This is a genomic window from Acidiphilium rubrum, assembly GCF_900156265.1.
Lineage (GTDB): Bacteria > Pseudomonadota > Alphaproteobacteria > Acetobacterales > Acetobacteraceae > Acidiphilium > Acidiphilium rubrum.
The window spans coordinates 96049-190657 of record NZ_FTNE01000005.1 but is presented as its reverse complement, the minus strand read 5'-3'; the positions used below and the strand labels follow the sequence as shown (position 1 = coordinate 190657).

The following is a 94609-nucleotide window of genomic DNA, read 5'->3' as shown; positions in this document are numbered from 1 at the left end:
GTCGCCGGTGCCAACGCCCGCCTCGAACTCCAGCACTTCATGGAAGATCCCATCGTCCAGGCCCTCCTCGCCACCCACCCCAGCCTCGGCCGCATCCTCCGCCCGCTCCACACCATGCTCGGCCTGCGCTACCCACCCAGCATCAAACGCCCCAAATCGACCAAGCCCCGGCCCAAGCGCCTCCGCAAACCGAAGCGCCAGCCCAGCTTCATGGACCAATACAAAATCAACCCCGACGGCAGCATCGACTTCACACCCGAACAACTCCACGAAATCCTCGGCCCACCCCCACCGCCCGTGCCGCCCTGGCACCAGCCGTTCATCCCCTCCTTCAACGTCAAAAAAATGTGGCGCAAAGGGCCATGATTTCGCACGTCTATTTCGTTACGATAACGAAACAAACAACACAAAAAGACAAGGGAAGCACTTCTTTTTTGTGAACAAAAAAGAAGCAAAAAAAACTTTGTTAATTTGGGCCCGTGCCGGTTCAAACGCCCCTGCCCCGGAGTTCGAAAGTTTTTTGCTTCTTTTTTACAAAAAAGAAGCCTACCCTCCCTTCCCTTCCCGCGCGCAACATCACAAAGCCCTCAGGCGTCGATCTCTCCCGAACTGGTATCGGTCTCCAGGAACACCCGGCTGCCGAGCAGATCTTCGGGCTCGATCATCGTCAGCATCGCCGGATCGATCAGCCCGTCATGCGCGATCAACCGGTTCGCCTGGCGTAACCGTGCCCGGTCGAGCGCGTTGCGGATCGAGCGCGCATTTGAAAAATACGGCCGCTCCCGCCGCCGCGCGATATACCGGTCCATCACCACCCGCGCGTCCGGGCTGAACCGGTAGTTCTGCCGTTGCAACATCGTATCGCTGATCGAAAGCAATTCGGCATTCTCGTAATCAGGAAAATCGATATGATGAGCAATGCGCGAGCGAAACCCCGGATTGAGCGCGAAAAACTTGTCCATCCGGTCGGCGTACCCCGCAAGGATCACCACCAGATCCTCGCGCTGATTCTCCATCACCTGCAACAGGATCTCGATCGCCTCCTGACCATAATCGCGCTCGTTATCCGGCCGATACAAATAATACGCCTCATCGATGAACAGCACGCCACCGATCGCCTTTTTCAGAATCTCCTTGGTCTTCGGTGCGGTATGCCCGATGTATTGCCCGACCAGATCATCCCGCGTCACCGAAATCAGCTGGCCTTGCCGAACGAAGCCGAGCGCCTTCAGAATACTCGCCATCCGCAGCGCCACCGTGGTCTTGCCGGTGCCCGGATTGCCGGTGAACGACATGTGCAACGTCGGCGCCTCGGTCGCGTAGCCGTATTTCTGGCGCACCCGCTCGACCAGCAGGAGCGCTGCAATCTCGCGGATGCGCGCCTTGACCGGCTTCAGCCCGACCAGATCGCGTTCAAGCCCATCAAGCACTTCGCTGATGCCCGCACCGGCGAATTCGGCCTTCAGGTCGATCGGTTCGGTCGGGCGCATTGCAGGTTCCGCATGGTCGAGCATCATCATCTCCCTCAGCCGCCGTAGCGTGAGCCTTCCGGTTTTTGCAGCCCATAGGCCCGGGTTTCATAACGCATCATCCGCCCGCCGATTTCCTGGCGCGTCAGCATGAACCCGGCTTCATCGGCCGGCCGCTGCACGATGAAGGAAATCCGCAGCGACTCCCAGGTGTTCGTCGCATCGAACGCGCTGAGCCTGATGTAACAATCGGTGTGGATCCGCCGGCAATCGTTCAACTCGCCCATGATCGCTTTCGCGTCACGGATGTCGAACATCGGCAGACCCCACATCTCCCAATACGTGTTCCGCGGGTGTGGATCGTCGGTATACTCGAGATTGACCGCCCAGCCATTGTCGAGACAATACTGGATCTGCTTGCTGATCTGTTCATCGGTCAGATCAGGAAGATATGAAAAACAGCCTTGGGTGACTCGCATGGTCTTGATCCTCAGTATGCTGGCATCGGGGAAGCAACAAAATCGGGCGTGTCGGTCGAAGTATAATCGAACGTCACATCGCCCCAGGTATCGAGCGCCTGGCGCAGCGGCAGGCAGTGCCGCGCCGCCTGGGCGAGAATATCCGGACCCTCGCGGTAGTAATCACGCCCCTCGTTGCGCGCCAGGATCATCGCTTCGAGCGCGACGCGGTTGGCCGTTGCACCGGCGGCGATGCCGAGCGGATGACCGATGGTGCCGCCGCCGAACTGCAGCACCACATCCTCACCCAGATGATGCAGCAATTGATGCATCTGTCCCGCATGAATGCCGCCCGAGGCCACCGGCATCACCTTGCGGGTGCCCGCCCAATCCTGTTCGAAGAAAATGCCGTGCTCCAAGCGCATCGGGTTGTAGTCCTCGCGCAGCACGTCATAGAAACCGCGCGTGGTCAGCGGATCACCTTCGAGCTTGCCGACCACGGTGCCGGCATGAATGTGATCAACCCCGGCAAGCCGCATCCATTTCGCGATGACCCGGAACGATACGCCGTGCGTCTTATGGCGCGTGTAGGTGCCGTGACCTGCGCGATGCAGGTGCAGGATCATGTCGTGCTTGCGCGCCCATTTCGACATCGACTGGATCGCGGTGTAGCCGATCACGAGGTCGATCATGACGATGGTCGAACCGAGTTCATGCGCAAAATTCGCGCGCTCGTACATTTCTTCCATCGTGCCGGCGGTGACGTTGAGATAGGTGCCCTTGACTTCGCCAGACACCGCCTGGGCGCGATTGACCGCTTCCATGCAGTATAGAAACCGGTCGCGCCAATGCATGAAGGGCTGGCTATTGATGTTTTCATCGTCCTTGGTGAAATCAAGCCCGCCTTTCAAAGCCTCGTACACCACACGGCCGTAGTTGCGGCCCGACAGGCCGAGCTTCGGCTTGACCGTGGCACCCAGCAACGGGCGACCGAATTTATCGAGCCGCTCCCGCTCAACCACGATGCCGGTGGAGGGACCATCGAAGGTTTTGACATAGGCGACCGGCATCCGCATGTCTTCCAGCCGCAGCGCCTTGAGCGGCTTGAAACCGAACACGTTGCCGATGATCGAGGCGGTGAGGTTCGCGATCGAGCCGGGTTCGAACAGCGCGAGATCGTAGGCGATATAGGCGAAATACTGGCCGGGCCCGTTCGGCACCGGATCGACCCGATAGGCTTTGGCGCGATATTTCTCGCAGGCGGTGAGCCGATCGGTCCAGACCACCGTCCAGGTCGCGGTCGAGCTTTCACCAGCGACCGCGGCCGCCGCCTCGATCGCGTCAACACCGTCCTGCGGCGTGATGCGGAACAGCGCGATGACGTCGGTGATTTTCGGTTCGTAATCGGGCTCCCAATAGCCCATCTTGCTGTATTCCATGACGCCCGATCGATAGCGGTCCTTGCCGCGGACGGTCTTGGCATCGGCAACGCTTGGTGTGGGTGTGTCCATTGTCAGGTCTCCGGTTAGCGGTTGTCGTTCAGGCGGCGGCGCGAACGGAAAAGACGGGGTCTAGGCTGCCGGTAGCGTATTGCCGCGCCATGGCGGCGAGCGGTTGGGGGCGAATGCGCGATGCCTGGCCCGCGGTGCCGAACGCTTCGAAGCGTTGACGGCAAAGGTCGCGCAATGCCGCGGTCGCTGGTTTCATGAATTGGCGGGGGTCGAATTCGGCCGGTTTTTCGGTCGCGACCTTGCGCAGGGCTACCGCCATTGCGAGGCGGCAATCGGTGTCGATATTCACCTTGCGCACGCCGTGGCGGATGCCGACCAGAATTTCCTCGATCGGCACGCCCCAGGTTTGTGGCATCGCGCCGCCATAGCGGTTGAACGCCTCCTGCAATTCCTGCGGCACCGAGGATGATCCGTGCATCACGAGGTGCAGCGCGGGCATGCGTTCGTTGATCGCGCGGATCACGTGCATCGCGAGAATCGCACCATCGGGCTTGCGGGAAAATTTATAGGCGCCGTGCGAGGTGCCCATTGCGACCGCGAGCGCATCGACTTTGGTGGCTTTGACGAATTCGACCGCCTGATCGGGATCGGTCAGCAACTGGTCGTGCGACAGCGCGCCCTCGGCGCCGTGGCCATCCTCCGCCTCGCCCATGCCGGTTTCGAGGCTGCCGAGCACGCCGAGTTCACCTTCGACCGACACGCCGACCCGGTGCGCCAGATCGGCCACGCGTGCGGTGATCGCGACATTGTAGTCGTAATCAGCGGGCGTCTTGGCATCGGCTATCAGCGAACCGTCCATCATCACGCTGGTGTAGCCGTGCTGGATCGCCGAGAGGCAGGTGCCTTCGTCGTTGCCGTGGTCCTGGTGCAGGCAGATCGGAATGGCGGGGTAGGTGATTTCTGCGGCCTCGATCATTTTTGCCAGCATGACGTCGCCGGCGTAGGACCGTGCGCCGCGCGATGCCTGCAAGATCACCGGCGCGTCGGCTGCGGCCGCCGCCTCCATGATCGCGATCACTTGTTCCATATTATTAACGTTGAAGGCCGGGACGCCATAGCCGCGCTCGGCGGCGTGATCGAGCAACTGACGCAAAGTGATGCGTGCCATATCAAAAACCTTTCAAGAACGGATACACAGTTGTTTTCAAAGGCAAGCGCCCAACCAACAAAGTTTTTTTGCTTCTGTTTTGTTCACAAAAAAGAAAACGTTCCCTTGACTTTTTCTCTGCATTTTCATCGCACAGCCCGCTTTTTGTGATCCATCAGCTGCATGATCACCGGCGTTAAAATCAGTTGCATGGCCAGATCGAATTTATTACCGGGCAAGACGATGGAATTGGCGCGCGACATGAAGCTGCCGTGCAGCATCGATAACAGATAGGGAAAGTCGATGCCGTGCGGGTTGCGAAATCGCACCACCACGATCGATTCATCGGCGGTTGGAATCCAGCGGGCGATGAACGGGTTCGAGGTATCGACCGTCGGCACGCGCTGGAAGTTGATGTCGGTATAGGTGAACTGGGGGCAGATGTAGTGAACGTAATCGGGCATTCGCCGCAGGATCGTGTCCATCACCGCTTCGGTGGAATACTGGCGGGTCTTGCTGTCGCGATGGATTTTCTGGATCCATTCGAGGTTGATGACCGGTACGACGCCGATCTTGATATCGGCGTGCTTGCCGGTGTCGATGTCGCCGTGCTGAACAGCGCCGTGCAGACCCTCGTAGAGCAGGATGTCGGTATGCTCGGGCAGGTCTTCCCATGGCGTGAACGTGCCGGGTGCGGCGCCGTATTGTTCGGCTTCGCTCTGGTCGTGGATGTAGTGGCGAGATCTGCCGCGGCCGGTCGCCGCATAGGTTGCGAAGGTCTCCTGCAGTTCAGACAGGAGATTGGTTTCAGGGCTGAAATGACTGAAATGCCGGTTACCCGCCGCTTCCGCCTCGGCCATTTTCAATTTCATTGTAGCGCGATCGTAACGATGAAAGGAATCACCTTCGATCATCGCCGCCTCGATTTTTTCGCGGCGGAAGATCTGCTCGAACACGTTGCGGACCGAGGTGGTACCCGCGCCGGACGAGCCGGTGACCGAAATGATCGGGTGCTTGCGGCTCATGCCAGTGATTCGATCGTGCTCGCTGTTTTGCGAAACAGCGAGCGCGTCTTGAACAGCGGTGATTCGTTCACCGCACCGGCGTGATATGCATCGGCCACGCGCATCACCTCGTCGGTCGAGCCGAACACCAGCGGGCAGCGCTGGTGAATGTCGTCCGCGACCAGATCGAGCACGGCGGTTCGGCCATCGGTTGCGGCGGCGCCGGCCTGTTCCATCAGCATCGCGATTGGATTGGCTTCGTAGACCAGGCGCAGGCGCCCGGCCCGGTAGCCGCGCCGCTGATCGGCCGGGTAGAGATAGATGCCGCCGCGCATCAGGATGCGAAACGCGTCACCCACCATCGAGGCCAGCCAGCGGGTGTTGAAATCCTCGCCGCGCGGCCCGTTGCGGCCTTTTTTCAGCTCCATGATGTAGGTGCGGATCTCGGGGGCCCAATGGCGCAGGTTCGACCCGTTGATCGCGTATTCGCGCGTGGTGTGCGGCACCTCGATTTCACCGCGGGTTGCGATGAAGGCGCCGGAGTCCGGGTCGAGCGTGAAGACGCGGGTGCCGGCACCGAGGGTGAGGACCAGGGCGGTCTGCGGGCCGTAGATCACGAACCCGGCGGCAAGCTGCTGGCGGCCGGGCTGCAGGAAGGGTGCTGCGGGATCATCCGCGACGCCCATGCCGGCGGGCATGATCGAGAAGATCGTGCCGATCGGGGCCAGCGTGTCGATGTTGGATGAACCATCGAGCGGATCGACCGCGACGGCGAGGGGGGCATGCGGGTCGAGCACCTCGGGTTCATCGGATTCCTCCGAAGCGAACACCGCGACCGGAGCGCGGGCCAGGGCTTCGCGGAGAATGGTGTGGGTCATGGCGTCCAGCGCCTTCTGGCCATCACCGTCGATCGAGGCGCCGATGATCGCGCCGAGATTGCCGGCCAGCGGACCGCGCGCGAGGATGCGCGAAATCTGGCGACCTGCGGCGGCGATGGAATGAACCGTCTGGCAGACCGCGACGAGATGCGGTGTGCGACCGGCGGCAAAATCCAGATATGAATCGAGTCTCAGGTGTTCGGCCATGGCATGTCTCTCCCGTAAACGCACCACCTTGAGGCTCGTGCCGTTTTGTCCCCGCGAGGTTTGTTCCATCGCAGAACCGGAATATGAACAGCCTTAAAAAAATAAGTAAAGATAAATTTTCTTTGTTATAGATTTAGTTTAACTTAACCAAATCGTTGCATCTACGCATAAAGTTTTACAGCATGCATTTTATACGCAATAAACGGCAAAACGCGCGGGTAATCTGGCGGGATAGCCACCGCCCGATCGACCGCGCGCGGGGTGCCGGTTTCCGTTACATGAACAGCGTGCGGTCCTGTTTCATGCCGGCGTAAAGCGGCGCGACCCACTGGCTGTAGCCGTTGTAGATCACGGTCGGCACGGTTTCGTCAGTGCCGATGATCCGTTCGCGCGCCTGGCTCCAGCGCAGCGTCGGGAATTTCGGGTTCACATTGGCCCAGAACCCGTACATGTCCGGGCTGGTCTTCTGCCAGAAGGTTTCCGGCTGATCCTTGACGAATTCGATCCGGACGATCGACTTGGCCGATTTGAACCCGTATTTCCACGGCAGGATCACGCGGATCGGCGCGCCGTCCTGCTTGGGCATCGGCTGGTTGTAGAGGCCGGTGCCGACGAAGGCGAGTTCGTTGGTCGCCTCCGCCATAGTCAGGCCTTCGTGATAGGGCCACGGGAAAAACGGGATCGACAAGCCAGGCATCGTCTTGGCATCGGCGAGGCTGGTGAACCGCAGATATTTCGCCGAGGAGAGCGGCTTGGCGAGTTTGACCAGGTCGCTCATGGCGAAGCCCTCCCACGGCACCGTGATCGCCCAGGCTTCAACGCAGCGGTGGCGATAGACGCGGGTTTCGGTTTTCACCTGCTTCATCAGATCATCGAACGAGATCGTGAAGGGTTTTTCCACCAGCCCGTCGACTTTGATGGTCCAGGGCTCGATCGGCAGTTTCTGGGCGGCGCGCCAGATATCCTTCGAGAGGCCGAATTCGTAGAAATTATTATACCGCTCGGCGTCTTTCTGCGGGGTCAGCGGCCGGCCGGGCTGAAAGCGCATGGCGGCGGCGGAATAGCCGGGGTCCTCGATCGTGACCTTCATTGCGCTCTGCGCCTGGGCCGTGCCGATCGCGCCGAAGCCCATGGTTGCGGCGCCGAGGCCCCCGAGTGCCGCGCGACGGTTCATCACGATGTGCTGCGGCGTGGCGGCACTCTCGGGCAGGTCCCATTCGGGTCGATGTCTGATCAGCATGGTTGTTCTCCTTGACCGCTATATTAGTGTGGTTTGGCGAATCCGCTCCATCACGCCGGCGTGACCCGACGCCGCGATCACCCCGAACGCCCGAGGCCGCATGACCGACTCCGAACCACAAAGCACTGGCCTGACCCGACTGCTCGCCGTCATGGCCGCGCTGCGCGATCCGGTGTCAGGCTGCCCCTGGGACCGGGTGCAGGATTTCGCGTCCATTGCTCCCTATACGGTCGAGGAGGCCTATGAGGTTGCCGATGCGATCGTGAATAACGATCCATCTGCGTTGCGCGATGAACTGGGCGATCTGCTGTTTCAGGTGGTCTATCACGCGCGCCTCGCCGAGGAGCGCGGCTGGTTCGATTTCGAGGCGGTGGCGGCGGGTATTGCGGCCAAGATGATCCGCCGCCATCCGCATGTGTTCGGCGATGCGGCGATGCGCGATGCCGGGGCGCAGACCGCGGCCTGGGAGGCGGACAAGGCGCGCGAACGGGCCGGCAGGGCCGAAACCGGCGTGTTGGACGGGATTGCGAGCACGCTGCCGCCGCTGCTGCGGGCGCAGAAACTCGCGAGCCGGGCCGCCCGCGTCGGGTTCGATTGGCCGGATGCCGCCGCCGTGCTCGACAAGCTCGATGAGGAAATCGCGGAACTGCGCGCGGAATTGCCGGGCAACGATCCCGACCGGATCGAGGATGAGCTGGGCGATCTGTTTTTCGTGATGGTCAATCTGGCGCGCAAGCTCAGGTGCAGCGGCGATGCCGCGCTGCGCCGGGCGAATGCGAAATTCGAACGCAGGTTTCGCGCGGTCGAGGCGCTGTTGGCAAGTGCCGGCACCACGCCCGAGCAGGCCAGCCTCGATGCGATGGAGGCGCTGTGGCGGCAGGTTAAAGCCAGCGAGCCGCGTTCAGGCGAACACCTGGCTTAGCGCCTGCCAACTCGCTTCATCGACCGCCGCCATGATGCCGCCATCGAGCTCGGAGGGGTGCCAGGGCGAACCATCCGGCTTGCGGACATAGCCGCCCGCCTCCGCGACGATCAGGGCGCCGGCCGCATGATCCCACGGCAGGGTCCGGCGCGAGACGGTGGCATGGATATGGCCCATCGCCAGGGCGCGGTAGGTATGCGCGGCACAGCGGAAATTCGACGTCTGCCCCAGCTTCGTCAGGCCGCGCAGCACGAGTGAGCGTTCCGGCTCGGACATGTATTGCCACGATACCGAGGCGATCGACGCATCGAGCGGCGCGGGTTTGGCGACGTGCAGGCGCACCCAATCGTCCGGCCCGGCGGCATCGCCGGCGGTGGCGCGGCGGATCAGGAAGGCGCCGTGGCCCTTGGTGGCGACCACGGTATCGTCGCGGATCGGATCATAGATCAGGCCGGCGGTGGTCTCGTCATCCTCGACCAGCGCGATCATGACGCCGAACAGCGGCAGGCCGGCGGCGTAGTTCTGGGTGCCGTCGATCGGGTCGATCACGAACACGGGTGCTGAACCGCCGATGGCCCCCATCAGCGTGGGGTCGCCCGCGACCGATTCCTCGCCGATCACCGCGATGCCGGGGAACAACTGCCGCAGCCCCTGGGTGAGTGCGCGTTCGGCCGCTTCGTCGGCCACCGTCACCGGGTCGAGCGGGCCGGATTTGGTGCGCAGATCGGCCGGGCCGATATGGCCGAAGCGCGGCATGATGATGGTTTTCGCGACATGGCGCATCAGCTCGGTAATAGCGACCAGATCGGCTTCATCGAGCATCATGGGACGGAACTCGCAGCCGACAGGGTGAAATCGCGCTCGAACCGGGCCCGGTCCTCGGGGCGGAGGCGGACAGTGACCTTGATATCGTCATCGAGATCGGCGCGGGCCAGAACCTCGCCATGGCGGTACAGCCAGGCGAGCGAGGCGCCATCCGACGAAGGCAGGGTGTAGTCGACCAGGTGCATGCTGCTGGCCAGACGCGCATCGATCGCCTCGCGCAGCGCCATCAGGTTTTCACCGGACAGGGCCGAGACCGCGATGGCGGTGGTATCCGGCAGGTCGCGCAGTTCGGGGGCGAGCAGGTCGATCTTGTTGAGCACTTCGAAGCTGCGGGACTGCCAGCCGGCATCGATCATGCCGGAATCGGCCATGCCGTCGAGCACGGTGACCACATCGGCGCGCTGGGCGGCGCTGTCGGGGTGGGCGGCGTCGCGAACGTGCAGCAGAATATCGGCCGCGGCGACTTCTTCGAGCGTCGCACGGAAGGCGGCGACCAGTTCGGTCGGCAGATCGGAGATGAAGCCGACCGTGTCGGACAGGATGGCGTGGCGGCCGGAGGGCAGCACGATCAGGCGCATGGTGGGGTCGAGCGTTGCAAACAACTGATCCTCAGCCTGGACGGCGGCACCCGTGAGCGCGTTGAACAGGGTCGATTTGCCGGCGTTGGTGTAGCCGACCAGGGCGACCACCGGATAGGGCACCCGGCTGCGCGCGGTGCGGTGCAGGGCGCGGGTGCGGCGGACATCGTCCAATTCGCGTTTCAGGCGGGCGATCCGATCGGTGATCAGGCGTCGATCCGCCTCGATCTGGGTTTCGCCAGGGCCGCCGAGGAAGCCGAAGCCGCCGCGCTGGCGCTCAAGATGGGTCCAGGACCGCACCAGGCGGGAGCGCTGGTAGGCGAGATGGGCGAGTTCGACCTGCAGCACGCCTTCGGCGGTGCGGGCGCGTTCGCCGAAAATATCGAGGATCAGGCCGGTACGGTCGATCACCTTGCAGTTCCAGGCGCGTTCGAGGTTGCGCTGCTGCACCGGGCTGAGCGCGGCATCGACCACCGCGACGGTGATATCGGCCTCGGTGATCGCCTCGCCGATGCGGCTGACCTGACCCTCGCCGAACAGGGTCGAGGGGCGGAGCGCGCGGATTTGCAGCGTGTCCTGATAGGCGATGACCAGCCCGATCGAGGCGGCGAGGCCGATGGCTTCGGCCAGCCGTGCATCGGCCTCGCGCAGACGATCGCGCCGCGATCCATGCTCCCAGGGGAGCAGAATCGCGGCGCGGGTCGGGGCGGCCTGGGTTTCGGTGGTCAAATAAACCTACTCGTCATCGCGATCGGGCTCCGCGCGGTTCATCAGGCTCAAAGTGGTGGGATTCTGCGAGGGGGTGGCGGCGACGCTGCCCTCGGCCTTGGTCGCATCGAACAGCTGGATCGGCGCACCCGGCATCACGGTGGAGATCGCGTGCTTGTAGACCAGCTGGGTATGACCGTCCCGGCGGAGCAGAACCGAGAAATTGTCGAACCAGGTGATAACACCCTGCAATTTGACGCCGTTCACCAGGAACACGGTGACCGGGGTTTTGCTCTTGCGAACATGGTTCAGGAAGACGTCCTGCACGTTCTGCGATTTTTCGTTGGCCACGGCGGGATCCTTTATGTTTTTGTCGCGCCGGTCGATGCCGGAGCGATGGTTGCACTATGGTGTGGCACGACGGCCGAAAACCGTCACGCCCGAAGTTTTGCGCTGCCGCTTGCGTGGCACGAAAGCGGCGGCGCATCGCCATTATAGCGCGATGAACGGGCGAAACCAGAGTCGATTGCGCGGTTCGCCGATTGAAACCGGCAAGAGTTGCGCGGCGCCGGTATCAAATGGCCGTCAGACGATGAACCCGCCGCCCAGCACCCTGGTGCCGTCATAGATCACGCAGGCCTGGCCCGGTGCGGCGAGGGCCGCGGTATCGAGCGTCACGATGCCGGTGGCAGCGTCGATTTCCGCGTCCTGCGGGGTTTCGCGGGCGCGGAGCTTGACGGTCGCGCGAAACGGCGTGCCCGGCGGCTCGATCAGCCAGTTCGGCTCGGCAAGCCGCACCTGGCGCGACCCCGTGCCGCGCGGCCCGACCACGAGGCGGCGGCGCCCGGCGTCGATTTCGGTGACGACGCGCCCCGATGCGGCACCCAGGCGCTTGCCTTGGCCCACCGTATAGCGCGCGATGCCTTGATGGCTGCCGAGCACGGTGCCGTCCTGATCGACGATGTCGCCCGGCAAGCCAGCGTCAGGGCGGAGTTTCGTCACGATATCGGCGTAGGAGCCGGAGGGGACGAAGCAGATGTCCTGGCTATCCGGCTTGTCCGCCACCTGCAGGCCCATGCTGGCCGCATGGGCGCGCACTTCGACCTTGTCCGGCATCGTGCCGAGCGGAAACCGGGCGAATTCCAGCTGGTCGCGCGTGGTCGCGAACAGGAACCAGGACTGATCGCGCGCGGCATCGGCGGCGCGGTGCAGTTCGGCACCGTCCCTGCCCTGTTCGCGGCGGACGTAATGGCCGGTGGCCAGCGCTTCGGCGCCCAGATCGCGCGCGAGGCCGAGCAGGTCGCCGAATTTCAGATGCTGGTTGCAGCGCACGCACGGCACCGGGGTTTTGCCGGTGGCGTAGGACTCCGTGAAATCGGCGATTACCGCCTTGCGGAACGCGGCTTCGGCGTCGATCACGTAATGCGCGATGCCCAGACGGTCCGCCACATTGCGGGCGTCGTGAATGTCCTGCCCGGCGCAGCAGGCACCCTTGCGGCCGGCTGCGGCACCGTGATCGTAGAGTTGCAGCGTCACCCCGATCACCTCGTGGCCGGCCGCGTGCATCAGCCCGGCGACCACCGAACTATCCACCCCACCCGACATGGCGACCACGATGCGCATGATGAACCCTAGCCGCCCTGGGCGTTGCGCACGCCGGCCGGCAGGCGCACCACCAGCCCGTCGAGCGCCGGCGACATCACGATCTGGCACCCCAGGCGGGAGGTTTTTTCGAGACCGAACGCGAGATCGAGCATATCCTCCTCATCCTCGGAGGCCTTGCCGAGCTTGGCGTACCAATCCGGATCGACGATGATGTGGCAGGTCGAGCAGGCGAGCGAGCCCTCGCACGCGCCTTCGATATCGACGCCGTGCTTATGTGCCACTTCGAGCACCGAGAGGCCGACCGGCGCATCGACGGTGCGGCGCGATCCATCGCGCTCGATAAATATCATGCTTGGCATCGGAAACCTTCAAACCAGGGACGGGATATACGCTTCGGGTGAGTTAGAGAACCCGCCACGCTTGCGCAAGGCGCGCGCGGCAAGGCGCCGATATGCGGCGAGAAACCGGGCAGGCGCGTCTTCGGGTGCGTTCCACGGCAGCGAGACGCGGATGGCGCAGCCGGCGAGGTCGTGCAGGCCCATCGCCGTCAGCACATGGCTGCGCGCCACCTTGCCCGACGAGCAGGCCGAACCGGCGGAGACGCTGATCCGCTCGAGATCGAGCGCGATCACCTGGGTCTCGGCGGTCAGCCCGGGCAGAGCGAGGCAGGTCGTGTTGGGCAGGCGGGGTGCGCCGGCGCCGATCACGATGGCACCATATTCGCGCGCGCCGGCCTCGATCGCGTCGCGCAGGCGCGTTTGGCGCGGCCCCTCGGCAGGATCGGCCGCCGTGATCGCGGCGGCGAAACCGGCGATCGCGGGCAGCGCCGGCGTGCCGCCGCGCCGCCCCTTTTCCTGGCCGCCGCCGGCGATCAGCGCTGGCAGGCCCGCCGCCACGCCGGGCGCGAGGATCAGGGCGCCGACCCCTTTCGGACCGCCCAGCTTATGGGCCGAGATCGCGACGCTGGTGGCACCGAGCGCCAGATAATCAATGGAAATCCGCCCGGCCGCCTGCACCGCATCCACATGCAGCAACGCGCCATGCGCGGCGCAGAGCGCGGCGATCGGGGCGATCGGGCTGAGCACGCCGGTTTCGTTGTTGGCCGCCATCACGCAGACCAGGGCACCCGGCCGCGCCGTGAGCTCGGCCTCGAGCCAGGCGAGGTCGGCGAGACCGGCCGCATCGACCGGCATGATCGCGGCGGCGGGTGCGGCGGCGCGCACGGCATCGTGCTCGGTCGCGCCGATCACGATCGGGCGGGTCGCGCCAAACGCATGAATCGCCATGGCGTTGGCTTCGGTGGCACCCGAGCAGAACACGACATCCTGCGGCCTTGCGCCGAACCGGGCGGCAATGATGGTCCGGGCAGACTCGAGGCCGCGCCGGGCGGTGCGGCCCTCGGCATGGATGGAGGCGGGATTGCCCAGGATATCCAACGCGCCGATCAGCGCGGCGCGGGCGGCCGGGCGCAGCGGTTCGGTCGCGTTGGCATCCAGATAGAGAGGGTCAGCTTCGTTCGACGCGCTCATCGACACTGGCCTCCCGGCCCGCCGCAGGCGCGGGCCGCAGGGCCTCGGCGCGGGCGATTCGCGCTTCCAGATCGTTCATTTCCGAACGCAGCGTGTCGATTTCATGCAACAGCGGGTCGATGCACGGGTCACACGGCGTGCCGTAAGGGTCGAACCGCGGTTTCGCGGGGCGCACCGCGGTGCCACGCTCGACCGGCCGGGCCGGAATACCGACGACCGTGGTATTCGCCGGCACCTCCGCGACCACGACCGCGTTGGCGCCGATGCGGGCGTTGTCGCCGATCAGAATGTCGCCCAGCACCTTCGCCCCGGCGCCGATGATGACGCCATTACCCAGAGTCGGGTGGCGCTTGCCGTGATCGCTCGACGTGCCGCCCAGCGTGACCTGATGGTAGAGATACACATCATCGCCGAGTTCGGCGGTTTCACCGATCACGACGCCCATGCCGTGGTCGATGATGCAGCGCCGACCAATAGTGGCACCGGGGTGGATTTCGATTCCCGTGAGCATCCGGCCGAAATGCGAGACGAGTCGCCCGAGCAGAAACGCATGGCTGCGCCACAGCCAATGCGCCACGCGATGCAGCAACACCGCATGGAGCCCAGGGTAGCAGAGCAAAACCTCGATGTCCGACCGCGCGGCGGGATCGCGCTGGCGGTAGGCCCGGACCGTTTCACGCAAAAACATGCGGCTCATACGACATTTCCATAGGAAATCACGGGATTACCGCGTATAAACATGAAATCGTTTATAGATGATGTCGTGGCAATGGCAATCGGGCAATAGCGGATGGAAACGATGCACTGTTTCCCGATTTCGACGTGAAGGCCGGCTGCGATCGGGGTTGGCGGCACAAAATTCGACCGCTCAAGGCGGGGTCGGCGTGGTGTCATCGTTCAGGAGAGTAGCTATGCAGACCAAGCCGGTCAATAATACCTCAAGCGTCCCTATTTACTGGAGGCTGCTTTGCCAGATCGGCAATTATGTTGATTCGCCGGTCGGATAAGCGGTATGGGCTGTTACGAGTTTTCCCGTGAGCCGCGCTGATTAGCGCGGATAGAGTTTGTTGGGCTTCCGGTCAACCGACCAGGGAGCTTGTTCGCTATCGATACCAAGACTGAGAAAGAACTGATAAACCGATGCCTGAAGTCACATTTGCCGGGCCTGATGGCCGCCTCGAAGGACGCTATCACCACGCCAAGGAGCGCGGTGCGCCGCTGGCGCTCGTGCTGCACCCGCATCCGCTGCACGGCGGCACGATGAATAACCGTATCACCTACACGATGTATCAGGTATTTCAACGGCTGGGCTTTTCGGTCATGCGATTCAATTTCCGCGGCGTGGGGCGCAGCCAGGGCAGCTACGACGGCGGCATGGGCGAGATCAACGACGCCGCCGCCGCGCTCGACTGGATGCAGGCGCTCAATCCGGGCCATGGCGGGCTATGGATTGCCGGGTATTCGTTCGGCGCGTTCGTCGGCATGCAATTGCTGATGCGCCGGCCGGAGGTTTCGGGCTGGATCAGCGTCGGCACCCCCGCCGCCCATTACGATTTCGGCTTCCTGGCCCCCTGCCCCTGCGGCGGGCTGATGATCCACGGCGACGCCGACGAGCTGGTGCCGGAAGCTTCGGTCCGTAAACTGGTGGACAAATTGAACACCCAGAAGGGTGTCACGGTCGATTATCGCGTCATGGCCGGGGCTGATCATGTGTTCGCCCACCATGCCGAAGCGATCGGCGAGGCGCTGGAATCGTACGTCAGCGGCGATATTGCGCGCAAGCACATGGCTCTGGCGGCCGATTGAACGGATTTTCGGCACCGTCCTGACTTCACATTAACGGCATTTTAATCTGAACCTGATTTGATGTCGAAACCAGAATTGATGGTTTCGGCTCAGGTCAGGACAGGTTTGTGCATTTTTTCCCAAAGCGATCGCGTCGGCTTCGGCTGTGGTAAGGCTTGGTTGGCTCGATCCGCTGTTGCAGGGCGGCACGGCCCGCCGGGGCGACGAGTTGCGCGCCGGCACGGGCGTGGCACTTGTCCTTATCGCCGTCGTCGCCGCCGCGCTGGCCGCGATCAGCTTGGATTTCTGCCGCTTTGGTAACCGGGTTCCGGCAGTCTGGCCGGCGAATGCCCTGCCGCTCGCCTTATTGCTGGTCCGCCGGCCCGCCGGCTGGCGGCTTCCCGGAGCGATCATTACCGCCAGCGCTGCTGGCATCGCGCTTGCCAACCTTGCCGCGGGTGCGGCCGGGGCGACATCTGTCTTGTGGGGCGTTGCAAACGGCCTCGAGATCGCCGGCGCCGCAATGATCGCCTGGCTGCCGCTGGGCGTGCGCCCGCGATTGCGGCGGGTGGATGGTCTGCTCAAACTCGCGTTCGCCATCGGGATCGCCGGACCGGCGCTCGGCGCCCTAATCGGTGCCGCGATCGGTCCGTGGACGGGCTGGAGCGGCTATGGCACGGCTTGGCTGGTCTGCTTTGCGTCCCACGCGCTGGGAAATCTGATTTTCACGGCCGGTATCATGGTCCTGCTCGACCGGACGCACCAGCATTGGTGGCGCAGGAACCGGCGCTTGAGCGTCATTTTGGCGTTGGCGATCTGCCTGGTGCTGTTGACTGGCGTATTACAGCAAAGTAGCCCCACGCCGCTGTTTCTCACGCCGCTGCTGTTCGCTTTTCTTGGCGTGGTCGCCGGCTTTGAACTTTCATGCGTCGGCGTGATCGGATTGGCCGTCTTTGCACTGTGGCGGACGGCTGCCGGCCATGGCCCGATCGTGGCGCTGGAGCCGGAATCCATCGCCGCGCGCATTCTGATCCTGCAATCGCTGATCGGCGCGGGGGTTCTGTCATCCGTGCCGATTGCTCTGGCGTTCGAGCGGCGCGCCCGGATGATTGCGCAGTTGCGCCGCCAGAAGGCCGCGATCATCGCGCGCGCGGCGCACTACAAACTGCTGGCGGATGTCTCGGCCGACCCGATTCTCGTCACTTTGCAGGACGGCACGATCCTCTATGCCTCGCCGGCGGCGGCGCGGCTGCTCGGCATTGCAGGCAGCGCGCTTACCGGCCGGTCGGCGTTCGATCTGATCCATCCGGATGACAAGACATCGGTCCGACGCTCATTGGCCACCCTGTGCGATGGCACCCCCGAGGTGACCACCGAGCTTCGATTGCAGCCGAACGGGAGCGCCGGACCGATCTGGACCGAGGTCAAAACCCGAATTGGCGAGGGAAAATCCAGTCAGCGCGTCGAAGTCGTCAGCGTCGTGCGCGACATTTCGACCCGCCGTGCCGAGGACGACCGCCGCAAGGCGGATTTGATCCGACTCGATCTGCTGGCCAATACCGATCCCCTGACCGGTCTCGCCAATCGTCGGCGTTTCAACGATCATCTCGACAAGGAATGGCGCCGCGCGCTGCGCGAGCAGCTTGATATCGCCCTGATCCTGATCGATGTCGATCTGTTCAAGGCGTATAACGATGCTTACGGCCATCCGGCCGGCGACATCGCATTGCGCCAACTCGCCACGATTGTGGGCACCGGCGCGCTGCGGCCGGCGGATCTGGCCAGCCGAATCGGCGGCGAGGAGTTTGCCGTCATTCTGCCGGCAACCTTCCTGAGCGGTGCGCGCGCGGTCGCCGAGCGGGTCAGGGACGGCGTGCGGGACATGCAGATCGTCCATGAAAAATCGCCATCCGGATTCCTGACGGTGAGCGTTGGGATCGATTGCCTGTGCCCGAATTCGATCTTGACGCCTCAGATTTTCATCGAGCGCGCGGACAAGGCGCTATATCGGGCGAAGGCCCGCCGTGGGAGCATCGTGATCGCGACATAGTCAAACCGCTCAGCGACGGCGCGATACCGCATAATCGGCGGCTTCCATCATCAGGCCGCGGACCGGGTCGTCCGGCAAGGGCGCGAGCGCCGCCTTGGCCTCGAGCGCGAAGCTGTGTGCGCGCGCGATGGTGCGGCCGATGGCATCGTGCCGGGCGATCAGGTCGAACGCCGTCTTCAAATCGACCTCGGTCTGCTCGCCGGCCTCGATCGTGCGCTGCCAGAAGCGGCGTTCCTGGGCGTCGCCATCCGCATAGGCGATCAGGACCGGGTAGGTCAGCTTGCCCTCACGGAAGTCATCACCCACCGTCTTGCCGAGTTCATCCTGATCGGCCGCGTAATCCAGCGCGTCATCGACCAGTTGGAAGGCCATGCCCAACGCCGAACCATAGGCGGACAGAGCGGCGCAGGTCGCGGCATCGCGCTGTGCCACCACGGCGCCGACCTCGCACGCCGCGGCGAACAGGGCAGCGGTCTTGCCCTCGATCACCTTGAAGTAACGGGGAATATCGGTACCCAGATCGTTCTGGGTCGATAGCTGCAGAACCTCGCCCTCGGCAATCGTGGCGGAGGCGTTGCACAGGATGCGCAGGACTTCGAGCGATCCGTCCGCCACCATCAATTCGAAGGCGCGGGCGAACAGGAAATCGCCGACCAGGACCGAGGCCTTGTTGCCGAACACCGCATTGGCGCTCGCAAGGCCGCGCCTTAGGTCACTTTCATCGACCACGTCGTCATGCAGCAAGGTGGCGGTATGGATGAATTCGACACATGCGGCGAGGCGCACGTGGCGCTCGCCGCGGTAGCCGCAGAGACGGGCGGAGGCCAAGGTCAGTAAGGGCCGCAGCCGCTTGCCGCCGGCTGCGATGAGATGCGCCGCCAATTGGGGGATCAGCTCGACCTCGCTGGCCATCCGCGCGATGATCGCAGCGTTGGTGGCGGCCAGATCGACCGCGAGGAGCGATGCCAGCCGCTGCAACGCATCGCCCTTTGCCGGGGCACTGGTCGTGGCAGCATCGGGCTCTGAAGTCAGCAGACCATCCACAGGCGGTTTCAACCTTGTCATGTTATCGACGATCGCTACAGCATATCGGCCTCGATCATCGAGGGTCAAGGCGAGCGGGCTCCGGCCGGCGGCGCAACCCAGGGAGCACGAAGAGCGCATGGAAATCATCATCGCATCGAACAACACCATACGGCTCAATTTTCTGATGGCGCTGCTGCGCGATGCCGGGCTTTCGCCGGTGATGCTGGACCAGAATATCGCCGCCACCGAGGGCAATATCGGCATGTTCCCCCGCCGGATCGCGGTTGCCGTGCACGAGGCCGCGCAGGCAAGGCGTGTGCTGCAAGAAGCCGGCGAAGCGTGAAATACACGGCGGGAACGCTGCTCGGCGGCAAACTGCACTACCGGCAGACGGCGCGCGGGCATCGGAGTGGGCTCGAGCCGGTGCTGCTGGCTGCGATGATCCCGGCGCGAGCGGGGCAGCACGTCATCGAGGCGGGTACCGGGGCGGGTGCTGGTCTCCTCTGCCTTGGCCATCGGGTTGGCGGGCTTGAGGGGATCGGCATCGAGCGCGACCCTGGTCTTGCCGCGCTCGCCGCCGATAACTTCAGGGTCAACGCGATGGCGGAGTTGCGCGCGGTGGCGGCCGACGTCACCTGCCTGCCGATCGGCCGGCCGTTCGACCACGCCTTTGCGAATCCGCCCTGGCGATCGCTGCTCGATACGCCATCGCCGGATGCAGGACGGCGCACCGCTCACCGCGCTGCCGGCGGATTACTCGCGGACTGGGCCGCTGCGCTGGGCGCGGTGGTCAGGTTTCACGGGACGTTGACCTTTATTCTACCGGCAGGATCGATCGATGCGTGTCTCCTTGCCATGAACGGCGCAGGGTTCGGCGCCTGCCGGATCGTGCCGCTCTGGCCGCGGCTGGGACGGGCCGCGAAATTGATTATTATTCAATCGAAAAAACAGGCGCGCGGTCCGGTAACGCTGCAACCGGGGCTGGTTCTGCACGATGACAGCGGCCTCACGCCTGGAGCCGAGGCGATCCTGCGCGACGGCGCTGGCTTTCCGGGTCAGTTGGCCGATTGACCGGCCGGTGTGCTTGGCGGCTTTGCGGCGTGCGGCTTCGTCGCGACGGTTGCTCCCACCCGTTCGATCGCCGCGATCTGGGCCAGCGCCTGTGATAGGCCGGTCTGCGTCGGCAGGGGTGCCGCAGTAATCGTTGCGAACAGGTCCGCCGCTCGGCCGGGTGGTAGGCGCGACTGGTATGCCTGGCGCAACTGCGCGAGGGTTGAGCCATCCTTGAGATGAGACGCCGCAACTGCCCATTGCAAAATAGTCTGCGCTTGCTGGTGATCGAGCAGGCCGGTCGCGGGAACCGTCACCGCAGCGAGTTTTCGCTCGGCTTGTTCGAGCGCCGGCCAGTCACGCCGCTTGGCCGCGACTTGGGTCGCAACCCGGATGGCCTTCGGGTCGGGCGATCGGGTCAGGGACGTGAGATCGGCGCTGGCGCCTTCGCGCGCGGCGATTTCGGTTGCGAGCAAAGCGCGCGATGCGGCGAGTGTCGCGCTGATGTCGGGCGCAGCGGTTGCGTTCAGGGCGCTTTGGGCTTTGGTAAGGTGATGCGCCGCAAGTTCGAGTCCGGCGAGGACATAGCCAGCATGCGCCCGCGTTTCGTCATCCGAAGACTGGGCGACTACCTGACGGAGCACGCCCGCTGCCTGATCCGGCAGCCCCAGGGCGATCAGCCGGTCCGACAGCATATTGAGGATCGGCACGCCGGCATCGCCGGGCGGAATCAGGTCGAGGTTATCGTGGAGGACAGAGACGGTGGCCAGCGGCGACTCCCCTTTCAAAGCCTGCGATGCGATCATCTGTTTGAACAATGCCTGGCGGACCGCCAGGATTTGTTTACCGGCCTGGTCAGGAAACAGGTGACTCGCCCGCCTCAGGTCGGTGAAGGCCTGCGGCCATTGGCCGGCCGTGGCCAACAGGCGCGCCATGGCGATTCGGACGTTGAGTTCATGACGTGGCGCGCGCCATTCATAGACGTGCCGGCCGAGCGACGCGGCGGCGGTGCGGGCATCGATCTGGTGCAGTTGAGCCCGCAGCATGATCGATCGAAACCGGGCGATGCCTGCCGTTCGTTGGTCTGGACTGTCGAGCAGAGCATGGTAGGCGAGCAGGGCGGCGTGCGGATGTTGCTCAGACTGGAGCAGTTCGGCGCGCGCAAGGGCCAGATTATGTTCGTGGGGCAAGGCGTCGAGCAGGGTTTTGGCCGGCATGACGGCCCCACCCGCGAGCAGGGTTTCAGCGGCCAGCGGTGCCACCTGGCGCCGGAGCAATACCGGTGCCGCGATCAGGCGCGGCAATCCGGGCGTGATCATGGGGGCTGCCTTGGTCGCATCGCCCTGCTCGGCGAGAGCGAGACCCTGCCAAAGTCGGTCCGTCGGCGTCTGCGCGGCTGGTGGCGACGATGGTGACGGGGTCGGGATGGTTCGATGCGCCAGTACGCTTGCGACCGCAAGCAGCGCCAGCCGCTTCGGGTCTTCGGCGGCGGCTGGATCGCTGCGCAGCATATCGACCAGAACACCTTCGGCCTCGGAACCCAGCCCGAGTGACAGCAGGACGCGCGCGAGTCGCAGTGATTGATCGCGGCGTGCCAATGGCGGTGCTTCGGCAATCCGGCGCTGTGCCTGCTCCATCCGCGCCCGCAACGCCTGGATCGTGCCATGGGGCAGATCGAGCCCGCCCGTGTGATCGGGTGCTGCGGTCAGAGTGCCGGAGACCGGCGGATGACCGACCGGCAATGGGGCGGCCCGATCGGTCGATGCGAGAACAAAGCCGGCGTGACTGGGTGTCATCGCGAGATCGTCCGACGCGGCGGCGACCACGACCCCGCTGATGGCCGGAATCGTCGCATAGCCCGGGCCCTGCAGATCGAGACCCAGCGCCGCATTGTTCATCACCGTGCCAACCAACAGAGGCTCGCTCCGATCAGGCAACGCCACGGTGATGACGGCACCGGGCGCCGAGGCGGGAAAGACGATGTGCCCATGGGCGTAGGACGGGTTGATCGATTTGGTGCCGGCGGGCTTACCCAGAACAACGTGGAACGAGTTCTGTGCCGGAATCGCGTTGATCGACTGTCCCGGTGGCATCGGAATCGTGAGGATCGTGGCGTTCGGCAGATGATGGACGGCAACGGTCTGGATGTTGGTGATCTGTTGCAGGGCGGCGAGTTGGACCGGAAGATCGGCCGCGAAGATCATGATGTTATTCGAGCCAAGCCGGAAGCTGGCGTGACCGATCTGCGCGGGCACCAGATCAGGCGGCAGAAGGATGCGAAACCAGTAGGATGGATCGCTGGTCGTCTGCGCGAAGGCGCGCGGACCGGCAAGGTTGGTCAGCAATAAACCGATGATCAATGCGCATGACGCGCGCGACGGCAACGGGGAGCGGCTCATGGCGCGGCATCCGGCAGCAATGCATTGGCTGGCTGGATGGTGCGTGCCGGGCTGCCGGCCAGGCGTTCGGTGATCGCCTGCGCGGTTGCCGGCGACATGCCGGCGAGAATAGCCGCCGATTTACGGCTGTTCATGCGTTGCAGGACATGGAACACGATTGTGGGATCAAGCCCATCAAAGATGCGCGCCGCGCTGCGAGGGTCCATGGCGCCATAGGTGGCGACGAGCGATGCCCATTTGGCATCTTCCGCCGATTGGTGTGCGGTGTTCATGGCTTCGAGCCGCGCCGCCAGCGGTTTCAGTGCGGCAACCTGCTTTTGCAGAGCAGCCTTGGTTGCATCGAGTTGCTGCTGTTCCTGTTCGAGAGCCGCGGCACGTGTTGCCAATGCCGCTTCCCGATCCTTGAGATGCAGAAGAATTTTGTTTTCACCAGCCTCGCTCAGTGGGTCCGGGCGACACATCGGTGGCGGCGGCGGACGGTCGTTCCAGTTGCTCACGGGTCGATACGGCCTCGATGGCTGTTTCGCCGATGCCGGGGCCGCACCATCGGATGGTGGTGCGGATGCGCCGGCCGACGGCGCAGCCGGCGCGGCCTGGGCGAAGGCCGTTTCGATCAGCGTCGCCGTTTTCAGTGCGATCACCGCGATCAGCGAGACGATGAAAACCGGCAGAAATCGCGACGGCCGGGACCGCCAGAGGGCGAGTGCTCTGGCAAGGATCGATGATGGCTCGTTCGCGCTCTTGTCACGACGCATCAATCAGCATCCTCGCCAGATCGCGCTCAGCCCGGCTTTTGTGACCTGCCGACGGGCGCGGCATGACCATACGGGTGGCTGGCCTCGCGATCTCGGGGGGCGGCGTCTGTTGGGGTGGCGACGCCAGGAGTTGAGCCGCGCGGCTGATCGAATCGTCCAGTTTCCGGGTGATGGCTTCGGCAGATTCGGTTGCTTCGCCGATCGCCGTTTCGGTACGGCGCAAATCATGCACCAGACGATCGGTCGCTGCCGCCGCCTTCGTCAGGGTCAGATCGAATTGTGGCAGCGCCGACTGCAGCAGGGCGTAATCGCTGCGAACCTGCCGCAGCAGGCGATCGAGGCGGCGGGCGTAGGTCAGTGCGACCAGGAGTGTGCAAAAGAAGGCAATTTGAAAGAGCCAGCTCAGCAAGCCAACATAATGGTTCAACATTTCGGTCATTTCCGCCTGCCGTTGAGGATGGTCTGGTTGAAAATCAGGACAAGAACCGGGAGCGGCACATCATTGCACGATCAGTTCTTCGAACAGGACATTGCGAACCACGTTGGGTGCCACCGCGATGCGCACACGGTCGATCAACGCCTCGCGCAATCGATAGGTGCCGGAGGCGCCGCGCAGTTCGCTCGGATGCATCGCGCGAAGATAGGTCTGAAACACATCGATGATGCGCGGCATGTCGTGCTGCACCTGGGACACCGACGCCTTGCTGGACAATTCGAGGGTCGCTTCCAGTTTGGCGTAGGAATCCTGGCCGGACGGCACGTTCAGATTGGCGACGATTTCGGGAATCTTGATGAATACCGGCCCGGTTGCGACAACCGGTTTATGGCCGTGAAGGAGATGCGGAATGATGCCGCTGAACCAGAGGCCGCCGCCGATCAGCAGCAGGACCGCCGCCGGAATGCCGAACAATAGCAGTTTCGAGCGTTTTTTCGGGGCCGCCGCAGCATCGGCCTCGCCGGTGGTACCAGGCTCGGTCTCAGGGGGTTTAGCGCTCGTAGGAGATTTAGCCATTTTTCGTCCTCACATCCTTCGAGCGGATTATGAGGGAGGATGATTAACAAATGATTATGATGACGATCAGGATCAGTGAAAATCACGGCTCTTTCGGATGATCCGTTCATGGCGCGGATGCCCGGGACGGGCATGAAGCAACTGCCCGGGACGGGCATGTAGCAACTGCCCGGGACGGGCTTCGGCGGTTGCGTGGCGCGCGGGCTCGGGTGGCGGCATTTCATCGGCGCGGGCGCGCGGCAGGTCGAGCGTGCCGATCAACGCCGACAAATCGGCCAGCGACTCGACAACGACATGCACCACACCTTCAGCGCTGCGCTGCACCCTGCCCCGCGCGCGGATCAGCGCAGCACCGATGATGACCGCGCGATAGGTCAGGACATGCGCCGGCCACACGATCAGATTGGCGATGCCGGTTTCATCCTCGATCGTGATGAACACGGTGCCCTTGGCGCTGCCGGGGCGCTGGCGCACGACCACGACGCCAGCCAGATCGATGCGCGAATGATCGGCCGCGGTCGCCGTATCGGCACAGGGCCGCGCATCGGCGAGCGCTGGTTTGTGCCGCAGCAGCGCCATCGGGTGGGCGCGCAGCGACAGGCCGGTGATGCGGTAATCCGCGGTGACGTGTTCGCCCGCGCTCATCGCCGGCAGGGCGGGCGTGACGCTGCTGTGCTGCGCATTCGCGAACAAGGGCAATGCCTGATCTTCCATCACGCCCACGCGCCAAAGGGCGGTGCGACGATCGAACCCCAGGCTCCGCAAGGCGCCGGCATCGGCGAGTTTGTCGAGCGCGGGGCGCGGCAGGCGTTGCAGATCGGCCGGTGTTGCGTAGCCCGCGCCGCGTCCGGCGATGATCTGCTGCGCCCAATTGGCATGGAACCCATCGATCAGCCGCAGACCCAGCCTGAGGGCGCCGCGCTCGATCGTGCAATCCCAATCGCTCGCGTTGATATCGGCGGCACGCACCGCGACGCCGTGCGCGCGCGCATCGCGCACGATCTGGGCGGGGGCGTAGAAGCCCATCGGCTGCGAATTCAGCAGGGCGGCCGCGAATTCGGCCGGGTGGTGGCATTTCAGCCAGGCCGAGACATAGACCAGATGGGCAAAGCTCGCGGCATGGCTTTCGGGAAACCCATAGGTGCCGAAGCCTTCGATCTGCTTGAAGCAGCGTTCAGCGAAATCGCGCTGATAGCCGCGCGCGACCATGCCTTCGACCATCTGCGCCTGGAATTTGTGGATCGTGCCGATGTTGCGGAACGTCGCCATCGCGCGGCGCAGGGCGTTGGCTTCGCCGGGGGTGAATTTGGCTGCCTCGATCGCGATTCGCATCGCCTGTTCCTGAAACAAGGGCACGCCGAGGGTGCGGCCGAGCACGCGCCTGAGTTCGTCGGGATGACCATGCTGCGGGTGCGGCCCGGGCAACTCATGGTCTTCCAACCCCTGGCGGCGGCGCAGATAGGGATGCACCATGTCACCCTGGATCGGGCCGGGCCGAACGATCGCAACCTCGATGACCAGGTCGTAGAACACCCGGGGTTTCAGCCGCGGCAGCATGTTCATCTGTGCGCGGCTTTCCACCTGGAACACGCCGATGGAATCGCCGGTGCACAGCATGTCATAAACCCGCGCATCCTCGCGCGGCACGTCCGCGAGGCCGGGAATGCCGAGCATGGCAAAGCATTTGCGAATGCAGGTGAGCATGCCCAGCGCCAGGATATCGACCTTCATCATGCCCAGCGCATCGATATCGTCCTTGTCCCACTCGATGAAACTGCGGCCGGGCATGCCGGCCGGCCCGATCGGGACGGTCTCGTCGAGCCGGTCGCGCGTCAGGATGAAACCGCCGACATGCTGGGACAGATGGCGCGGCAGATCGACCAGGTCGCGCGCAAGCTCGATCGTGCGGCGGACTTTGGCCGCCGCGGGATCGAGCCCTGCCTCGATCACCCGCTCATCGGGCCAGAGCTCATCGCCGGGATTCCAGCTTTGCGCCGCCAGCGCGGCCAGCGCCGGCTCGGGCAGGCCCAGCACCTTGCCGACCTCGCGGATCGCGCTGCGCGGCCGGTAGTGGATGACGGTTGCGGCAATCGCCGCGTTTTCCCGGCCGTAGCGGCGGTAAATATATTGAATCACCTCCTCACGGCGTTCATGTTCGAAATCGACATCGATATCCGGCGGCTCGCGCCGTTCGGCCGAGACGAACCGCTCGAACAGCAAATCGATCTCGGCGGGATCGACCGCGGTGATGGCGAGCGCGTAGCATACCGCCGAATTGGCCGCCGAGCCGCGCCCCTGGCAGAGAATGCCCTGGCTGCGTGCATAGGCGACGATATCGTGCACGGTCAGGAAATAGCGCGCGTAGTCGAGTTGTGCGATCAGCACGAGTTCGCGGGCGATGGTGGCTCGGATTTTTTCAGGAATGCCGGCCGGATAGCGCGCGGCGGCACCCGCCCAGGCGAGTGCGGCCAGATGCGCATCCGGCGTGACGCCGGGCGGAATCGGCTCATCGGGATATTCGTAACGCAGTTCATCGAGCGTGAAACGCACCGCATCAAGCACCTCGGCCTGGGCCGCGATCGCTGCCGCATGGCCGCGAAACAGGCGGATCATTTCGGCGGCGGCCTTGAGATGGCGCTCGCCATGCGGCTCCAGCCTGGTGCCGGCCTGTTCGATCGTGCAGCCGAGGCGGATGCAGCGCAGCACATCCTGCAGAGGCCGGCGGTGCGGCGCGTGGTGCAGCACATCGTTCACCGCGATCAGCCCGATCCGCGCCGCGGCGGCGAGGCGTGCCAGAGCGGCGAGATGGGCGGCATCATCCGGCGCGTAGCGGCGGCGCGCGGCGAGATGGATGCGGCCGGAAAAATCGGCCGCGAGGCGGTGGCAATGATCGGCGAACTCATCGTCGAGGCGGTCGGGCGGCATCAGAATAAGGCGCTGGCCCGCGGCGTTTCCGGCCAGATCGGCGGCGAACAGACGGCATTCGCCTTTTTTCGCGCGCGATTTGCCGAGGCTGAGCAACCGGCACAGCCGCCCCCAGGCGGCGCGATGTTCGGGGTAGCAGATGATGTCCGGCGCATCGGCAAAGCAGAGCCGCGCGCCCACCAGCAGGCGCAGATCGGCGGCTTGTGCTGCGCGATGGGCGCGCACCACACCCGCGACGCTGTTGCGGTCGGCGATGCCGATCGCCGCGAGGCCGAGCGCCTTGGCCTGATCGACCAGTTCCTCGGGGGATGAGGCGCCTTCGAGAAAGCTGAAGGCGCTGGTGGCGGCGAGTTCGGCGTAGAGCATCAGAACAGCCCGTGGATGAACCACCGCGGCGCAGCCTCGCCCGCGTGCAACCCGGCGCGGAACACCCAGAAGCGCTGGCCGGCCTCGTTTTCGATCACGTAATAATCGCGCACCCGCTCCGCTTCGGGGCGGGTGGGCGGCGGATCGTGGCGCCACCAGTCACGCGCGATGCGCTCCGGCCCGGTTGCGCGGACCACCCGATGGCTCGCGCCGCGCCACTGCATCATGCGGGGTGGATCGTCGGGCACCGGCGCGATCACCGTGATCGGTTCCGGTCGTTCGAACAGGCGCAGCGGGCGGGGATGGCAGGGGGCGGACCATTGCGATTCCGGCGCGGTGACCGGCACGCGATGGGCTGCGAATTCCGGGATATGGGTCTGATCCGGCGCAAACCGGGACAGGCGGGCACGGCGCATCAACCGGTCGATCGTGCGGGCATGCTGCGGGGCGGCGGCACCGCCGAGTTCGGGCTGGGTCATCACCAGCGGGGCGGTTTCGGCGGAAAGCACGATGGCCTCAACGCCGAAGCCGGGGTCCACCGCCTGCAGGCGCTCGCATAACAGGCGAATGACATGATGCGCATCACGCGTCGGTGCGGCAAAGCCGATTCGCTCCTCGATCACGCGCGCATCGATGCGGTGAAACCCGGTTTTGAGGCCAACCAGACCCAATTCGGCAGCCGCCAGGCCCGCACATAGTTTATGCGCGAGCCGGGCCAGCGCCGCCTGCAATTGCTCTGCCGCCAGCAAGGGTTCGGCGTGATATTCGACCTCCCGGTACGACGGCGGCGCACTCAGGAACAGCATCGCCTCCGGGGCGCGCCCGAGCAGACGATCGAGCCTGAGCGGCAGATCGGCGCCAAACCCCGCCCTGATCTCGCCGCGCGACAGTGCGGCCAACTCGCCGATCCGCCTGATGCCGAGCCGGCGCAGCCGCGCGATCATGCCATCGGGGATGCGCAGCGCCGCGAGCGGCAAATCGGCGAGGGGCTGCGTATCGGCCTGGCCATAGCGGGCCAGCGCCCAGGCGGCGGCGGCGGTATCGGCGATTGCGAGCCTTGCCTCTGGCCAGAGCGCGGCAAGCCTTGCCCGCAATCCGGCCTCGCCACCGAACAGATGGGCGCAGCCGGTGATATCGAGCAGAACACCATCGGGCGGGTCGACCGCAGTGAGCGGCGTGAAAGCCTGGCACCACAAGGCGAGCGCATGCAGATCCAGCTCATCCGGCCCGCTGTCGCCATGCGGCGGGTCGGGATGCCGGGAGACGCTGGGGAACCATAACGAGAGCAGGCGGCGATGCATGGCGATCGACCTCGACCAGAAAAACACCCGGGGGCCTGCCCCGTGCGTAGAGCAATTCCGCACACCAGCGCGCCGCGCCATCCGGCCCGGAGCGTGCCGCGCTGATGCGCCATCGGGCGGCAAAGGCGGTTGAATCGCCGGCGCTGCGCTGGCGCAGGACCAGGCCGATCCCCCCGCCGCTGCGGGCCGCCAGGGACAACCGGCGTGCCGCCAGGCGGGACACGGTTTCGACCACCGCGACCCCGTGCATGCCGCCGCGCAGGGCGATTTCGAGCGCGCCCAGCCGTTCGTACTCATGCGGGGTTTCGGCCAGGATCAGTCGTGCCGGGTCGAGCGCGCACCAGGCCAGACCGGGCGGATACAGATCGAGCCGGCCACCGGTCCACACGATCGGCACGCCGAGCGTGCCGGCCAGGCACACCACCGCGAATCCCAAAGTGGCATCGCCGCCGGCAATGTCGTGGACTGCGCCGCGCATGAAGGCCGCCATCGGGAAGCACCGAGCGGGGTCAGGGCTGAGATCGGCATCGTCCGTGTCGTGAGCACCGAACCGATCGCGCCTGGGTCCGACCATTGATGGATTGCGGTTTATCATGTTCTTATTTTGTTCTAGTTTTTGCAGGAGTCAAGGGTCCGCGCCGGATCGATCGCGGATATCGCCACGGCAAAAAAACACTGGGCTCTTTAGGTGATTGTTAAGCTTTCATCGTCATGATCCGCCTCAGACGAACGACCCGATACGTCCCAAAACGGTGACAGGACTGATGGATAATACAACCAGTATCATTCTCTCGCGCATGATCACCGCGTCGCGCACGGTGGACGTGATCGCGAACAACATCGCAAACGTGGCGACACCCGGCTACGAGGCGATCCACCTCAAATCCGCCGCCTGGATCGATCGGATGCGCGGCGTCACCGCGCCGCCGGGCGGATCAACTTTATCATACACCCAAGCCATCGGCACGTGGCGCGACGCCACGCCGGGCGCCGTGCACCAGACCGGCAACCCGCTCGATCTGGCTCTGCCCGGCGGCGGCTATTTCACGGTAGCGACCGCCAATGGCCCGCGCCTGACCCGCGATGGCCGGTTCGGCCTGTTGCCGAACGGCACGATCGCGAATGCCTCGGGCGATGCCCTGCTCGACGCCGGAGGCCAGCCGATCACGGTCCCGCCGCAAAGCGGCACGCTGACGATCGCGGCGGACGGCACGATCAGCACGGCGCAAGGCATCATCGGTCAGGTCGGCGTGGTGACCGTTCCCGACCCGCAAACGCTCAAGGACCAGGGCGGCAATCTGTTTCAAACGACGGTACCGCCGGTGCCGAGTGCCAATCCAGGCATCGTGCAAGGCGCCGTCGAGGGTTCGAATGTTCAGCCCATCGTCGAAATCACCAAAATGATCGAGGCCAGTCAGAATTTCCGCATGATCGCGCAATTCGTTACGGCGGAACGAGCGCGCGATCAGTCGGCGATCAGCAAGATTCTCGGCGCGACCACCAGCTAATTTTACGTTTTTTTTGGAGATCATGAATGCGCGCTCTCGATATCGCGGCAACCGGCATGCAGGCCCAGCAGACCAATGTTGAAGTCATCGCCAACAACATCGCCAACATGACCACGACCGGATATCAACGCCAGCGGGTCGAGTTTCAGGACCTGCTGTATCAGGATCTGCGGCGTGCCGGTTCGAACAGTTCGGATGCCGGCACGATCGTGCCTTCCGGCACCCAGATCGGGCTGGGGGTCAAGACGGCGGCGATCTATCGCATCGATCAGCAGGGCAATCTGCAGCAGACCAACAATTCGCTCGATCTTGCGATTTCGGGGAACGGGTGGTTTCAGGTCACGCTGCCATCCGGACAGACGGCCTATACGCGTGATGGCACGTTCGGCCTGTCGCCGAGCGGGGAAATCGTGACGGCCGATGGTTATATCGTGCAGCCGGGCATCCAGATTCCGTCCAACGCCACCAACGTCACGATCAACGCGTCAGGACAGGTGCAGGTCAGCCTGTCGGGCCAGACGGCGCCGCAAACCGTGGGCCAGCTCCAGCTCGCGGCCTTTCCGAACGATGCGGGGCTCGAAGCGCAGGGCGGCAATCTGCTCATCCAGACCGCGGCATCCGGCTCGCCGGTCACAGCGGTTCCGAGCTCGCCCGGCTTCGGCTCGGTCCAGCAGGGCTTCGTGGAAAACTCCAACGTCAATGTCGTCAGTGAAATCACCGATCTGATCACGGCACAGCGCGCCTACGAGATGAACAGCAAAGTGATCACGACGTCGAACCAGATGTTGAACACACTGACGCAGCTGTGATGACATGACATCCCGGTCGATCCGACGCGCATCTTTCCTGCTGTTTATCGCGATGGTTGCTGGCGCACCCGCTGCCTTGGCGCAATCCGCTGAGCAGCCATCATCGATATCCGCCGCACCATCCGCGCCGTCGCCTCGCACGTTGGTGTTGATCGACCGGCCCGTCGTCGAGCTGAAAGATCTGTTCCATCACGCCGGGATCAACGCCGATGCGGTGCTGGGGCCGGCACCGCTCCCTGGTGCGCGGATCGTGGTCGGCAGCCGGCAACTGGCGGCGATCGCGCTGCGGTATGGCGTTGCCTGGTTTCCCGGCGACTCCGATCAATCCGTCTCGATCGAGCGCCCCGGCTCACCAATCGGGCATGATCGGATCGTCGCGGCGGTAAGCCGGGCCTTGCGGCAGGCGGGGGCTGCGGGTCATTTAGCGATCAACCTCGAAGGCGAACAACTGCCGATGGTGCCGCCGAATTCCCGGCCGGATATTTCGATCGATCAAATGGTTTTCGATCGTAATACCGGAGCTTTCCGGGCCATTGCCCACATCGCGGCGCCGCGGATGGATACAGTAACCACAACGATCGGCGGTGTTGCAAAACCCGAAACGCAACGGGTGATCGCAACGCATGATTTGACCCGCGGCGACATACTGAACGACAGCGATGTGCGGCTGACCTGGGTAGCGCAGGATGATGACCGGCACGACGCGATCAGGACGCTTTCGCGCGTCATCGGCATGCAGGTCAGTCAATCGATCCTCAAAGGAATGCCGTTGTCGCGCCGCATGATCGCCGACCCCATCCTGGTCGCGCGCGGCGCCACGGTGAGCCTGGCGGTGGATATGCCGGGGCTTGAAGTCACCGCGCAGGGCGTCGCTCTGGCGGCCGGCGGATCGGGTCATGTGATCCCGGTGATCAACCCGTCGTCCCACGAAATCGTGCAGGCCGTGGTCGATGGACCCGACCATGCGCATGTGCTGCCGGGCAGCATGCCGACCCGAGGCGACAATGCCAATCCGTATTATGACCTTGCCGGGCGTCAGCCGTGAGGCGCGATGCGACCTACCATCATGGCGGCCGTTACGCGCGCGCGATCGGGGCGGTGATTTCGGTTTTGTCGCTGGGTGGTTGTGGTGCGTTCTCGAACCTGTCCTATGTCGGCCATGCGCCGCCGATGACGCCGATCACCAATCCGACGCAAGCCGCAACCTGGCGGCCAGTGAGCATGCCGATGCCACCGCTCCGCGATGTGCCGAGCGCACCCGACAGTCTGTGGCGGCGCGGGGCGCGAGCATTTTTCAAGGATCAACGGGCATCGCGGGTCGGCGACATCATCACGATCACCGTCAACATCAACGATGCCGCGACGCTGAAAGACCAGACGACGCTGGGCCGTACCGGCTCTGAATCGATGGGTGTGCCGAACCTGTTCGGGTTGGAGAGTTTGATCCCGCGGGTGCTGGGCAAGGGCGTCAATCCATCCAGCCTCGTTTCGGTATCGGGGGCCGGCAATTCGACCGGAACCGGACAGATCCAGCGGAATGAGAGTGTCACCCTGTCTTTGGCCGGCGAGATCACACAGGTGCTGCCGAACGGCAATTTCGTCGTCGTCGCCCGCCAGGAAATGCGAGTGAACAATGAACTCAGGGTCCTGACCGTCTCGGGCATCTGCCGCCCACAGGACATTGCGAGCAACAATATCGTCCAGGCGAATCAACTGGCCGAAGCACGCATATCCTATGGCGGCCGCGGCTTGATCAGCGGCCAGCAGTCGCCAAGGGTCGGCCAGCAGATTCTCGACGATATCGTGCCGTTCTGATGGCGCGCGCGATTTGGGCGGCCAGGTTTTGTCGCCCGCGGTGGCGCATCGTGCTGAGAGATGGCACGATTGCTGTGGCGATGGCGCTCCATTATGGAGGGCGCCGCTGCAGGCCGACGCGGCCGCCGATGCGACGATGATATCGGCCGGTGCGGTCTCGCTGGTCGGTCAGGAAGGGTGGCCGGAGCGCCGGCCGGATAAACCGATGATCATGACAGGCCTGCTGGTACTGACTTCACTCGCCTTCGCCTGGAGCATGGGTGCTCATTATACCGGCGCGTGCATGGGCATGCCCTATGCCACCGGATCGATCGACCGGACGTCCGCCCTGCGGTTGATGGCGTTTGCGACGCTGATCGGCGCGGCGGGGTTCAGCCATGGGGTTCTGGTCCATGTCGGGCACGGTATTCTCAAGGGCGGGCTGGGCACGGTTCCGGCGATCATCGTGATCGGCACCGCCTTCGCGCTGACGACGGTATTCACCCGGCGCCGGATTCCGACCTCGACCATCCAGATCCTGGTGTTCGCGCTGGTCGGTGCCGGCATCGCGCTGCGGCTGGGGGTGCATTGGGCCGCGATTGTGCACCTCGCGCTGCTGTGGGTGCTGGCACCGTTCATCGCCTGCGGCTGCGGGTTTCTGTTCACCCGCCTGTTCGACCGGATTCCGGCCCTTGCCGCGCATCGGCGCGCGCCGATCATAGGGCAAGCGCTGGTCGGCGCGGGGGCCATCGCCTCACTGACGATGGGGGCCAATGATGTGTCGAACGCAACGGCGGTATTTCTGTCGGCGCATGTCGCCGGCGTGCTCACAGCCGGTATCATCGGCGGCATCGGTCTCGCGGCGGGCGTATTGACGTGGGGCCGCCCGCTGCTGGAGCGCGTCGCGTTCGATGTGGTGAAACTGGACGCCACGATGGCGACCGCGGCGCAGAGCGTGCAGGCGCTGGTGGTGCTCGGCGCGGTGGCGTTCGGGGATTTCACCTCGATGAATCAAGCGCTGATCGGTGCGATGGCCGGCGCCGGCCTCGCGCGCGGGCGCCAGACGATCGATGCGAAGGTCCTGCGCGGCATCGGGCGCGGCTGGATCATCGGCCCCGGTGCCGGGTTCGCGCTGGCCTACGCTGCCGCCGCGCTGTTCCGGATGATCACGCAGCCGCTATGAGGCACCGGATGTGCGGCGGTCAGATGACCGGCCACACCCAGAACACCACGCCGACCAGCACGATGAACGCGCCGCTCAGCACCTCGCCGTAGCGCTCGAGCGGGCCGAGGCTGATCCGCTGCAAACCCGCGGTCGAGGCGATGCACAGCGCGACATAGGTTGCGATCGTGCTGATCGCGAACACGATCGCCATGATCGCAATCACGCCGAAGCCGAATTTGCCGGCAGCGAAAAACGCCGGAATGCCTTCGACCATCGGCGAGGAGCCCAGGATCAGCATCAACGCGGTGCGCGATGAGGTTTTATGCGCGTGTTCGTGCAACGGCGCGTCACCGCCGTCGATCACGACATCATGCATCGTGGTGCCGTCATGGTCGTGCAGATGGCTGTGCGCCGGGCCGGACCCGTGCCGGTGGACATGGACGTGCCGCAGCATCACCGCGACATCGCCGCCCGCCGGCTGATAGAGCGCATCGCTCGGCGGCGCATGATGGTGGTGCGCATGATCGCCATGGTCATGCTCGGCGAATGCGGTATCGTAACGATGCGCGTGGCTGCCGTGCGCCATGGTGATGGTGACCGCGAAGCCATGCGGTTCGGGAATATCATCGAGCGATTCCCAATACGCGCCGCGGTTGACCATCGCGAAGGTTTGCTGCGCGGCATCGTCGCGGTGCGTCTCGATATGCACGGCATCGGCATCCGGTCCGGTGAGCCGGAAGCGGGGCGGCGCGCCGGTCTCGAAGATCGAGAGCAGAATGGTGCCGTGGCCGGTATCGATGATCTGCTGCTCGGGCCCGTGGATCGCATCGGTGGTCAGCGCGTGGCTGTGACCGTGGCTATGGCTGTGACCATGATGATGGCCATGGTCCGCGCCGCCGCGCATCTCGCGGAGCGATGAAAAAGCGATCCAGCCACCGAACGCGATCAGCGCAAGACTCGCCGCGGCATCGACGAAGCCGCCGAATTTCACCGCGAACGCGGCACCGGCAATCCAGACCGCAACGCCGATCGCGAGGGTTGACAGCACATGGCCGACCCCGGCCCGGAACGCGACACGCGCCGTCTCGCCGCGCGACCAGCCGCGCTGGCGCGCGATCAGCGTGATCGGCACCCAGTGATCCGGCACGATGGTATGCAGCACGCCGACGCCGACGACACCCACGATCAGAAACAGCGCTTCGGTGTTCATGGCACGATTATATCACATGCTCGGGGGACAGGGCACAGATCTGGCCGGACGCGCCATCCTCGATCTGCACCGTGGCGTGGCCGATGCCGAACCGATCCCGCAGCGTGTCGCAGGTGCGGTGCAGCAAGGCATCGTCCATCGCGGCACCGGGGCGGACCAGATGCACCGTCAATGCGATGTCGGTGGTGCTCAGCCCCCAGATATGCAGATCATGCACCTCGCTTACGCCGGGCAAGGCGGCGAGGTAGCGGCGCACCGCCTCGGCATCGACGCTGCCGGGCACCTTGTCGAGCGCGAGGTCGAGGCTGTCGCGCAGGACCGACCAGGTGGAGACCAGGATGAGGCCCGCCACCACCAGGCTTGCGGCGGGATCGACCCAGGTCCACCCGGTGAACAGGATGATCACGCCCGATATGACGACGCCGAGCGAAACGACCGCATCCGCCGCCATATGGGTGAAGGCCGCGCGCACGTTCAGATCGCCCTTGCGGCCACGGGCGAACAGCCACGCCGTGACGCCGTTGATGGCGATGCCGGCGGCCGCGACGATAATGATGGTGTCACTGCCGACCGCACCGTGCGGCACGCCGATGACGAGACGCTGGATCGCCTCGACCGCGATGGCACCGACGCCGACCAGCAGCACGACCGCATTGGTCAGCGAGGCGAGGATGGAACTGCGCCCGAAGCCGTAAGTGCGCAGGCGGCTCGGCCGGCGCCGCCCCAGCGCCGCCGCACCCCAGGCGAGCAACAGGCCGAGCACATCGCCCAGATTATGCGCGGCATCCGCCAGCAGAACCACCGAATGGGCGGCAATGCCGAACACCACCTCGGCCGCGACGAAGCCCGCGTTGAGCAAAGCGCCGAAGGCAAATGCGCCGTCGAACCCCGCAGGCGGCGCATGATGATGGTGACCGCCCGGCCCATGATCGTGGTCGGCGTGATCGTGACCCGCGTGATCATGCCCGGCATGATCGTGGCCGGCATGGTCGTGCTCGCTCTCGTGCGGCGTGTTCATGGGCGTCTCCTGTGAAGCTGCTGCACCCGGCGCATCGGCGCCATCACCGCATTATCAACCGTGAAGCCGCTTCAGGGTCAAGCAATCCCGTCCATGCCGCCCGGTCAGCGCGGATTATCGCGCTTCAGGCCGGCGATCCGGCAGCACGCACAGCATTTCATACAGGAGATTAGCACCAATCAGCGCGGTCGTGCCGGTCGTGTCATAGGCCGGCGCCACCTCGACCAGATCGGCGCCGACCAAATTGAGCCCGGCGCAGCCGCGAATGATCTCCAGCGCCTGAATCGTGCTCAGACCGCCGATTTCCGGCGTGCCGGTGCCCGGCGCCACCGATGGATCGAGGCTGTCGATATCATAGGTCAGATAAACCGGCCCGCTGCCCATCATGGCGCGCACCTCCGCCATCAACGGCGTCAGGGAGCGGTGCCAGCACTCCTCGACCGGGACGACCCGAAACCCCTGTTCGCGCTGCCAGTCGAAATCGGTCGGGTAATAGCCGGTGCCGCGCAACCCGATCTGGATCGCGCGATGCGGATCGATCGCGCCATCCTCGACCGCGCGACGAAACGGCGTGCCATGCGCAATCCGCTCGCCGAACATCGTGTCGTTCACATCCGCATGCGCATCGATGTGGATGAACCCGACCGGCCCATGCTTCGCCGCCATGGCGCGCAACACCGGATAGGTCAACGTATGGTCGCCCCCCAAAATCAACGGGATGCACTCATGCGCGATCACCGCGGCAATCCCCGCCTCGATCAGCCCGATCGATTTTTCGAGATTGTACGGATTGGTCGCGATATCACCCAGATCAGCCACCTGCATCCGCTCGAACGGGGCCGCACCCGTCGCCATGTTGTACGGCCGCAACATGACTGATTCCGAACGGATCGCGCGTGGCCCGAACCGCGTACCCGAGCGGTTGGACGTGCCGATATCCATCGGCACACCAATGAACGCCGCATCCAGCCCGGCCGCACTCGCCGCCTGCGGCAGACGCATCATCGTCGCAATCCCCGCAAAACGCGGCATCTCGTTCGCACTGGTCGGCTGGTTGTATGGTCCGGTCACGGCGGGGTCTCCTGGTTGGTGTGAGGTGAGGCTGAGGACAGCAAGGCCAGGGGCGCTGTCTCGGAGTTTCAACCGATCTGGCCTGCACAGCCCTCCTCTCGCCTAAAACTAGTGGATTTTAAAGGCTCCGCCTTTAACGGGGGTCCAGGGGGCAGAGCCCCCTGGCCTTCTTGCCCCCAACCTCATTTCGTACCAAACAGCCGATCCCCGGCGTCGCCGAGGCCGGGGCGGATGTAGGCGTGTTCGTCGAGTTCGCGATCGAGTGCGGCGGTGAAGATCGGCACGTCGGGGTGGGCGGTGCGCAGCACGGCGACGCCCTCGGGGGCGGCGATCAGGCAGACGAATTTGATGGCGGCAGCGCCGGCGCGTTTCAGGCGGGTGATGGCGGCGGCGGCGGAGTGGCCGGTTGCGAGCATCGGGTCGACCACGATGGTGAGACGTTCGGCCATGTCTTCGGGGACTTTGAAGTAGTATTCGATCGGCTCGTGGCTGACCGGGTCGCGGTAGAGGCCGATGTGGCCGATGCGGGCCGAGGGCACCAGGTCGATCATGCCGCCCAGAATACCGTCGCCGGCGCGCAGGATCGAGATGAAGCAGAGTTTCTTGCCCAAGACCTGGCGCGCGATCATCGGCTCCATCGGGGTCTGGATATCGACCGGTTGGAGCGGCAGGTCGCGCAGCACTTCGTAGCCCATCAGCAGGCTGATTTCGCGCGCGAGGCGGCGGAAATCGCCGGTGGGGGTGGCGAGGCTGCGCAGCAGGGTGAGTTTATGTTCGACGAGCGGATGATCGACGATGGTGACCCCGGCGGGCGTCGTGGTCTCTCCCTGGCCGGTCGGCATCACGCCGCGACGACCCGGCGTTTACGGGCCGGCGGTGGCGGCGGCTGCACTGCTTTGGGTTTCGGGGCCTTGGCGGTCTTGGTTTTGGCTGCGTCCTTGGCGGTGCGGCGTGGCGGGTGGATTTCGGCCACCATTTTTTTGCCGACGATGCGTTCGATTTCGGCGCGGAATGCGCGCAGGTAGCGCTTCATATCGAGGTTTTCCGTCGCGTAGTCGCGTGCGCCGGCCGAGAGTTTTGCGGCCAGGGCGCGATCTTCGAGCATGCGCAGCGTGGTATCGGCGAGGGCCGCGTGATCGAGCGAGGGGGTCACGAGACCGGTTGCGCCGTCGTGCACGAATTCGGTGACGGTTGCGGTATCCGACCCGATGACCGGCGCGCCGACCGCCAGCGCCTCGCGCAGGCTCCACGAGGCGACGAACGGGTAGGAGAAGTAGATGTGGCTGTCCGAGCGCTGCAAAAGTTTCACGTGATCTTCATACGTCACGCGGCCCATGAAATGCACGCGCGACAGATCGAGCCGGTCGCCGACCTCGGCCAGCAGTTCCGATCGCCAGGTGCCGCTGACGGGCGCAGCGCCGTAGCTGACCTCATCGCCGCCGACCACCGAGACCACGACGTCCTTGCGCGCCTGCAGGATCGCGGGCAGCGCGCGCATCATGGTGTGAAAGCCGCGATAGGGTTCGAGGTTGCGGGCGACGTAGGTGATCAGCCGCTGTTTCGGCCCGACGGTCAGCGGGCCGATCGAGAGTTTCTGTTTGCGCAGCGCAGGATCGGGCTTGCAGATGTCGAGATCGACGCCCTCGCGCAGCACCGTGATGCGGTCGCGCGCCCAGGCGGGGTAGGTCTGCCATTGCCAGGCGGTGGGGGTCTGGCCGTATTGTTCGAGCGCGATGGCCAGATGGTTGACGCCGTTTTTCGCCCGCACCGCGCCGAACTGGGCTTCCGGCATGATGAATTCCGGGTCGAAATTCACATCCGTGCCATCGAGCCGGTAATAGAATTCGAAATAGCCGAGGATCGGCACGCCCGGAAAGACATCGACCAGATTGAGCAATTCGCCCCAGCCATGATGGCCGATGATGATGTCTGGCACGAATCCCAGCGCCTTGATCTGCTTGGCACCGGCGTAGCCAGCCTCGGCGCGGCGCATCGCGACGTCGAATTCGCGAGCACTCGGGTGCACCGCCGCGTGGGTTGCAGGCGGGCGGGCGTAGGTGACCTTGCGGACCCCGGCCATGTGGTTGCGGTTCGGTTCGGTCATGAACACGATTTCATGACCACCCTCGGCCAGCAGATCGCGGACGATGTGCAGGTACTGGCCGGGGAAGTTCTGGTGAACGAACAGGAATTTCACGGCGCGCCGCTCAGCGTCGGCCGCGCGCGACCGCCTTGATTTTGGCGCGGGGCACAAGGGTCAGGCGAACGGCTTCGAGCGCTGCCAGACTGTCCGCCTCGCAGGTTTCATCGCTGGCGACCGGCCCGGCCTTCGACCCATCGACGAAGCTCGCCTCGCAGGACAATTCGAACGCCTCGGCGGCCTTGCCCTCCAACCGCACCCGCAGCCCGAGCAGCGGCAGCGCCATGCCGCGGCTGCCGCAATAATCGCCGGCGGCGACCCAGGGGGACAGCCAGCCGCGACCGAGGACCGCCTGATACGACAAATCCTCCGGCGCGATGCCCGCGGGTGCCGCGATCGCGATGCCTTCGATCCAGTTGCCCGAGCCCGCTTCACCCAGCCAGTCGCCGAATTTCGAGCCGACGTCGCCGCGCGTCTGGATATGGGCGAGCACGTCCATCGCGACCGGTTCGGTCACGGCGGGCGCGGCCGGGGCGGCCATGCCCTGGGCGAGGCGCATCACCTGCAAACGCGGCGCGGCATCGGCGCGGCCGGCGACCTGATAGACCGTGACGAGCACCTGCGCCGGCCCCTTGGCGACGCGCACCAGCGCCGCATCGCCCTGGCCGGTCAGCCAGCCATCCGCGCGGAAACCGGTGATCTCGACACCGTTGACGCCCAGCGGCGGCGGCGAAATCCGCACGCCCGGCAGGCCCTGATCGAGCGCCGCGCCGGCATTCGCCTCGTTGATGATGCAGAACAAGCCGGTGTCCAGCGTCATTAAGTGACCCGAGACTTTCAGCTCCTGGATCGAGCCGGCCTGCAATTCCGGTGCGGGCGCAGGGGCAGTTCCAGCCTGGGGTGCAGACTTGGCGGCGGCTTTGGACATCAAGGCGTCTCCGTTAGGGTGGCGGGTTGGCGTCGGTGGGAGCGGGGGCGGAACTCATCAGAGGTTGTATACGATTATTGAGATTGCCTAAATTTGGCCGCCACGCAAGCAGGGTCTGGTTGATCCGTGCGGTCGGCAGGCCGAGCGGCAGCAGAAATCCGCGCCCTGTGGCTTTGATGCGCGCCGCCGGGGCACCGAGGTCGAACCCGACGACGTATAAGCCGCCGCGCCACGCCTCGCTCAGCGCGAAGCACCAGGTCTCGGGCCAGATCGAGGGCAGGAAACCGAGCTGCGCGCCGGACCGCGCGATCAGCCCGGCCGCCTCGCCTTCCTGATAGGCGCCGGTGATCAGGACGCGCCCGGTTGCGATCAGCGCGGCATCATCCTCGCTGGTGCCGATCAGCACGAAGCGCAGCGGCAGGTTGTTCGAAGCGGCATCGCGCGCGCAATCGAGCAGCACATCAAACCCTTTGGCCGGGCCGATGCCGCCGACCACCGCAATCAGCCGCGCGCCGGCTGGCGGCGGGGCGCGCAGGGCGAACGGCGCGGCATCGTCTTCCCAGGGCGTGATCGTGGGTTTGATGCCGGGGAAATGCCGTTGCAGCCGCGCCTGGACATCGGCCGAGGGCACGCTGATCCGGCGCGCGGCGCGGAACTCGGCGCGCGAGCGGGTGATCAGGGCGGCGGGGCTGATCGGGTCGGTCAGTTCGCTGCCGGCGGCGGCGATGCAGGCATCGCACCCCGCCGCATCCGGCTCGCCGCAGTAGCGCCGGGCCGGGCCGATCAGGTTCACCCGCTTACAGAAACTGGCGTAGTCGTGGATGATGTGCTCGGCCGGCACATCGAGCGCCGTGGCCAGATCGCGGATGATCGGGTGGTGGCCGAGCGTGTGGTGGAACTCGACATGGCGCACGGTTTCGCGGCGCAACAGCGCGACCAGGGCGGCGAACCGGTCGGGCATCGCGTAGCATAGGTTCGGGTAGTCCTGCGGCGCATCGTCGGTCAGCCTTGCGGTGCCGATGAAGCTGGCGCGGCTGGCCGGATCGCTGAAATCGGGCTGGATCAGGATCGGGCGCAGGCCGGCGGCGCGCAGCGATGCCATCCGCGCCGCGATGACCCGGGCGATGCCGCCGCCGTGGTCGTGCGAGACCAGTACGACCGCGCCGGTGCTGCTGGTGGCTGATTGAAACCGCGCGCGATCGAGCCGAAAGCGCGCGGGTTGCAGCGGATCATCGGCGTGATGGGCGGCGATCAGCGCGTGATAGCCGGGGTGGCGGCGTTCAAGGATCGGGAGATTGCGCGCGCAGAGCGAGGATGCCGCGGCGCCGAACGACGTGTTCGCATGATGCGCGACGTAGACGCCTGGGACGCCGACATGGCGGAACCCAAGTGCCGCCGCGCGGCGGCACCAGTCGTTCTCCTCGCCATAGCCTTGCGCGAACAGGCGCTGATCGAACCGGCCGGTGGCATCCAGTGCATCGTGGCGGATCGCCATGCAGAAGCCGATCGCGGTCGGGATCTCGACGATGCCGGCCGGATTGGCGCGGCGGGCCAACCGGTCGAGCCTGGTGGTTGCCGCGAGGTCGGGCGGTGGATTGCCGCCCTGCGGCGCGGGATAGCTCAGGATGGTCGCTTCGTTCGATAGCGGCGTGGCGCTCGCGGTGGCATCGCTGGCGTAAAGTGCTGCCTGCAAGCGCTCCGGTGCGCCGGGCGGGATCAGGATATCCGCGTTCAGCAGCAGGATGTCGCAGCCCGGCAGCAGGCGGCGCGCGGCGCTGATGCCGGCGTTGGCCGCACCGGGGAATCCGCGATTGTGGCGATGGCGGCGCAGATGGATGCGGCCGGCCTGGTGTTCGGCATCGATCATGCGGACCAGATCGGGCTCGGGGCTGGCATCGTCGACCACCACGATCGGCACGGTGCCGACACGCTTCGGGCCGAGCGCCGCGTAGAGCGATCGTAGTGCGGCGAGCGTGGCGGCGGCGTTGCGATAGACCGGCATCACCGCGCAGAGACCGGCGGTGGCGGGCTTCGTGCGGGGGCGGCTACGCGCGCGGAACGGCGCCAGATCGGTCAGCATCGCCGGATCGAGCGGGGTGCCGTGCAGCAGCGTGCCATCGGGCTTGACGATCCGGAACGGCGGTTGCAGGCCCTGCAACGCCTTGGCGCCGATGCGGAACGCGTGGCGCGGCAGGAACCACGCCGGTGCATCCGGCGGCAGGCGGCGGCGCGGATGGATGGCGCGCGACGTGCCGTGCCGGTCGATCAATTCCAGTTTCGGGGCACGGTCGGGCGCGGCCGGGTGGGTGACCCAGCCGGTGATGCCGCCGCGCTCGGCATGGGCGATGCCGCCGGTGCGGCGCAGCGTGGCGAGGTCGAGCGGGCTGCCGAGCAGGGGAATCCCGGCGGCCTCGATCTGCAAGGTTGCGATACCGGCGAGCTTGCGCGGCAAGGCAGCGCACTCCACGCCATCGGCCCGGATGGTCGGGGTGGCGGCGTGGAGTGCCAGCGCGCCGTCGGCGATCGCGCACCAGCCGGGCGCACCGGCGGCCTCGGCCACGGCAGCGGCGAAGGCGGCGAGATCGGGATCGTCAGGTAGTTCATGGCGCTGGAACAGCGTGGCCAGCGCGGTCGCGGCACCCGGCTGATCGCGCGCCCGCCAGCGCACCCGCGCCAGGGCGAGCCAGGCGCCGGCCAGATCATGCGCGGTGGCGATGGCGTGGAGCGCGGGCTCGGCCGCGGGGTCTTGTGTGGCGGCAAGGATCAGCGCGCGTTCGAAGGCGGGGCGCGGGTCCTGCGGCGCGATGCGGCCGACGCGTTCGAGCCAGAACAAGGCGGTTGCCAGATCGCCGGCATCGAGCGCGTCGCGGCCGCGCGCCCAGGCATCCGCAGCCTCGGCGTGGCGACGCTGCCGGACGGCATCGGGGTCGGCCGTGGTCAATCCCCGGCGGCTTGGCGCGGCTGTGGCGCGTCCGGCAAGGCGAGCTCGGCGAGGTCGATCCGTGCCTCGTCGATACCCTGCGCGAGGGCGCGGTTGAGCCAGCGCGCCGCCTGCACCGGGTCCGGCGGGCCGGCCAACCCCTTGCGCAGGTAGCGCCCGAGCATGAGTTGCGCGACCGGGTGGTTCAGCGCCGCCGCCTTGGCGAACCAGGCCTGCGCCTCGATCCGGTCGGTCGGGATATCGTGGCCGCCGCCGTAGAGCGCACCGAGCGCGAACATCGCACCGGCATGGCCGTTGGCGGCGACGCGGAGGAACATGTCGCGCGCGCCGGCGTGATCGCGCGGGCAGCCGTGACCGTGCAGCTTCATTTCGGCGAGCAGAGCCAGCGCCTCGACCATGCCGGTTTCCGCGGCGCGGGCGATCCAGCGGTGCGCCTCGACCGGATCGGCCGGGATGCCGCGACCCTCGAACAGGAGACGACCGTACCAGTATTGGGCGTTGACCACGCCCTCGGCGGCGCGCCGGAGCCAGATGGCGGCGCGGGCGTCGTCACGCTTGACGCCGACGCCCTCGGCCAAACAGACGCCGTAGTTGAACGCGCCGATCAGATCGCCTGATTCGGCGGCTTTTTCGAACCATTCATGGATCGGCAGGCCATCGACCGAGGATTGCCGGATATCGCCGCGGAGCATCAGATTGCCGAGATCGGCGCCGGCGACGATGTCGCCCTGCTGGGCGGCGCGGGCGAGCCAGCGGGCGGCTTCCTCAGGGTCGCGCGCGACGCCGGCGCCGGTGAGGTAGAGCATGCCCAGGGCGCGCGCCGCGACGCGGTGCCCGGCTTCGGCGGCGACGCGGAACCAGAGCGCGGCTTCGGCATAATTGGGCGGCAGGGCACCGCCGCGGGCATACAGATCGGCCACCAGCGCGGCCGCTTCCGGATCGCCCGCGATGGCGGCGCGGCGCAGCCAGGATTCACCCTCGATCGGGTCCGGCGCGCAGCCGTGGCCGGCCAGCAGCATGGCACCGAGCTTGGCCTGGGCGTTGCGGATGCCGTGGATCGCGGCCTTGCGATAATGGGTCAAAGCGCGCGCCGGGTCGGGTAGGACGCCGACCGCCTGCTCGTGGATGACGCCGAGCAGATAATGCGCGGTCGGCAGATCGGCCTTCACCGCCTCCTCGAACTCGCGCATCGCGGCGACGGTTTTTTCGGCGGTATCGGCCTGGCGCATCAGGATCATGCCGAGGCCGAGATGGCCCTGCGGCCAGTGTTGCGCCGCCGAGCGGCGGTAATAGAGTTCGGCCGCCGCCGGATCGCGGATATCGTCCGGCCCGTTCGACAGGATATAGCCGAGCAGCGCCTCGCCATCGGCGGAGCCGGCCTCCGTCGCGCGGCGCGCCCAGAGCAGCGCCGAGGGGAAATCGGCCGCATTCGCGGTTTCGGTGGGTTGGGTGTGTTCGCCGAACAGCGAGGCCGCCTGATCGGGCGACGGCGCCTTCAGCCCGTGGATGAACATGCCGGCGAGCCGGCACTGGCTTTCGACATGGCCGGCTTCCGCGGCGCGCAGAAACCAGCGGGCGGCCTCGCGCGGGTTCTGTGACAGGCCGCGCCCGGCGATGTAGGCTTCGCCGAGGGCGAACTGCGCTTCGGCCAGGCCGGCTTCGGCGGCGATGCTGTAGAGCCGCGCCGCGCGCTGCCATTGCTGCTCGCCGGCCAGCTCCCCGGCCCGCTTGAAGGCACGCCTTGGTGAAAGTGCAGCGAGTTTATCGATCGCGTTCAGCATGATCGGTGTACCCGCCGATCAGGGCTCACGCATACTGTCGTAGGCGACCGGCATGATCTTGGTGATGAAATACGACATGATGGTGCGGCGTCCTACCTTGATGTTCGCGTTCAGCGGCATGCCGGGCACCAGGCGGAAACCAGGCGGCACGTTGTGCAGCATCAACTCGTCGAGCGAGATGTCGGCGCGATAATACAGCGAATGCGGCCGGTTCGGCAGCGCCGAGCCGCCGTCGCCGGGGGTTTGTTCCGGACTGAAACTGTCGGCGCTGATCGATTTCAGCGTGCCCTTGGCCGAGCCGTAGCGCAGGAAATCGAACGTGTCGAAATTGATCGTGACCGGATCGCCGATATGGACATACCCCGATTCGGTGCCGCTGATATCGGCCTCGACCGTGAGCGGCGCATCGACCGGGACCAGCGAGATGAATTTCTCACCCGATTGCAGCACCGAGCCGACCGACACATGCGCGACCGTGAGCACGATGGCGTCACGCGGGGCGCGCAGCACGACCAGCTGGCTCTGCAACTGCGCCTTGGACAGATCCTGCTGCGCCGTGACCAACTTGCTCGTGGTCTCGGCGAGATCTTCGGAGACGGCGGCCGACCATTTTTTCTCATACGCGTCGCGTTCGGCGCGCTGGGCGGCCAGATCACGCTCGCCGGCCGATGCCGTGGCGATCGCGCTGGAGAGCGAACTCGACACGGTCAGGCGGTCGTTCAACGCGAGCAGCGAGTTGAGCTTGCTGCCCACCTGCATTTTCTGCAGCTGGTTGCGCATGTTCTCGACATCCTGCGCGACACCGACCTGCTTTTTGAAGAACCCGGCTTCCTGCACGCTCTTGGTCACGATCAGGTGGAGCTCGGCGATTTTCTGGTCGTAGTTTTCCACCGTGTAGGTGCGCTCGGCCTTGCGGCTCGCGAAAATCGCGGCTTGCAGCGCCTGGGCGGGGTTGGGGTGGGCCGGCGCGTAGGTTTTACCGGTGGCTTCGGCGACCAGCCTTGCCTGCTGGGCCGAGAGGGCGACGACCTGGGCGCGCAGCGCAGTGAGGTTGGCGCGCGCGAAGGTCGGGTTCAGCCGGGCGAGCAATTCGCCTTTGTGGACGATCTGGCCTTCGTGCACATCGATCGACTGCACGATCGAGGTATCGAACGGCTGGAGCATGATGGTCGGTGCGGAAGAGACCAGCTTGCCCTGGGCGGTGACCACTTTGCTGACCCGGACGGTCGAGGCGATGATGATCAGGGCGAACACCATCGCGGTGACGATGAGTGCAGTGTAGCGCGAGATCGCAGGCACCGGGATTGCGATGACCGCGGCGGTGGGTGACTGGAATTCGAGCAAGGGTATCGGCGTGTCGGCGAGTTGCCCGGGGGTTGCCAGGGCCAGGGCGGAGCCGGAGACGCCGGATGCGCGCTGCGGGGCGGATTTTGCCATCGGATCAGTCTCCCTGCGCGAGTGTGGGCGTCGGTGCGTTGCGCGCGCCCTCAGGATTCATGTGGCGATTCTGCTGCAACCACAGATGGCGATAGATCGCGCAGCGCTCGACCAGTTCGCCATGCTTGCCCAGATCGACCACCTGGCCCGAATCCATCACCAGGATCTGGTCGCACTCGACCAGCGAGGCGAGGCGGTGCGAAATGATCACCATCGTTCGGTTGCTGGCGATGCGCAGCAGGTTGGCGTTGATCAGCGCCTCGCTTTCCGGATCGAGCGCGCTGGTCGCTTCATCGAGGATCAGCAGGCGCGGGTCGGCGATCAGGGCGCGGGCGATCGCGAGGCGCTGCTTCTGACCGCCGGACAGGTTGGGCGAGCCTTCCTGGATGAAGGTTTCATAGCCCTGCGGCAGACGTTCGATGAATTCTTCAGCGCCGGCCAGCCTTGCCGCACGGATCGCGTCCTCGAAGCTGAGGCCGGGACGGCCGGCGATGATATTGTCGCGCACCGAGCCGCGGAACAGGAAATTATCCTGGAGCACCACGCCGAAGCTCTTGCGCAGATGCCGCAGATTGATCTCGCGCAGTTCGGTATTGTCGATTTTGACGGCGCCGGTGTATTCGCGGTTGATGCCCTGGAGCAGGCGCGTCACGGTCGATTTACCCGACCCGGACCGGCCGACGATGCCGAGCATGGTGCCTTCCGGGATCGCGAAACTGACCTTGTTCAGCGCCGGCGTCTTGGTGCCCTCGTAGCTGAACGTGACGTTTTCGAACGCGACCGAGCCCAGGAACTGCGGGCGCAGGCCGGTGTTGAGCGCCCGGCGCTCGGTCGGGCGGTTCAAGACCTGACCGACGATCGCGACGGCGGCGCGGGCTTCCTGCGCATCCTGGATCAGCCGGGCGAAGGAGACCAGCGGGCCAGCGACGCGGCCGCCGAGCAGCATGAACCCGACCAGCCCGCCCAGCGCCAACGGGTTCTGCGAGGTCAGCGCGATATAGCCGCCCAGCAGCAGCACGCCGCCTTGGGCATAACGCTCGAACGGCAGCGACAGCACGACCGGCCAGTTCGAAAGCTTGCCCATCTGCATGTTCAGACGGCTGGTTTCGGCGACGCGGGCGTCCCACTCGTCGGCGCGCACTTTTTCCAGCGCGAGCGCCTTGACGGTGCGGATGCCGTAGATGCTCTCGACCAGCACCGCACCCTTGGCGCTTTCCGCCGTGATGATCTTGCCGGTCAACCGCGCGATCGCCGGCAGGAAGGCGGTGATGATGACGGCGATGATCCCGGCCGCGATCAGAATGGTCCAGGCCAGGAAGGCATCGAGATAGAACAGGATCGGCAGGATCAACGCGACCATGAACATGTCGATGAAGGTCGACAGCAGCCGCCCGGTGATGAAATCGCGCACCCGGTAGATCTGGCCGACTTTGTAGGACAGATCGCCGGCCTGGTTTTTTTCGAAGAAATCGATCGGCAGGGTCATCAGCCGATCGAAGATCATCAGGTTGAGCCTGGCATCGATCCTGGTGGACAGAATGACCAGCATCATGCGCCGGCCCCAGGTGAGCAGCGCTTCCCAGAGGATGCAGACGATGAAGATCAGCGTGACGAGAATGAGGGTGTTGATGCTCTTGTAGATGATCACGGTGTTCAGCACGACCATGATCATCAGGATCGGCAGGACCTGCAGGATGGTCAGCGTGATCGAACTGATCGCGACATCGCGCAGGATGCGCTTTTCGATCAGCACCATGCGCCACAGGAGGGAGAAATTGAAGGGTGGCTCGACATCCTGACCGTCGCGCTCGCCGCGGATCAGCAGCACTGCGCCATCCCAGACCTGGCGCAGCCGGATTTCATCGACCGCGATCGGCGCCGAGCCGAGCGGCGCGCGCGGGTCGCGCACGAAGATGATCGACCGGTCGCGATCGTTGGAGACCATCAGCGCGGCACCGCCGTCGCGCAGCAGCAGGACGACGGGTGCGGTGGTTTCGACCTTCATCAGCTGGCGAAAATTCAGCATGATGCCACGTACCCACAGGCCGGATTCGCGCAGCCATTCGACCAGATGCGGCGAAGACGGCGCGGGGTCCTTGGGATCGAGCGTCAGCGTCTCGGTATCGAGATCGACGCCGTGAAACCGTGCGGCGGCTTTGACCGCGAGGATGCGGACGTGTTCCGCTTCGGTCTCCTCGCTACTGCGATCGGGGGAGGCGGCGCCGGCGCTGTCGACGATATCATTCATGGGGCGAGCTGTCCCTTGGATTGGCCCGGTTGGGGTCTGACCGGGTGACGATAAATATGTGGCGAACGCGATCGAGTTGCGCACGTCTTGCGCCGCACTGCAACAGACCAGAAACGACGGTCGAATTCAATGAAATAGATCAATTCTCCAACCCGGTCTCGATAATAGCACAAAGATACCGCCTGCTGCCATAGCTGAATGGGCTGGTGATTCCAACGGTACGCGTGCGGCAGGCTGGACGCACGTTTGCAAAGCCCTTGCGGTGTCGCGGCGGCGACGGCATCACTGGGGCTCGCCCAACTGGAGTCGAATGCGCATGGAAATCCGCCCCGCGACCGCCGAAGACCTGCCCGCGTGCCAGGCCATTTATGCGCATCATGTACTCGAAGGCACCGGCACATTCGAGGAGATCCCCCCTGCCCTCGAGGAGATCACCACCCGCCACCGGCAGATCGTGGGGGCCGGCCGCTCGTGGCTGGTGGCGACCGATGCGACCGGCTTGCTCGGGTTTGCTTATTTCGATCAGTATCGCCCGCGCTCGGCCTATCGGTTCACCGCTGAGGATAGCGTCTATGTCCGCGAGAACGTGCGGGGTCAGGGGGTCGGCAAGGCGCTGGTCGGGCGCCTGTTGAGCGATGCGCGGGCCGGCGGGTTTCGCCAGATGCTGGCGGTGATCGGCGATTCCGAGAATACCGGCTCGATCGGGGTGCATGCGAGCCTCGGGTTTCAACGTGTCGGCACGATGCGCGATGTCGGGTTCAAGTTCGGCCGCTGGCTCGATGTGATCATCATGCAGCGCGCCCTCGACGCTGATAATTGAGGCGGCGCATCGTCAGGCGCCGATTTTCAGGGTCTGCACCGATTCCTCGAGTTCGGCGAAGCTCGGCATGTGGAGGTTGGGCACCATTTTGCGCCCGATCTCGACACTGACCTGCGGCGCGTTGCCGTGCAGATGCGCGACCAGAACAGCGCGGATCACTTCGAAATAGCGCGAATCCTCCTCGACCACGCCGCGCATCCGCACGGCGAGCGGGCTGACGATGCCATAGGCCAGCAGAACGCCGAGGAATGTGCCGGTCAGCGCCTCGCCGATCATTTCGCCCAGGACGGCGGGCGGCTGGCTGATGTGGGCCATGGTCTTGATGACGCCGAGCACGGCGGCGACGATGCCGAGCGCGGGCAGACCATCCGCCATGGTCTGCAACGTGTGGGCGCCGTGCAACTCCTCGGTCAGGGTCTTGCGCAGTTCGCGGGCCATGACGTCTTCGATCTGGTGGGGATCATCGGCGTTCATGCCGACCATGCGCAGATAATCGCACATGATGGCGGTCGCGTGATGGTTTTTCAGGATGCGGGGGAAATGCTGAAATACCGGGCTCTCTTCCGGCCGTTCGATATGGGCTTCGAGCGCCATGGCCCCCTTGGTCGAGGCGAGCCGCACCAGATAGAACAACATGCAGAGCAGCTCGGTATAGTCGGTCTTTTTGAAGGAGCCACCCTTCATCACCTTCTTGAAATCGCTCAACGTGTGTTTGATGTGGTGCATCGAGTTGCCGGCGATGAACGTGCCGATCGCGGCACCGCCGATCGTGACGAATTCCAGCGGCATTGATTTCATTAACGGCCCGATTGCGCCGCCGGTGGCGATAAACACCCCGAATACGCAGACGAGCAGAAAGGCCACGCCTCCCAAAGTCAGCATCACTCACCGAATTATTCAAACAGATCTTCGAATATCGGGTCATGGCGCGGTCGCACCATATGTTTTGACCCCATTCACCAGCGCGGGACGCAATACGAGGATTGCAACCCGCCGGTTGCCTGCGGCGCGCGGCGTTTTTGGTAGCAGCAGATCGCGGTCGGCATAGCCGACCACGGCACTGATCAGCGGTTTCGGCAGGCCGGCCTGCTCCATCAGCCGGCGCGTCGCGTTCGCGCGCTCGACCGACAGATCCCAGTTGCTCTGGCCGGTGCCGATATAGGGCGTGGCATCGGTGTAGCCGGAAATCTTGATCGGGTCCGCCAGCTTGTCCAGGATCGGGGTGATCTTGCGGATCAGCGCGCCGGTCATGGCGTTGGGTTCCGATGAACCGAGCTTGAACATCGGCCGCTTGTGGGTGTCCATGATCTGGATTTCGAGGCCCTGCGGCGTTTCGCGGATACTGATCTGATGAGAGAGCACCCGCAGCGCCGGATCGGCTTTGATCGCCTGCGTCATCGCCTGGGATGCGGCGGCGAAGCGGCGATGGCCGAGATTGCCCGCGGCGAGGCCGCCGTTGGCGACGGCGGACACGCTCGGTGCCGCGGGCGGGGGTGCCATGCTCGGCACTGCACCGCTGCCTGGTTTGCCGGCGCCTTGCTGGGTCGTCGTGACATTGGCGAGATGTTGGCCGGTCGCGTTGACCGGGCGGATTTGTTGGCCTTGCGGCACGTGCGGCACGGTTGGCGAGACCGGGTTGTGCCCGACGGTGACGCGCACGGCCCCGAGATCGGACGTGAGGGCGCCATGATCGAACGGGGTGCGGCCGCCGAACGGCTTGCCCTCACCGGAGGCGCCACGGTTGAGCACATTGGCCTGGCTGAAATAATCGGCGAGGCCGACGCGCTGGGCTTCCGTGGTTGCGTTGATCAGCCACATCAGCAGGAAGAATGCCATCATCGCGGTCACGAAATCGGCATAGGCGACCTTCCAGGCGCCGCCATGGTGGCCGCCCTCGACAATCTCTTCCTTGCGGATAATGACGTTGACCGCCTGATTACCCGCCTTGCCCGCTCGTGGTTTCTTCGAAGCCATCGTTGTTGCACCGCCTTCGGGGGGCAGTATCGCGGGGCGGGGTTAACGAAAGACTAATCGGGGTCGGTTAATGCGCGGGCAAAGATGGCGGGGTCGATATTGCCGCCGGACAGGACGACGCCGACGGTCAGGCCCGCGAGCGGCAGGGCTTCGCCGAGCAGGGCCGCAAGCGCCACCGCGCCGCCCGGCTCGACGACCAGTTTCAGGTGCCGTGCCGCAAAGCCGATCGCGCGCAGTACCGCCGCATCGGTCACCGCGACCGCGCCGGCGAGCAGGCGCTGGTTGATCGAGAAGGTCAGTGCCCCCGGTGTCATGGCCAGCAGCGCGTCGCACAGCGGTGAACCGGTGCCGTCGTTGGTGATAAGGGTGCCGGCGGCGAGCGAGCGGCCGGTATCGTCCCAGCCTTCGGGTTCAACCGCGATCAGGCGCGTCATCGGCGAGACGCTTTGCAGCGCCAGTGCGCAGCCGGCGGTGAGGCCGCCGCCGCCGGTGCAGACCAGGATGAAATCAAGCTCGGCGCCGGCGGCACGCGCATCCGCCACCAGTTCGAGCGCGAGCGTGCCCTGCCCGGCGATCACGTCCGGATGCTCGAACGGCGGGATCAGCGTGGCCCCGGTGCGCGCCGCGATGTCCTGGCCGATCGCGGCGCGATCCTCGGTGCGCCGGTCGAACTGCACGATCGTGGCACCCCAGGCGGCGGTCGCTTCGCGCTTGATCGACGGAGCATCGGCCGGCATCACGATGGTCGCACCGATGCCGAGCGCCGCGGCGGCGCAGGCGATCGCCTGGCCGTGATTGCCCGAGGAATAGGTGACGACGCCGTGCCGGCGCACCGCTTCCGGCAGGCGGTGCAGCGCGTTGGTGGCACCGCGCAGCTTGAAGCTGCCGGTGCGCTGCAGGGGTTCGGCCTTGATGAACGCGGTCGTGCCGGTCCGTTCATCGAGTGCTGCCGAGCGCAGCGTGGGGGTGCGGACGATATGCGGGACGATCAGCGCCGCGGCGCGGTGAACGTCGTCGGGCGTCGGGATCATCGTGCCGCTCGCATGATGGCGGATTGGGCGTGGCCCATGAATGTCACCTCGAAGACGTTGTAGGATCGGATCGCCGCACCTGCGCGCCGGCGCGCCATCGTGCCGAGGAAAACGATGCGGGTAAACCGCGGCGCGACCGGGGTGGGCAAATAAACCGGCGCGATCAGCAGCAGGGTCTGACCCACCCTCAGCCGGGGGCGCGCGAAATACTGCCAACGCGCGCCGATGCCGACCACCGCGAGGTGGCGTGACGCATCATGGCCGAGTTCGGCGACCAGACCGTAATCGACCGCGCCGATGGTATCGACGTGATGAGCCCGTGCCAGCGCGCCCAGCGCCGTGGCGAGGCCGCGCCAGCCGGCGAGTTGCAGGGCGGTGGGATCGCGCGCGACCGGGAGCGGCAGCGGTGCGGCGATCGCCTGAGCGTAGACCAAAGCGGACATTGCGGCCCCCAGGGCGGCGGCGGGGGTGATGAAGCGGCGGGTGATGCCGGGCGCGGCGCCGGCGGCGGCCAGCGCGGCGCCGGGGATCATGATCGCCGGCCAGTTGGGTTGGACCGCACCCGAGAGGATATGTTCGGCGAACACCGCGCCGGGTACCAGCACGGTGAGGGCGACCAGATCGCCGGCCGGGCTGCGCCGGCGCAGCGCTGACCAGAGACCGATGGTCATCAGTACGATCACCCCGGGCGTGACCAGGCCGATCTGGCTGCCGATCAGCCCCGCCAGATGGCCGGGCGCGCCGGCGAGGTCGAGATGCGCGCTGCGGCCGCCCTGCTTGGCGAAGCTGGCCCAGCCGTGATCGGCGTTCCAGAGGATGACCGGGGCGAACACCACGAAGGACAAGGCGAGACCGAGCCAGGGCAGCGGGCGGGCCAGTGCGGCGCGGCCGGCCGGGGTGGTCAGCAGCCAGAGGCCGATCGCGACCAGGATGAGCAGGCCGGTGTATTTGGCATCGAGCGCGAGGCCGGCGGCGATGCCGGCGGCGAGCCACCAGCGGTCGTCGGCGGTGGCGTGCCAGCGCGCGACGGCGGCGAGTGTCGCGGTCCAGAACAATAATAAAGGTGTATCGGGCGTGGTGATGATGGCGCCGGCGTTGAGCAGCAGGGTGGCGTTCAGCAGCACCGCCGCCATCAGCCCGGCGTTGCGTGCGGGAAACAGATCCTCGCCGGCGCGCCATAGCAGCAGCGAGCCGATGGCCGCACTGATCGGCGAGAGCAGGCGGATCCCCAGCATGGAAGAGCCGAACACGGACGTTCCGATGCGAATCCACCAGGCGATCAGCGGCGAATCGTCGAAATAGCCGGGCTGGAGGTGGCGCGACCAAAGCCAGTAATAGGCCTCGTCCGGCGCGAGCGGGACGATTGCGGCGACGATCAGCCGCAGCGCGGTCAGCGCCGCGAGCAGGATGAGCCAGGCGCGCGGGGTCACCGCGCGCGCCAGACCAGCGTGGCCGATACCGCGTAATTCCAGACCACGCCGATCGCGGCACCCGCCGCACTCGCGGCGAGTCCGGCGGTGTTGTCGTGATACAGCGCGCGCGCGATGCCGATATTGGCGATCGCGCCCAGGCCGCAGACCAGCATGAACAATACGAGGCCGCGCCAGTAGCCGCCGCCGCGCAGGCGCATGGTGCGATAGGTCAGCCGGTTGTTCAGCTCGAAATTCGCGATCATCGCGATGATGGTACCGATGGTCTGCGCAGTGCCGAAATCGAGGCCGAGGCGGCGGGCGGCGCTGGTGACCAGCAGATTGACCAGCATGCCGAAGGCGCCGACCAGGGCGAAGGCGAGGAAGCGCAGCGGCAGGACGCCGCCCAGCGATTTGTCGATCAGCAGGCCGGCGAATTGAACCAGCACCAGAATGTCGAGCTTGCTTTCGCCGGCGGTGCGCGGGCGGAACTGGTACGGCACCTCGACGATGGTCAGCGGTTGCGGTGCGGCCAGCAGCAGGTCGAGCAAAATCTTGAACCCTTGGCCGTTCAGCCGGTGCGCCAGAGCTTCGAACCTTGTGCGGCGGAGCAGGAAAAATCCGCTCATCGGGTCGTTGATCGGGGCGCGGGCGAGCATCTGGGCGAGGCTGATGCCGGTGGCGGACAGGCGTTCGCGCAGTGGCGAGGCGAGGCCCGCGGCGTCGCCATCGCCGACGTGGCGGCTACCGATCGCGATATCCGCGCCGTCTTCGACTTTGTGCAGCATCGCCGGCAGGCGGGTTTCATCGTGCTGGAGATCGCCGTCGATCACCGCGATGAAATCGGCCGAACTCGACAAGGCCCCTTCGATTACCGCCGAGGACAGGCCGCGCCGGCCGATCCGGCGCAGGCAGCGCACCCGCGGGTCGGTGCGCGCGATGCGGCGCACCGTATCGGCCGTGCCGTCCGGGCTGTCGTCATCGACGAACACGACTTCCCAGGCGAGGCCGGTGAGCGCGGCATCGAGCGCCGCGACCATCGGGGCGACGTTCAGGGCTTCGTTGTAGCACGGCACGACAACGCAGAGCGCCGGAGCTGGCGCATCGGTCATGGTCAGGCGGGCAGCGCCTCCAGGATCGCCTCGGCGCGGCTGACCTCGAACCCGCCGGCCTGCTCGACCGCGAGATGGGTGACCACGCCGTCCTTGGCGATCAGGGCGAAACGCTGGCTGCGCACCCCGAGGCCGCGTGCCACCAGATCGAGCTCGAGGCCGAGCGCCCGGGTGAACATGCCCGACCCATCGGCCAGGAAGGTGATGTGATCGGCGCCCTTCTGGCTGGCGGCCCAGGCGCCCATCACGAACACGTCGTTCACCGCGAGGCAGATGATGGAATCGACACCCTTGGCCTTCAGCGCGTCGTAATGCTCGGTAAAGCCGGGCAGATGCTTGGCGCTGCAGGTGGGGGTGAACGCGCCGGGGACGGCGAACATTACCACGGTCTTGCCGGCGAACAGATCGGCGGTATCGACCTCCTGCGGGCCTTCGGCGCCGGGGGTCATCAGTTTCATGGACGGCAGCTTGTCACCGACTTTGATCATGGCTTGGTCTCCTGATTGGGGGATCGCTCAGCGGTCTGGTAGCTGAAGTGCCGCGATCCGTGAAGCGGGCACCAGAGTGCGGTCCATTTCGATGACCAGATGGTCTAGGCTGCCGATCCGCTGGCCTCGTGTGCGGCGGCATTCGGTAAATCCCAGCGCGGTCCAGAATGCGAGGGCGGCGTTATTGGCCTCGACCACGCCGAGGCTCAATCGCTGAGCGCCCTGCCCCGCTGCGTGGCGTGCCAGCCCTTCGATCAATGATCGTCCCAGCCCGGTGCGGCGATCGGTTGGGTGGACCATCAGCAGGCCGATGTACCAGATGCCCGGTTCGGGATAGTCACGCACGACATCGATCAGGCATCGCAGCGTATTCGAGTCGCCCCGAACGCCAAGTTTCAGCATGGTATCGAGGCTGCGGCCGGGTGGGCAATCCTGGAAAAACCGCTCGCCGTCCTGTGGCGTCGGTGGCGCGCCGGTGACCATCAGGGCGTAATCGGCGCAGGCGGCGGATAGTTCGGTCACTGCCTCGCGATCAGTGGCATCGTCGAGCATCGAGACGCGGAGGCCGGAAGCTTCGAACAGCATCACCGATCGGACCATGGTTCAGCTATAGCGTTCTTCGAGCCAGGGATCGGCGTTGTTGTTGTAGCCGCGGGTTTCCCAGAAACCCGGGTGGTCGGCGCCGGCGAAGGTGATGCGGCGGACCCATTTGGCCGATTTCCAGAGATAGTAGCGCGGCACCAGGACGCGGAGCGGGCCGCCGTGCTGGCGGGAGATCGGTTTGCCCTCCCAGGTATGGACCAGATAGCAATCCTCGGCGGCGAATTGTTCGAGCGTGAGGTTGGTCGTGTAGTCGTCGTGCGATTCGAACAGGACGTGGGTGGCGGTGTTGTGCGGTTGGACGAGGTCGAGGATGGTGGCGACCGCGATGCCGCTCCAGTGGTTGTCGTAGCGCGACCAGGTGGTGACGCAGTGCATGTCCGACACGCTGTCGTGCTGCGGCAGGTCCATCAGGGCGTTCCAGTCGAGCGTGACCGGGTTGGTAACTTCGCCGTCGATGGTGAGGCGGAAGGCGGCGTGCGGAATTTCCGGTTGGATGCCGAGATCGAGCACCGGCCAGTCGCTCACCAGGCGCTGGCCGGGCGGCAGGCGCTGGGCATGCGGCGCGGTGGTGCCGGTGAGCGCGCGGCCGTCGCGCGACCAATCCTGTTTGCGGCCGATCAACTTGTCCTTGATCTGGCCGAGCAGGCTGATGCTGTCCTTGTCGGTCTCGGTCATGGCGGCGTCTTTCAGTGCGTGTGTTGGTGGATCGGGTCGATCCAGGCGACTTCGCTGGGGGTTTCGACCGGTTCGATGTCGAGATTGACCACCACCGCTTCGTTATCGGAACGGACCAGCATGCATTCCAGCCGTTCATCGGTGCTGGCGTTGATTTCCTGGTGCGGCACGTAGGGCGGGATAAAGATGAAATCGCCCGGCCCGGCTTCGGCGGTGAATTCGAGGCGCTCGCCCCAGCGCATCCGCGCCCTACCCTTCACCACAAAGATCACGCTTTCCAGCGCGCCATGATGATGCGCGCCGGTCTTGGCATCGGGATCGATGGTGACGGTGCCGGCCCAGAGTTTCTGGGCACCGACCCGGGCGTGGTTGATCGCCGCGGCGCGGCTCATGCCGGGGGTCTGCGGCGTGTTGGGGTCGAGTTGGTCGCCGGGGATGACGCGGACGCCGTTGTGTTGCCAGTCCATGGGGTGCTCCGAAGGAAGGTAGTTAAGTAAGGCCTTCTTTTTTGTGAACAAAAAAGAAGCAAAAAAAACTTTGTTAATTTGGGTCCGTGCCGGTGAAAACGCCCGTGCCCCAGAGTCAGAAAGTTTTTTGGTTCTTTTTTTCAAAAAAGAACGCCTTGCTTCACCTGTTCCTCAGCAGCCGCGCCTTATCCCGATCCCAATCCCGTTTGGCGACGGCGGCGCGTTTGTCGTGTTGTTTGCGGCCTTCGGCGATGCCGAGGGTGACTTTGGCGACGCCGCGCGGGTTGAAATGGACATCGAGCGGGACAACGGTCGAGCCGGCGCGGGCGACGGCGCCGATCAGCGTGTTGATTTCCTTGCGTTTGAGCAGGAGTTTGCGCGGGCCTTTGGTGTCGAAACGCGAGAGGACGCCGCCCTGGTATTCGGGGATGTACATGTTGAACAGGAACATCTCGCCGTCGCGTTCGCCGGCGAAGGCTTCGGTGAGGGTGGCGCGGCCCATGCGGAGTGATTTCACTTCCGCGCCGCGTAACACGATGCCGGCTTCGAGCGTGCTGAGGATGGTGTAGTTGAAGCGCGCCTTGCGGTTCTGTGCTGCGATGCCGTGGGAGATCAGCATCGACTTTTTTTTCGGCTCCGCCATCAGTTGATCAATCCGACGGAGACCATGGCGGCGTGCATCTGGGCGCGGGCGGCTTCACTCAGCGGGGCGAGCGGCAGGCGGCAGTCGGGGGTGCCGTAGCCGAGCAGGGAGGCGGCGTATTTGGCCGGCGCGGGGTTGGTTTCGACGAACATGGCATCGTGCAGGGGCAGCAGGCGGGACTGGATCGCCATGGCGGCGGCGACGTCGCCGCGCTGCCAGGCGTTGTGGAGTTCGGCGCAGAGGCGGGGTGCGATGTTGGCGCTGACCGAGATGCAGCCGTGGCCGCCGGCGGCGAGGAAGGCGAGTGCGGTGTGATCTTCGCCGGAGAGTTGGCAGAAATCGGGGCCGCAGGTGGCCGTGGTGTGCAGCGGGCGCGAGAGGTTGGCGGTCGCGTCCTTCACGCCGGCGATGTTGCGGTGTTTGGCGAGCTTGGCCATGGTTGCCACGCTCATGTCGATCACCGAGCGCGACGGGATGTTGTAGATGATCACCGGAATATCGATCGCATCGGCGATGGCGGTGTAGTGCAGGATCAGACCGTCCTGGGTGGGTTTATTGTAATAAGGTGTGACGACCAGGACGCCGTCCGCGCCGACCGACTGGGCGTGCTGGGCGAGATTGATGGCCTCGGCCGTGGCGTTGGAGCCGGCGCCGGCGATGACGGGCACGCGCTTGGCAGCGATGCGGATGGTCAGTTCGACCACGCGCTTATGCTCGTCGTGGCTCAGCGTCGGTGATTCGCCGGTGGTGCCGACCGGCACGAGGCCGTGGGTGCCCTCGGTGATTTGCCATTCGATGAAATTTTCGAGCGCCGCCTCATCGATGCTGCCGTCGGCCTGCATCGGGGTGATCAGCGCTACCAGTGAACCTTGGAACATTGTCGTCTCCGCCATGGGCGATACTTATTCGCAGTACGGGGGGCTGGGCAAGGGATGGGAGCGCGCGGGCAGTCCTGCTAAACTGTGCCGCATGACGAGACTGACGATGCTGCTGGCGCTGTTGATGACCCTCGGGGCGGCCCGCGCGCCGGCCGCCGGCGCCACTGTCGCCCCGCCCGCGCCCGATCCGGTGCCCGATCCGGCGCTGGTCACGATCATGAACGATGTGCGGTCGAACAACTGGGATCAGGCGCAGAGTCTGGCGGCGGCGCAGCCGGACCGGCTGGTGGCCAAGCTGGTGACGTACTTCCGGCTGCTCGATCCCGGCGAGGCGAGCGAGGGGCAGATCGGGGTGTTCATGGCGCGCAATCCGGACTGGCCGGAACAGGCGGTGCTGGCGCGGCGCTGGAGCGAGGCGCTGGCGGCGGACCCGGATGACACGATCGTCCGGCAGGAATGTGGGCAGCGCCTGCCGGTGACCGCCGCGGCGAATGCGCGCTGTGCGGCGGCGTTCGATGTCAGTGACCCGCGCAAGGCGGCGAAATTCGCGCGGCGGGCGTGGATCGATGGGTATAGCGATTCGGTCGATGCCGGCACTTTTCTGGCGCAATATGCGCCGATGCTGACGCCGCAGACCAACTGGGCGCGGTTTCAGCGGTTTGCGCTGGCGGGCAATATTTCGGGCGCGCGGGCGATGCTGCCGCTGCTTTCGTCCGGCGATCAGGCGACCGGGCAGGCCTGGCTGGCGCTGGCGCAGGGGCAGACCGGTGCCGCCGGGTTGGTCGCTGGGCTGACGCCGGCGCAACGGGCGACGCCGGGGTTGTTTCTGGCGCAACTGGCGGCGGCGCCGGACCAGCCGAGCAAGCTGGCGCTTTGGCAATCGGGTGGGATTGCGGCGGAGCTGCGGGCGAGCGGGCTGGCGCGGGCGCTGTTCTGGATCAAGCGCCAGGCGCTGGCGCGGGATTTGTTGCAGACCAATGATGCCAAGGACGCCTACGCGATCGTGGCGGCGGCGCGGCCGCAAAGTGCTGCGCAGAAGGCGAGCCGGGATTTTCTGGCGGGCTTCATCGCGTTGCGGTTCCTGAACGATCCGACTTTGGCGCGGCCGTGGTTTTTGGCGCTGAGCCATGATTCGACGGCGGTGATCACGCGGGCGCGGGCGTTCTACTGGCTGGCGCAGACCGAGACCGGCGGGGCGGCGCGCGCGGATTTGAGCGATGCGAGCGCGTATCCCGATACGTATTATGGTCAGCTGGCGTCGTTGCAGCTGGGGCAGAGTGCGGCGCTGCTGGCCGGGCGGATCCGCGCGATTGCGACGCCGCGGATTACGGTTGCCGAGGAGGCGGGGTTCGCCGAGCGGGAATTGCCGCAGGCGGCGGTGATTTTGACCGAGATGGGCGCGCCGCGGCGGGCGCGGGCGTTTTTGTATCGGATGGCGGAGGTCGCACCGGCGCTGGATGATCGCTACCTCGATGCGCGGCTCGCGGAAGGGTTGGGGCAACTGCCGAGTGCGGTGATGATCGCGCGGATTGCCGGTGTGGCGGGGGACATGCTGGTCGGGCTGGGCTGGCCGATCCCGGCGGGGCTGGTGCCGGCCGATCCGCCGGCCGGCGGGGCGGGGCCGAGCGTGATTTTGTCGCTGATCCGCCAGGAAAGCAGTTTCGATCCGGGGGCGATGAGCGGGTCCGGTGCGGAGGGGTTGATGCAGCTGATGCCGGGGACGGCGCGGATGATTGCGGCGCGATCGGGGCTTGGGTTGCCGGCGGCGGGGTTGATGGGCGATCCGGCGGCGAATATCGGGCTGGGATCCGCGTATTTTGCGACGCTGATGAGCCGGTTCGGCAACTGCCTGCCGCTGGCGATCGCGGCGTATAACGCGGGGCCGCGCAATGTGGAGACGTGGCTGGCGGAGAACGGTGATCCGCGCCTGCCGGTGGGTTCGGGCGGGGTGAACATGATCACCTGGATCGAGCTGATCCCGTTTGCCGAGACGCGCAATTATGTGCAGCGGGTGACCGAGGGGATCGTGGTGTATCGGGCTCTGGCGGGCAAGGCGGCGCGCAATCCGGTTGCGCGGTGGTTGCCGCACTCATGAAGATCGCGGCGCTGGCGGCTTCGGGCTGCGGGGTGGGGTATGCGCGCTGGGCGCCGGGCACGTTCGGCTCGGTGCTGGGCGGGGTGATCGGGTGCGTGCTGCTCGATCATGGTCATGCGGTGCTGGCGGCGGGGGTGGTGGTGGCGAGCGTGATCGGGCTGGTGGCGATACCGCGGACCGGCAAGGCGGCGGTCGATCCGGGGTGGATCGTGATCGATGAGGTGGCGGGGCAGATGATCGCGCTGCTGGGGCTGCCGTTTCTGACCGGATCGGGCGTGCTGCTGGCGTTTTTGTTGTTCCGGCTGTTCGATATTCGCAAGCCCTGGCCGATTTCGCTGGCGGATGCGCGGGCGGATGAATGGGGGATCATGGCGGATGACTGGATTGCGGGGGCGTTCGTGGCGGTGATTTTGCTGGGGTTGCGGCTGGTCTGGCCGGGGAGCGGGCTGTGAGCGCGGCGGCGGTGGTGGCGCGGGCGAAGGCGCTGGGGCTGCGCGTGGCGAGCGCGGAGAGCTGCACCGGCGGGATGATCGCGGCGGCGTTGACCGATGTGGCGGGGTCTTCGGCGATGTTCGGGTTCGGGTTCGTGACCTATGCCAATGAGGCGAAGGTCGCGCTGTTGGGGGTGGATGCGGCGGTGCTGGCCGCCGAGGGCGCGGTGAGCGAGGCGGTGGCGCGGGCGATGGCGGCGGGGGCGCGGGCGCGATCGGGTGCGGATGTCGCGGTGGCGGTGACCGGGATTGCGGGACCGGATGGTGGGTCGGCGGCCAAGCCGGTCGGGACCGTGTGGTGCGCGGTGGCCGGGCGGGATGGGGTGGTGGCGGAGCGGCGGGTGTTTGCCGGCGATCGGGCGGCGGTGCGGGCGGCGACGGTGGCTTGGGCGCTGGAGATGGTGATGGCGCGGCTGGTTGTTTAGTTGCTATATCGTAACAATTTGGGCGTGCCGGGGCGGTTTGGCGTCAGGCGGGATTTTCGAGCGGTTTGTACCAGGGCGGCCAGAAGCGGCTGCCGCGGCCGGGCGGGGTGATGCGGTCCGGGATGGCGCCGGGCGGCATCCTGCGGTTTTGTTTCGGGCGTTTGCGGCGGGGCCTGAGTGACACGGCGCGCGGCGGCGGGGCGAGATGGGGTGGGCGGCTGACGCCGAGCATGTGGCAGAGCGGGCGCAAGGCACGGCCGAGGGCTGGGTTTTCGAAGATGAGCTGGATCATGGCCGGATCATCGAGCAGGTGGATCAATTCGGCCTGAGCGCAGATGATGCGGTGAAACCGGACCGGCAGGATGTGGCGCAGCCAGAAGAAGCCGCGCGGCAGGATGTAGTCGACCGGGGCGGCGGGCGCGGGTTTTGGGTGCGGCGGGCTTGGTTTGCGGGATGGTGTTGGCGGCGGCGGCGCCGGGCGATGCGGGCGCGGTGGTGCGGCGAAGAGCCGGGCGAAGCGGGCGGCGAGTGTGGTGAGGCGCGACCAGAGCAGGTGGCGCAGCGCGCTGGGCAGGCGGGATTCGAACGCCTCGGCGATCAGCGTGTCGCACAGGTAGACCATGAACGCGGCGAAGCGGTCGGCGGCGAGGTCTTGCGGGGCGGGGCCGTTGGTGTTCACGCGGGCAGATGACCACGACAGGCGGGGGGTGGGCAAGGAGAAAATAACGCTTTGTTAGTTTTGACGATTTTTGTGACCAAGGAAGACGGAAGATTTCTGGAATTTGCGCGCAATCCGCGAAAACCGCCCACGCCCCGGAGTCAAAGAGTTTTTTGCTTCTTTTTTGCAAAAAAGTAGTCTTTTCCCTCCCTTAACCAAACCCCACCAGCCCCAGACCGGCGCCGATCGCGAGGAACGCCAGCGGGTGGATCTTGCTGCGCAGGGTGAGGATGGCGACCGTGGCGGAGATGAGGGCGAGGCGCCAATTGTGGTCGGCGGTGCGGATCAGGAAGGTGGCGGCGGCGAGGACCATGCCGCCGGTGATGGGGGTAATGGCGGCCTGGACGATGCGGCGCCAGCGGGCTTCGCGGAAGCGGTGCCACGCGCCTGAGACCAGCACGGTGAGGGTGCTGGACGGGCCGATCATGCCGAGGGTGGCGACGGCGGCGCCGGGCAGGCCCGCGACGTGCAGGCCGATCAGGGTCGAGATCAGCATGTTGGGGCCGGGGCTGGACTGGGCGACGCCGAACAGGGCGGCGAATTGGGCGGGGGTGAGCCAGTGATGGGCGACGACGGCGCGGGCCATGGCGGGCAGCGTGCTGGCGACGCCGCCGATGGCGAGGATCGAGAGTTCGGCGAACAGCAGGGCGAGGGGCAATAGGATCATTTGACCCGCCTGATCATTTGACCCGCCGGGCGGCGAGCAGCAGCGAGATCGGCAGCGCGATCGCGATGACGAGCGGCAGTGCGAGGTGGAGGATGGCGAACAGGACGAAGGCGAGCACCACCATGGCGAGGCCGGTGGGGATGCGCAGCGCTGGGCCGGCGATTTTCAGGGCGGTGGCGAGGATGAGGCCGGAAGCGGCGGCGGTGAGGCCTTCGATGCCGTGATGCACCAGGGGATTCTTGCCGAAGCGTGCGAACAGCAGGCCGAGGGTGATGACGATGGTGATGGGGGCGGCGAGCAGGCCGGCCATGGCGGCGAGCGCGCCGGTGATGCCGCGGTGGCGGGCGCCGAACGCGGCGGAGAGGTTGACGATGTTGGGGCCGGGCAGGAACTGGCAGAGGCTGAACAGATCGGCGAATTCGGCATCGGTCAGCCAGTGGCGGCGATCGACCATGATGCGCCGCGCGAAGGGCAGCACGCCGCCGAAACCGGACAGGCCGGCGATGAAGAAGCCTTCGAACAGGGCGGCGTGGGTCAGGCGGTCGGGTTCGGCTTCCATGGCGGGAGGGTACGCTTGGGGTGGCGTGATCGACAATCGGGCAGGTTGTTGGCAGGGTTGCGCAATGATCGATGATGGGATGACGGAGGGTTCGGCGCTGCCTGCGTTTATGGCGGAGGAGGCGCTCGCGCTGCGCGCGGGGCCGGCGCCGACGTCGCCGCCGTTGATCGTGGCGTTCATGATTCTGGCACTCGGGGTGGTCGGGCCGGTGGTGTTCGTGCGCGATGCGGTGCCGAGCGTGTTTCTGACGATCGCGAGCCTGCTGATGCCGGTGGCAGGGGTGGTTTCGGTGATTGCCGCGGTGGGGTCGTGGCGGCGGCGGCGGGCTGATCCTGTGGTGCGGGCGCGCGCGATCATTGCGCCGGGCGGGGTGACGCTGGTGGCGCAGCCGGGCATGCGCGAGGCGTATGAGTGGGGCGAGATTGCGGGGGCGTTTGTCAGCCGATCGGTGTTCACGCTGCATCTGAGCGATGCCGACGGCAAGGTGACGCGGCGGGCGATTCGCTACAGTGCGCTGGAAACGCCGGTGGAAATGCTGGAGGGGCGGATTGCGGTGGCGATGCGCGCGCATCGCGAGGCGCAGCTGTGATTGGCTAACAAGATCGTGATGGCGGCAACGATGTCATGAAAGCTTCATCGAAACCCCGTCGCCTTGTCATGATTGATCGCTTAGACGGCGCGGCAGGGGTTACCGAGATGAACGCCCCGTAGGTTTTCAATATGCTGTTCTCAACCGAAAGGGAGATCCATCGTGCGATCTGATTCCAAACTGCGCCGCTCTACACTGCTGCGCGCCGCCGCGGCCGCTGCACTGGTCGCCGGCCTCGGCATGGGCGTTGCCCAGGCCGCTGGTGTTTCACTGGTCGAGACCGGTTCGTCGCTGCTGTATCCGCTGTTCAACATCTGGGTGCCGCATTTCGAGAAGGCCCATCCGGGCGTGAAGGTGACCACGCAGAGCACCGGTTCGGGTGCGGGTATCGCGCAGGCGATTTCCGGTGTCGTGCAGGTCGGCGCGTCGGACGCTTATATGTCGGACCAGCAGATCAAGCAGAACCCGGACATTCTGAACATTCCGCTGGCGATTTCGGCCCAGGCGATCAACTACAATCTGCCGGGTCTGAACAACAAGCACATCAAATTCTCCGGCCCGGTGCTGGCGGGGATTTATACCGGCAAGATCACCAAGTGGAACGATCCGGCGATCGAGAAGCTGAACCCCGGCCTGAAGCTGCCGGATCATCAGATCATTCCGGTGCACCGTACCGATGGTTCGGGCGACACGTTCATTTTCAGCCAGTATCTTGATTTCTCGACGCCGTCCTGGGCGAGCACGGTGGGCTACGGCACCACGGTGTCGTGGCCGGCGGTGCAGGGCGGGCTGGGTGCGAACGGCAACCCCGGCATGGTCGAGGCGCTGAAGCAGAACCCGTATGCGATCGCCTATATCGGCGTGTCGTTCTACAAGGAAGTGGCCGAAGCGCATCTCGGCAAGGCGATGCTGCTGAACAAGGCCGGCAAGTTCGTGCTGCCGACCGCCAAGACGATCAGCGCCGCGGCGGATCAGCTGGTCGGCAAGACGCCGGCGGATGAGCGGATCAGCCTGGTGTTCGCGCCCGGTGCGATGAGCTACCCGATCATCAACTACGAATATGCGATCGTGAATTCCAAGCAGAAGGATGCCGCGACCGCGAAGGCGGTGAAAGATCTGCTGACCTGGGCCAGCAACGAAGGCAATAACGAGAGCTATTTGAAGCAGGTCGAGTTCAAGGCGCTGCCGCCGGCGGTGAAGAAGCTTTCGGCCGCGCAGATTGCCAAGATCGGTAGCTGATTGCGTTGATGCAGGACGCCCTGCCCGGTTGATTCGGGCGGGGCGTTTTTTGTTTTTAGGGTCGGGAGAAGAAGACTACTTTTTTGTAAAAAAGTAGCAAAAAACTTTTATTTATCTGGGGCTGGGGCGTTTGCTGCGGCACGGGCTCAAATTGATGAAGTTTTTTTGCTTCTTTTTTGTTCACAAAAAAGAAGATTCTTTGCTTCGCTTAACTTTGCGTTAAGCTTATCCTGTCATGGTGTATTCGGAGTTGAAGATCGATGTCCCTGCCCGATGATCCACCGGCGTCCGCCGTCCAGATTAAGCGCAAGCGCAGCCGGTTTGAACTGGGGCTGACCGGGATTGCATTGCTGATTCCGATCGCGCTGTTCGTGATCGTGCTGTTTCTTGGGCAGTATGCGTGGCAGGCGATCGGGTTCAACGGGATCAGGTTTATCGGTACGATCGATTGGAGCCTGGGCAATTTATATATGAACCCGGTGGTGACGCGCGGGTATTCCGTGCCGCTGGGGGCGAATTACGGCATTCTGGCGTTCATTGTGGGTACGCTGTTTTCCTCGTTCCTGGCGTTGTTGTTCGCGTTGCCGGTGGCGGTGGGGACGGCGATTTTTCTGGCCGAGGCGGTGCCGGAGCGGTTGCGGCCGGCGCTGTCGCTACTGGTGGAGCTGGTCGCGGTGGTGCCGAGCGTGGTGTTCGGGCTGTGGGGTATTTATGTGCTGGCGCCGCTGATTTCGCATTACATCGGGCCGGGGATTACCGCGGTGCTCGGGTTCATTCCGTTTTTCAACATCCACAACAGCACGGGCAGCGGCTTCGGGCTGCTGGCGGCGGCGATTGTGCTGGCGCTGATGATTACGCCGATCATTGCGACGACGCTGTATGATGCGCTGCGCCAGGTGCCGCGCGAGTTGCGGGAATCGGCGGTGGCGCTGGGGGCGACGCGGTTCGAGGTGGTGATCAAGACCATGCTGCCGACCGTGCGGGTGACGCTGGTGGGGGGCGTGGTGCTCGGGCTGGGGCGCGCGCTGGGCGAGACGATGGCGGTGCTGATGGTTTCGGGCGGGGCGCTGAATTATCTGCCGAAGACGCTGTTCACGCCGATCAGCACGATGGCGGCGTTTATATTGTCGCAGCTGGACAGCGCGCTGGGTGATCCGACCAATATGGCGGTGAAATCGCTGGCGGAGATTGCGCTGGTGCTGTTTCTGATCACGCTGGCGGTCAATGCATTGGCACGGGTGATCGTGCGGGGAGCGACCTTTGTCCGTAACGTTTGAAGCGGCCGCGCCGAAGCGTTCCTCGCTCGAACGGCGGCGGGTGATCATCAGCGCGATCGGCTGGGGATTGTGCGGGTTCGCGTTTCTGCTGGTGGCGGTGCCGCTGCTGGATCTGGTGCTGACCATTGTGATCAAGGGCGCTTCGGCGTTTTCGATCACGCTGTTCACGACATCGAGCAACGGGGTGAAGGGCGGGTTGCTCGCGGCGATCGTGGGGACGGCGGTGCTGTCGCTCGGCTCGCTGGTGTTTGCCGTGCCGATCGGCGTCGGGGCCGGGCTGTATTTGTCGGAATACGGGCAGAACCGGCTGGGTTCGGTGATCCGGTTTTTGTCGGACACGCTGACCGGGATGCCCTCGGTGGTTTTAGGATATTTTTCCTATATTACCATGGTGATCGGATTCGGCTGGCAGTTTTCGGCGCTGGCCGGATCGATTACGCTGGCCATCATGATCGTGCCGTATCTGGCGCGGATCACCGAATTGTCGTTGCAGCGGGTGCCGGTTGCGATGCGCGAGGCGGCGTTTGCGCTGGGCGCGCAGGAGCGGACGGTGGCGTTCCGGGTGGTGCTGTCGGCCGGGTTGCCCGGGGTGATCACCGGCGTGTTGCTCGGGCTCGCGATTTCGGTGGGGGAGACGGCGCCGCTGATCTATACCGCCGGATGGTCGAATTACGTCTGGAACGGCAAATTCATCCATCAGCCGATCGGGTATTTGACCTATGTGATCTGGACGTTCATCGACCAGCCTTACAAATCGGCGCATGCGCTGGCGTTTGCGGCGGCGCTGCTGGTGATGCTGGTGGTGCTGGCGATCAATATCGGCGTGCGGATCGTGCTGCGGCCGAAGGTGTGACGCGGCGGGTGCGGCCGCGCATTGCTGCATTGCACAAATCGGCTCGTCGCGATCTTCATATCGGGTAGGTCCGATCTATATATCGGTCCATGACGATTGTGGACATGGCGGACGCGACGCAGGGGTTGGATGAGGGGATCAAAGCCCTGGCTCATCCGGTGCGGCGCGCGATTCTGGCCAAGCTGCGTGAGCCTGAACGGTATTTCGCCGAGCAGGCGCAGCCTTTGAGCCTGGGGGTTTGCGCCGGGCAGATCGAGCAATCCTGCCCGTTATCGCAATCCAGCATTTCGGCCCATCTGGCTGCGTTGCAGGCGGCGGGGCTGATCAATGGCCGGCGGGTTGGGCCCTATGTGTTCTACAAACGTGATGATCTGGCGATCGAGCGGTTGCTGGCGCTGTTGCGCGCTTCGCTCGACCGGCCGGAATGTGCTCCTGAACCAGAAAAATCATCCTGAAAGGCTGATCATGTCGAAATTATTTGAACCTTTGAAGGCCGGGGCGTTCACGCTCCGCAACCGCATCATCATGGCGCCGCTGACGCGCGCGCGGGCCGGCGATGTGCGGATACCGAACGCGCTGATGGCGGAATATTACGCGCAGCGCGCCGATGCGGGGATGATCCTTTCCGAGGCGACATCGGTGACGCCGATGGGCGTGGGTTATGCGGCGACGCCGGGGCTGTGGTCGGACGCGCAGGTCGCGGGTTGGCGGCTGGTGACCGAGGCGGTGCATCGCAAGGGCGGGTTGATCCTGGCACAGTTGTGGCACGTCGGGCGGATTTCCGATCCGATGTTCCTGAACGGGGAATTGCCGGTGGCGCCGAGCGCGATCGCGGCGGCGGGGCATGTGAGCCTGGTGCGGCCGGAAAAGCCCTATGTGACGCCGCGCGCGCTGGAGACGGCGGAAATTGCCGGCGTGATCGAGGCGTATCGGGCGGCGGCGGCGCATGCGAAGCTGGCCGGGTTCGACGGGGTCGAGATCCACGGGGCGAACGGCTATCTGCTCGATCAGTTCCTGCAGGACAGCACCAATCAGCGCACGGATCGCTACGGCGGCTCGCTGGAAAACCGCGCGCGGTTGATGCTGGAAGTGACGGACGCGGTGATCGGCGTGTGGGGTGCGGACCGGGTCGGGATGCATCTCGCACCGCGCGGCGATGCGCATGCGATGGGTGATTCCGACAAATTGACGACCTTCAGCTATGTGGCGCGGGAATTGGGCAAGCGGGGCCTCGCGTTCATCGCGGCGCGCGAGCACAAGGCGGCGGACTGGATCGGGCCGCAGTTGAAGGCGGCGTTCGGCGGCGTTTATATCGGCAACGAAGGCTTCACCAAGGAGAGCGCCGAGGCGGCGATTGCGGCCGGCGAGGTCGATGCGGTGGCGTTCGGCAAGGCGTATATCGCCAATCCCGATCTGGTGGCGCGGTTTGCGGCGGATCTGCCGCTCAATCCGCCGCTCAGCATGGCGAGCTTCTATCAGGGCGGCGCCGAGGGATATACGGATTATCCGCTGGCGCAGAAAGCGGCTTGATTTGACAACAGCCGGGGCCTTGGAGCCCCGGTTTTTTTTGGGAGAGATGAGCATGCGGTTCAAGGATCGGCGCGTGGTGGTGATGGGCGGCAGCCGGGGGATCGGGCTTGCGATCGCCAAGGGATTTGCCGCCGAGGGCGCGGCTGTCGCGATTTGCGCGCGCGGCGCCGAAGGGCTGGAGGCGGCACGCAAGGCGATCGGCGCGCTGGGCGGTGCTGTGTTCGCGGCCCCGTGCGATCTGGCGGATGCGGCGCAGATTGCCGCGTTCATTCCCGAGGCGGCCGGGGCGCTGGGTGGGATGGACGTGCTGGTGAATAACGCGTCGGGCTTTGGGATGACCGATGACGAGACCGGGTGGGATGCCTCGCTCCGCGTCGATATCATGGCGATCGTGCGGGCGAGCCAGGCGGCGGTTGCATTCTTGCAGGCTGATGAAGGCGGGTCGATCATCAATATCGCCTCGATCTCGGGCATGCGCGCGTCGATCCGCAGTGGTCCTTACGCGGCGGCCAAAGCGGCGGTGATCAATTATACCGCCTCGCAAGCGGCAAAACTGGCGCGCCAGAACATCAGGGTCAACGCAATTTCCCCCGGCGCCATCGAATTCCCCGGCGGCGTCTGGGACAAGCGCAAACACGAAAACCCGAAATTATACGAAACAACCCTCGCCTCCATCCCGTTCGGACGGCTGGGAACCGCCGAAGAGATCGCGGACGTGGCGCTGTTCCTGGCATCACCGGCCGCACGCTGGATCACTGGGCAAAACATCGTGGTCGATGGCGGTCAACTGCTAAGCTGATACCACCGCCGGTATTTACGATTGCCTACCCCCTCTGGCCCTATGGTAGATACGATGCATGACAAAACGCGATATCGGGATTGCACTATCGGGTTCGGGCTTGTTGTTGGGGGCACATATCGGGGCATTGCGTGCCGTGGAGCAGGCAGGATTTTCTGTGGCGGAAATCGCCGGCACCAGCGGCGGTGCGATCATCGCTGCCAGTTACGCTATCGGCATCACGCCGGATATGCTGGAGCGGTTATATCTCGCTGCTGATTTTCGGGCACTGCTGCCGCTGCGTTTTTACCTGACAGCGGGCATCAGGCTACTGCTGACCAAAGGACTGGTCAGTCCGGCTCCGTTCGAGGCGTGGTTGCGCCAGACTTTGGGGGAGGTGACACTGGGGCAGACGCGGTTTCCATGCACCATTGTCGCCTCCAACCTCACCACGGAGCGGAGCGAGATTTGGCGGAGCGGCACGACGCCCGACATCCCCTTATGGCAGGCGGTGATGCCTTCGGCAGCGTTTCCCTTGGTGTTTCCGCCTGTCCGCCTCGGTGGATCATGGTTGCAGGACGGTGGGTTGTTCGACGATATCCCCGTCGATCAGCTTAATCAGGCACTACGCCTCGGTGTGGTTGTCGGGGGCAGACCGACACCGCTGGTCGGCTCGCCCAGCCTGATCGGGCTATTGATGCGCGATATCGAGACGCTATTTCTGGCCAATTCCGCACATGTGGTGGATAGCTTGCCGAAAGAGGGCACCGCGCTCGCTTATGTCGAAGGGGTCGGTGTGCCGATTTTCGACACCGGCATTTCGTTGGTCGTGCGCCAAAAACTGATTGCCGCCGGGTTCGAGGCGGCGAACAACGCGCTCAGCACGTTGACCGCAAAGCCGACGTAACGGCACCGCGTTGAAACGAGATATCGGCCTGGCGGCGCTGCCAAAGCCCAACGCCAGCAGTGAACCAACTCAGTAATTGAACTGGTACTTAAGCCCGATGCTTTCGCCGTTGTCGCTGGCGGCGCCGCCGCCGGTGCCGACTTTGGTGTCGAGTTTCAGGCCTTTGTAGAGGTTGATTTCGACTTTGGCGGTGGACCCCTGCCCGCTCGCTGATTGTTGGGCGCCGACGTAGACGCCTGGGGCGACATAGCGGCCGGCGTTGATGGTGGGGGCTGCGCTGCCGTTGGCGCCGCCGCCGAGGGAGAGTTCATCGAGGCCGAGCGCCTTGCGGACGCCGCCGAGCGGGCCGCCGCCGCCGCCGCCGCCGATGCCGGCGAGTTGGGCGAGCGAGGCGGCGAGCGAGACGGCCTGGAAGGCGGACAGGCTCTGGGTGCCGGTGCCGTAAAGCAGATGGGCCAGCACTTCGTCGGACGGCAGGGTGGGGCTGCTGGAGAGGCCGATTTTCGGGTTGGTCGGGGTGCCGGTGACCGCGAGGGTTGAGGTGGTGCCATCGGCCGCGGTGTTGCTGGCTTCGAGGTCGAGTTGCGGCATGAAGCCGCCGCCGTTGAAATCGATGGTGCCTTTGGTGAATTTGAGGTTTTTGCCGCCGAGGTTGAAGGAGCCGCGGATGAGGTGAAAGCCGCCCGAGGGGATGGGGTGGGCGGCGGTGCCGGCGAGGTGCAGGGCGCCACCGAGATTGGCGAAGATGCCGTCGCCGCGGATGAACACCTGGTTTTTCGCGACGATGTTGAGCGCGAGGCCGATGGGCGGCGCGGGTGCGGGCGGTGGTGGCGGTTTGACGCCGGGGCGGATGATGTTGAGCGTGGTGACCGAGGGCGGCAGGCCTTTGGGGATTTGGATGTTGGCGCTGTTGATATCGATGGTGCCGCCGAGGTTCATGGCGGTTTTGACCGCACCCGAGATCGAGACGGCACCGCCGAGGGATTCGGTGATGATGTCGCTGGCGATGGGGCTGGCATTGTTGAAGGCGATGCGGATGTTCACCGGCATCGGGGCTTGCAGGCCGATGGTGCCCTGGCCGGTGATGGTGCCTTTGCCGGCCTGGGCGGACAGATGATCGAGCGTGATGGTCTGGCCGGCGGCGGTGACCAGGGCGTCGATTTTGGTGAGATCGAGGCCGGAGGTGACGTTTTCGACGCTGGCGCCGGTGAGGGTGATGCGGCCGCTGGCCTGCGGGGCGGCGGCGGTGCCGCCGATGTGCAGATCGGGCGTGATGATGCCGGTGACACGGGTGCCCTGGGCTTCGGTGATCGGGTCGACCAGGCGCAGATCGGTGCGGCCGGTGACGACGAGGGCGATGGCGCCGGTGCGGGTCAGCGGGACCGTGCCGTTGATATCGAGGTTGGCGCTGCGGCCAAGGGTGAGATGGGCGGTGCCGCGCGCGGCGGTGCCGCTGAGGGTTTCATGGGCGATGAGGTCGGCGGCGGGGAGCGATGCCGTGGTGCCGTTGAGCAGGCGCATGCCGCGGGCGGTGAGGTCGATCGTGCCGCGCGGCGCGCGGGGGGTGCCGGCGAGTTTGGCGTGGGCGTTGATGGTGCCGCGCGCATCGAGTTTCGGGTCGACCGCGTGGACCAGGGTTGCCGAGACATTGGTGAGGCTGGCGGTGAGCGCCATCGGGCCCGTCATCGAGAGCGGCGCGGTGCCGGCGAGGTTAAGGCGTGCGGCGCCGAGCGTGGCCGCGATGGTCCCGCGCATGGCGTGGCCGAGCAGGGTTTCATTGGCGGTGAGATTGGCGGCGGGCAGGCCGGCGCCGGGGCCGGTGGTGACGCCGAGGTTGCGGCCGGTGAGTTTGACGGTGCCGGTGGGGGCGGTGAAGCTGCCGGTGATGTGGGCGTTGGCATCGATCATGCCGTGGGCAGCGAGTTTGGGGTCGGCCGCGCGGGCGAGCGCGGCGGGCAGGTTCTGAATGGTGGCGGTGAGATCGAGCGTGGGTTTGATGCTGCCGTTGGCGGTGATGCGGGCGTTGCCGCCGAGACCGCCGAGGCCGAGGGCGAGATGATGAATAGCGAGGCCGGGTTTCGCGATGATGGTGGCGGGGCCGAGCAGCCGGGCGGTGACGCCGCGGGCGGCGGCGGTGAGGGTTGCGAGGTGGACGATGCGATCCTTGCCATCGAGCACGCCGGAGAGGGCGAGGTTGGCGGGCTTGCCGGCGAGGTTGCTGAATGCGCCTTTGGCTTTGACGTCGAGCGCCGCTTCGGTACCTTTGGCCGTGAGATCGAGCCCGCCGGCGACCGAGGGGGCGCGCAGGCCGGTGATGGTCGCGCTGGCATCGATCGCGGGGGTGGTTTCGATGTGATCGAGGCTGGCGGCGATGATCGCTTTGGTGACGCCGATCGAGCGTCCCTCGGCGATGTTGGCGGCGGTGAGTTTGATCGTGGCGGGCTGGCCCTGGGCGTGGGCGAAATCGGCATCGATCGAGCCGGCGAGCGCGATGTTCAGGAGTTGGCCGAAATCGGCGAGTTTGGTGATGGCGAGGTGGAGATTGCCGTCCGGCAGCTTGGCGCCGGCGGCGCGGGTGATGGTGCCGTGGCCGGTGAGGGATTTCCAGGACAGTTGGTGGAGCGCGACATCGACATCGCCGGCGGCGCCGCGGGCGAAATCGGCGTTGATCGCGAGCGGGGCGTTATCGAGCGCGCCGGTGCCGGTGACGCTGCCTTTGGGGGCTTTGGGCAGGTTGGTCATCGCGATGGCGAGGTTGAACGGGCCGGAGTTGATCGCCTTGGTGGTGATGACGCCGGCGATCGTGGTGTTGAGCGCGAAATCGGTGCGCGGGCCGTTGAGTTTGAGATGTTCGCTGACGTGGCCTGCGAGTTGCGGGTCGATCAAGGCGATGTCGGGCTGGGTTAGCGTGCCGTGCAGGGCGATGGTTTTCGCATCGATCATGCCGGCGAGTTTGGCGGTGATGGCGGCGGCATCGATGGTGAGGCGGTGGATGGTGGTGGTGCCCTGATCGAGCGTGATGTCGCCCGCGATGGTGGCGCGTTTGCCGACCAGCGTGGGGATGGGTTTGGCACCGTTGGTGATTTCAACGGCATCGTTCAAATGGATATTGGTTGCGGTACCGGATTTTTTTGCGATCAGGTGCAGGACGTTGCGGCCGTTGAGTTGACGGTGGCCGAGTGCGGCGTAGGGCGCGATTTCGGGGATGGTGAGGGTGACATCGCCACCCGGCGCGGTGCGCGAAAGATCGACGGTGCCGGTTGCATTGGCATGGAGGGCACCGAGGGAAGCGGTGAGGTCGAGTACCGCGTTATGGCGCGGGCCGTTCAGGCCGAGCGTGACATCGAGCGGGCCGGCGAGGGATTTGTTGGCGGCGATGCCGGAGAGTGATTCGATCAACCCGCCTTGGGGTTCGTGCAGGGCGATTTTGGCGGCGACGTTTTGCGGATCGACCGTGGCGTGGATATCGTATTGTCCAGGCTGGTCCAGCGATGTTGCGGCGAGGGCCAGTTGGATATGGGTGAGCGAGGTCGCGACCGCGTGGCCGCCGAGGCGGAGTGCGATGGCGTGGCCGATCACCGGTTTGCCGATGGCGAGACGCTCGATCGCGAGGTGATCGATGATCGCGGATTTGATCGGGATGCCGCCGGAGGATTTCGATTTCGGCTTGGTCGTGGAGGCGACCGGTAGGCGGGCGAAATCGATGCTCTGCGCGGTCAGATTCTGCACATCGACGGCGCGGTGCAGCAGGGCGAAGGGCGACCAGCGCAGCACAATGTTATCGATCGTGAGGTAGGTGCCTTTGGCATCGGCGATGCTGATGCGGCGGGCGGCGATGTATTTCGGGAAATGGCCGGACAGGCCTGCGATTTTCACGTCGCCGCCGGTGAGGCTGTCGATTTTGTTTGCGGCGAAAGAGCGCCCTGCCCCGGTGTTCAGCGTGATGTCGAGTGCGATGACCGCGACGATCGGCAGCGCGATCAGGATGGCGATGATGATGCCGATGATTTTGAGCGTGCGGCGCATCAGAAGGCCTGACCCAGGCCGATATAGACCGCAACCGAGGCGCCGCCGGGCGGGCGGTTGACCGGCACGCCGACATCGACGCGGATCGGGCCGATGCCGGTGTAATAGAGCGCGCCGAGCCCGACGCCGACCCGCAACGTGCCGGTGAACGGCGTGCCGTTGGCCGAGACCTGCCCGGCATCGACGAACGGGGCGATGCCGAAATGCGCGCCGATGCGCTGGCGGAATTCGGTTTCCACCGCATCGATCGCGGTGCCGCCCTGGGGAATGCCATCGAAGAACAGCGGGCCGACGGTCTGGTAGGTGAAGCCGCGCACCGTGCCGGTGCCGCCGGCGTAGAAGCGCTGGTCGGGCGGGATCTGGAACTGGCTGGCACCGAAGATGCGCCCGAGCAGGCCGCGCACCGCGAGCACGCCGCGGCCGGGGGCTTCGAGATTGATGTAGGTATTGTCGGTCAGTTCGGCGATGGTGAAGGCGGATGAACCGGCGCCGAGCGCCACGGTGGGCGTGACGTGGAGCGAGATTTTCACGCCCTTGGTCGGGTTGAGCAGGGAATTGGCGGTGTCGTAGCGCAGCGTCAGCGGGATCTGGCCAAGGCGATAGCTGCGGCTGATGTTTTCCTGATCGACCTTTTCGAAGATGAAGCCGGCGCCGTAGTCGAACGACCAGTATTTCGCGAAATTCCAGGTGACTTCGGCGCTGCCAAGCTCGGCGGTGCGGCTGTAGGCGGGGAGATATTCCTTCAGCGCCTCGATTGTCGCCGTGATCGACTGGGTGCGGTTGATGAAATCGGGGACACGGTAGACCGCTTTGGCATCGTAGCCGGGTTTGATGACGTAATTATGCTTGCCGTAGGTGGCGCTCTGGGTCGAGCCGGTGCCGCCGAGGCCGGTGGCGCCGAGCGAGATTGTGAGGTTCTGCGCCTCGCCGAACAGGTCGCGGTCCATCCAGGATACATCGGCATCGATGCCGAGGTCGGTCGAATAGGAGGCACCGATCGAGACGGCGTGGAGCTTCTGTTCATGGACCAGAATGGTGACGGGGACTTCACCGGGCGGGTTGGGGCCGGTCGCCGTGTGGGTGGCGACCGAGGAGAACACGCCGAGGCCGAGCAGGCTGTCGCGCGCCTGGTTGAGGATGGTTTCGCTATAGGGCTGGCCGGGGCGCAGCTTGACGTGGCGGGCGATGAACTTGCCGCTCATGTGCTGCATGCCGGTGTAGGTGATCTGGCCGATCGCGACGCGCTCGCCCATGGTGACGGGGTATTTGATCGCCAGCGTGTGGCGCTTGGTGTCGGCGATGGCGATGGGTTCGGCGACCTTGGCGAAGGCGTAGCCGCTGTTGCGGAGTTTGGTTTCGAGCTTGGCGGCGGCGCCGATCACCGGGGCGGCCTTGGCGGCATCGCCCGGTTTGAGACCGAGTGCGGCGGTGGCGGCCGGGTCGGTCAGGCCGGGGGTTGCGATGCTGCTGATGTGATAGAGCGGGCCTTTGTCGATGGTGACGACGATGGCGGCCGGCGGTGTCGCCGGGGCGCGGCGCAGCAGGCGGGGCAGCGCGGGGTCGGACAGGCTGTGCCCATCGATGGTCAGGTGCGCGGCGCCGGAATCGTAGCCTTCGCTTTCCAGCACGGTGATGAATTTCGCCTGGTCCGATTTCGCCCGGCCGATCAGGGCGAAGGGGCCGATTTTCAGTTTTTTGCGCAGGGTTTCGAGGCTGGAGGTGGCTTTGATCAGACTGTCCAGCGCCTTGTCGCCGCTGGGCTTGAAGGTGACCTGGTAGGGCTGCGGGTCGGCCGCGCGGGCCTGGGGGATGGCGGCGACTGCCAGCAGCGCCGTGCCCAGAATTGATCCGACCAGACCTGATCCGATATGCGCCCCCCGCAGGGGCCGCTTGCGCGACGCTCCACAATTCATCTCCTGGCAGATGGGGCAAAAATGCCGGGCGGACCACGCCGAAACCGGAACGAGGTGCTCACGATGTCGTGATAATCAGGATTTTCCGTGCTTGTTGGCCCCTTTGGCGGGGTCGGCGGTGAAGCCGAGGCTGGCGAAGGCGGCCTTCATGTGCGGCGGCAATTCGGCCTCGACGCTGAGCGTGCCGCCGCGCGGATGCGGCAGCACGAGGCGGCGGGCGTGCAGATGCAGCTGGCGCGCGAAGCCTTCGGCAAAGGCGCGGTCTTCGCCGTAGGGGGCATCGCCGAGGATCGGCGTTTTGATCGCGGCGCAATGGGCGCGCAGCTGGTGGGTGCGCCCGGTGAGCGGCTGGAGTTCGAGCCAGGAGAATTTGCGGCCGGCATTGTCGATCGTGCGGTATTCGGTGACGGCTTTGACCGCACCTTCGGCATCGCGGCCGACCGGCTTGGTGCGCGCGCCCTGCGAGCCGCCGATGCGGGCGAGCGGCAGGTCGATCTGGCCTTCCAACGGCACCGGCAGGCCGACGACGATGGCCCAATAGGTTTTTTCCATGTCCCGCCCGCGAAAGGCGGCGGCGAGCTTGCCGGCGGCGAAGGCGTTGCGGGCGAGGATGAGCACGCCGGAGGTATCGCGGTCGAGCCGGTGGACCAGGCGCGGGCGGTCTTCCGCGCCGAAGCGCAGCGCATCGAGCATGCCATCGAGATGGCGCGCGATGCCCTTGCCGCCCTGGGTCGCGAGGCCGGCGGGCTTATCGACCACCAGCACGTCTTCGTCGCGGTAGAGCACGCGGGCGAGGAGTTCCTTGGTGTCGTATTGGTCCATCGCGACGATCTGGCGCTGCTTGGGCGCGGCGGCGGGGTCGGGCAGCGGCGGGATGCGGACGGACTGGCCCTCCGCGACATGGACCGAGGCTTCGACCCGCTTGCCATCGACCCTGATCTGCCCGGTGCGGCACAGTTTCTGGATCGCACCCTGGGTCAGATGCGGGTGATGGCGGCGGAGAAACCGGTCGAGCCGCATATCGGCCTGATCGGGTTCGACGGTGATGGTTTGAACACTCATGCGCGCTCATCGCGCAACTTGGCCCAATGGTCCAGCCGGCGCTTGATTTCATGCTCGTGGCCGCGACCCTCGGGGCGGTAGAACTGCTCGCGCGGAATGCCATCGGGGAAGTAGTTCTGGCCGGAAAACGCATCCTGCGTATCATGGTCGTAGGCGTAGCCGGCGCCATAGCCGAGGGTTTTCATCAGTTTGGTCGGCGCGTTCAGGATATGCGCGGGCGGCGGCAGGCTGCCGGTGGCCTGCGCTGCGCGCTTTGCTGCCCCGAACGCGCGGTAGCCGGCGTTGGATTTCGGCGCCGTCGCGAGATAGAGCACGAGCTGCGCAATCGCGAGATCGCCCTCCGGGCTGCCCAGCCGCTCATAGGCTTCCCACGCCGCGATCGATTGGGTCAGGGCGCCGGGATCGGCGAGGCCGATGTCCTCCACCGCGAAACGGGTCAGCCGGCGGGCGATGTAGCGCGCGTCCTCGCCGCCGACCAGCATGCGGGCGAGCCAGTAGAGTGCGGCATCCGGGTCCGACCCGCGCATCGATTTATGCAGGGCGGAGATCAGGTTGTAATGCTCTTCGCGGTCGCGATCGTACAAAGCAGCACGGCGGGCAACCAGGTTGGTGAGTTCGGCCTCGTCGAGCGGGATGGTCGCGCGCGCGGCGAACACCTGTTCGGCCATGTTGAGGATGGCGCGGCCATCGCCATCGGCCATCGCGCGCAGGCTGGATCGTGCGGCTTGCGTGAGCGGCAACGCCGTGCCGGCGGCCGCCTCGGCGCGGGCGAGCAGCAGTTCGAGCGCGTCATCATCGAGGCGCTTGAGCACCAGTACCTGGCAGCGCGAAAGGAGCGCGCCGTTGAGTTCGAACGACGGGTTTTCGGTGGTCGCACCGATCAAAGTGATGGTGCCGTCTTCGACCACCGGCAGAAACCCGTCCTGCTGCGCACGATTGAACCGGTGGATTTCATCGACGAACAGCAAAATCCGGTCGCCGGTGCGGCGGCGGCGGGCGGCATCTTCGAACACGCGCTTGAGGTCGGCCACACCCGAAAACACCGCCGAGATCTGCACGAAAATCAGCCCCGCACGATCGGCCAGCAGACGCGCGATGGTGGTTTTGCCGACGCCGGGCGGCCCCCACAGGATGAGCGAGGCGAGCGAGCCGCGTTCGAGCATACGCGTCAGGCTGCCCTGCGGGCCGACCAGATGATCCTGCCCGACCACCGCCGAGAGATCGTGCGGGCGGAGGGATTCGGCCATCGGTGCGGGACCGCCGCGGCCAGGTTGGGGCGGGGCTGCGCCGAACAGATCGTCGGTGGGTTGGGGATGACGGGGCATCGGACGGTTATAGGCTAAATGCGGGGGGATGGCACTTCCCGCGCGCCGGGAGAGGAAGGTCAGTGAGGAAGACTTCTTTTTTGTAAAAAAGAAACAAAAAACTTTTGGTTGTCTGGGTGAGTGGCTGTTGCACGATGGTGTGTCACTTGTTTGCGCCTGTGTGGTTTTGCTGTCGGCGCCTCGTTACTGACGTTGGTAAAGCACTTTCAGGGCGACGAACCAGTCGTAGCGCGGGTCGACGATGGTGCCATCGCGGTGTTGCAGCGTGTTGCGGGTGGTGGTGGGGACGTGGGTGAGCGCGACTTTGTCATCGACATTGCCGCCGATCACCGACAGCATGCCTGGGGTTTGGTTGACGACGATGGCGCAATGGGCGGGGAAGAAGCCGTGGCTGGGCAGGGCAGCGTAGGTGATGGTGCTGGCGCGGTCGCGGCCGGCGCAGATCAGGTCGCCGGGGACCGGGGCGTAGGTGGTGGGGTTTTCGGCCAGCAGGAGCGGGTTGGGGATGGTGCCGTGGGCAGCGTTCCAGGCGTAGTCGATGTATTTGGCGTGGTTGGGCGAGTAGGGGAAATCGGGACCGGCGCCGGCGATGCGCATGATGTAGGAGATGAAGGCGGCGGACCAGGCGAAGCGGCCGTTGATGGCGGGGGGGAATTTTTTGCCGGTGGCGTCGTGCTTGCCGGTCCAGCGATCGTAGAAATGGCCGGCGTTCATGCCGAGCCACCAATACAGTCCCACCTGTTGCCAATCCCCCGGGTCACGTTCCTGCATCGCCTGCGCATCGGCCGGGTGATAGGCCGATGGTGGGGTATCGACCACAGGACTGCCCCAGTAACGCCACTGACCCACCGCGATAGCGATGGCGGCTGTGCGCGAAAACATCTCGTATGGCTTGTTAGCAAACGCCGGCGCATGCGCATCCGGCTGCACCGCGCACCCAGACAGCGCCAACAGCACAGCGCCAACGAACAAAAGTTTTTTGGTTCTTTTTTTCAAAAAAGAACTGCTTAAGCTGCCTCCTGCGTCCGATACTCCGGAAACATCGCCGCAAGTGAAGCCGCATCGGCGGCGCAGATGCCGCGTTCGGTGATCAGGCCGGAGACCAGCCGTGCGGGCGTGACGTCGAACGCGGGGTTGGCGGCGGGGCTGTCTTTCGGGACGATGCGAATGGTGGCGATGCTGCCATCGAGCGCGCGGCCGGTCATGGTGGTCACTTCGGTGGCGGCGCGTTCCTCGATCGGGATGTCGGTCAGCCCATCGGCGATGGTCCAATCGATCGTGGAGGACGGCAGGGCGACGTAGAACGGGATGCCGTTGTCGCGCGCGGCGAGGGCTTTGAGGTAGGTGCCGATTTTATTGCAGACATCGCCCGCGTTGGTGACGCGATCGGTGCCGACGATGACCATGTCGATCGCGCCGCGCTGCATCAGGTGGCCGCCGGCGTTATCGACGATGACGGTGTGTTTGACGCCATGCTTGCCGAGTTCCCAGGCGGTGAGCGAGGCGCCTTGGTTGCGGGGCCGGGTTTCATCGACATAGACGTGAACATCGATGCCGGCATCGTGCGCCATGTAGATCGGCGCGAGTGCGGTGCCCCAATCGACCGTGGCGATCCAGCCGGCGTTGCAATGGGTGAGGATGTTGACGCGCTTGCCTGCGGTGGCGCGGGATTTGATCAGCGCCAGGCCATGTTTGCCGATGGCGCGGTTGGTGGCGACGTCTTCATCGCAGATGGCGGCGGCTTCGGCATAGGCGGTTTCGGCGCGTTCGGGCTTCGGGTGATCCTGCAACACGCCCTGCATGCGCTGGAGCGCCCAGCGCAGATTGATCGCGGTGGGGCGGGTTGCGGCGAGGGTGGTGATGGCGTGTTGCAAGGCGTGGTCGGACGGATCGGCGCGCATTGCGATGGCGACGCCGTAGGCGGCGGTGGCGCCGATCAGCGGGGCGCCGCGCACCAGCATGGCGCTGATGGCGTGGGCGACTTCATCGAGTGTGGCAAGGCGCGGCATTTCGAGCGCCCAGGGCAGTTTGGTCTGGTCGATGATGCGGAGCGACCAATGGTCGGTCTCGTCGAGCCAGAGGGAGCGAAAGGCGGTGCCGTCGATTTTCATATTGAAGATCCGCGCTGGAGGTTGCGCGCCTGCATACCACGAATGTGGATTTTCTACATCCGCCGGTGCAGCGCGCAGACCAGGGTGAAGATGCGCCGCGCGGTATCGAAATCGAGCAGGACTTTGCCGTCGAGCCGGGCCATGACGAGTTCGGCACCTTCGTTGTGCAGGCCGCGTCGACCCATGTCGATCGCCTGGATGCGGGCTTCGCGGCCTTCGGCGACGGCGGCGGCGTAGCTGTCGAGCAGCATCTGGTAGTCGCGGATCATCGAGCGGAACGGTCCCGGTGCGAGCACGAGGGTTTGCAATGTCTCGTCGGTTTCGGTGCGGATGTCGAACACGAGGCGACCATCCTGCACCGAGAGATGCAGGATGGTCTGGCGCTCGGGGTGGGTGGTGAGGGCGAAATTGTTATCGGCGGCGAGATCGGCGATCGCCTGGTTGCGATCGGCCTCCTGCATCGGGGTGAGGCTGCCGGACGGATCGTCAGCGAGGACGACGCGGATCAGCCGGCCGGCGCTGGGTTCAGCCATGGACGATAGCTGCCGGTTTCGCTGACGGTGGCAGAGGACGCAGCATGTTGATTTTCAGCATGATGGCGAGCAGCGCGCCTTTGATCGGGCGCAACATGGCAAGCAGCAGCACGATGGTGAGCGGGACGAAAATCAGCATCGAGGTGATCCAGTTCATGCCGCCATCGTAATCGGCGAGGACCATGGTGATGATGATGAAGTGCAAAGCGATCAGCAGGGTGATGTAGGGCGGCGCATCATCGCATGGCACGCGGCCCAGGGGTGCGTCGCAATGCGGGCAGACGGGTTGCACGGTGAGGTAGCCGGCGAAGGCCGAGGCTTCGCCGCAGGCGGGGCAACGCATGGCGAGGCCGCGCCTGAGTGCGGTGGCCCAGCCCGGCATGGCGACGACCGGTGGTGTCGCCGCGCGTTGGGGCCGCCATTCATTGGGCATCGGGTCGGACACGGGCTGGATTCTTTCACGAAAAACGATGAGCTCGCCTGCCATGTTCCGCCCGATCGGGTTGCGTTGCAAGTGCGAAGGTGACTGCATACGGCGCATGCCTGAAACGCGATGAGAAACAGTGCCCGACAAATGTTAAGATTTCAAAAAGCTTAGGGCTGGCAATGCCATTTCCAAATTGATCGTGCATCGGCGTGCTGGTGTAGCGCGTTCGGGGCATTGGATCTCGATTGTCGTTTGCGCCACGCTTACAAAAAAATCATGCGAATGATCTGTAAATCTGCCGCTTTTTGTTGACATCGCATCTGTAGACAGTGAATAGCGATTCTTAGCGTGCGTCGCGCGATTCGCGTCGCAACCTGGTCGAGCACAGATTGGTCTGATCGAGTATCGCACGCAGAAAGGAAGGACGGTCGATGACCGCGGATGACGCAATGCCGGACCATGACTGTAAAGCGATCGATCCGGCGGTGATCCTGATGATCATTCGTGTGATGAAATCCGTTGTTACGCGGCTGCGCATGATTGTTATCGACGTGCCGGCCGTCGTCCATGGGGGCGTGTTGCCCGTGTTACCTACAACCTCGACCGAAGGAGCAGTCTCGTGACCACTGAAACCGAATACCGCGCACAGCCGATGGCGATGCGTGCCGCGACCAAGACCGCCAAACCAGCGCCCAAGGCCGCACCGGCGAAATCAACCGCCAAGGCGAAGACCAAGGTTGTCGCTGCCAAGATCGCGACGCCGAAAGCCGTTGCGAAAAAACCCGCCACCAAGGCACCGGCCAAGGCTGCGGCGAAGCCGGCCGCCAAGGCCGCAGCGAAACCCGCCGCGAAGACCACGACAGCGAAGGCCGCAGCCAAGCCGGCTGCAAAACCGGCTGCCAAGACCGCTGCCGCGAAACCGGCCGCGAAGGCGACCAAGGCACCCGCGGCGAAGGCCGCTTCACCCAAGGCGAAGCCAGCGGCCAAGGCGACCGCTGCGAAGCCTACTGCCGCCAAGAAGACCGTTGCGAAGGCTGCCGCGAAACCGGCCGCGAAAACCGCCGCCGCAAAGCCTGCCGCCAAGCGGACCGCCGCGACGACGCGCAAGACCGTGAACGGCAAGGCGACCAGCACGGCGCGCAAGACCCCCACGCCGCGCGCCGCCGCACCGAAGCCGATGGCGGCGAAACCGGCTGCAACGAAAGCCGCGACACCGGCCAAAACGACCAAGCGCGCCGCGCGCAAGCCTGCGGAAACCACCACATCGCCGGAGAGTACGTCCGACACCTCGGACTGAGCGCGCGGCCCACGGATCGGGCTCGGCAAGCACCAAGGGCGATGATCGCATGATCATCGCCCTTTTTGCTGGAGTGCGCGCTGGGTTGGGGGCGTTGCCTACGGGTGGCGCGGTGCCATTGTGCCGGGGCAGGCTTCGGGTGGCACGGTGAGTGCGGTCAGATCGCCGTGGAGCACGAAATTGCCGAAATCGAGCCTGACGTCACGCGACACGCCATTGGTGTAGTAGCGCATCTGGGTGCGGAAATCCGGTTCGGTGTCGTTATTGGTGCGGCGGAAAAATCCGATGTCGACCAGCGTTGACGGCAGGACCGCGAGGGAGGGGAATTTGCTGTGCGCGGGTTTGCGCTGGCCGAGGATGGCGACGAACGTATGTTCGGCGCCGTGGGTCGAGGTACCGTCGAACAAAGGCGGGTCGATATAGGGTTTGCCGGCGGCGGCGGCAAGCAGGATCTGGCGTGTATGCGCCATCGGAAACAGGGTGCCGGGCGGCAGTTTCACCACCTTGCCCTTGGGCACCAGATAATGCACTTCGCCACCGGCGGGGCCGGTGGTGGCGCTGCCCTGATCCTCGACTTTGGTCTTGCCGCCTTCGGTCTGGCGCAGCACGAAGGTGAGCCGATGGCCGCTTTTGCTTTCCCAGGTATCGTAATTGCTGACCGTGCGGCTCAGACTGCCGTCCTGGTTGCGGATCAGCAGCGTCATGCGTTGGCTGACGGTGTAGGCGTTGCAGGTTTCCAGCACGTTGAACTGCAAACGACCGGTGGCACCGGTGACCGAGTGGCCACGGACTTTCGAGAGCGCGAGCGTATAGGTCGCGTTCTGGCCGGTGAGTTTGACCGGTGCGGCGGCGAGCGCGGCGGTGGCGATGCAACAGGCGCAGCCGGCCAGGAGGATGGTTTTCATCGGCCACGCCCCCGCTTGCCGCCACGCCGTTTATCCGGGTCGTAACCGCCGCCGCCGGGGCCGAGCGGTTCGGGTGTGCGGTCGCGCGGGCGGCGCGCGCTTGGCACCGGCGGCGGGGCGAGGCCGAGTTCGAGCGCCTCGATGCGCTTGATTTCGTCGCGCAGGCGGGCTGCCTCCTCGAATTCCAGATCGGCCGCTGCGTTGCGCATCCGTTTCTCCAGTTCAGCCATGGTCGATTTCAGATCCTTGCCGACGAACTCGGTGGTCAGACTGTCCTTGATCGGGGCAACGGTGACGTAATCCTGTTCATAGACCGAATGCAGGATTTCGCCGATGTGTTTTTTGACGCTCTGCGGCGTGATGCCATGCGCCTCGTTCCAGGCGGTTTGTTTGATGCGCCGGCGCTCGGTTTCGCCGATCGCGTAGGTGAGGCTGCGGGTCATGGTATCGGCGTAGAGAATAACGCGGCCATCGATATTGCGCGCGGCGCGACCGATGGTCTGCACCAGGGATGTCGCGGAGCGCAGGAAGCCTTCCTTATCGGCATCGAGAATCGCGACTAACATGCATTCGGGAATATCGAGCCCTTCGCGCAGCAGGTTGATGCCGACCAGCACGTCGTACACACCCAGGCGAAGATCGCGGATGATCTCGATGCGTTCCAGCGTATCGATATCGGAATGGAGATAGCGGACCTTGACGCCCTGCTCGGTCAGATACTCGGTCAGGTCTTCGGACATGCGCTTGGTCAGTGTGGTGACCAGCACGCGGCCGCCGGCCTGAGCGGTCGCGCGGCATTCGGCCAGCAGATCATCGACCTGATGTTCGACCGGGCGCACCTCCACCATCGGGTCGACCAGACCGGTCGGGCGGATCACCTGTTCGGCGAACACGCCGCCGACACGCTCCATCTCCCACGGGCCGGGGGTTGCGGAGACGAAAGTGGTCTGCGGGCGGAAGCGTTCCCATTCCTCGAATTTCAGGGGGCGGTTATCGATGCAGGAGGGCAGGCGGAAGCCGAAATCCGACAGCACCGATTTGCGCGCGAAATCGCCTTTGTACATGCCGCCGATCTGCGGCACCGTGACGTGGCTTTCATCGACGATCAGCAAGGCGTTTTCCGGCAGGTATTCGAACAAGGTGGGCGGCGGATCGCCGGGTTCGCGGCCGGACAGGTAGCGGGAGTAATTCTCGATCCCCTTGCACGCACCGGTGGTTTCCATCATTTCGATGTCGAAGGTGGTGCGCTGCTGCAACCGCTCGACTTCGAGCAGCTTGCCCTGTTCGGACAATTCCGCGAGCCGGGTTTTCAGCTCGGCCTTGATCTTGCCGATCGCCTGGCCGAGCGTGGGGCGCGGCGTCACGTAATGGCTGTTGGCATAGACCGCGATCGAGGTGAGGTCGGCCATGCGTTCGCCGGTGAGCGGGTCGAATTCGGCGATGCTTTCGATCTCGTCGCCGAACAGGCTCACCCGCCAGGCGCGGTCTTCGTACTGGCTGGGAAAGATATCGACGGTTTCGCCGCGCAGGCGGAAGGTGCCGCGTTGAAAGGCGGCGTCGTTGCGGCGGTATTGCAACTCCACCAGCGCCTTGGCCAGGCGATCGCGGTCGATCCGGCCGCCGACTTCGAGGCGCACGACCATCTGGCTGTAGGTTTCAACCGAGCCGATGCCGTAGATGCAGGAGACCGAGGCGACAATGATGACATCGCCGCGCTCGAGCAATGCCTGAGTGGCGGCGTGGCGCATCCGGTCGATCGCTTCGTTGATCTGGGCGTCTTTTTCGATATAGGTGTCGGTGCGCGGCACATAGGCTTCGGGCTGATAGTAATCGTAGTAGGATACGAAGTATTCGACCGCGTTATCCGGAAAGAACGACTTCATTTCGGCGTAGAGCTGGGCGGCCAGCGTCTTGTTCGGCGCGAGCACCAAAGCGGGGCGTTGCACCGCCTCGATCACCTTGGCCATGGTGAAGGTCTTGCCTGAGCCGGTGACGCCGAGCAGCACCTGATCGCGCTCGTTAGCTTCGATGCCGCGCACCAGCTCGGCGATGGCGGCGGGCTGATCGCCCGCCGGCTGGTAATCCGAGGCGATGCGCAGCGGCTTGTGCATCGGCCGGGCGCTCTGGCGGGCCGGGATGAATTGCAGGCGCGGCGGGGTGATGATCGCTTGCGACATCGGAATTATATCACCGCGCCGGGCCGTTTCTGCAAGATCGGGCCAGGGTCAAGATTTTTTGTCGATCAGGGTTTTCATTTCATCCATTGCTTCGGAAAAGCGGCGATTGAGTTTTTCGACCGCATCGTGGTTCGATCGCTGGATCAGGTCGCCGAGGTCGCGCATGTTGGCGACGGCGGTTTCATAGGCGTGTTTGAGCAATTCCGCCTGTTTGGTGGCGCGCGCCTGCGGCGTGTCGTTCACGTTGACGCCGCGCATCTGCTCGGTGAGGTCGGTCATCGTGCGCTGCATGATTTCCATATGGCGCCGTGCCACCGCCTGCGCGCCTTCGAGGGCGACGCGATTGGCTTCCGACAGGGCTTCGAGATTGCGGCGATAGGCGCTCAGCACGACTTCCATGCCGGGCATGGCGGGTGATTTCATCGCGGCGAAGGCCTTGGTGAAATCGAAATCGGGCATGAACATCGTCATCGGGTTGGCCTCGGCACCGGCTGCCTTCGATTTGGATTTTGGTTGGTCGGCCATGGACGGTATCCTCTCGTTTGTTGCTTGGGTCGGGCCTGGATTTGGCACCTGGTGGATCAGATTAGACCTGCGCGTCGGAAAGCGCGAGGCCATTTCGAACGCCAGGAAATCGGCGACGCGAGACCGCTTTCACGAGCGCATACCCAGCGAATAAAAGTTTTTTTGCTTCTTTTTTTTCAAAAAAAGAAGTCCTTCCCCTCCCTTACGACCAGCCCCCCGGCCTCAATTGGGCCGAGCCGGATCATCGAGCGCAAACGGCGCATCCGGCTCCACCGTGGGGTCCGGCGCGCTGGCGGAGGCGGCCGAGAATTGGTTGGCGGCCTGGTCGGCGCGCATCAGCGCGACATCGAGTGCGGCCATCGTCGCGGACAGGTCTTCGCTGTCATCGCGCATCCAGGCGCGCAGGGCCCAGGCGGAGACGGCGAGCAGGCCGCGCTTGCGCAGAGCGCCGCGCAGGCCGCGCGATGAGACCCCTGCCCCTTCGAGAATCCAGCCCATCGAGGCGAGGTTGGTGCGTTGCAGCCAGAGGGCGAGCAGCGGGTCGGTCGGCGCGAAGCGGATCAGCGCGATCACGCCCTCGCGATGCTGCTGCAGATAGTCGAACCTGCGCATGATGATGTCGAACAGGCGGTCGCGCACCAGGCCATCGGTCATCGCACCGTGCAGGGCGTGAACATCGGCCGCGCGGCCGAATTTCGCCAGGATCATGCCGGTGCAGGAAAAATGGCGGCGCGCCTTGGCGAGTTCGAGGCCGCCGTGCCTTGCCGCGGCGGCGACCGAAACCCGGCGCCAGCCTTGCTGGGCCGCGAGATCGAAAGCGGCCTTGATGAGATCACGCTCGAAATTGTCTTTGCTCATGGCTCGATATGTAGGGATAAAGCTTGGTTCTGCCAATCAAAACCGGTTGTGGGGTCGAAGGTGGACATCAGAAAGCAAGCGCTTCTTTTTTGGAAAAAAGAAGCAAAAAACTTTTTGACTCCAGGGCATGGGCGTTTGAAACGGCACGGGCCCAGATTAACAAAGTTTTTTTTGCTTCTTTTTTGTTCACAAAAAAGAAGACTCTCCTGTCCTTCAAACCCGCTCACTCGCCGCAATCGCCACCTTGCACCCGGTCCGGATTACGGCGGACAGCAGCTTGTAGAACGGCGCCTGCTCCGCCTCGTTCGCGAGGCCGATGTCGCGGTGTTCGAGTTCTTCGGCGCGGAACTCCTCGATCAGGGCGCGCAGGACGCCTTCGTCCTCGCCGAGTTCGGCGGTCTGGGCGGCGTAATGCGCATCGATGGTCTCCTCGACCGCGACGGTGCAGGCCATTGCGGCGCGCGAACCCATTGCGGCGGTGACGGCGCCGAGCGCGAAGCCGGCGACGCGCCAGAACGGCAGCAGCGCGGTGGGGCGGACCCGGCGTTCGATGATCAGTCGCGAAAACGTGTCGAGATGATGCTGCTCCTGCTGCTGCATGTGGCGCAGCGTGTCGCCGTGGCGGGAGCGGCCGAGCACGGCGATCTGGCCGGCGTAGATTTGTTTGGCGCCGTATTCACCGGCGTGATCGACGCGGATCATCCGTGCGAGCGCGGCGCGCTCGGTGGGGTCGCCCGGCAGGCGGGTGGTTTCGGCTTGTTCGTTCATCATGCTCTCCAACGACTTGCTCTCAAATAGGCAGCAACGGCCGCAGCAACAGCCAGGGCGTAGATCAAATCCATCGTGGCGAAGCTGATCGGCAGGCCTTGGATCAGATAGACCGGGTCATCGCACGAGGCCGATGGGCGCAGCGGCATGGCACCGAAGCCGGGCGGGGCGATATTGCATTCCGGGAGCGGGCTTTTCCACCAATGCTGCTCGGCACCGACATGCACGAAAGCGATGGCGACATCGCCCAGCATGGTCAGGACCGCGAGGCCGAGCAGGATGCGGGCGAATTTCGGCGGCGCGAAGGCGGCGATCAGACCGAGCCCGACGATGATCCGGTAGGGCCAGCGCTCGATGTAGCAGAGCGGGCACGGGATCATGTGCAGGACGAATTCGGCGAAATAGGCCATGCCGAGCGCGAACAGCCCGGCGGCGGCCAGCGCGAGGCCGGCCTCGCGGGTGGTGGCCCGGGGCGCGCGGAGCAGGCTGGTCGCACTCATGCCAGTGCCGCGACCGCGTCCATCACGGCCTTGGCGTGGCCGGGCACTTTCACGTTGCGCCAGACCTGGGCGATGGTGCCGGTTTTGTCGATCAGGAAGGTCGAACGGTCGATGCCCATGTATTTCTTGCCGTACATCGATTTCTCGACCCAGGCGCCGAACGCCTCGACCACCGTGCCGGCTTCATCCGAGGCGAGCGGGAAGGTGAGGTTGTATTTGGCGGCGAATTTTTCGAGCGCGGGCATTTTATCCTTCGAGACGCCAACCACTTCGATGCCGATGTGGCCGAGTTGGGGCAAGGCCTCCTGAAAGGCGCAGGCTTCCTTGGTGCAGCCGGGCGTATCGGCCTTGGGGTAGAAATAGAGCACGAAGGGCTTGCCCTTGAAGCCTTCGAGCGAGACGGTGCGGCCGGCGGTGGCCGGCATCGAGAACGCGGGGGCGTGGCTGCCTGCGGTCAGTTCCATCGGGTCGTATCTCCTGCGGGTTCGCTGCTGTTGATTGTGACGTGAGCGGGTGTGACGTGATCGGGTGTAACGTGATCGGGGTCGCCGAGGTGGTGGATGAAGGCGCGCCGCACCACCGCGGCCTGTTCCTCCATCCTGGCGATCAGCGCGGTAAAATCAAGCGCACCGGCGGCGGCGAGGATGGGGGCCAGCGATGCCGGGGCGGCATCCTGCGTCGGCGCGGCCAGACCGGTGATGCGGCGCATGGCCTGCACGGCGCGGAACCAATGGTCGGCTTCGGTCAGGGCATCGGCCTCGGTCGCCGTCATGATGCCGGCTTCGGCGAGGGCGGCCAGCGCCGCGGCGGTGCCGGGCTGGAACAGCGCGGGGATGGTTCGGCCGTGGATGAGTTGGAGTGCCTCGACGATGAAGCCGAGTTCCATCATGCCGCCCGCCCGGTGTTTCAGGTCGAACGGGCCGGAGGGTGGCGCATCGGCCGCAAGGCGGGCGCGCATCGCGATGGTGTCGGCCCGGATGGTGGCGGGATCGACCGCACGGCACAGCGATGTGCGGATCGCGGCTTCGACCACGGGTGCGAAGCCGCGGGTCGCGGCGATCACGCGGGCGCGCGTCAGGGCCAGGCGTTCCCAGGTCCAGGCGGTCTCCGCGTGGTAGTGGCGGAAGGCGGCGAGCGAGACCGCGACCGGGCCTTTGTTGCCGGAGGGGCGCAGCCGCATGTCGACCGGGTAGATCGGCCCCTCCGCGCCGGGGGCGGTGATCGCGCCGACCAGCGCCTGGGCGAGGCGGCTGAAATACTGGCTGGCCGGCAGCCGGGTGGTCTGCGGCCCGGCGGGCGGATGATCGTAGATCAGCATCAGGTCGAGGTCCGAGCCCGGCTGCATCTCGCCGGCACCGGCGCGGCCGAGGGCGACGATGGCGAAGCGGCCGCCGCGCAGCGCGCCGTAGCGCCGGGCGAAATCGGCCATCACGCGCGGCAGCAGCGCGACCATGGCGGCGCGCGCCAGATCGGACCGCCAGGCGCCGGCCTGATCGACATCGATCCGGCGTTCGAGGGTGGCGACCGCCAAATGAAACTCCTCGCGCCGGACGAAGCGGCGCAGCGCATTGACCGTGAGTTCGAGATCATCGGCCTCGCGCAGCAGGCGGCGCAGGACCGGGGCGGGTTTGGTGAAGCGGGCGACCGGGGCGAGCAGCGCATCGAGCGCGCCGGGATGGGCGGCGAGGTGATCGGCCAGCGGTGCGGCGGCGCCGAGCACGGTTGCGAGGCGGCCGAGCAGGGCCGGATTGTGCTGGAACAGCGAGAGCAGGGCGATGCCGGCGCGCTGGCGTTCCAGCATCTGATCGAACCGGCGGAACGCGAGATCGGGGTCGGGTTGGCGGGCCAGGGCGGCGAACAGCGCGGGCAGCAGCGCATCGAGCAGCGCGCGGGCGCGGGCGGCGCGCAGGGCGGGCAGCGTGCCGCTGCGCCAGGCGCGCAGGCGCTCGACCAGATGCGCCGTGTCCTTGAAGCCGAGCGTGGCGGCGTGATCGCGGAAAGCCATGGGTGCGGCACCGGTTTCGCCGGGGTCGAGCTCCACACCGGCACCGGCATCGGTATCGAAAAACGCGGCGAAATGGCCGTGGACCTGCTCGAACAGCGCATCGAGCCGGGCGGCGAAGCGGGCGGCGTCCGGCTCGCCCATGAAGATCGCGAAGGCCGTGAAGCCCGCATCGGTTTCGGGCAGGCGGTGGGTCTGGCGATCGTCGATCATCTGCAGGCGATGCTCGATGCTGCGCAGCCGCCGGTAGGCCGCGCTCAACTGGCGGACCACGGGGCGCGGCAGGTGTTGCGCGGCGGCGAGCGCGCGCAGGCCGGGCAGGGTTGCCGGGATGCGCAGGGCGGGTTCGTGGCCGCCCCAGACCAGTTCGAGCGTCTGGACGATGAATTCGATTTCACGAATGCCGCCGCGCCCGAGTTTGACGTCGCGGCCGAGCAAATGACCCGGCATGTCGTGATAGCGCCGGTCGATCCGGCGTTTCATGTCGTGGATTTCGCTGATCGCGGCGAAATCGAGATTGCGGCGCCAGATGAACGGGCGGATCTGCTCGAGAAAGGCCGCGCCGAAGCCGATGTCGCCGGCGACCGGGCGTGCCTTGGAAAAGGCGGCGCGTTCCCAGGTGCGGCCGTGGCTTTCGTAATAGGTGAGCGCGGCGGCGAGGCTGATGACCGGGGGCGTCGCGGCAGGATCCGGGCGCAGGCGCAGATCGACCCGGAACACCATGCCATCGGCATCGCGCTCGGCGAGCAGGGGCACGAAATCGCGCGCGAGACGCGCCATGGCGGATTGCGCGTCATCCCGGTAAACCCGACATGACGGGTCGAACAGGAGCACGAGGTCGATATCGCTGGAATAATTCAACTCACGCGCGCCGAGCTTGCCCATGCCGAGGACGGCGAAGTGGCTGCCGGCCTCGGGCTGCGCCGGATCGGGCAGGATGATCGTGCCGCGCTCGTGCAGGCCGCGCAGCAGATGGCGCAGGGCGACGGCGATGCTCTGATCGGCCAGATCGGACAAGGCCAGGGTCACCGCCTCGACGCGCCATTGCCCGGCGAGATCGGCCAGGGCGATCGCGAGGGCGGCGCGGCGTTTCGCGGCGCGCAGGGCGCGCGCGATGTGCGGCCTCGGCGCGTCCGGCGGTGTGGCGCGCAGCGTGGCCATGACGGTTGTGAGCATCGCGGCGGCGGATTGTTGGGTCGTACCGATCAGAATATCCGGCTCGCGCAGGGCGAGACCGGCAAGATAGGGCGCGTTGCCGCCGAGCGCCTGCAAGGCCGCGAGCCCGGCGCGGGAGGCGGCGAATCGTGCCTCGGTGCGGCCGAGTGCGGTGAAATCCTCGATCAGCCGCGCCGCCGCGGCGGCATCGGCTGGCGGCGGCAGGCCGGTCAAGGAGGCGCGGGGTCGTTGCATGCCCGGTCCAGTGTTCGATGAGGCGATGGTTTCGTCAAGGCGGCGCGGTCGCGGGGCAGGTCAGCCATCATGCGCTGCGGCTGATCGGCACGCTGGCGCTGGTGGTGATGCTGCTGATCGGTGCGGCGGCCTGGCGGCTGGGACGCGGGCCGGTCGAACTGCCGGCGCTGGCGAGCCGGATTGCGGCGGCGGCGACGGCGGCGATGCCGGGCAGCATCGTCACGATCGGGCAGGCCGGGCTGGCCTGGGAGGGGTTCAACCGGGGCGGCGCGCCGATCGATCTGCGCCTGTCCGACATTGCGATTTTCGGGCGGCATGGCGCGATCGCGGCACGCCTGTCGCGGTTGCGGATCACGCTGTCGCCGATTTTGCTGCTGCGCGGGCGGATTGCGCCGATCGAGATCATCGCGCGCCGGACCGCGGTGGTGGTGCGGCCAAACAGCAGTCCGGGCAGCGCCGAGACGGCACAACCACAGCCATCGGGCCAGACCGGGTTCGCGGATGCGGCCGCTTGGCTGGGCCGGCTGCTCGGCAGCTTCGCGCAGATGCCGCGGGCCGGGGGGCTCGACCTCGCGGCGCTGCGGCGGATCAGCATCACGCATGCGCATGTTTCGCTCGATGACCCGGCGGACGGGCTGGTGCTCGCTGCGGACGACGCACGACTCGATTTGACGCGCAGCGCCGCAGGTCGGCTTCACGGTGCTGCGCGGGCCGTATTGCGGCATGGCGCCAGCACGGCGCCGATCGTGATCGGCATTACCGGTGCGGCGGGGCTGGGCACGGTGAAGGCGGTGCTCGGGCCGGTCGATCCGGCGATGATCGCGCCGCAGCAGGCGGAATTGGCGCGGGCGGATCTGCCGGTCACGCTGACGGTGCGCTGGCCGATCGGCCCGCGCGCGCCGGCACGGCTCGATGTGGCGCTGCAGGCAGGCCCCGGCCATGTGCGCGCGGGCGGCAGCGTGATCGCGGTATCCGCCATCACGGCGGCGCTCGCCGCGACGCCGCAGACCGCGACGCTGGAACACGCGCGGCTCACGCTGGCCGGCATCGGTCATGCGCCGGGGCCGACCGCGCGGCTGAGCGGCACGGTCGGGTTGACCGGCACGATGTCCGGCGAGATTAAAGCAAGGGTGGACCATGTGACGGCGGCCGAACTGCCGGGCGACTGGCCGTTGGCGCTGGCGCGCGGGCCGCGGAAATACGTGGTCAATCATGTCGTGGCCGGGACAGCGCGCGACGGCGTGTTCGATGCGCGGTTCACGCTCGCACCGCCTGACCGGATCGTGCGGCTCGATCACTTCAGCGGCGGGTTTGCGGCGACCGGCGTCACGCTGAAATGGTTCAAGCACGCGGTGCCGATGACCGGGCTCGCCGGCACGCTGCGGTTCATCGATCAGGATATCCTGATGATCCAGGCGACTTCCGGGCGGCTGGGCGGGCTCGATCTGGTCGGCCGGATGATCATTTCGTCGCTGAGCCATCATGATCAGACGTCGCTGGTGCTGGCGCAACTGAGCGGCAATGCGGCCACGGCGGTGCCGCTGCTCGATGCGCCGCCGCTGAAATTGGCGGCGCGCGGCATCGCCCTGGCGGGCGCCACCGGCACGCTGAGCGCCGGGATCGACGCTGGGATACGGCTGACCAAACGCGTGACGCTGGCGGATGTGAAACTGGCGGCACGCGTCAAGCTCGACCGGCTGCATCTGCCTTTGCCAGTGGCGGGGCTCGCGCTCGATCAGGGGCAGATGGTGCTGAACGCCGCGCTCGACCGATTCTCGATGCAGGGCGATGGGATGCTGGCC

General features: G+C 65.6%; 88 protein-coding genes and 1 pseudogene (1 of these 89 cut by a window edge). 26 read left to right on the top strand and 63 right to left on the bottom strand.

Translation table 11 applies throughout. The features are described 5' to 3' along the window. A pseudogene (locus BW994_RS19560) lies at nucleotides 1-366 on the top strand (hypothetical protein); the annotation flags it as partial. 221 nt (nucleotides 367-587) lie between these two features. Here BW994_RS19560 and cbbX read toward each other — a convergent pair. The 7 genes from cbbX to msrP form a co-directional block, all read right to left on the bottom strand. After that, nucleotides 588-1514 carry a CbbX protein gene (gene cbbX / locus BW994_RS05945; protein WP_051657239.1) on the bottom strand — a complete coding sequence of 309 codons (927 nt, stop codon included), beginning with the start codon at nucleotides 1512-1514 and terminating at the stop codon, nucleotides 588-590. 11 nt (nucleotides 1515-1525) lie between these two features. Further along, a complete protein-coding gene (locus tag BW994_RS05940; protein ID WP_029311242.1) occupies nucleotides 1526-1948 on the bottom strand; it encodes a ribulose bisphosphate carboxylase small subunit in 423 nt (140 codons plus the stop codon). A gap of 11 nt (nucleotides 1949-1959) precedes the next feature. Next, entirely contained in the window at nucleotides 1960-3438 is a 1479-nt protein-coding gene (locus BW994_RS05935; RefSeq protein ID WP_029311241.1) for a form I ribulose bisphosphate carboxylase large subunit, read from the bottom strand. A gap of 28 nt (nucleotides 3439-3466) precedes the next feature. Further along, complete coding sequence (fba, locus tag BW994_RS05930) at nucleotides 3467-4546, bottom strand: class II fructose-bisphosphate aldolase (protein WP_029311240.1); 1080 nt, start codon at nucleotides 4544-4546, stop codon at nucleotides 3467-3469. Nucleotides 4547-4671: 125 nt separating this feature from the next. Continuing rightward, nucleotides 4672-5550 (bottom strand): phosphoribulokinase, encoded by an 879-nt coding sequence (locus BW994_RS05925; protein ID WP_029311239.1) that lies wholly within the window; start codon nucleotides 5548-5550, stop codon nucleotides 4672-4674. Continuing rightward, entirely contained in the window at nucleotides 5547-6614 is a 1068-nt protein-coding gene (locus tag BW994_RS05920; protein WP_029311238.1) for a class 1 fructose-bisphosphatase, read from the bottom strand. The genes BW994_RS05925 and BW994_RS05920 overlap by 4 nt, the downstream gene beginning before the upstream one ends. Before the next feature lie 274 nt (nucleotides 6615-6888). Beyond that, complete coding sequence (gene msrP / locus BW994_RS05915; RefSeq protein WP_029311237.1) at nucleotides 6889-7854, bottom strand: protein-methionine-sulfoxide reductase catalytic subunit MsrP; 966 nt, start codon at nucleotides 7852-7854, stop codon at nucleotides 6889-6891. A gap of 100 nt (nucleotides 7855-7954) precedes the next feature. Here msrP and mazG point away from each other — a divergent pair, with 100 nt between their 5' ends. Next, on the top strand, nucleotides 7955-8776 hold the full coding sequence (mazG, locus tag BW994_RS05910) for a nucleoside triphosphate pyrophosphohydrolase (RefSeq protein WP_029311236.1): 822 nt from the start codon (nucleotides 7955-7957) through the stop codon (nucleotides 8774-8776). On the opposite strand, the gene BW994_RS05905 is transcribed toward mazG, so the two are convergent. The 7 genes from BW994_RS05905 to cysE form a co-directional block, all read right to left on the bottom strand. After that, nucleotides 8756-9601 (bottom strand): inositol monophosphatase family protein, encoded by an 846-nt coding sequence (locus BW994_RS05905; RefSeq protein WP_035228375.1) that lies wholly within the window; start codon nucleotides 9599-9601, stop codon nucleotides 8756-8758. The two genes, mazG and BW994_RS05905, sit on opposite strands and share 21 nt — an antisense overlap. Next, nucleotides 9598-10908, bottom strand: a complete 1311-nt coding sequence (gene hflX / locus BW994_RS05900; protein ID WP_029311234.1) for a GTPase HflX — start codon at nucleotides 10906-10908, stop codon at nucleotides 9598-9600. The genes BW994_RS05905 and hflX overlap by 4 nt, the downstream gene beginning before the upstream one ends. 6 nt (nucleotides 10909-10914) lie before the next feature. Beyond that, entirely contained in the window at nucleotides 10915-11238 is a 324-nt protein-coding gene (gene hfq, locus BW994_RS05895; protein ID WP_029311233.1) for an RNA chaperone Hfq, read from the bottom strand. A 234-nt stretch (nucleotides 11239-11472) separates the two neighbouring features. Next, complete coding sequence (gene mnmA, locus BW994_RS05890) at nucleotides 11473-12510, bottom strand: tRNA 2-thiouridine(34) synthase MnmA (RefSeq protein ID WP_029311232.1); 1038 nt, start codon at nucleotides 12508-12510, stop codon at nucleotides 11473-11475. A gap of 8 nt (nucleotides 12511-12518) precedes the next feature. After that, nucleotides 12519-12851, bottom strand: a complete 333-nt coding sequence (locus BW994_RS05885; RefSeq protein WP_029311231.1) for a ferredoxin family 2Fe-2S iron-sulfur cluster binding protein — start codon at nucleotides 12849-12851, stop codon at nucleotides 12519-12521. Between the two features lie 9 nt (nucleotides 12852-12860). Next, entirely contained in the window at nucleotides 12861-14021 is a 1161-nt protein-coding gene (locus BW994_RS05880) for a cysteine desulfurase family protein (protein WP_051657238.1), read from the bottom strand. Beyond that, nucleotides 13999-14718 carry a serine O-acetyltransferase gene (gene cysE / locus BW994_RS05875; protein WP_081849028.1) on the bottom strand — a complete coding sequence of 240 codons (720 nt, stop codon included), beginning with the start codon at nucleotides 14716-14718 and terminating at the stop codon, nucleotides 13999-14001. The genes BW994_RS05880 and cysE overlap by 23 nt, the downstream gene beginning before the upstream one ends. A 443-nt stretch (nucleotides 14719-15161) precedes the next feature. On the opposite strand from cysE, the gene BW994_RS05870 reads away from it, so the two are divergent. Beyond that, entirely contained in the window at nucleotides 15162-15827 is a 666-nt protein-coding gene (locus BW994_RS05870) for an alpha/beta hydrolase (RefSeq protein WP_029311228.1), read from the top strand. 145 nt (nucleotides 15828-15972) lie between these two features. Next, nucleotides 15973-17856, top strand: a complete 1884-nt coding sequence (locus BW994_RS05865) for a sensor domain-containing diguanylate cyclase (RefSeq protein WP_051657237.1) — start codon at nucleotides 15973-15975, stop codon at nucleotides 17854-17856. A gap of 9 nt (nucleotides 17857-17865) precedes the next feature. Here the strand turns inward: BW994_RS05865 and BW994_RS05860 are convergent, their stop codons facing one another. Beyond that, nucleotides 17866-18921, bottom strand: coding sequence for a polyprenyl synthetase family protein (locus BW994_RS05860; protein ID WP_170198548.1), 1056 nt, complete (start codon nucleotides 18919-18921; stop codon nucleotides 17866-17868). Between the two features lie 97 nt (nucleotides 18922-19018). Between BW994_RS05860 and BW994_RS05855 the strand changes: the two genes are divergently transcribed. Continuing rightward, nucleotides 19019-19225 (top strand): putative signal transducing protein, encoded by a 207-nt coding sequence (locus tag BW994_RS05855; RefSeq protein WP_029311225.1) that lies wholly within the window; start codon nucleotides 19019-19021, stop codon nucleotides 19223-19225. Then, the gene (locus tag BW994_RS05850; protein WP_029311224.1) at nucleotides 19222-19953 is read left to right on the top strand and encodes a tRNA1(Val) (adenine(37)-N6)-methyltransferase; all 732 of its coding nucleotides are present in this window, start codon (nucleotides 19222-19224) and stop codon (nucleotides 19951-19953) included. Before BW994_RS05855 ends, BW994_RS05850 begins: the two co-directional genes overlap by 4 nt. On the opposite strand, the gene BW994_RS05845 is transcribed toward BW994_RS05850, so the two are convergent. The 7 genes from BW994_RS05845 to BW994_RS19555 all read right to left on the bottom strand — a co-directional run bounded on the left by BW994_RS05845 (nucleotide 19938) and on the right by BW994_RS19555 (nucleotide 29264). Then, nucleotides 19938-22331, bottom strand: a complete 2394-nt coding sequence (locus BW994_RS05845; protein ID WP_035228369.1) for a hypothetical protein — start codon at nucleotides 22329-22331, stop codon at nucleotides 19938-19940. The genes BW994_RS05850 and BW994_RS05845 overlap by 16 nt on opposite strands. Then, a complete protein-coding gene (locus BW994_RS05840) occupies nucleotides 22328-23086 on the bottom strand; it encodes a MotE family protein (protein ID WP_051657236.1) in 759 nt (252 codons plus the stop codon). Before BW994_RS05840 ends, BW994_RS05845 begins: the two co-directional genes overlap by 4 nt. Then, a complete protein-coding gene (locus BW994_RS05835; RefSeq protein WP_029311222.1) occupies nucleotides 23076-23525 on the bottom strand; it encodes a hypothetical protein in 450 nt (149 codons plus the stop codon). Before BW994_RS05835 ends, BW994_RS05840 begins: the two co-directional genes overlap by 11 nt. 60 nt (nucleotides 23526-23585) lie before the next feature. After that, nucleotides 23586-24098, bottom strand: a complete 513-nt coding sequence (locus tag BW994_RS05830; protein ID WP_029311221.1) for a flagellar basal body-associated FliL family protein — start codon at nucleotides 24096-24098, stop codon at nucleotides 23586-23588. Nucleotides 24099-24170: 72 nt separating this feature from the next. Continuing rightward, entirely contained in the window at nucleotides 24171-27389 is a 3219-nt protein-coding gene (locus tag BW994_RS05825) for an error-prone DNA polymerase (protein WP_035228364.1), read from the bottom strand. Further along, nucleotides 27389-28690 (bottom strand): DNA polymerase Y subunit UmuC family protein, encoded by a 1302-nt coding sequence (locus tag BW994_RS05820; RefSeq protein WP_051657235.1) that lies wholly within the window; start codon nucleotides 28688-28690, stop codon nucleotides 27389-27391. The genes BW994_RS05825 and BW994_RS05820 overlap by 1 nt, the downstream gene beginning before the upstream one ends. Continuing rightward, nucleotides 28608-29264 (bottom strand): ImuA family protein, encoded by a 657-nt coding sequence (locus BW994_RS19555; protein ID WP_217696442.1) that lies wholly within the window; start codon nucleotides 29262-29264, stop codon nucleotides 28608-28610. Before BW994_RS19555 ends, BW994_RS05820 begins: the two co-directional genes overlap by 83 nt. A gap of 190 nt (nucleotides 29265-29454) precedes the next feature. Between BW994_RS19555 and BW994_RS05810 the strand changes: the two genes are divergently transcribed. The 5 genes from BW994_RS05810 (at nucleotide 29455) to BW994_RS05790 (ending at nucleotide 33984) form a co-directional block, all read left to right on the top strand. Continuing rightward, nucleotides 29455-30198 carry a flagellar hook-basal body complex protein gene (locus tag BW994_RS05810; protein ID WP_029311217.1) on the top strand — a complete coding sequence of 248 codons (744 nt, stop codon included), beginning with the start codon at nucleotides 29455-29457 and terminating at the stop codon, nucleotides 30196-30198. 26 nt (nucleotides 30199-30224) lie between these two features. Then, nucleotides 30225-31007: a flagellar basal-body rod protein FlgG gene (flgG, locus tag BW994_RS05805; RefSeq protein WP_029311216.1), complete on the top strand. Its 783-nt coding sequence runs from the start codon at nucleotides 30225-30227 to the stop codon at nucleotides 31005-31007. A 148-nt stretch (nucleotides 31008-31155) separates the two neighbouring features. Continuing rightward, entirely contained in the window at nucleotides 31156-32052 is an 897-nt protein-coding gene (gene flgA / locus BW994_RS05800; protein WP_217696441.1) for a flagellar basal body P-ring formation chaperone FlgA, read from the top strand. Nucleotides 32053-32096: 44 nt separating this feature from the next. After that, nucleotides 32097-32822: a flagellar basal body L-ring protein FlgH gene (flgH, locus tag BW994_RS05795; protein WP_029311214.1), complete on the top strand. Its 726-nt coding sequence runs from the start codon at nucleotides 32097-32099 to the stop codon at nucleotides 32820-32822. A 136-nt stretch (nucleotides 32823-32958) separates the two neighbouring features. Further along, nucleotides 32959-33984, top strand: coding sequence for an inorganic phosphate transporter (locus tag BW994_RS05790; protein ID WP_245594074.1), 1026 nt, complete (start codon nucleotides 32959-32961; stop codon nucleotides 33982-33984). A gap of 19 nt (nucleotides 33985-34003) precedes the next feature. On the opposite strand, the gene BW994_RS05785 is transcribed toward BW994_RS05790, so the two are convergent. The 10 genes from BW994_RS05785 to BW994_RS05740 form a co-directional block, all read right to left on the bottom strand. Next, nucleotides 34004-35176 (bottom strand): hypothetical protein, encoded by a 1173-nt coding sequence (locus BW994_RS05785; protein WP_029311212.1) that lies wholly within the window; start codon nucleotides 35174-35176, stop codon nucleotides 34004-34006. A gap of 7 nt (nucleotides 35177-35183) precedes the next feature. After that, nucleotides 35184-36194, bottom strand: a complete 1011-nt coding sequence (locus BW994_RS05780; RefSeq protein ID WP_029311211.1) for a cation diffusion facilitator family transporter — start codon at nucleotides 36192-36194, stop codon at nucleotides 35184-35186. A 114-nt stretch (nucleotides 36195-36308) separates the two neighbouring features. Beyond that, nucleotides 36309-37265: an agmatinase gene (speB, locus tag BW994_RS05775; RefSeq protein WP_029311210.1), complete on the bottom strand. Its 957-nt coding sequence runs from the start codon at nucleotides 37263-37265 to the stop codon at nucleotides 36309-36311. Nucleotides 37266-37447: 182 nt separating this feature from the next. Then, a complete protein-coding gene (upp, locus tag BW994_RS05770) occupies nucleotides 37448-38107 on the bottom strand; it encodes a uracil phosphoribosyltransferase (protein WP_051657231.1) in 660 nt (219 codons plus the stop codon). After that, nucleotides 38107-39462 (bottom strand): glycosyltransferase, encoded by a 1356-nt coding sequence (locus tag BW994_RS05765; protein WP_083703297.1) that lies wholly within the window; start codon nucleotides 39460-39462, stop codon nucleotides 38107-38109. Before BW994_RS05765 ends, upp begins: the two co-directional genes overlap by 1 nt. 10 nt (nucleotides 39463-39472) lie before the next feature. Next, complete coding sequence (locus tag BW994_RS05760; protein ID WP_081849027.1) at nucleotides 39473-40333, bottom strand: hypothetical protein; 861 nt, start codon at nucleotides 40331-40333, stop codon at nucleotides 39473-39475. Nucleotides 40334-40346: 13 nt separating this feature from the next. After that, nucleotides 40347-43274 (bottom strand): glycosyltransferase, encoded by a 2928-nt coding sequence (locus BW994_RS05755; protein WP_051657229.1) that lies wholly within the window; start codon nucleotides 43272-43274, stop codon nucleotides 40347-40349. After that, a complete protein-coding gene (locus BW994_RS05750) occupies nucleotides 43271-45055 on the bottom strand; it encodes a tetratricopeptide repeat protein (protein WP_029311205.1) in 1785 nt (594 codons plus the stop codon). The genes BW994_RS05755 and BW994_RS05750 overlap by 4 nt, the downstream gene beginning before the upstream one ends. A gap of 18 nt (nucleotides 45056-45073) precedes the next feature. Beyond that, nucleotides 45074-46492 carry an HlyD family type I secretion periplasmic adaptor subunit gene (locus BW994_RS05745; RefSeq protein WP_029311204.1) on the bottom strand — a complete coding sequence of 473 codons (1419 nt, stop codon included), beginning with the start codon at nucleotides 46490-46492 and terminating at the stop codon, nucleotides 45074-45076. A 4-nt stretch (nucleotides 46493-46496) separates the two neighbouring features. Further along, entirely contained in the window at nucleotides 46497-48740 is a 2244-nt protein-coding gene (locus BW994_RS05740; RefSeq protein ID WP_029311203.1) for a peptidase domain-containing ABC transporter, read from the bottom strand. 316 nt (nucleotides 48741-49056) lie between these two features. On the opposite strand from BW994_RS05740, the gene BW994_RS05735 reads away from it, so the two are divergent. After that, on the top strand, nucleotides 49057-49560 hold the full coding sequence (locus BW994_RS05735) for a GNAT family N-acetyltransferase (RefSeq protein WP_029311202.1): 504 nt from the start codon (nucleotides 49057-49059) through the stop codon (nucleotides 49558-49560). 12 nt (nucleotides 49561-49572) lie between these two features. Here BW994_RS05735 and motA read toward each other — a convergent pair whose 3' ends face one another. The 11 genes from motA to dapA all read right to left on the bottom strand — a co-directional run bounded on the left by motA (nucleotide 49573) and on the right by dapA (nucleotide 58840). Beyond that, nucleotides 49573-50442, bottom strand: coding sequence for a flagellar motor stator protein MotA (motA, locus tag BW994_RS05730; RefSeq protein WP_029311201.1), 870 nt, complete (start codon nucleotides 50440-50442; stop codon nucleotides 49573-49575). Nucleotides 50443-50481: 39 nt separating this feature from the next. Then, nucleotides 50482-51534, bottom strand: coding sequence for a flagellar motor protein MotB (locus tag BW994_RS05725; protein ID WP_029311200.1), 1053 nt, complete (start codon nucleotides 51532-51534; stop codon nucleotides 50482-50484). Between the two features lie 53 nt (nucleotides 51535-51587). Beyond that, nucleotides 51588-52565 carry a threonine ammonia-lyase gene (locus BW994_RS05720; protein ID WP_029311199.1) on the bottom strand — a complete coding sequence of 326 codons (978 nt, stop codon included), beginning with the start codon at nucleotides 52563-52565 and terminating at the stop codon, nucleotides 51588-51590. Further along, nucleotides 52562-53995, bottom strand: a complete 1434-nt coding sequence (locus BW994_RS05715) for a glycosyltransferase family 39 protein (RefSeq protein WP_029311198.1) — start codon at nucleotides 53993-53995, stop codon at nucleotides 52562-52564. Before BW994_RS05715 ends, BW994_RS05720 begins: the two co-directional genes overlap by 4 nt. Continuing rightward, entirely contained in the window at nucleotides 53992-55086 is a 1095-nt protein-coding gene (locus BW994_RS05710) for a glycosyltransferase (RefSeq protein ID WP_029311197.1), read from the bottom strand. Before BW994_RS05710 ends, BW994_RS05715 begins: the two co-directional genes overlap by 4 nt. A gap of 2 nt (nucleotides 55087-55088) precedes the next feature. Further along, nucleotides 55089-55574 carry a peroxiredoxin gene (locus BW994_RS05705; protein ID WP_029311196.1) on the bottom strand — a complete coding sequence of 162 codons (486 nt, stop codon included), beginning with the start codon at nucleotides 55572-55574 and terminating at the stop codon, nucleotides 55089-55091. A gap of 27 nt (nucleotides 55575-55601) precedes the next feature. After that, nucleotides 55602-56174 (bottom strand): GNAT family N-acetyltransferase, encoded by a 573-nt coding sequence (locus tag BW994_RS05700; protein WP_051657228.1) that lies wholly within the window; start codon nucleotides 56172-56174, stop codon nucleotides 55602-55604. A gap of 3 nt (nucleotides 56175-56177) precedes the next feature. Beyond that, the gene (locus tag BW994_RS05695; RefSeq protein WP_029311194.1) at nucleotides 56178-56852 is read right to left on the bottom strand and encodes a molybdopterin-dependent oxidoreductase; all 675 of its coding nucleotides are present in this window, start codon (nucleotides 56850-56852) and stop codon (nucleotides 56178-56180) included. 11 nt (nucleotides 56853-56863) lie between these two features. Further along, a complete protein-coding gene (locus BW994_RS05690; RefSeq protein WP_029311193.1) occupies nucleotides 56864-57319 on the bottom strand; it encodes a cupin domain-containing protein in 456 nt (151 codons plus the stop codon). 160 nt (nucleotides 57320-57479) lie between these two features. Continuing rightward, nucleotides 57480-57962, bottom strand: coding sequence for an SsrA-binding protein SmpB (smpB, locus tag BW994_RS05685; RefSeq protein ID WP_029311192.1), 483 nt, complete (start codon nucleotides 57960-57962; stop codon nucleotides 57480-57482). Then, a complete protein-coding gene (gene dapA / locus BW994_RS05680; RefSeq protein WP_029311191.1) occupies nucleotides 57962-58840 on the bottom strand; it encodes a 4-hydroxy-tetrahydrodipicolinate synthase in 879 nt (292 codons plus the stop codon). The genes smpB and dapA overlap by 1 nt, the downstream gene beginning before the upstream one ends. A gap of 91 nt (nucleotides 58841-58931) precedes the next feature. Here dapA and BW994_RS20370 point away from each other — a divergent pair, with 91 nt between their 5' ends. Genes BW994_RS20370 through BW994_RS05665 form a run of 3 tightly spaced genes read left to right on the top strand, consistent with a single transcriptional unit; the run spans nucleotide 58932 to nucleotide 61851 of the window. After that, nucleotides 58932-60935: a lytic transglycosylase domain-containing protein gene (locus tag BW994_RS20370; RefSeq protein ID WP_029311190.1), complete on the top strand. Its 2004-nt coding sequence runs from the start codon at nucleotides 58932-58934 to the stop codon at nucleotides 60933-60935. Beyond that, a complete protein-coding gene (locus tag BW994_RS05670; RefSeq protein WP_029311189.1) occupies nucleotides 60932-61387 on the top strand; it encodes a phosphatidylglycerophosphatase A family protein in 456 nt (151 codons plus the stop codon). The genes BW994_RS20370 and BW994_RS05670 overlap by 4 nt, the downstream gene beginning before the upstream one ends. Then, nucleotides 61384-61851: a CinA family protein gene (locus BW994_RS05665; RefSeq protein ID WP_029311188.1), complete on the top strand. Its 468-nt coding sequence runs from the start codon at nucleotides 61384-61386 to the stop codon at nucleotides 61849-61851. Before BW994_RS05670 ends, BW994_RS05665 begins: the two co-directional genes overlap by 4 nt. Before the next feature lie 43 nt (nucleotides 61852-61894). Here BW994_RS05665 and BW994_RS05660 read toward each other — a convergent pair whose 3' ends face one another. From BW994_RS05660 to BW994_RS05650, 3 genes are all read right to left on the bottom strand, one after another. Continuing rightward, complete coding sequence (locus BW994_RS05660; RefSeq protein WP_051657227.1) at nucleotides 61895-62530, bottom strand: hypothetical protein; 636 nt, start codon at nucleotides 62528-62530, stop codon at nucleotides 61895-61897. 190 nt (nucleotides 62531-62720) lie between these two features. Next, entirely contained in the window at nucleotides 62721-63236 is a 516-nt protein-coding gene (locus BW994_RS05655) for a chromate transporter (RefSeq protein ID WP_029311186.1), read from the bottom strand. Between the two features lie 13 nt (nucleotides 63237-63249). Beyond that, entirely contained in the window at nucleotides 63250-63795 is a 546-nt protein-coding gene (locus BW994_RS05650; RefSeq protein WP_029311185.1) for a chromate transporter, read from the bottom strand. A gap of 64 nt (nucleotides 63796-63859) precedes the next feature. Between BW994_RS05650 and BW994_RS05645 the strand changes: the two genes are divergently transcribed. The 8 genes from BW994_RS05645 (at nucleotide 63860) to BW994_RS05610 (ending at nucleotide 70968) form a co-directional block, all read left to right on the top strand. Continuing rightward, nucleotides 63860-64384 carry a hypothetical protein gene (locus BW994_RS05645; protein WP_029311184.1) on the top strand — a complete coding sequence of 175 codons (525 nt, stop codon included), beginning with the start codon at nucleotides 63860-63862 and terminating at the stop codon, nucleotides 64382-64384. Between the two features lie 162 nt (nucleotides 64385-64546). Next, a complete protein-coding gene (gene pstS, locus BW994_RS05640) occupies nucleotides 64547-65623 on the top strand; it encodes a phosphate ABC transporter substrate-binding protein PstS (protein WP_029311183.1) in 1077 nt (358 codons plus the stop codon). A gap of 260 nt (nucleotides 65624-65883) precedes the next feature. Continuing rightward, the gene (pstC, locus tag BW994_RS05635; RefSeq protein ID WP_051657226.1) at nucleotides 65884-66900 is read left to right on the top strand and encodes a phosphate ABC transporter permease subunit PstC; all 1017 of its coding nucleotides are present in this window, start codon (nucleotides 65884-65886) and stop codon (nucleotides 66898-66900) included. Then, nucleotides 66884-67753: a phosphate ABC transporter permease PstA gene (gene pstA / locus BW994_RS05630; protein WP_029311181.1), complete on the top strand. Its 870-nt coding sequence runs from the start codon at nucleotides 66884-66886 to the stop codon at nucleotides 67751-67753. The genes pstC and pstA overlap by 17 nt, the downstream gene beginning before the upstream one ends. An 89-nt stretch (nucleotides 67754-67842) precedes the next feature. Continuing rightward, nucleotides 67843-68208: an ArsR/SmtB family transcription factor gene (locus BW994_RS05625; protein WP_029311180.1), complete on the top strand. Its 366-nt coding sequence runs from the start codon at nucleotides 67843-67845 to the stop codon at nucleotides 68206-68208. A 10-nt stretch (nucleotides 68209-68218) separates the two neighbouring features. Continuing rightward, nucleotides 68219-69283, top strand: coding sequence for an alkene reductase (locus BW994_RS05620; RefSeq protein ID WP_029311179.1), 1065 nt, complete (start codon nucleotides 68219-68221; stop codon nucleotides 69281-69283). 52 nt (nucleotides 69284-69335) lie between these two features. Continuing rightward, nucleotides 69336-70082 carry an SDR family NAD(P)-dependent oxidoreductase gene (locus BW994_RS05615; RefSeq protein WP_081849031.1) on the top strand — a complete coding sequence of 249 codons (747 nt, stop codon included), beginning with the start codon at nucleotides 69336-69338 and terminating at the stop codon, nucleotides 70080-70082. A 58-nt stretch (nucleotides 70083-70140) separates the two neighbouring features. Continuing rightward, the gene (locus tag BW994_RS05610; protein WP_051657225.1) at nucleotides 70141-70968 is read left to right on the top strand and encodes a patatin-like phospholipase family protein; all 828 of its coding nucleotides are present in this window, start codon (nucleotides 70141-70143) and stop codon (nucleotides 70966-70968) included. A 69-nt stretch (nucleotides 70969-71037) separates the two neighbouring features. On the opposite strand, the gene BW994_RS05605 is transcribed toward BW994_RS05610, so the two are convergent. From BW994_RS05605 to BW994_RS05570, 8 genes are all read right to left on the bottom strand, one after another. Further along, nucleotides 71038-74994: a translocation/assembly module TamB domain-containing protein gene (locus BW994_RS05605; protein ID WP_029311176.1), complete on the bottom strand. Its 3957-nt coding sequence runs from the start codon at nucleotides 74992-74994 to the stop codon at nucleotides 71038-71040. After that, nucleotides 74994-76907, bottom strand: coding sequence for an autotransporter assembly complex protein TamA (locus BW994_RS05600; RefSeq protein ID WP_051657224.1), 1914 nt, complete (start codon nucleotides 76905-76907; stop codon nucleotides 74994-74996). Before BW994_RS05600 ends, BW994_RS05605 begins: the two co-directional genes overlap by 1 nt. Nucleotides 76908-76982: 75 nt before the next feature. Then, nucleotides 76983-77969 (bottom strand): RluA family pseudouridine synthase, encoded by a 987-nt coding sequence (locus BW994_RS05595; protein WP_029311174.1) that lies wholly within the window; start codon nucleotides 77967-77969, stop codon nucleotides 76983-76985. Continuing rightward, the gene (locus tag BW994_RS05590; protein ID WP_076454401.1) at nucleotides 77966-79294 is read right to left on the bottom strand and encodes a replication-associated recombination protein A; all 1329 of its coding nucleotides are present in this window, start codon (nucleotides 79292-79294) and stop codon (nucleotides 77966-77968) included. Before BW994_RS05590 ends, BW994_RS05595 begins: the two co-directional genes overlap by 4 nt. A gap of 183 nt (nucleotides 79295-79477) precedes the next feature. After that, nucleotides 79478-80176 carry a DUF2272 domain-containing protein gene (locus BW994_RS05585; protein ID WP_245594073.1) on the bottom strand — a complete coding sequence of 233 codons (699 nt, stop codon included), beginning with the start codon at nucleotides 80174-80176 and terminating at the stop codon, nucleotides 79478-79480. Between the two features lie 125 nt (nucleotides 80177-80301). Further along, complete coding sequence (gene mtnA / locus BW994_RS05580) at nucleotides 80302-81405, bottom strand: S-methyl-5-thioribose-1-phosphate isomerase (RefSeq protein ID WP_029311171.1); 1104 nt, start codon at nucleotides 81403-81405, stop codon at nucleotides 80302-80304. 53 nt (nucleotides 81406-81458) lie between these two features. After that, on the bottom strand, nucleotides 81459-81938 hold the full coding sequence (locus tag BW994_RS05575; protein WP_029311170.1) for a UPF0262 family protein: 480 nt from the start codon (nucleotides 81936-81938) through the stop codon (nucleotides 81459-81461). Then, nucleotides 81931-82383 carry a DUF983 domain-containing protein gene (locus tag BW994_RS05570; RefSeq protein WP_245594072.1) on the bottom strand — a complete coding sequence of 151 codons (453 nt, stop codon included), beginning with the start codon at nucleotides 82381-82383 and terminating at the stop codon, nucleotides 81931-81933. Before BW994_RS05570 ends, BW994_RS05575 begins: the two co-directional genes overlap by 8 nt. Before the next feature lie 413 nt (nucleotides 82384-82796). Here BW994_RS05570 and BW994_RS18820 point away from each other — a divergent pair, with 413 nt between their 5' ends. Next, nucleotides 82797-82988: a hypothetical protein gene (locus BW994_RS18820; RefSeq protein WP_029311168.1), complete on the top strand. Its 192-nt coding sequence runs from the start codon at nucleotides 82797-82799 to the stop codon at nucleotides 82986-82988. Continuing rightward, nucleotides 82985-83662, top strand: coding sequence for a hypothetical protein (locus BW994_RS18815; RefSeq protein WP_035228348.1), 678 nt, complete (start codon nucleotides 82985-82987; stop codon nucleotides 83660-83662). Before BW994_RS18820 ends, BW994_RS18815 begins: the two co-directional genes overlap by 4 nt. Nucleotides 83663-83760: 98 nt before the next feature. Here the strand turns inward: BW994_RS18815 and BW994_RS05560 are convergent, their stop codons facing one another. The 9 genes from BW994_RS05560 to BW994_RS05525 form a co-directional block, all read right to left on the bottom strand. Continuing rightward, the gene (locus BW994_RS05560) at nucleotides 83761-84567 is read right to left on the bottom strand and encodes an EipB family protein (RefSeq protein ID WP_029311166.1); all 807 of its coding nucleotides are present in this window, start codon (nucleotides 84565-84567) and stop codon (nucleotides 83761-83763) included. Then, nucleotides 84564-86744 (bottom strand): excinuclease ABC subunit UvrB, encoded by a 2181-nt coding sequence (gene uvrB, locus BW994_RS05555; RefSeq protein WP_029311165.1) that lies wholly within the window; start codon nucleotides 86742-86744, stop codon nucleotides 84564-84566. The genes BW994_RS05560 and uvrB overlap by 4 nt, the downstream gene beginning before the upstream one ends. 48 nt (nucleotides 86745-86792) lie before the next feature. Further along, nucleotides 86793-87269, bottom strand: coding sequence for a phasin family protein (locus BW994_RS05550; protein WP_029311164.1), 477 nt, complete (start codon nucleotides 87267-87269; stop codon nucleotides 86793-86795). A gap of 222 nt (nucleotides 87270-87491) precedes the next feature. Then, the gene (locus BW994_RS05545; protein ID WP_029311163.1) at nucleotides 87492-88127 is read right to left on the bottom strand and encodes a hypothetical protein; all 636 of its coding nucleotides are present in this window, start codon (nucleotides 88125-88127) and stop codon (nucleotides 87492-87494) included. 67 nt (nucleotides 88128-88194) lie between these two features. After that, on the bottom strand, nucleotides 88195-88317 hold the full coding sequence (locus tag BW994_RS20365) for a hypothetical protein (protein WP_281174432.1): 123 nt from the start codon (nucleotides 88315-88317) through the stop codon (nucleotides 88195-88197). 23 nt (nucleotides 88318-88340) lie between these two features. Further along, the gene (locus BW994_RS05540; protein ID WP_139334004.1) at nucleotides 88341-88895 is read right to left on the bottom strand and encodes a demethoxyubiquinone hydroxylase family protein; all 555 of its coding nucleotides are present in this window, start codon (nucleotides 88893-88895) and stop codon (nucleotides 88341-88343) included. Further along, complete coding sequence (locus BW994_RS05535) at nucleotides 88895-89395, bottom strand: disulfide bond formation protein B (RefSeq protein WP_051657222.1); 501 nt, start codon at nucleotides 89393-89395, stop codon at nucleotides 88895-88897. Before BW994_RS05535 ends, BW994_RS05540 begins: the two co-directional genes overlap by 1 nt. After that, nucleotides 89392-89859 (bottom strand): thioredoxin-dependent thiol peroxidase, encoded by a 468-nt coding sequence (gene bcp, locus BW994_RS05530; protein WP_029311160.1) that lies wholly within the window; start codon nucleotides 89857-89859, stop codon nucleotides 89392-89394. The genes BW994_RS05535 and bcp overlap by 4 nt, the downstream gene beginning before the upstream one ends. Further along, the gene (locus BW994_RS05525) at nucleotides 89850-92807 is read right to left on the bottom strand and encodes a bifunctional [glutamine synthetase] adenylyltransferase/[glutamine synthetase]-adenylyl-L-tyrosine phosphorylase (RefSeq protein WP_081849025.1); all 2958 of its coding nucleotides are present in this window, start codon (nucleotides 92805-92807) and stop codon (nucleotides 89850-89852) included. Before BW994_RS05525 ends, bcp begins: the two co-directional genes overlap by 10 nt. Before the next feature lie 17 nt (nucleotides 92808-92824). Here BW994_RS05525 and BW994_RS05520 point away from each other — a divergent pair, with 17 nt between their 5' ends. Then, nucleotides 92825-94609 carry the 5' portion of an AsmA-like C-terminal region-containing protein gene (locus BW994_RS05520; RefSeq protein WP_029311158.1) on the top strand. Its footprint extends 1341 nt past the window's final position, so 1785 of the gene's 3126 nt are visible here — the first part of the coding sequence; its start codon is at nucleotides 92825-92827; its stop codon lies off the right edge, out of view.

Bases quoted from the DNA above. Each gene is read 5' to 3' on its own strand.
- BW994_RS05870 (WP_029311228.1), top strand. From the start codon at position 15,162: ATGCCTGAAGTCACATTTGCCGGGCCTGATGGCCGCCTCGAAGGACGC.
- BW994_RS05610 (WP_051657225.1), top strand. From the start codon at position 70,141: ATGACAAAACGCGATATCGGGATTGCACTATCGGGTTCGGGCTTGTTG.
- BW994_RS05650 (WP_029311185.1), bottom strand. From the start codon at position 63,795: ATGGAAGCCGAACCCGACCGCCTGACCCACGCCGCCCTGTTCGAAGGC.
- BW994_RS05820 (WP_051657235.1), bottom strand. From the start codon at position 28,690: ATGCATCGCCGCCTGCTCTCGTTATGGTTCCCCAGCGTCTCCCGGCAT.
- BW994_RS05840 (WP_051657236.1), bottom strand. From the start codon at position 23,086: ATGCGTCGTGACAAGAGCGCGAACGAGCCATCATCGATCCTTGCCAGA.
- BW994_RS05645 (WP_029311184.1), top strand. From the start codon at position 63,860: ATGATCGATGATGGGATGACGGAGGGTTCGGCGCTGCCTGCGTTTATG.
- BW994_RS05595 (WP_029311174.1), bottom strand. From the start codon at position 77,969: ATGAGTGTTCAAACCATCACCGTCGAACCCGATCAGGCCGATATGCGG.
- BW994_RS05655 (WP_029311186.1), bottom strand. From the start codon at position 63,236: ATGATCCTATTGCCCCTCGCCCTGCTGTTCGCCGAACTCTCGATCCTC.
- BW994_RS05785 (WP_029311212.1), bottom strand. From the start codon at position 35,176: ATGAACACCGAAGCGCTGTTTCTGATCGTGGGTGTCGTCGGCGTCGGC.
- BW994_RS05935 (WP_029311241.1), bottom strand. From the start codon at position 3,438: ATGGACACACCCACACCAAGCGTTGCCGATGCCAAGACCGTCCGCGGC.
- BW994_RS05735 (WP_029311202.1), top strand. From the start codon at position 49,057: ATGGAAATCCGCCCCGCGACCGCCGAAGACCTGCCCGCGTGCCAGGCC.
- mnmA (WP_029311232.1), bottom strand. From the start codon at position 12,510: ATGCGCATCGTGGTCGCCATGTCGGGTGGGGTGGATAGTTCGGTGGTC.
- BW994_RS05880 (WP_051657238.1), bottom strand. From the start codon at position 14,021: ATGAGCGCGTCGAACGAAGCTGACCCTCTCTATCTGGATGCCAACGCG.
- BW994_RS05885 (WP_029311231.1), bottom strand. From the start codon at position 12,851: ATGCCAAGCATGATATTTATCGAGCGCGATGGATCGCGCCGCACCGTC.
- mazG (WP_029311236.1), top strand. From the start codon at position 7,955: ATGACCGACTCCGAACCACAAAGCACTGGCCTGACCCGACTGCTCGCC.
- dapA (WP_029311191.1), bottom strand. From the start codon at position 58,840: ATGTTCCAAGGTTCACTGGTAGCGCTGATCACCCCGATGCAGGCCGAC.
- BW994_RS05790 (WP_245594074.1), top strand. From the start codon at position 32,959: ATGATATCGGCCGGTGCGGTCTCGCTGGTCGGTCAGGAAGGGTGGCCG.
- BW994_RS05740 (WP_029311203.1), bottom strand. From the start codon at position 48,740: ATGAATGATATCGTCGACAGCGCCGGCGCCGCCTCCCCCGATCGCAGT.
- BW994_RS05920 (WP_029311238.1), bottom strand. From the start codon at position 6,614: ATGGCCGAACACCTGAGACTCGATTCATATCTGGATTTTGCCGCCGGT.
- BW994_RS05670 (WP_029311189.1), top strand. From the start codon at position 60,932: ATGAAGATCGCGGCGCTGGCGGCTTCGGGCTGCGGGGTGGGGTATGCG.
- BW994_RS05725 (WP_029311200.1), bottom strand. From the start codon at position 51,534: ATGGCTTCGAAGAAACCACGAGCGGGCAAGGCGGGTAATCAGGCGGTC.
- fba (WP_029311240.1), bottom strand. From the start codon at position 4,546: ATGGCACGCATCACTTTGCGTCAGTTGCTCGATCACGCCGCCGAGCGC.
- BW994_RS05585 (WP_245594073.1), bottom strand. From the start codon at position 80,176: ATGTTTTCGCGCACAGCCGCCATCGCTATCGCGGTGGGTCAGTGGCGT.
- BW994_RS05720 (WP_029311199.1), bottom strand. From the start codon at position 52,565: ATGATCCCGACGCCCGACGACGTTCACCGCGCCGCGGCGCTGATCGTC.
- upp (WP_051657231.1), bottom strand. From the start codon at position 38,107: ATGCCGACCGGCCAGGGAGAGACCACGACGCCCGCCGGGGTCACCATC.
- BW994_RS05600 (WP_051657224.1), bottom strand. From the start codon at position 76,907: ATGAATTGTGGAGCGTCGCGCAAGCGGCCCCTGCGGGGGGCGCATATC.
- BW994_RS05620 (WP_029311179.1), top strand. From the start codon at position 68,219: ATGTCGAAATTATTTGAACCTTTGAAGGCCGGGGCGTTCACGCTCCGC.
- BW994_RS05905 (WP_035228375.1), bottom strand. From the start codon at position 9,601: ATGATGCTCGATGAAGCCGATCTGGTCGCTATTACCGAGCTGATGCGC.
- BW994_RS05545 (WP_029311163.1), bottom strand. From the start codon at position 88,127: ATGAGCAAAGACAATTTCGAGCGTGATCTCATCAAGGCCGCTTTCGAT.
- msrP (WP_029311237.1), bottom strand. From the start codon at position 7,854: ATGCTGATCAGACATCGACCCGAATGGGACCTGCCCGAGAGTGCCGCC.
- BW994_RS18820 (WP_029311168.1), top strand. From the start codon at position 82,797: ATGACCGCGGATGACGCAATGCCGGACCATGACTGTAAAGCGATCGAT.
- motA (WP_029311201.1), bottom strand. From the start codon at position 50,442: ATGCTGACTTTGGGAGGCGTGGCCTTTCTGCTCGTCTGCGTATTCGGG.
- cysE (WP_081849028.1), bottom strand. From the start codon at position 14,718: ATGAGCCGCATGTTTTTGCGTGAAACGGTCCGGGCCTACCGCCAGCGC.
- BW994_RS05535 (WP_051657222.1), bottom strand. From the start codon at position 89,395: ATGAGTGCGACCAGCCTGCTCCGCGCGCCCCGGGCCACCACCCGCGAG.
- smpB (WP_029311192.1), bottom strand. From the start codon at position 57,962: ATGGCGGAGCCGAAAAAAAAGTCGATGCTGATCTCCCACGGCATCGCA.
- BW994_RS05810 (WP_029311217.1), top strand. From the start codon at position 29,455: ATGGATAATACAACCAGTATCATTCTCTCGCGCATGATCACCGCGTCG.
- BW994_RS05605 (WP_029311176.1), bottom strand. From the start codon at position 74,994: ATGCGCCGCACGCTCAAAATCATCGGCATCATCATCGCCATCCTGATC.
- BW994_RS05940 (WP_029311242.1), bottom strand. From the start codon at position 1,948: ATGCGAGTCACCCAAGGCTGTTTTTCATATCTTCCTGATCTGACCGAT.
- pstC (WP_051657226.1), top strand. From the start codon at position 65,884: ATGTCCCTGCCCGATGATCCACCGGCGTCCGCCGTCCAGATTAAGCGC.
- BW994_RS20370 (WP_029311190.1), top strand. From the start codon at position 58,932: ATGACGAGACTGACGATGCTGCTGGCGCTGTTGATGACCCTCGGGGCG.
- BW994_RS05825 (WP_035228364.1), bottom strand. From the start codon at position 27,389: ATGCTCTACGCCGAACTCGCCGCCACCAGCGCCTTCAGCTTTCTCGAA.
- uvrB (WP_029311165.1), bottom strand. From the start codon at position 86,744: ATGTCGCAAGCGATCATCACCCCGCCGCGCCTGCAATTCATCCCGGCC.
- BW994_RS05710 (WP_029311197.1), bottom strand. From the start codon at position 55,086: ATGACCGATGCGCCAGCTCCGGCGCTCTGCGTTGTCGTGCCGTGCTAC.
- BW994_RS05590 (WP_076454401.1), bottom strand. From the start codon at position 79,294: ATGCCCCGTCATCCCCAACCCACCGACGATCTGTTCGGCGCAGCCCCG.
- BW994_RS05525 (WP_081849025.1), bottom strand. From the start codon at position 92,807: ATGCAACGACCCCGCGCCTCCTTGACCGGCCTGCCGCCGCCAGCCGAT.
- mtnA (WP_029311171.1), bottom strand. From the start codon at position 81,405: ATGAAAATCGACGGCACCGCCTTTCGCTCCCTCTGGCTCGACGAGACC.
- BW994_RS19555 (WP_217696442.1), bottom strand. From the start codon at position 29,264: ATGGTCGGACCCAGGCGCGATCGGTTCGGTGCTCACGACACGGACGAT.
- BW994_RS05560 (WP_029311166.1), bottom strand. From the start codon at position 84,567: ATGAAAACCATCCTCCTGGCCGGCTGCGCCTGTTGCATCGCCACCGCC.
- BW994_RS05705 (WP_029311196.1), bottom strand. From the start codon at position 55,574: ATGATCAAAGTCGGTGACAAGCTGCCGTCCATGAAACTGATGACCCCC.
- BW994_RS05575 (WP_029311170.1), bottom strand. From the start codon at position 81,938: ATGGCTGAACCCAGCGCCGGCCGGCTGATCCGCGTCGTCCTCGCTGAC.
- BW994_RS05845 (WP_035228369.1), bottom strand. From the start codon at position 22,331: ATGAGCCGCTCCCCGTTGCCGTCGCGCGCGTCATGCGCATTGATCATC.
- BW994_RS05745 (WP_029311204.1), bottom strand. From the start codon at position 46,492: ATGGCAAAATCCGCCCCGCAGCGCGCATCCGGCGTCTCCGGCTCCGCC.
- BW994_RS05830 (WP_029311221.1), bottom strand. From the start codon at position 24,098: ATGGCTAAATCTCCTACGAGCGCTAAACCCCCTGAGACCGAGCCTGGT.
- BW994_RS05540 (WP_139334004.1), bottom strand. From the start codon at position 88,895: ATGAACGAACAAGCCGAAACCACCCGCCTGCCGGGCGACCCCACCGAG.
- BW994_RS05760 (WP_081849027.1), bottom strand. From the start codon at position 40,333: ATGTCCAAAGCCGCCGCCAAGTCTGCACCCCAGGCTGGAACTGCCCCT.
- BW994_RS05625 (WP_029311180.1), top strand. From the start codon at position 67,843: ATGACGATTGTGGACATGGCGGACGCGACGCAGGGGTTGGATGAGGGG.
- BW994_RS05860 (WP_170198548.1), bottom strand. From the start codon at position 18,921: ATGACAAGGTTGAAACCGCCTGTGGATGGTCTGCTGACTTCAGAGCCC.
- BW994_RS05780 (WP_029311211.1), bottom strand. From the start codon at position 36,194: ATGAACACGCCGCACGAGAGCGAGCACGACCATGCCGGCCACGATCAT.
- bcp (WP_029311160.1), bottom strand. From the start codon at position 89,859: ATGGAACTGACCGCAGGCAGCCACGCCCCCGCGTTCTCGATGCCGGCC.
- BW994_RS05700 (WP_051657228.1), bottom strand. From the start codon at position 56,174: ATGGTCCGATCGGTGATGCTGTTCGAAGCTTCCGGCCTCCGCGTCTCG.
- BW994_RS05835 (WP_029311222.1), bottom strand. From the start codon at position 23,525: ATGACCGAAATGTTGAACCATTATGTTGGCTTGCTGAGCTGGCTCTTT.
- BW994_RS05750 (WP_029311205.1), bottom strand. From the start codon at position 45,055: ATGCTGAACGCGATCGATAAACTCGCTGCACTTTCACCAAGGCGTGCC.
- BW994_RS05695 (WP_029311194.1), bottom strand. From the start codon at position 56,852: ATGACCGAGACCGACAAGGACAGCATCAGCCTGCTCGGCCAGATCAAG.
- BW994_RS05855 (WP_029311225.1), top strand. From the start codon at position 19,019: ATGGAAATCATCATCGCATCGAACAACACCATACGGCTCAATTTTCTG.
- BW994_RS05925 (WP_029311239.1), bottom strand. From the start codon at position 5,550: ATGAGCCGCAAGCACCCGATCATTTCGGTCACCGGCTCGTCCGGCGCG.
- BW994_RS05550 (WP_029311164.1), bottom strand. From the start codon at position 87,269: ATGGCCGACCAACCAAAATCCAAATCGAAGGCAGCCGGTGCCGAGGCC.
- BW994_RS05615 (WP_081849031.1), top strand. From the start codon at position 69,336: ATGCGGTTCAAGGATCGGCGCGTGGTGGTGATGGGCGGCAGCCGGGGG.
- flgG (WP_029311216.1), top strand. From the start codon at position 30,225: ATGCGCGCTCTCGATATCGCGGCAACCGGCATGCAGGCCCAGCAGACC.
- BW994_RS05690 (WP_029311193.1), bottom strand. From the start codon at position 57,319: ATGGACTGGCAACACAACGGCGTCCGCGTCATCCCCGGCGACCAACTC.
- cbbX (WP_051657239.1), bottom strand. From the start codon at position 1,514: ATGCTCGACCATGCGGAACCTGCAATGCGCCCGACCGAACCGATCGAC.